Below are 111903 nucleotides of genomic sequence, written 5' to 3' on the forward strand. Positions count from 1 at the left end.
GGACTTCCCCTTCCTTCGGACCCTCAAGCTGTACCGTCGTCACTTCCAGCGGCTTGCCCGCCTCGAATGCCACCGCAGCGCGCACGTCCATACCCGCATCTCCTCACTCTTGCATCTTTCCGGGTCGGCCGTTGCCCGGCCGATCCCCTTGTTTTTACGAGAAATGCGGTGCCGCTCTCCATAGTCCTAAAGTACGCCATGCCCCCCCGAAAAACGCCTTGGCGGGCCTCCGCGCGGTTTTTCGCGGAGGCGGCGCGGACAGCTTTCCTTGCGGGACCCCGGCGGCCCAAATTTGACCTTCGCCGTCGCCGCGGGAGGCGCCGCGACCACGCGGCGGGCGACGGCAGGCCCCCCAGCGGGCCCGGTGGCGGCGGGGGGGCGGAATGCTTTGCCTATAGCACTTTAGGCCTATTTGGCGGCCCCGCGGCTTGGCTGATAATCGCTCTCAAACCCTCCCAGACAAAAAGCGGCGGCAGACCGCAGCGGGAGGACGGGAGGACACTTGTTCAGCAGATTTTTTGTCACCGCCGGTCTGATTCTGGCGACGCTCGCGGTGCCCCTTGGAACGGCTTCAGCCGCCGAGGGTTTCGATGTCCCCATCGTGTTCCTGTCGCGTGCGGAGGAGCCGCGGCTGCCGCTGTCCTTCATCGACCCGGTGGTCGAGGACCCCGGCGTCTGGGGCGCCCGCCTGGCGATCAAGGACAACCAGACCACCGGCAGCTTTCTCGGCCACCGCTACGAGCTGATCGAGGACGTCGTTTCCGCCGAGGCGGACATCGCGGCGGCTTTCGCCGAACACGCCGCCGCCGGGCGCCACATCTTCATCGCCGACCTGCGGCGCGACGACCTGCTGACCCTCGCGCGGCTGCCGGAAAGCGCCGGCTCCCTGATCTTCAACGGGCGCATCGGCGACGACGACCTGCGGGTCGAGACCTGTTTTCCCCAGGTCTTCCATACCGCGCTCAGCCGCGCCATGCGCGCCGACGCCCTGCTCCAGTTCCTGGTCTGGAAGAAATGGACCGACGTCTTCCTGCTCGCCGGCTCCACCGAAGAGGACAAGGCCTACGCCGCGGCCCTGCGGCGCTCCATCAAAAAATTCGGCGCTGACCTGGTGGCCGAGGAGAGCTACGCCTACGACCCCATCGCCCGGCGCACCGACAGCGGCCACATCCAGGTACAGCGTCAGATGCCGCTGGCCACCCAGGGGGCGGGCGACGACTACGACGTGCTGCTGGCCGTCGACGAGAACGAGATCTTCGGCGAATACCTGCCCTACAACACCTACGCACCGCGTCCGGTGGCCGGGACCCACGGCCTGGTGCCCACCTCCTGGCATCGGGTGCAGGAGCAGTGGGGCTCGACCCAGTTCCAACGGCGCTTCACCAAGATCGCCGGCCGCTGGATGGAGGAGCGCGACTACGGCGCCTGGCTGGCCATCCGTGCCGTCGGCGAGGCGGTGACCCGCACCGGCAGCCCGGACACCGGGGTTCTGCGCGATTACCTGCGCGGCCCCGACTTCGCCCTCAGCGGCTTCAAGGGGCTCGGGCTGTCCTTCCGCCCCTGGAACCAGCAGATGCGCCAGCCGGTCCTGCTGGTGAACAAGCGGGTGCTGGTCTCGGTGTCGCCGCAGCCGGGCTTCCTGCACCAGCGGACGACGCTCGACAGCCTGGGCTACGACCAGCCCGAAACCGACTGCGCCCTGGAATGACGACCCCGCAATGAAGAGAAACGGGAGACAGCAGACCATGCAATGCGGATTGAGGCGGACCCTGACGGCCTTGGGCCTGGCGGCCGTTCCCTTCGCCTTCCCGGTGGAGGCCATGACCATCTACGTCTCAAACGAGAAGGGTAATTCCATCACCGTCATCGACGGCGACAGCATGGAAGTCACCGCGACGATCGATGTCGGCAACCGGCCGCGCGGCATCGCCCTCTCCAAGGATCACCGCTTCCTCTACATCTGCGCCAGCGACGATGACCATATCGAGGTGCTGGATACCGAAAGCCTGGAACTGGTCGGCACCCTGCCTTCCGGCCCCGACCCGGAGCTGATGATCATCTCGCCAGACGGCAAGCGGCTTTACGTCGCCAACGAGGACGACAACCAGGTAACGGTGATCGACCTGGAGAGCGGCACCCAGCTGACCGAGATCCCGGTCGGCGTGGAGCCAGAAGGCATGGGCGTCAGCCCCGACGGCAAGACCATCGTCAATACTTCCGAGACCACCAACATGGCGCACTTCATCGACGCCGAGACCTTCCAGATTACCGGCAACGTGCTGGTCGACCAGCGCCCGCGCTTCGCCGAGTTCACGGCCGACGGCGAGGAGGTCTGGGTGAGCTCGGAGATCGGCGGCACGGTCAGCGTCATCGACGCCAAGACCTTGGAGATCAAGAAGAAAATCAGCTTCTCGGTGCCTGGCCTGCAGCCGGAAGCAATCCAGCCGGTGGGCGTGCGCATCCTGAAGGACCGCAGCAAGGCCTTCGTGGCCTTGGGCCCGGCCAACCGCGTCGCCATCATCGACGCCCAGAGCTACGAGGTGGAAGACTACGTCCTGGTCGGCCAGCGGGTCTGGCAGCTGGCGCTGAGCCCGGACGAAAAGCAGCTCTTCTCCTCCAACGGCGTCAGCAACGACATTTCCCTGATCGACGTGAAACGCGGCAAGGCGCGCAAGTCGATCCCGACCGGCAGCTACCCCTGGGGCATCGCCATCAAACCCTGAACCCGGACAGTCGAAGGAAGCGATCGGCAATGAACTTCAAGGTACCGGCGTTGTTCTGCCTGACCGTGCTGCTGCTCCCGGCCGCGGCGCGGGCGGCAGAGTCCGCAGATCCGGACTGGCCCTGCATCCAGCGCCTGGTGCCGCGCATCAGCGCCGCGCAGGTCTGGGCCGGGCCGCAGCCGGATCCGGAGCTGTGGCAGGGTGACCTGGAGGTCAGCCGCCTCGCTTCCAAGCTGGCGGCGCGGCGCACGCCGATAGCGGAGACCGAGAAGCTGGTGGAAGACTTCGCCGACGCGCAGCCGCCGCAGGCCCTGAACACCAAGCTGACCGCCCTTTTCGGCCGCAGCCTGCAGATCATCAACCAGGACCGCGCCTCGATCATCGCCGGCATCAAGCGCTTCGCCAAACGCCAGCGCGCTCTGGCCGAGCGCATCCGCGAGACCCGCGCCACCTTGAAGACCGCGGAGGGTGACGGCGGCAAGGCCGACGAGCTGCGCGAGACCCTGGCCTGGGACATCCGGATCTTCGACGAGCGCGAAAAATCCATGACCTATCTCTGCGAGCAGCCGGTGCTGCTGGAGCAGCGCGCCTTCGCCCTGGGGCGCACCATCTATTTCTTTGTGGAGGACTGACCATGAAACGAGCGACGCTGACGACTTGGCGACACCTCCTCTTGCCGCTGACGGCTCTCGTTGTCCTGGGAGCGGCCCTGCTGTCAGCCGCGGGCAACGCGGCCGGGGCCGCCACCGACGGGCTGGAAGGGCTGGTGCCCGGCTCGCCCGGCGAAGGGATCTACGGCTCCAACCACCTCGCCCAAATGCCGGACAAGGCCGAGCTGATCTTTGATTACCGCTTCGAGGGCACGGCGATGGAGAAGCCCTTCTCCGACGATGTGCTGCTGGACTTCACCCGCCACGCCGGGGAGGACCAGGGCTTCGATGTCGAGATGACGATCTTCCCGCAATCGCGCAAGCAGACGGTCGGGCCGGTCTCCGCAACCAACATCAATCCCATCCTGCTGGTCTTCTTCCAGCGTGACGTGTCCCATATGAGCAACGGCACCGGCGGCAGCCAGCATTATTTCCGCAACGTCATCCGCCGCGTCCTGCAGACCCCGGACGAGGCCAGCGTGAAGGCGGTCACCATCGACCTGGACGGCCATCAGGTGGCGGCCCGGGAGATCAGCTTCCGGCCCTTCGTGGGGGACAGCCACCGTGCGCAGCTGCGCGGCTTCGCCGACAAGACCTACCGCGTGATCGTCTCCGAGGCAGTACCGGGCGGCATCTACGAGGTGCAGTCGGAGACGCCGGACGAGAAGACCGGCGAGGTACGGCTGCGCGAGACCTACCGCTTCCGGGAAATCCGCCAATGAGACGCCGCGCAACCGCCCTGGCCTTCGCGGCGGCCTGCGTGATGACGCTGCTGCCCGCCGGCGCCGGCCGCGCCAACGACTACCCCACCGAAGTGGTGGCCGACTACGTGCTGGCCTGCATGGCGGCCAACAACAACACCGCCCAGGCGCTGCGCCAGTGCTCCTGTTCCATCGACGTGGTGGCCTCGCTGCTCAGCTACCAGGACTACTCCATGGCCGAGACCGTCCTGCGCATGCGCCAGGTGCGCGGCGGCGGCGAGAAGATGGCGCTGTTCCGCGAGACGCCTTTCGCCAAGACAACCGTCGACCGCCTGCGCCGGGCCCAGGTGGAAGCCGAGGTCCGTTGCTTCCTGTAGGGGCAGCGCAGGCGCGCCACGGCACGCCGTTGTTGCGGCGCAGCACGGCCCGGAGGAAAGCGGCTGCCCGCGGCCAGACTTGTGCTAGGGTTTCGACAGACAAGAAGGGCCGCGCAGGCGGCACCGAGAACAAGAAGTCACAGGGAAGAACCAGCCGAGGGACGGTCCCATGGCAACCATAACCACCGAGCCCGGCGCGGCCGAACGCCCCGCCGGCACCGCCCGCCCGGCGATCGCCCGGGCCTGGTCGGCGGCACGCAACCCCGCGCGCGTGATCGAAGAACTGAGCGCCGGCATCACCGACTGCGACCCGGCGCTGATCACCGTCTTCGTCTCCTCCAACCTGCCCTACGAGGACATCGTCGGCCCTCTCTCGCAGGCCTTTCCGGGGATCCCGCTGGTCGGCTGCACCACGGCCGGCAGCCTGACCTGTGAGAGCTATGAGCCCGACGGCTCCATCGCCATCGCCTTCGACCGCGCGGCCTTCAGTTTCGAGACCTGCCTGCTGACCAACCTGCGCAACTACTCCATGGCCCAGGGCGGCGAGGCCATCGAGTCCGCCTACTTCCGCCTCCTGCGCAAGCTGGAGCCGGAGCGTGAGAACTTCTTCGCCATGCTGCTGGTCGACGGCCTCTCGCGGCGCGAGGAAGAAATCGCCGCCAGTGCCTATGCGGCCCTCGACGAGGTGCCGATCTTCGGCGCCTCGGCCGGCGACAATCTCAACTTCGACACCACGCAGATCTTCTTCAACGGCGAGGTGCTGGAGGATTCCGCTCTGGTTGTGATCGGCGCCTCCAGCCGCCAGATGGAGGTCTTCAAGTTCGAGCATTTCCGCCCCACCGAGCAGAAGATCGTGGTGACCTCCGCCGACCCGGAGCGCCGCATCGTCTGGTCGCTCAACGCCGAGCCGGCGGCCGAGGAGTACGCCCGCCTGATCGGTGTCGCCCCCGACGCGCTGACGCCGGAGGTCTTCGCCGCCAACCCCATGCTGGTGCGTATCGGCGGCGAGTATCATGTGCGCGCCATCCAGCAGGTCGACAAGGAAGGCGCCCTGCACTTCTACTGCGCGATCGACGAGGGCATCGTCCTCACCCTCGCCCACCCCGAGGACATGCGCGACAACCTGGTGCAGAACATGGAGCGCATTACCGAGCGCATCGGCAGGCTGGACACGGTGCTCTGCTTCGACTGCATCCTGCGCCGCCTGGAGGCCGAACGCCTGGGCATCAAGAACGACCTGCTGCCGATCTTCAGACGCTACAACATGATCGGCTTCAACACCTATGGGGAGCAGTACCGCTTCCTGCACCTGAGCCAGACCCTCACCGGCCTGGCCATCGGGGCCGCGCCATGAGCTCCGCTCTGCCCGCCGCCGCGGCGACTGGGGCTGCGACGCCGCAGGAACTGGAAGCCCGCGTGGCGGCGCTGGAGCGCGAAAATGCCAAGCTGAAGACCGTGCGCGATGCCCTGATCCGGCAGGTCGACCGCAGCCACGACTTCACCGGTAACGCCTACAAGCTGTTCCAGTCGGTTGCCGAACTGGAGACCAGCGTCGAGAAGCGCATCCAGCGCCTGGCCCGCGCCATGAGCGAGGCCAAGATCGCCCGTCAGCAGTTGCAGCAGGCCATCGACGCCATCGGCGAAGGCTTCATCCTCTACGACAGCAACGACCGCATCGTGCTGTGCAACCGCAAGTACCGCGATTTCTTTCCGGTGCTGGAAGACCTGCTGAAGCCGGGCACGCACTTCAACGACATCATCCAGGCGGCGGCGGAGGCCGGCGTCATCGTCGAGGCGGTCACCGACCCCGACGCCTGGATCGCCTCGCGCATCGACTACCACCGCCGCAAGTCCTGCCAGTTCCAGCAGCTGCTGAGCGACGGCCGCTGGATCCAGATCAGCGAGCGCATGACCAACGACGGCGGCAAGGTGACCATCGTCACCGAGATCACCCACTTCCGCCGCCTGGAGGAAACCCGGCGCCTGACCAAGGTGGCCGGACAGTCGGGCCTCCTGGCCACGACCGTGGCCAACATCGCCCAGGGTGTCGTGGTCTTCGACGCCGATCTGAAGCTTGTCGCCTGGAACTCCCAGGCCGCCATGCTGCTGAACCTGCCCTATGCGGGCATGCACTCGGGCATGCGCCTCAGGGACCTGGCCCGCGAGGTGTCGCGCTACGGCGCCGAGGTGGCGAAAGAGCGCCGCCGCGAGGTCTACGAATGGGTCGGCAACGTGAAAAAGCGCCTGCCGCTGCGCATCGAGCTGTCCTATCGCGGCCGCCGCTTCGTCGCCGCCAATTTCCGCACCATGCCCGACGACAGCTTCGTCGTGACCATGACCGACATCACCGCGCAGATCAAAGCCGCCAAGCTGCTGGAGCAGAGCAAGGAGGAGCTGGAAAAGCGCGTCGACGAGCGCACCCTGGAACTGCGCCGCCTGAACGAGATCCTGCAGGACGAGGTGCATCGCCACGAGCAGACCGCCGCCGACCTGGAGCGCGCCCGCAAAGCGGCGGAGGCCGCCAACCTGGGCAAGACCCGCTTCCTGGCGGCCGCCAGCCACGACCTGCTGCAGCCGCTGAATGCCGCCCGCCTCTATCTCTCCGCGCTGGAGGCCTCGCCCCTGGTCGACCCGGGCGCGCGCGGCCTGATCGACAATATCGCCAAGGCCTTTCAGTCGACCGAGGCGCTGCTCAGCACCCTGCTCGACATCTCGAAGATGGACGCCGGGGGCTACCGCCCTCGCATGACCGCGGTCAAGGTCGGTGAGCTCTTCGAGACCCTGGACGCCGAATTCAGCGCCCTGGCCCGGCAAAGGGGACTGCGCCTGCGGCGGGTCGACTGCTCGGCCGTGGTGCGCTCAGACGCCCAGCTTCTGCGCCGCATCGTGCAGAACCTGCTGTCCAACGCGCTGAAATACACCGACGAGGGCGCCATCCTGCTGGGCGCCCGGCGGCGCGGCGACCTGCTGTCCATCGAGATTCACGACAGCGGTCCGGGAATCGCCGCCGAGAATCACCAGGCTATTTTCGAGGAGTTCAGGCGCGCGGTTCCGGCGGGGGTGCAGGCCAACGGCCTCGGGCTCGGGCTCGCTATCGTCAAGCGCGCCGCCGACCTGCTGGGCCACCAGGTGGGGCTGCACTCGCACATCGGTCGCGGCTCCTGCTTCTACCTGACGGTGCCGCTGCTGCCGGCCGACGGCAGCGAGGACGTCGAGGCGGCACTCTACGATCTGCCGCCCGCAGCGAGCCAGGGACCGCAGTTCAACGGTGTGGTGCCGGCCGAAGGCCCGCTCTTCGTACTGGAGAATGACGAGGGCGTGGCGGACGCCATAACGACACTGTTCGACTACTGGAATCTCCCCAGCATCAACGCGCCGTCCTACACCGCCCTGCTGGAAATGGCGCAGGTCGGCGCCATGACGCCGCGCGCGATCATCGCCGACCTGCACCTGGACGGCGGTATCGACGGGATCGATGCGATTATCCTGCTGCGCGAGCGCCTGGGACGTGATGTGCCGGGCATCCTGGTGACGGCCGACCAGTCTCGCGAGGTGAAGGAGCGCGCCAAGGCCACGGGCATCGAGTACTTCTCGAAACCCATGAAGCCGGCCCAGCTACGCGCCTACCTCACTCACCTGTCCATGGTCGCCAGCACGGCCTCCGACCCCGCCATCGCCCCGGAAGACTGAGACAGGGCGCCGCGCTGGGCCAGCAGCACCGCCTGCATGCGCGAAGAAACCTCGAGCTTCTTCAGGATGGCCGAGACGTGGGCCTTGACGGTGGACTCGCTGATGGAGAGCTCATAGGCGATCTGCTTGTTCAGCAGACCTTCCCCGAGCAGCCGCAGGACCGTGGTCTGCTGCGGCGTAAGGGTCCCTATAACCCGGGAGACCTCGTCGATCTCCGCCAGTTCCTCCGGCTCGCAGGCCGATCCCTGACCGCCGAACACGGTGTTGCCGGCGAGCACCTCGCGCACCGCCGACACGATCTCCGCCGAACTGGCCTTCTTGTTGACGAAGCCAAGCGCTCCGTAGCTGCGCGCCATCTGCACCAGACGGGCGTCGTCCAGCCCTGACAGGACCAATATGGGGAGCTTGGGCGCCTCCTTGCGCAGCTGCAGAAGGCCCTGAAATCCCTCCACATCCGGCAACTTCAGGTCTAGAAGCACCAAATCGATGTCTTCCAGCCGGCGCACGGTCTCCAGGGCTTCCGAGCCCGAATGCGCCTGCATCATTTCGCAGGGCTCGAACGCCGTCGCCAGCATGCCCTCAAGCGCCGAACACACCAAGGGGTGGTCGTCGACAATCAAGATGCGCATTGCGTCACCTTCCTCCCTAGTGCGGCCTCGTTCATTTCGTGCCGCCTTTTTACTTATCCACAGAATAGGGGGCGGGGTGGGCTATGTGCAATTCACAATTGCAGAAAATCCTATTTCACCGGCCTCACGGCACCCCGCCGCCTGCCTTGCTGGCAACAGCCTGACGACTGCGCAGCTGGAGGGCGAGTGCCAAAAACCGGACATGGCGGCAGGAAGTAGCGACGAAATGTTTATTTTCTACAGCCGGCATGCGTAAAGGTCTCGGCTCTTACACGTCGTTCCCCTGTACGAGGCGCCCTGCCCGCACCAGATCCTCGCCGTTGGGCCCCCGACGTGGCGGGCCCTGCTTGGAGGCAAGCTGCCCATGTACACCTCTTTTCGTGCCGCCGAGGTGGCGGCCCTTTTCTGGCTTGGCGCCGCCGCGACGGCGACAGCCGCCGATGCGACGATTCAGATGCAGGCGGTCCGCGACAAGGGCCCCGGCCCGGTCATCGGCACGGTGCACGCCGTGGAGACCGCCGAGGGGCTCGTCCTGGAACTGGATCTCGCCGACCTGCCGCCGGGCCCCAACCGTCTGTTCCTGCACGACGCCGGTGACTGCTCGGCGCCCCGGGGCGAGCTGCTGTCCAGCGCGCCTCTGGCGGTGGTGAACGTGGACATCACTGAAGACGGTGCCGAGCCCCTGAAGCAGATGCTCGTGCTCCCCGGCACGAGCCTGGGCGAGATATCGCTCAAGGCCCTGGTGATCTATCGCGGCGGCCAGACTGCGGACCTGGGGCCCGAGCAGACCGGCCTGCGTCGCCTGGTTGCTTGCGGCGTCGTCCGATAGACCTTATCGCGAAGGAGGCGACTCTGGCCCCCCCAAAGGGCCGGTGTCGCCTCCAAGGCGCCGCCAGTCTCCCCAGCGGTCACAATTTGTTACGCAATATTTCATCGCCGCGCCGCCCGCTGCGCCGCCGCGATCGCGCTTCCAATGGCCAGATCTGACCGTCAGGGCCCGCAGGCGGCGGGCGAAACGGCCATTCGCCTGTGAAAAGGCACCGGCCCGCAGCAACGCGCAGCGGGGCCGGGCGACTGCCCCACCCTCTCCAAAAGCCCTGTTTTCGGGCGATTCCGTCAGGTTCCGGTCAGATGACACTGCTACCTGTTTGATTGATTACCTGGAGCATCTGTCGTAAATCACAGCACTGAAGTGAGCAAAGCGAGTCGCTTGGACTGCGTCGGCTTGTGGGCTACGCAAGGTGATTAAGAGGGGGAAGGGGGCCGCCGAGCATCGGAGCCGTTATGTCCTTTGACGTCTTCAAGGATTGACGGGGCCGTAATAAAACGGCAAAGGATGCAGGTCTGCGGTGGATTTTACGATCCCTAAATGTGTTTCTCGCCTATGTCGCGGAAACGAGCAGTATGGTCGGCAAGGCTGCTCCAGCGACACTGGAAACCGGCGATCCGGGGGATAGCCAGATACTCAGGAGTCTCAACTCTTGGAAGATCTTGTCCGGCAGCAAAGATAGAGAGATCAAAAAAGGAAGCTAGGGATCAATTAATGCCAAGTGCTACGGCATCAACAAACAGCAACCTGTCGTTCCGCATCGCAGAATTTGAAACACTAGTCGACGGATTGGACTACGCCGCAAAAGGCGAGACCGGGTGCAATTTCTTTTCCCCGCGCGGTGAACTGCAGCAAGCGCTTACCTACCGAGAGATTCGCGAGCGCGCTGTCGCCCTGGCGCAGCGCTTCGATCGCCTGGGGCTCGAGCGCGGCGCCCGCGTCGCCCTGGTTGCCGAGACTTCCCCGGATTTCCTGACGTTCTTCTACGCCTGCCAGTACGCGGGCCTGATCCCGGTACCCCTGCCCCTGGCCATCAACCTCGGCGGCCACGACGCTTACGTCGAGCGCCTGCGCAACATGATCGGCCGGGCCGGTGCCGAAATCGCCGTCGGCCCAGCGGAGTTGCTGCACTACCTCCGGGAAGCGGCCAGCAACCTCAAGATGGTCGGCACGCCGGAAGATTTCTACGCCTTGCCGGCCAGCGGCGGCGACCTGCGTCCCTTCACCAAGGACGAAGCCTGCTACATCCAATACTCCTCCGGCAGCACCAGCCTGCCGCGCGGCGTCTTCGTCTCCCAGCGCGCCATTACCAGCAACGCCCGCGGCATCGGCCAGCACGGCCTGGAGCTGCGCCCCGGCGACCGCGCAACGTCCTGGCTGCCGCTCTATCACGATATGGGCCTGGTCGGCTTCTGCCTGACCCCCATGCTGAGCCAGATCACCCTCGACTACCTGGCGACCAAAAGCTTCGCCCTGCGCCCGCTGACCTGGCTGAAGCTGCTGTCGCAGTACGGCGGCACCATCTCCTTCAGCCCGACTTTCGGCTACGACCTCTGCGCGACCCGCGGCCTCAACGGCTCCGCCAAAACCATCGACCTGTCGCATTGGCGCGTCGCCGGCATCGGCGGCGAGATGGTGCGCGCCGAGATCCTGTCGCGCTTCGCCGAGACCTTCGGAGTGACCGGTTTCTCGCCCAAGGCCTTCCTGCCCAGCTACGGCCTGGCGGAATCCACCCTGGCCGTCACCTTCGCCTCGCTGGACAAGGGCGTCGAGGTCGATCGCATCGACCAGGAACACTACACCCACACCGGCAATGTCTCGCCGGTCAACGGCAGGGCCAACGGCAAGGCAAATGGCCATGTCAACGGCCATATCAACGGCAGCGCCGCGCGTTCCTTCGTGATTTGCGGCGCGCCGATGCCCGGCCACGAGGTCGAGGTGCGCAGCGAGACCAACGCGCCCCTGGCCGACCACAACGTCGGGCGCGTCGTCGTGCGCGGCCCCAGCGTCATGGACGGCTACTTCAACGATCCGGCAGCCACCGCCGCGGTGACCACCGAGGACGGCTGGCTCGACACCGGCGACCTCGGCTACATGATCGACGGCAAGCTGGTGGTGACCGGCCGCCGCAAGGACCTGGTGATTCTCAACGGCCTGAACATCTGGCCGCAGGACGTAGAGTGGGCCGTGGAAGCCCTTGAAGAGGTGCGCGGCAGCGACGTCGCCTGCTTCTCCGTCATCGAGACCGACGGCAACGAGCGGATGATCGTGGTCTTGCAGTGCCGCATGCACGACACGGCCGCGCGCGAAAGCCTGCGCAAGAAGGTGGTGGCCACGGTGCGCAAGACCTGCGGCGCCGACTGCCGCGTGGTCCTGGTGCCGCCGAAGACCCTGAAGTTCACCTCCTCCGGCAAGCTGAGCCGTTCGGCGGTGAAGGCCGACTACATCTCCGGAGAGATCAGCGATCTCAATCTCGCCTCCAGCCGGCAGGCCGCGCCGACCCCGGCCTATTCCGAGCAGCGCCGCTAGCTTGGCCGCGCCGTCCGGCGCCGGGCGCAACCCGCCCCGCCCGCGCGGAGCCGACGAACAGCCATGAATGACGCAATCACGCCCCGCGGCAGCGTCGCCCTGACCGGCGGCTCCGGCTTCGTGGGCGGCCACATTCTGCGCCGCCTGGTCGCCGAAGGCTGGCAGGTGCGCGCCCTCACGCGCCGCCCCGACGGCCTGCCGCCGGTCGAGGGTGCCCCACCGGGCAGCGTAACGGCGATCCCGGGCGATCTAGAGTCCAGCGAAGCCCTGGCCGAGCTGGTCGCCGGCGCGGACGCGGTGATCCACTGCGCCGGGCTGGTCGCCGCGCGGCGCAGGGCGGACTTCCTGCGGGTCAATGCGGAGGGCACGGCGGCCCTGCTGCGCGCGCTGGAAGCCGGGAGGCAGGCCGGCGGGCCCGCCCCGCGCTTCGTGCTCATCTCCTCACTGGCGGCGCGCGAGCCGCAGCTCTCGCCCTACGCCGACAGCAAGCGCCAGGCCGAGGAGGCGCTGCGCCGCCTCGGCGCAGGGCTGGACTGGCGGGTGCTGCGCCCCGCCGTGGTCTACGGGCCGGGCGACCGGGCCACCCTGCCGCTGTTCCGCCAGTTCCTGCGCGGCCTTGCCCTGGTGCCCGGCGGCAGCGGGCGGTTCTCCATGATCTACGTCGAGGACTTGGCCGCCGCCGCGGTCGCCGCCCTGGCCCCGGAGCTGCCGGCCGGCGGCTTCCTGGGGCCCGACGACGGCACCGCCGGCGGGTATGGCTGGGCGGAGGTGCTGGCTGCCGCCGGACGCCTGGCCGGACGGCCGGTGCGTGCCGTGACCGTCCCGCGCGTCCTCCAGCGCCTGGCCGCGGCCCTCAGCACCGCCGGCGCCCTGGTGAGCGGCCGTCCGGCCGTGCTGTCCCAGGGCAAGGTCAACGAATTCGGGCACCCGGACTGGGTCTGCCGCCCGCAGCCGCCCGGGGCCCCGTCGCTGAGCGATTGCATTTCCTGGCGTCCGGCGGTAGGCCTGGACGAGGGTTTCTCCAAGACCGTCGCGTGGTATAAGGCTGCTGGCTGGCTTTGACGCGCGCGTCCCGGACATCGTGGACAGCGCAGGCGCTGTAACGTCGCTTTGGGGGAACCAGGTAGGAAACGGGATCCCTCCCCACTTCAGAGGGTCCCGATCATGAGGGAAAGATATGCAGTGGACTGCCGATAAGGTCCAGGAGGAGATAGTCACGCTCCTCCAACCCTTTAATCCCAAGGGCATCGAGATAACGCCGGAAACCGACCTTTCGGCCGACCTCTACATGGATTCCGTCGCCGCCATGAACCTGGTCATGGAAATCGAAGACCGCTTCGAGATCGACATCCCAATCAGCCTGCTCCCGGACGTGAACAACCTCCAGGATCTGGTCGAAGCGGTGCTTGCACAATTGAGCAAGGGCTAACCATATGAGTCTGTTCGATAAATATGATCAGGTAGCCGCCCGCCACGACCGCCTTCTGGCGGCCGGCAGAGATCCCTTCAACATGTGCATGGACCGCATCGTCTCGGCTACCGAGGCGATCGTCGACGGTCGCGAGACAATCCTGGTCGGCACCAACAACTATCTGGGCCTGACCTTCGATCCCGACTGCGTCGAGGCCACGGTGGAGGCGGTGCGCGAGCAGGGCACCGGCACCACGGGCTCGCGCATCGCCAACGGCACCTACGCGAGCCACCGGGCGCTGGAGCAGGCGATCGCGGCCTTCCTGGGCCGCAGCGCCGCCATGGTCTTCCCGACCGGCTACCAGGCCAACCTGGGCGTTATCGCCGGCCTCGCCGGCCCCAAGGACACCATCCTGCTGGACTCCGACTCCCACGCCAGCATTTACGACGGCTGCCGTCTCAGCGGGGCGACGCTGATCCGCTTCCGCCACAACTCGCCCGCCGACCTCGACAAGCGCCTGGAGCGCCTCAAGGACGACAAGGCGAGCAAGCTGATCATCGTCGAGGGCATCTATTCCATGCTGGGCGACCAGGCGCCGCTGGACGAGTTCGTCGACGTAAAGCGCCGCCACGGGGTCGAGCTGCTGGTCGACGAGGCCCACTCCCTGGGCGTCTTCGGCGACAACGGCCGCGGCATCGCCGAGGCTTACGACGTCGAGGACGACGTCGACTACGTTGTCGGCACCTTCTCCAAGAGCCTGGGCGCGGTCGGCGGTTTCGGCGCCTCGAGCAACCCGGAGTTCGAGCAGCTGCGCTTCACCAGCCGGCCCTATATGTTCACGGCCTCCTCCTCGCCGTCCAGCATCGCCACGGCCATGGCGACGCTGAAGAAAATCCAGTCCGAGCCGCAGCTGCGCCGGCAGCTCTGGGACAATGCCGAGGCGCTCTACAACGGCCTGAAAGACCTGGGCTTCGCGATCTGCGCCGAGACCAGTCCGATCATCGCCGTGAAGCTGCCCAGCGAGGAAGCGGCGGTCTTCATGTGGAATGCGCTGATCGAGGCCGGCGTCTACGTGAACCTGGCGCTGCCGCCGGGCACGCCGGACGGCTCCTGCCTGCTGCGCTGCAGCCTCTCGGCGGCCCACACGCCGGCCCAGGTGCAGAAGGTCTGCGAGGTCTTCGACGCGGCCCGCCGCGCCCTCAAGGAATGGGAAGCCGCCCAGTCTGCGGCCGAATAGGCGCCGCGGCTATCTGAAGGCGCCCCTGCGGTAGAGCTTCCAGAACAGTACCGTCGAAGCCAGCACCGGGTGGCGGCGCTGCCAGGGCGTCAGGGTGATGGTGACGCCGGAGTGCCGCTCGATCTTCCACAACAGGTACTGCGCGCCGTCCTGGAAGGTAAAGGCCGCCTTCACCAGGCGCGCCACCGACAGCAGCTTTCCCTGCCAGCGGCGCAGCAGCCACTTGAACTCCGCCCGCCGTCGCGGCGGCGCCTCCCAGCTGTCGCCCACCGCCTGGGCGCCCAGCAGCGGCAGGACCGTCGCCGCGACCCGGGCGTAGTGCGCTGCATTGGCCTGGTAGATCTCCTCTGCCCGCTCCGGCGGTTCGGCGCGCAGCTCGCTACGGTAGGTCTGGCGGAACACCGAGACCCAGAGGTCGCGGCTGGTGAAGGTCCCCTCGACCAGGGCCAGCCCCTCGCCCGCCACCTTGCGCGCCGAAGCGGCCAGCGCCGCTACTGCGCGCGCGCGGACCGCGGCGTCACGGCAGTACGGGAGGCGGCAAGGCTGCGCGAAGCGGGCCCAGAGGTAGGGGTGGAACCATCTGCCGGAAGCGCCCTTCTCGAAATCGGCAAGCGAGATCAGCGCGTACTTGGCGCGCACCCGGCGCCCCTCGAACGGCGCTTCCAGATAGAAAACGTTCGGCGGCAGGGCCCAGTTCAGGAAGGCGCGCAGGCCCTTGCCGTAGATCGCGCCATAGCTGTCCACCAGGACGTAGAGATCGACGATCTTGCCGTCGTCGTCGCCCAGACGCAGGCAGGACCCGTAGAAGATCACCGCCGAGACAGCCGCGCCATGGCGGGCGCGCGCGGCCTCGACGATGGCGGTGATGGGCGCGGCGACGGCCTGCGCCGTCTCCGCTTCCCGCAGGCTCACAAGCGCGTCGCCGTTCATCTGCTAAAGCCTCACGAAGCGGGCTTCGTCGGCGGCGGTCAGGACAATCTCCTTGCCCGGCGTCGGCTCGAAGATCTCGCCGTCCAGGGTGAAGGGACAGTCCATGGCCAGCGCCACGCGGCGCACGCTGCGGCTGAGGTAGGTCTCCGGCGCCAGCTTGCGCTCCGGCCCGCCGTAGAGAATGCGTAGGGCATAGCGCAGTATCCCCTTGGGGGGATAGGCGATGGCGGTGAAGCGCAGGTGCCCCGCATCGCCGCCCCAGAAGGGCCGGCTGCCGAGGATCAGCTTGTCCAGCGTGGTCGCCAGCACCAGCAGGCTCTCCAGTGTCTCCCTCGGGGCTTCGTCGAAGGTCATCGCGATCCTGTCGCCGTAGAAGATGCTGCCTTCCTTGCGGCCGCCCTTGCCGCCGCGCAGCAGCCAACCGCCCAGCAGACCTGCCAGGGTCACCGCCGCCGCCGAGTCCGACTTGATGTTGTAGGGATGGACCTTGCTGCGGCAGGCCTCGATGGCTCGGGTGATCCCGGCGCCGCCGAAAAACATACCGTATTGCGGCTGATGGTTCAGGGCGTTCTCCAGCCGCAGGATGCGCCGGGTAAGGCAGGCCCGGGCCAGCGTTTCCGCGTCAGCGGCCAGGAGGCGCTGCAGCCCCTTGAGGCCGCGCCGTTTCAGGCCGACGTCGGCGGCGATCATGTTGGTCATGCCGCGCGGCACCACGACCAGCAGCGGGTCGCTTTCGAAGGGGCGCTGGCCGTAGAGCTCGGTCAGTGCCGCCTGCACCGTGCCGTCGCCGCCGGCCACGGCCACCACGCCGACTTCCCGTCGGGCGAAGCCGCGCAGGATCTCCGGGATGTCGGTGATCTTGTCGAGGATGGCGTGCTCGACGTTGGACGCGCCGTCGAGCAATTCCCGCAGTTCGCCCAGGCCCGCCTTGTTGCGCTGGCTGCCGGGGTTGGTGATGACGCCGATCCTGGGCATCTCGCCGCCGGCGCTCACGCCGGCCCCGCCATCCAGGAGCGCAGCTTGCCGCGCCGCGCCGCGAAGAGCGCCTGCGCGATCTGCAGCAGGTGCAGCAAGAGGCAGAGCGCGGTCCAGACCGCCACCGCCGCGAGGCCAAGGTCCGGGCGGCCAAGGAGCGCGAAGAGCGTCAGCAGCACCAGATTGGGATTGCGCCGCGCGGTGAAGAGGCGGAACCAGGTATCGACCTTGCGCCAGACGTGGATCTCCAGGCCCAGACGCCAGATGGCGAGCCCTTCGACGACCCGCTGCAGCACGTAACCGGCGATGATCACCACGAGCAGCAGTGCGAGGCTGTCGGGACTGACGGCCTGCTGCAACCCGACGCCCCAGGCCCAGTACCAGAAGGGCGGATGGACCAGGTCGATGCCGTGGTCGAAGACATTGCCCCACTTGCTCGACTGGAGGGTGATGCGCGCCAGCTTGCCGTCGACGGTGTCAAGGAAGGTCATACCCCAAGCGGCCAGCAGACCGGGCAGCCAGTTGCCTTCCCAGAACCAGTAGAAGGCGGCGACGACCAGGACCGCGCTCAGCGCCGTCACCTGGTTCGGCGTGATGCCGAGGCGCGCGCAGAGCTTGGTCACATGAAAGGCCGGACGTGGCCAGAACCACTTGGTGACGAAGTCGGTGGCGCCCTTGTAGGTCCCCATGAACATGCGCCACTCGATGGGCTTCAGGCGCTCCTGCTGCAGCAGCAGCGCGTAGGGTTCCTCGCGCTTGCGCAGCGCCTGCCAGTAGGAGGCGCCGAGATCACCGCTGCTCACGGCCTTCAGGCCTTCGGGCAGCTCCCCGGCGCTGTCACGGCGCAGGACCCCAGCCGCCGCGCCCGCCAGTCCGGCCGGCGCATGAATCGCCAGGGGCACGCCTGCCGGCGTTCCGTTGGAGAGCAGCACGGCGCCCGGCGCCGCGAGCAGGGCCTGGAGCAGCGGCGTGTCGATGACGGCGTCGGAGCGCAGCAGCAAGACGGAACCTTCCTGCCCGGCCAACGCGCCTTCATCGACGAGCTGCGTGACACCGGCCCTGGCGAGCTGGCGGCGCAGGCGGTCGGACGCGGCGGCGCACCACACCTGGGGGTCGGTGGCCCCGGCGATGGCGGCAGCTGCGGGCCGTGACTCCTTCTCAGCGCGCAAGTGAACTCTCTTTGCAGAACATTGTTATGGAAATCAGAGGTTTGGCGAGTACCCTCCGGACGGCGACGAGGCGCCGGGAAGGGCGGTTCCGCTCCATTAATCGGACCCGGCGGCGCTTGTCAAGGAAGCCACCTAGGCCGGCCGGTTCTTCAATTCGTGCCAGTAGATGATGCTCATGGCGACGGCGGTAAAGGCGACCAGCGGCACGGCACTGGCGATCAGCGGCGGCAGCAGTCCGACCTCCCCCATCGCCAGGGTGATGCCGTTAAAGATGAAGAAGGCGAAGCCGACGGCGACCCCGCCCAGGAACAGCAGCTCGACCCGGCCGCCGCGCTGCGACTGCTGGCCCAGGGCGGCACAGAGCAGCAGCATCAGCAGCGGCACCAGGCAGGTGCTGATCTTCTCATAGAGCCAGGTGCGGTAGAGGTAGGGCGCCCAGGTGCCCTGGCCGTCGCCGCCGGCAAAGCGGCTGATCTGGTCGAAGGAGAGGTTGCGCGGATGGGCGCTGAGGTTACGCAGGCTTTCCGGATCCAGGGAGATTCGCCATTCGCGCGTGTCGCTGTGACGCGGCAGACCGCGGCCCACCGCACGCTCGGTGATGTCGCTCAGCACCCAGACGCCGCCGTCATAGTGCGCGCCGACCACGTCCAGGCGACCCAGCAATGTGCCGTTGCCGTCACGCTCAAAGATGGTGAAGTTGCTGAGGCGTCCCTCGCCGATATTCTCCGTCGGCACCCTTACGATGTCGCTGCCGATATGGATCCAGGTCACGCCCTCGGTCAGGCTGGCCTCATCAGGGTCGTTGTCACGGACGATGCCCCAGCTGCGCAGCTCCTCGAAGCCTACCGGCACGGCGAAGTCGTCGACGGCGAACTGCAGCAGGCCCAGCAGGGCGGCCATCGGCAGCAAGCGCAGGAAAAGCCCGAACTGCGAGACGCCCGCGTTCCACATCGCCGTCAGTTCGCCGTGGCGGATCAGCGTGGCGAAGGTCAAGAGCCCCGCCAGCAACGTCGCGATCTTGATGACGTCGGAGATGATGATCGGGCTGCGCAGCAGCATGTAGCGGCCCAGGTCCGACAGATCGGCGCCGCGCCCAAGCAGGCGGTTGGAATTGACCATGACGTCGAGCGCGAGCAGCAGTGCGAGCAGGCAGACCAGCATCAGCAGGAAGCGGCCCAGCAGCAAGCGTGTCAGATAAGCGGCAAAGGTGTTCATGGACCGCTCACTCCGACGCGCGGCGCTTGGCAAAACCGCCGCGCAGCATCTGCGCCAGCCCTTCCAGCGCGGCGATCGGCGACCAGCGCTGGCGGCGGCCGCGCGGCACCAAGAAGGCGCTGCGGTAAAACAGCACGCCGCTGAGCAGCGTCAATACGACAAAAGGCAGCCACAGGCCGACCAGCGGCGACACCAGACCTACCGCTGCCCAGCCCTTGCCGACGTTGAGCACCTGGTTGTAGAGGACAAGGACCAGCAGCCCGACGGCAATGCCGTAGCTCTGCCGCCCGCGCCGCGGCCCCAGTGCGAAAGGCACCGCCAGAAAGGGCAGCAGCAGCACCGACAGGCTGCGCACGATGCGGTCGTGGAAGTCGGCCAGCATCTCCAGCGTCGTGGTGTCCGGCGGCGGCGCGTGCCGATAACGCCACAGCTCGAAGAGCGTCAGCTCGCGCTCGTCCTCACCGCGCGGCCGAAAGGCGTCCTGCCCAACCAGGTCGATGGGCACCTGCAGTTGGTCGAACTGCAGGGCGCCGGATTGTCCGCTTGAGAACTCGTCACTTCCGGCCAGCCCGCTCCCCACCTGTGTCGGGCCCGGCAGCGGGGTTTCGAGTCGCACGCCATCGCGCAGCAGCAGCGTCGATTTCTCGCCCGCCGGCGCGACATAGAGGCTGCCGCGCTCCGCCGTGGTGGCCACGCCCCGATCGCTGCCGCCGTCGGGGTCCGCTTCGGTCTCCTGATAGATGAAGACGCGCGCGAACTCGCGGCTGTTGCGCCAGATTCGCTCGGCCATGAAGGTCACGCCCTCGACCTCCATGAAGGTGCGCTCCTTCAGGTAGACGTTGGCCGCGGCCTTCTCCACGTTATGCACCAGGGCGCGGTAGACGTAGCGGGTGTAGGGCTGGCCGACCGCAAAGTTCGCCGCCGAGAGAACGGTGAGCCCGAGGCCAAGCAGGATCACCGGTGTCATGAGCCGCGACAGGCCAATGCCGGCGGCGCCCAGGGCATCCAGCTCGTTCGCCTGGTACAGCCGGGTGAAGGCCAGCAGCACCCCCAGGAAGAACGCCACCGGCAAGGCCAGGGCCATATAGTGGGGCACCAGGAAGGCCAGCATCTGCAGCAGCACGGTCAGGCCGCCGCCCGTGTCGAGCACCAGGTCGAGCAGACGCAGCATGCGCTCCGTGAGCAGTACCAGCAACGCGATGCCGATGGCTGCGAAGAGTGGGCCCAGCGTCTGCCGCAGAATATAGCTGTTGATCGTCGACATGGACCGGGCGCCGGCGCTCTCTCTCGCTACTCGCCTGTCGTGCCGGGCCAGGCGGCCTTCAGCGCCGCAACCAGGGCGGCCTGCGTCTCGGCATCCGGCTGCACGCCGCCGGTGAGATCCGGAACCGCCGGCCAGCCGGCGTCCGCGTAGACCGTGCCGTCGAAGATCTGATCGGCTTCGTAGCGCGGCAGGACGTGGAAGTGCACGTCCTTGTCCACCATCATCAGCATCAGGTAGTTGATCTTCTGATAGGGGCGGAAGGCGCTGAGGCCTGCCTCGATATCGCTGATAACCTGCTGCAGCTGGGCGAAGGCTTCGCCCGAGATGTCGCTGAAAGCCTCCGCCTCGTCCCTGCAGATCAGCACCAGCGCGCCCAGCGTCGCCTGGTGCGGACGCAGCAGAACCACCCAGCGGCCGTAGTCGTGGATCAGGCTGCCGGGGTAGCCGAACTTGGCCATGGTGCCGTTGGGCTTACTTGACAAAATCACGCCGCGGTCCTACCTCGCTTGCATTGACGCCGGTCGCGCGCCCCATTGGGTTTTGGGGACAGCGGGGGGATGGCAGCCACCCCTGCTCCGTAATACCAGATGGTGCCGCCCCAGGCACCCTTCCGGCCCGCAATGAATGGGAATGCGAACATGGGTCCCAGTTCCCGTACGGTCCAGTCAAAAGATGCGATCCCGCCGCTGCTGACGGCGTTCTTCGTGGCGGCCGCCCTGGCCTTGGCCACCCTGTCCCCGGCGCGGGGCGAAGAGCCCGTGGTGGCCAAATGCGCCGCCGGGGCGGCGGGCGACCCCAATGCCCCCACCCCGGGCACGGTCCAGGTGGCGGGGGATAAAGTCCGCAATTCCAAGGGCCTAATCACCGCTGTTCTCTATTCGGACGACCCCAAGACCTTCCTGAAGAGCGGCAAGAAGCTCGACCGGATCCGGGTCGAGGCCCATGAGGGCGAAACCGTGCTCTGTCTGAAAGCCCCCGCCAACGGCCGCTATTCGGTGGCACTGTATCACGACGAGAACGGGAACAAGAAATTCGACCGGGACTTTCTGGGCATTCCCGTCGAGGGTTACGGCTTCTCCCAGAACCCGGGCTTCCGCTTCGGCAAGCCGGAATTGGAGGAGACGCTCTTCACCATCAACAGCGCCCTCACAAGTCTGCGGATCTCAATCCTCTACCTCTAGGGCCGTCGCGGCTTACAGGTCATAGCTGCGGGCTTCGCGGAAGCTGCCGCTGGCCGGATCGAAGCCGCGCGACCTGACCCCGATGCGCCAGCCGTTGCCCGCCTGCTCGATGTCGTAGAGCTGGTAGTGGGCGATCGGATGCTTGCTTTCGCGCCCGGCCGAGGCCGAGGGCACGCCGATCACCGGCACGCCGGCATCGGGTCCGGCGATCTGCTCGGCGCCGAAGCTGTGGTCGTGCCCGTGGAGAATCAACTCGGCCCCCGCCTCGGCGATGACCTCGCGGAAAGGCACGGCGTCCACCAGGCGCTTGCGCCAGGCGATCCTGTCCAGACTGGGCGGATGGTGCAGCAGCACCACGCGGAACCAGCCCTGCTCACCCAGGCGCTGCAGCAAACTCCGCAGACGCTCCAACTGGGCCGTGCCCAGAGTGCCGTGGGCGCAGAACAGCGGTGTCGCTTGGGCCGAAGAGAGACCGATGATGGCCGCCGGACCACGATAGCGCACGAAGGGGAAGGCCTCCGGCCCGCTTTGGGCCTCGGCATCAGCGCCGGCGTTCTCCCCTGCCCCCGCCTCGCAGGTCATGAAGGGCTGCCACTTGGCCAGCGAAGCCTCCCAGGGCAGCGTCACATAAGCATCATGATTACCGGGGATCACGGTGACGGCCTCCGGCGTGCCGAGGCCATGCAACCACTCGGCGACGCGGGAGAATTCCTCCAGCAGCGCGATGTTGGTCAGATCGCCGGTCACAACCAGATGGTCGGGCGCGCGGGCGCCCAGATCCTCGGCCAGGGCCGTCAGCACCTCCGGGCGGTGGATGCCCTGGCGCCGGCGCATCCACGACAGCCAGCCGAAAAAACGCTTGTTCATCAAATCCCTGGCCCGGACCGGTGGCAGCGGGCCGAGGTGCGGGTCGGAAATATGGGCCAGGGTGAACATCAGGCAGAATCCGCCGCCCCAAGGCAGCTCAAAGGTTGACGTAACACAAGGAACATGTGATCAAAACCGCCTGCGTGAAAGCCAAAAATCGCCACCTGGGATCCATATCCGCGTTGAAAGCCCTGATTATCGGCGCCGGCCAAGGCAAGCGCCTGCTCCCTCTCACGGAAGTGGAGCCCAAAGCCCTCCTCGAAGTCGGCGGCAAGTCGCTGCTGGAATGGCAGATCGAATCGCTGATCGCCTGCGGTGTCGAAGACATCGTGGTGCTGGCCGGCTTCAATCTGGCCGCCGTCGAAGAGCGCCTGGAGAGCTTCGCCCGTCGCTGGCCCTCGGCGAGCTTCCGCTGCGTCTACAATCCCTTCTACGGCGTCGCTGATAACCTGGCGACCTGCTGGATGGCCCGCCACGAGATGGTCGGGGACTTCCTGCTGCTGAACAGCGACACCCTGTTCAGCCTGCCGGTGCTGGAGACCCTGCTGGCCAGCGCGCCGGCCCCGATCAGCCTGGCGGTGGACCACAAGGAAAAGTACGACGACGACGACATGAAGGTGCAGCTGCAGGACGGCCGCCTGCTCGACATCGGCAAGAAGTTGCCGGCCGAGCGGGTGCAGGGCGAGTCCATCGGCATGCTGTACTTCCGGGGCGAAGGCCCGCGGCATTTCGCCGCAGCCCTGGAGGCCGCCATGCGCGACCCCGCGGCCATCCGCCAGTGGTACCTCTCCGTCATCGCGGCCCTGGCCCCCAAGGTCGAGATCCAGGCCGTCACCATCAGCGGGCGCGACTGGTGCGAGATCGACTATCCGGTGGACGTGCAGACGGCCAAGCGCATGGTTGCCTCCTGGCGCCCCAAGCCGGACGACAACCTGGCCGCCGCCGAGTCCTCCTGAGTCCCCTCAAGCCTTCGCCAGAATCTCTTCGACCAGCGCCAGGTCCTCCGGTTTGTCGACGTCGATGGCCGCCTCGGCGAAAGGCATCTTTACCGCCGCCACGCTGACGCCCAGGCGCGCCGAGACGCGCCCCATGGCCTGGTCCAGGGTGAAGCGGCGCAGCAGATAACCGAGCAGCAGCCTCGGGCCGAAGACGGCGGCGATGCGCCAGGGCCGCTTGCGCTGCTGCTCGACCCGCAGCCACAGTTCAGGCAGCGCCCTGGCCGCCGGGCTCATCAGCGCAAAGAGATTGCTGCCCGAATAGCGCTCGTCGCGGAACGTCAGGTAGGTGCGCCTGGTCTGCGGATAGCGCGCCAGCAACACCCCCGCGGCAGTGAGGCCAGCGGTCACTTCAGCCCCTGACGCCCGGCTGGCGGCGCAGAAGTGATCCACCATCTCGGTTGTCAGCAAGGCATGGTCGGCGGTGGTGACCAGCAGTGGAAAGGGCCGGTCCAAGCCGGTCGCGGCCTGCAGCACGCTGCGGCTGGGCGAGCCCGCCGCCTGCAAGGCGGTGAGCCGTCCCCCCGCCACCAGCGGCGCCAGGGCCGGCAATTGCGCCAGCAGCGCCGTATCGCGCAGGGAGACGGCAATGCGACCCACCTGGGCGCTGGCCGCCAGGGCGGTAACCACCCGTTCCAGCATGGCGGTGCCGGCGACCGGCGCCAGGCACTTGTGCGCCACCCCCGCGGCTTGCGAAACCGGATCGTCGGGCCCACGGTCCGCCGCCAGCACCAGGGCGGTGAAGGACGCCGCCGGGGCGTGGGTCATGACCCGAGCTCGCGGGCGTAGACACGGTAGGTCTTGTAAGCTTCGCCGCCGAATTCCTCGATCATCCGCCGCATGGGCAGGTTGTCTTCCAGGATCCACGACAGCTCGCCGCCTATCACCCCCAGCGCCGTCTGTTCGCGGCGGATGGCGTCGATCACCGAGAGCGCCAGCGTGGCGCCCATCAAGGAGTTCTGATAGGCCTTGCGCACGCCCATCAACGGCACGCGCCCTGTCTTGGTCGTCTTCACCTTGAGTCGCCACAGCAGCTTTGCCCAGCCGAAGGGCAGCAGGCGCCCGTTCAGATCGCTGATGGCCTCGTTCACGTTGGGCAGGCTGATGGCCATGGCGGCCGGCTCGCCCTTCAGCTCGGCGATGGCGATCGACTGCGGCCGAACGATGGGCTTCAGCTCCTTGGCCAGGTGGCGCAGGTCCGCCTCCGACATGGGGATAAAGCCCCAGTTCTCCGACCAGGCGTCATTGAAGACGTCGACGATGATGCGCAGATCGCGCTCGTAGTTGCGCATATCCAGGGGACGGATGGTCAACTGCTCCGCCGCCGCGGTCTTGCGCAGCACATAGGCGGCGGCGGGCGGCAGTTCATGCGCCGCCTCGTAGTAGTAGCAGATGAGGTCCTTGATCTTGTGATAGCCCAAGGCCTCCAGCCGCGTGGCGTAATAGGGCAGCGCGTGGCCCATCATCAGCGAGGGCGGATACTGGAAGCCTTCCACCAGCAGGCCGGATTCCTCGTTGATGGAAAGGCTGAAAGGGCCGGCAATGCGTTTCAGGCCCTTTTCGCGCAGCCAATCCTCCGCCGTCTGCAGCAAGGCAGCGAAGGTCTCCGCGTCGTCCTCGGCTTCCAACATACCGAAATGGCCCGTGGCGTCGTGGTGCCGGCCCAGGTGCGCCCGGTTCACCTGGGCGGAGATGCGGCCGACCGGGCGACCGTCGCGCAGCGCCAGCCAGAACCGCGCCTCGGCGTTCTGGAAGAAGGGGTTCTTCTTCGGGTTCAGGTGGTCGCGCCGCTCCATCAGCAGCGGCGGAACCCAGGCCGGGTCGTCGCGGTACAGCGCCCAGGGTAACCGGATGAAAGCCTCGCGGTCAGCGGAGCTCTCGACGGGCTTTATCGTGAGAGATTCCCCGGTCTGCGAAACCCCGGTCTGCAATGCCCCGGTCTGCGAAAGCCGCGGCGCGCTCATTCCTGGCGGCCGCGCCGCAGCACCGCGCTGCCGGGCGTGATGCCCGAGAGCGAGGCGACCCACGGGAAGCGCGCGGTCTCCGGCCCCGTGTAGCCCAGATTGAACACCGTCTCGCTGCGCGGGAAAGACTTGGGCTCGGCGTAGAAGGTCCCGAAGAGCCGGTCCCAGAAATAGTTGGTGATGCCGTAGTTGCCGTGCTCACTGTGGAAGTGGTGCGCCAGGTGATAGCGCTTGATGCGGCGCAGCCATTCCTGCTTCGGCGTGAAGGGCAGGTGCTGGATGCAGTGGCAGAACTCGTAGAAGCAGGTGGTCAGCATCCCTGTCGCCGCCGCCAGGGCCGCCGCGCCCGGCCCACCGATCAGCCAGCCGATGGGGATGGTCACCATCAGGATCGTGGGCAGCGTGGTGTAGAGGGCGCCGAACAGCACGCCCAGGTCGTTGGGGTCCTGGTGGTGGTCGAAATGGATGCGCTTCCACAGCGCCGCGGTCTGCGGGAACCTGTAGAGCGTGCGCCCGTGCAGCACGAAGCGGTGAAGCAGGTACCAGACCAGGGGATAGACCAGGATCGTCGCCACCACCGCCGCGGCCAGGGCCAGCGGCTCGCCGCCCCAATAGGCCGCCAGGGCGACACCGACAACGCTGAGCAGCGCATAGGCCTGAATTGCCGGATAGGTCACATAGGCCCAGACCAGCTCTCGCAGGTTCATCTTGTCCAGAAAGTACTTGCGGCCGGACCAGGATGTTCTGGCAAACAACACGTGAGGGACTGCCTTTCATTCAGGAGCGCGATTCGCGCACAAAACTAAGAGTTGGAGGGTGAACAATCAACGCCCTGTCCGAACCCGGCGGAGCACTGCTAAATCCAGGAAATCCGCGTGCCCGGCTTGTGCCTGTTGATGAACTTGCGCAGCCGGCTGCTCCAGCCGGCGATCAACTCCTGCTTGTCAGTCACCTTCAATTCCGTGTCCAGCGTGTAGATCACGGGCAGCGCAGTGGCGATGCGGAACTCGGCGGCCTCCTCGCCGCTCAGACCCTCGATCTCGCGCACCAGGCCGCGGATGCTGCTGGTGTGGGCGACCACCAGCGCGTTCCGGCCCTGGCTGAGGCGCGGCGCCAGGAAGTCCCGCCACCAGGGCGCGACGCGCGCCGCCGCCTGCTCCAGGCTCTCGCTGCGCGGCAGCAAAGCAGGATCAATCCCGGCATAGAGGGGGTCGAGGGCCGGCAGGCGCGGATCGCCGTCCGGCAAGGGCGGCGGTTCGGCGGTGAAGCTGCGCCGCCAGGCCGCCACCTGGTCGTTGCCGTGTTGCAGCGCCATCTTCGCCCGGTTAAAGCCTTGCAAAGCCCCGTAGTGGCGCTCGTTCAGTCGCCAGCTGCGCTCAATCTGCGCTTCTGGTTGGTCCAGTTCTTCTAGAATGATTTCAAGGGTTTTAACGGCGCGACTGAGATAAGAGGTGCAATACAGATCGAATTCAAGACCTGTCGCGGCGAGGCTCCGGCCGGCGCCGTGCGCCTCCTGCACGCCGGCGGCGCTGAGCGGCGCGTCGGCCCAGCCGGCGAAGCGATTCTGGCTGGACCACTCCGTCTTGCCGTGGCGCACCAAAACTAGTGTCGACATAATTTCCCGTATCTCTCGGCGGCGGCGCGCGATGATCAGCGCGCTTTACCCCACTGGCCGCTGGATATAAACCCTATGTCCGGGCGTCGGCAATCACCCTCTGGCGGGAGCCGGTGGGGGCTGCGCCCCAGCGGTACCCGAAGCCAACGGTTTTCGTCCCTCGTATGTCAGCTCTGGAGTCGCGCTCAGCCGAGATGGTGTCCCATCCGGACCAAGACAGTCCCCCCGTGGTGACGCCGCGCCTGTGGCTGCTGCTCGACGACCGTCCCGGCCACACCACGCAGGCCGTGGGCCTGGCCGAGGCGCTGGGTTGGCCCTACGAGACCCGCGAACTTCGCTTCACCTTGCTCAACCGGCTCAGCAACCGCCTGCTGGGGGCCAGCCGCCTCTCCCTCGACGCCGGGCGCTCCGACGCCCTGACACCGCCCTGGCCGGACCTGGTGATCGCCATGGGCCGGCGCACGGCCCCCATCGCGCGCTGGATCAAGCGCCAGAGCGGCGGCCACAGCAAACTGGTGCAACTGGGCCGCAAAGCCGCCAACGTGGCCGCGGACTTCGATCTGTCGGTGACCTGCGCCCACTTCCAGCAACCCGCCCACCCCAAGCGGGTGGAACTGCTGCTGCCGCCGACCCAGGTGACGCCCGCGCGCCTGCAGGCCGCCGCGGCACGCTGGCCCGACCTCTTCGACGGCGCAGCCCGCCCGCGCGTCGCGCTGCTGGTGGGCGGCACCACCGCGCATCACCGCCTCACGGCCGAGACGGCGGCGCGCATGGCCGGCGAGGTGCAGGCCTTCGCCGCCGCCCTCGGCGGCTCCCTCACCTGCGTCACCAGCCGGCGCAGCGGCGCGGCGGTGGAGCAGGCGCTGAAGGAGGGCGCGCCGGCGGCCACGATGCATTTCTGGCGTCGCGACCAGCAGGAGAACCCCTACCTGGGCTACCTGGCCCAAGCCGACATCCTGGTGGTGACCGGTGAGAGCGAGTCGATGCTGGCCGAGGCCGCCGGCGCCGCCAAGCCGCTCTATATCTACCCCATTCCGGCCAAGCCCGAATCCCTGCGCGCCCGCCTGGCCGCCGGGGTGCTGAGGGCGTCGCAGGACCACGGCCCGCTGGCGCGTCTCTGCGAGGGCCTGATCCAGCGCGGCCTGGTGGTGCCGCCGCGCGACCTGGAGCTCATGCATCGGGGCATGATCGCCGCGGGCATCGCCCGTCCCTTCGGCGACGGCCGCCCGCCGGCCGGCGGGCTGCCGCCGCTGCGCCAAGACGCGCTCACCGAACGTGTCCGTCTGCTCTTGGAGGGGCGCTAGTCTTGCCTGGCAGGCCAGCCACCCGAGTTCCGAAGGGCGGCCTGCTCACCCGCGCGGGCCGGGCAACCTGGCCGGGGGAGCGCACCTTCTGGATCCTGGGCCACAGCCAGGCGGAGTTCGAAGGGGTCACCGACCTGGTCGAGGCCCTCATGGAGCGCTATCCGCGGGTCGACATGCTGTTCACGGCGCCGGAGCCGGCGACGCGAGACTGGCTCCAGCGGCGCTTTCCGGCAGCGATGATCCTGCCGCCCCCCCTGCCCTTCACCCTGGCGGGCGGGCGCTACCTGCTGAACCTGAACGTTCGCGGCCTGATGATCCTCGGCGCGCCGACCCGCGGCGACCGCGCCGTGCTGCGCGCCGCCGGCAAGCGGGCGCTGCCCTGCGTCGGCGTCGAGGTGCCCGATCCCGCAGGGGTCGCCGGAGCCATCGCCACGGCAGAGGCCTGGGGCAAACTGCCTGAACGCATCGACCATTTCTTTGCCGCCGCTCCAGCCACGACGTCGCGGCTCGAGGCGCTGGGCATCGACGTACAGCGGATCACCCTGCTGCCGGCCGAGGGAACGGCGCGCGACAGCAGCTTCATCCCCGTCCTCGCGCACCTGCTGATGCAGGACCTGAAGCTGATCCGCAGCAAGCAGCGGCCCTTCCGCCGCGCGATGGAACGGCTTTGCCTCCGGGCAATAGGGCACCCGCGGCTGCGCCGCCTGCTGGCGGACAAGGCCCGGCGCTTTGACGACATCGAGGCACTGCGCGAGGCACTGGGCAATCCCGGGACCATCCTCTGCCTCGGCAACGGCCCCACCTCCGAGGATCCGGCCGTGGCCGAAGTGCGCCACGACTGCCTGTTCCGGGTCAACGACCTGTGGCTGACGCGCGGGTTCCTGACCGAGCCGGACATGGTCTTCACCGGCTCCAAGGGCACCCTGGCGCTGGTGAAGGGGGCGATTTTCGGCCTCTACAGCATCAAGTCGGAGGCCCGCCTGGTGGTCGCCCCCCTGCTGCGGCCCTGGATCTGGGGGTTCCGCTACGCCACGATCGAGCGCTTCAGGCTGTTTCTCTCGGAACCGCGCTGGCAGGACGTGCGGCCGACCAACGGCGCGGTCATGCTGGTCACCGCGGCAGCGCTGCAGCCGGCGCGGCTGGTGGTCTCCGGCATCGACCTCTTCAGCCATCCCGCAGGCAGCTATCCTGGGGACACCACCACCCCCAATGCCTACACCCCGGGGCACAACCCCGAATCGGAGCTGGAAATCCTGCTGGAGGCACTCAGCCGCTACCGAGGCGAACTCACGATCCTCAGCCCGGCCCTGCGCGAACAGTGGGAAGCCTTCAAGAGCGGCGCCCCCCGGGGGGACGGCCAGCCCCCGCAACAGAGCCAGGATGCTCGCTGAAAGCCGCCCCAATCCGGCTCGGACCGTCTCGGGACTGCGACGATCTGCATCTTGCCTAGAGGGCTTGGCTGTTCTAAACGTGGCCTATCGCCGACCGACTTGAGGCCGGCCCCCGACCGCTGGTGAGGCCTGGAAACGGGCGCGGCCGCTGGGGCCTGGGATGAGGCTGAAGAAGTGGTCTTTGGCGGGTTGTGGCCGCTGGGGTATCCTGGCGGCCGGTAATCCGCCTTCTGCTGTGCCCATCATCTGCTGAAGAGAGCGTAGATCCGTGACCCTCGCCGAGCCGAGTTTCAAGACCAAGTACTATCACAAGCGTATCGGACACCTGCTGCGCGTCGAGCGTGGCCGCGCCCCCGGATTTCGCGACGAGCCGGAAGTGCTCGTGATCGATCCGGTGCCGGGGGTGACCCCCAGCGAGAAGCCGGCGGTGCGCATCTTCCTCGGCACCGAGCCCATGCAGCACCGCGCCGAGCGGGTTTTCGTCTGGTCGATCCTGCAGCACCGCGATCCCGCGCGCCGCTACGAGATCCACTTCATGAAGGACCTCAAGGGCTACGACCGCGACCGCTGGAAGACCGGCTTCACCAACTACCGCTATGCCATTCCCTTCATGGCGGGCATGCAGGGCCGCGCGATCTACAATGACGTCGACCAGATCTATCTGACCGATCCGGCCGAACTGTTCGACAGAGACATGAACGGCGCCGGCCAGATGTGCATCGCCCCCCGCGAAACCGCCGTCATGCTGCTCGACTGCGAGAAGATGGCCAAGGTCTGGAGCCTGGACGACGCCCAACACGGCGCCAAGCACCGCACCTTCCGCGACAAGGTGGCGGCCATTCCGGGCCTGTTCCAGCCGTTTGAAGGCGGCTGGAACGCGCGCGACCACGAATACAACAAAGGCGACGCCAAGGTGCTGCATTACACGACGCTGCAGACCCAGCCCTGGCGGCCCTTCCCGAAGGTCCTGAAGTACAAGGACAACCCCATCGGCTATGTCTGGTTCGACATGGAAAAGGCGGCCGACAAGGCGGGCTTCACCATCTTCACCGAGGAACACCCCAGCACGCGCTACAAGAAGCTGGTCGAGATGTACCAGTCGATGCACGAGCAGGGCTGGACCCAGGCCAATTGGTCGGCGGAAGAAACCTTCGACGGCAAGTCGCTGGGCCACCATATCCAGCCAATCGCCTCCCTGATCAAGGAGACCGGCGCCAAGACCCTGCTGGACTACGGCTCGGGCAAGGCGAAGTTCTACCAGCCCTATCCGGGCGACGTGCCGGAATCGCGCTTCAAGTCGCTGAAGGAATGGGGCGACACCAGGATCACCTGCTACGACCCGGGCTACCAGCCCTATGCCGGCCCGATCGAGCCGTCCTACGACGGCGTGATCTGCACCGACGTGCTGGAGCACATCCCGGAGGAAGATATCCCCTGGGTGCTGGACAAGCTGTTCCACCACGCAAACAAGTTCGTCTACGCGGTGGCGGCCTGCTATCCGGCGCGCAAGCAGCTTCCCGACGGCCAGAACGCCCACTGCACGGTGCTTGAGCCGCGCTGGTGGCGGGAGCAGATGGAGGCCGCAGCCCGCCGCACGCCCGGCGTGCAGTGGCAACTCTGTGCCCGGGTGAAGGGACCGCTGGGCAAGAGCGACAGGGTGTTCCGCGGCTGAACCACGGCGGGTATTGACGTCATCCACATTTGTGAGCTGATTCGCGCCCACAGAGAGCCCCCGGGCGCAGAAGGTCAATCATGAGTCTATTGAATTTCGAGAATTTCAAATTCGACTACGAGCCCTACCCCGTCGGCATCGCGCGCAATGTCTTCGACCCCGCCGATTATCAGGAACTGATCGACAGCTATCCCGACGAGAAACTCTTCGTCTCCAAGGACTACCACGGTGTGAAGCTGGCGCTGTCGCAGCTCAACAACGGCCGCGGCTACCGGGCGCACCTGCGCCAAAGCCCGGCCTGGCAACGCTTCTACGACTACGTCAGAAGCGACGCCTTCATCGAAGACACCTTCGAGATGCTGAAAGCCCACAACGTCGACCTCGGCCTCGACAAGGTCCCCTTCAAGGCGCGCATCGCAAGACGCATCAAGTCCTGGCGCCGGGGCAGCCCGCAGCCGCACTATCCGACCCAGAAGTCGCGCTTCGAGTTCTCCTCCATGCCCATCACCGGCGGCAGCATCCGCCCCCACACGGATGCCCTGGCCAAGGTCGTGACCATGGTGATTCCGATCCTGCGCGAAGGCGAGTGGAAGGAGGAATACGGCGGCGGCACCAGCGTGGTCTGGCCGAAGGACCGTACCCGCAGCTTCAACCTCACCAACGGCTACATGGATTTCGACGAGGTCGACTGCGTCCGGACCTATCCCTTCGAGCCGAACCAGTGCCTGGTCTTCGTGAAGACCTACAACTCCTGGCACGCGGTCTGGCCGATGACCGGCAACGACCCGTCGGTCCTGCGCCGCACCCTGACCATCAACATCGAAAGCAGCTGAAGCAGCCTGGCGCGGAGGCTCAGGCCGGGCGCTTCAGGTCGCGGCCTTCCTTCGCCAGCTCGGCCCTGCCGCGGTCGATGCGGTAGGTGCGATCGGCGATCTCGGTCCAGGCCTCGCGGTGGGTGATCGCCAGGATCGTAATCCCGCCGCCCAGTTCATCGATGTTGCGGCAGATGTCGCGCTCCGTGCGCGGGTCGAGGGCCGAGGTCACCTCGTCGAGGATCAGCAGCCTGGGCCGCCCCACCAGGGCGCGGGCCAGGGCGATGCGCTGGCGCTGCCCGCCGGACAGCTTGGCCCCCTTCTCGCCGACAATGGTCTCCAGGCCTTCGGGCAGGGCCGCCACGAAGTCCCAGGCGCCGGCCGCCTCGAGGGCGCGCCGGGCGTCCTCCGCCCCAAGGCGCGGGTCGCCCAGGGTGACGTTGGCCAGCACCGTGTCGTGGAACAGGATGAGTTCCTGGGGCACATAGCCGACCATGCCGCGCCAGGCCTGCAGGTCGATCTCGGCCAGCGGCGTGCCGTCGATAAGGACGCGGCCGCTCTGCGGGTGATAGAAGCCGAGCAGCAGGTCGGTCAGCGTCGTCTTGCCCGACCCGGAGGCGCCGGTGATGACGGTCAGGCCGCCGGCGGGAAGCTCCATGTTCACCTCGCTCAGCACGTTCTCCGTGCCGTAGGCGAAGGACACGTTGTCGAAGCGGCAACCCTGTTCCAGGCTCGGCGCGCTGCGGCCGGACTCCGGCTCGCGGGCCGCCTCGGTCTCCGCGATCAGGTCGCGCACCGCCCAGTACCCGCTCTCCACGAAGTAGGCCTTCTGCAGCTGGCGCTGCATGACGCCGATGCTGGAGACGGTCTGGAACAGCAGCAGGCCCATGACCAGCAGCTGCTTCACCGGCACGTCCCAGTAAGTGGTGGCGAAGTAGAAGCCGATGCCGACCGAGGCGGCGACCAGGATCTCTTCCAGGTTTTTCAGCGCGTACTCGCTGACCACCTGGCTGCGCAGGGCCTGCTTGAGCTGTTCGATTTTGCGGTCGAACAGGTTGGCGAAGGGCCCCGACTTGGCCATGGCCTTCAGCGGCTTGATGTTGCTGAGCGCGTCGCTCAGGTAGACCACCAGCTCGGTCGTGCGCTTGGTCTGGCGCCGTCCGGCCTTCTTGCTGGTCCGGATGAGAAAGCTCAGCGTCAGCGCGATGACGCCGCCCAGCGCAAGGGCAGCCAGGGCGAGGCGCCAGGAGATCAGCGCCGCCACGGCGCAGTAGATCGCGGTGCGGATCATGTTGACCTGGAAGATCGCCGCCATCAGGTAGGCCCGCCCGGCGCGCGTCGCATCGACACTCACGGCGTTGGCAATGCGCCCCAGCGGCTGGTGCGTGAAATAGGCCCAGCGCACGTTGAGGAGACTCTTGATCAGCTCCGCGCGTAAGCCGGTGGCCACGTCAGCCACCGCATTGCCCACGTACCTCATGGCCGCCATGGTCAGCAGGCACTTCACGGTGATGCCACCGACCACCAGGGTCAGCAGCACGTCGAGCCTCGGCTGCAGGCCGACCCAGCCCAGGATCTCGGTGACGTAGCGGGCGACCGGCGAGGTCTCGCCGCCGCCGTCCTCCATGGTCACGGAGAGCGCGGGCAGCAGGGCCGCCATGCCCACCCCCTCGGCGAGGCCCGCCAGCAGCAGGCAGCCGAGAACGAGCCAGGGCGTGGTGCCCTTGGCCCCATAGAAGATGCGAAGAATGCCGATCATGGCCCATCTATTTGCAGGAATCGCCGGGGGGTCAAGGCGAAAAGACACTCGCGAGCCCGACGGTCGCTGCCTTCACAGGCAGGGCCGTCATCATCCCGCCCAGAATGCGCCCTTTGTGGTCAAAAGGGCATCGTCCGGATCGGCGGACGGCCTTGTCATCGTCTACCCCTTGGCTTCGCTGGGCGGCGACTGAGTCTGCCAGCAATCAGGCGCATATCCGAAGAGCTCGAAATCTCGTCTGTAGCGCCGGAAAACGGTGTCCGCGAGCTCCGCATCAAAGCTCGGGGCAAAGCGCTCCTCCAAGGATGCCTTCCGAGTCGGATTGATAGGCTCTCTGCCAAGCTGTTCGACGAGCTCCGCAGGCAACGCCAAGCGACGAACCACCGGCTCCATATCTCTCGCAAAGTTCTCGACATGCCCGATATGGCTATAGCTAATGGCTTCGCTCATGATCAAGGACGCTTGGGGACGCCAATGCGCATCCATGTCCTCGTCCTTTTGATCGCACACTGCCTGCACGAAGTCCCTGAAAGGTATCGCACCGCTGGCTTCAGGATCCAGGCGCTTCACGTATTGAAGCCCTGTATCTACCGTGCCGAGCCCGATAACCTTATCCTTATACACAGACACAAGCCGGTCATAGGGGTTGCGCACAAAGGTAAACCGGAACCAGCCGCTGTCGTTTATGGCCGTATGCAACTCTCTGGAACTGAATTTGCGTGTGTCGGGCAGCAGGGAGCCGCGCTGAACCGACACCATCGCGTCGGCGGCTGGCAACACTTCACCGCATGCCGCAACCAGGAAACGTTTGATCGTGCTGTTTGCCGCTTTTGGAACCACCGTGTAGACGACACGGTGTTCAGGGAGCACCACCAGCATCCGGTCCAGTCCGCCGCTACGCAGCAAAGAAAGGTGCATCCGGGTCGGGAGATATCGCCACAATGGGCGCGGGAGGCTGTGCCGCAGGATTCTACGAAGAGATATACTCAAGGCCTTCCCCACCCGCGACGCGTTTTCGCCACCATCATCAGCTTCTGCAACCTCTTCCATTCCACAGGATGCCGGGCTCGGCCCAATCCTGCCAGCCATGCACCATTTTGGTGCAAGCTCCTCTAATCCTGCAGCGCGGCATCAAAGAGTGCCTTCCACTGCTCTGCAATACGTTCAATCTTCCAGTCCCGCTCGATGATCGCGCGGCCTTCGGCAACGTGGCGCTGCCTCAGGCTGCTGTCCGCCAGGTATCGTCGCAGACCTGCCTCCCAATCGCCGAGAATGCAGGCGCCGGAGAAGGCCTCGTAACTCGGGATCGGGTCGGCCACCACCGCCACTCCGAGATGCAGCGCAGCGGCAAGGCGGTTGTTGGTCTTGCAGACGGTGATCGGGTTCGCGACGATGGGAATTACCGCCACATCGTGTGCGGCGATGATGCCCGGCGCGCTCACCAGGTCCCAGGCGATGTAGCGCGTCGGCACAGACCACCCTTCTACCGTTTCCTTGTAGCCGCGCCTGCTGTTGCTGATGACGGTCAGTGTAAGCGGATAGTCCCGGTTGACGGCTTCCAAAGCGTCTCGGATCGTCGCGAGGTCGCGAATGCCGCCGGCGAAGCTGCTGCCGCGGTTGCCGAACCACACCAACGCATGCCGCCCTTGGCGCCGTTGACTGCGCAACCGCTGCGCCCAATACCAAACCTTGGCCGCACCAAACCATGATCGCCACAAAGAGAGGCGCACCACATTCGCCCTCGGCTCCACCGCATCGCCGACCACTGTCACCGGCTGCGTCAACTTCATCTGGGCCGCCACCACTTCAGCCAGCGCGTCAGTGGAAACTACTACCCTGTCGGCAAGGTCGAGAAACTGGCTCAGCCGACCCATCTTCTCCTGCCGTTTTTCCTGTTCCTCCGGATTGCTGAAATAGTTGTCGCAGAGGTCGTAGATAATGCGCGTGCCGTTGCGCTTGAGTGCCTGCGCCGCCTCAAGCGACTGCTGGCTGAAATGCTTGGAGAACAGCACGACCCTATAACGGCCCGCGTTCCTGGGATCATAGAGTTCGATGGGATAGCCGGCCCGTTGCAACGCCGCCAGTGGATGCAGGCAGCGAATACGGACACTGGCTACTGAGGGGTCGTAGCTGTACGGCCACCAGCCGATCACGGGACCGGTCGAGGTTGAAACGCGAGTCGCCCCTTGAGCTCCCCGATCGTCGCCGTGCTCCTCATGCCGAGCTGCTGTGGCCGCTGGCGTAGTCTGCACCACGCTAGCCGGGCCTTGCCCAAACGGTCATGCGCCCACTCTGGTGAAACAGTCCCATCAGGATACCGACCGTCTTGCCCACAGCCTTAAACCTGCGCCGCTCACCGGCATCTCGGAAGAAGGCCGCCGCGCGCGGGCAGCCGAGATCGGAGGCGAGATAGGAGAGGCTCATCAGCGTGTTCTTGGCGCTTCTGTGCCACACGATACGCTCGACTTTCCAGCCTCCCGCGGCCAACAGGCTGGTCAGCGTCGCCCGCGAAAAGTGATGCAGGTGGGCCGGCAGATGCAGAGCGTACCATCGGTCATTAAACAGCTTGAACTCCAGCCCACCGGCGTCCGGCACCGACAAAACCAACCAGCCGTCTTCAGGGACCCAGCGCCTGAGCTTCTGCAGCGCCGCCAAAGGCTCGTGCAGGTGTTCCAGGACCATCCAGCCCACAATGATGTCGAAGGGAGCCTCGGGATCGCTCGCAGCCTCCAGCGAAACATTGCGGACCTTGTAGCCGGCTGCGCAGGCTTGCCTTGCTGCATGGGCCGACGGCTCGATGCCCTCGACCTCCCAGCCTGCCTGAGCCATCTTGTGCAGGAAGCTGCCGGAGGCGCAGCCCAGTTCCAGCAATCGCCCCGGCGCGACCGGCGGCAGTCCTCGCGGATCGGGCCTCAGCAAGCGGCGGAAAAGGCCCTGCCGCTTGGCCGGGCGAGTCTTGCCTTTTCGAGGCCCAGCCTTGGAGACGCTCGTGTCCGCGTAAGGCTGGTAGTCGTCCGGATAGTAAAACGACATAGACCGCTCATCAGGCCGCGGGTTGGTGCGCATCAGCCCACAGGTTTTGCACCTGACGATCGAAAAGGTGCCCGGCAGGGCGTGCAGGCGGTCATGGCCGGTCAGCACCGGCTCCTCGCCCCGCGGACAGCCCATCGGGCAGCCGACGTCCTCGAGGACGACGGCATCCGGAAGATCGGTGAGCAGAGCGTTGGTGGCCATGTTGTGTCCGAAGGGAATCTACCGACGGCCGATGCCGCATCCTGCCCGGCCTTGGCAGCGAACCTAAGGCACGGGAGCCATACTGACAAGGCGCTTTCCCTGGCTTTCCGCCCGGGCCAGGGCCGCCCGACAGCGGCGGCCGGGCGGGCGTCAGGTCCTCTGCCGGGGGCCTCAGCTTCGCCGTGAATCTCGACCTCCCCGGCCAGGTCGCCAGTCCCGGTCCTTGTTCCGCCATCCGCCGTCTTCGTGCCGTCGTCACCTGGCATGCCCGCCGAACGCCGCGGTTGAGGCCCCGCAAAGCAGCTCTGCCCTGGGCTGAGACCACGCGGCGCGCTACCCTGCCGCCATGGCGAAGCGCGGCGCCCTGCACATCGGCACCTGCGGGTGGCACTACCGGCACTGGATCGGGCCCTTCTACCCGGTGGGGACGCGCCCGGCAGCCTTCCTGGCCTACTACACCACGCGGTTTTCCGCCGTCGAGGCCGACAACAGCTTCTACCGCCTGCCTTCGCCCGAGACCCTCAGCCACTGGCGCGCCGCGACACCGAAGGATTTCGCCTTCACCTGCAAGGCCAGCCGCTTCATCACCCACATGAAGAAGCTGAAGGAACCGCAGAAAACCCTGCCGCCCTTCTTCGACGGTATGGGCCAGCTGGGCGACAAGCTGAAGGTGGTGGTCTTCCAGCTGCCGCCGCGCTGGCGCTGCAACCTGGAACGCCTGCAAAGCTTCCTCGCCGCCCTGCCGAAAGGCCGGCGCTACGCCTTCGAGTTCCGCGACGAAAGCTGGTTCGACCCCGCCGTCTACGCCGCCCTGGAAAACCGGGGCGCCGCCTTCTGCATCTACGACCTGGCGGGGCGGCAGTCGCCCCATGAGGTCACCGCCGACTTCGTCTACCTGCGCCTGCACGGCCCCGGCGCCGCCTACGAAGGAAGCTACAGCGCTGAGCGCCTGGCCACGATCGCCCAGCGGCTGCAGGCCTGGCGCCGGGAGGGCCGAGACTGCTTCGTCTTCTTCGACAACGACGCCGAGGGTCAGGCCCCCAGGGACGCCCTGCGGCTGATCAAGCAGATCGAGAAGCACTGAGGGGCCGATTGCGGCAAATCAACTCCGCGGCCGCCGCGCCGGTGCTACTCTTCATGGCGAACTCACAAGGGGCCCTTGCCGAAATATGACTGACGCGCGCGCCTGGCTCGCCGAGAACGTCGCCGGCATCACCGTCTCCGCGATCAAGGAGATGGCCATGCGGGCGGCGCCCTTGGACGACGTCGCCTCGCTGACCTGGGGTCTGCCCTCCTTCCAGACGCCCGCCTACATCCGCGCGGCGGTGAAGAACCTGCTGGACAGCGACCCGGAACTGGGCATGTACAGCCTGCCCGACGGCTTGCCATCGCTGCGCCGGGCCGCCGCGGCGGCGCACGAAGCGGCGACGGGAATCGCGGTCGACCCGGACCGCAACGTCACCATCACCGCCGGCAACATGCAGGGCCTGAACGCCCTGTTCCATACGCTGCTGAACCCCGGCGACGAGATCATCGTCACCGACCCCGGCTTCGCCTCCCACTTCCAGCAGATCCGCCTGTGTCGCGGCGTGCCGGTGTTCTGGCCCCTGGACGCGGCCCAGGGCTGGCAGCTCGACCCGGAGGCCCTGCCCGGGCTCATCACGCCGCGCACCAAGGCCATCGTCCTGGTCTCGCCCTCCAACCCCACCGGCAAGATCTTCTCCGAAGCCAAGCTGCGCCGCGTCGGCGAGATCGCGCGGCAGCACGACGTGAAGATCCTGCTCGACGATCCCTACTCGCACTTCTGCTACGAGAACCGGGACAGCTATTTCAATCTTTCCTCGGTGCCGGAGCTGGCCGACAGCCTCATCTACCTCTTCACCTTCTCCAAGGCCTACGCCATGACCGGCTGGCGCATCGGCTACATGATCCTGCCCGAGGCCGTGAAGAAGGAAGTGCTGAAGGTGCATGACGCGACGCTGATCTGCGCACCGCGCGTCTCCCAACTCGCCGCTCTCACGGCGCTGACCGAAGAGCCGGTGCATCTGAAGGAGTTCGAAGGCGTCCTCGCCCGGCGGCGCGCGCTCATCTGCGAACGCCTCGATCGCCTGCCCCACGTCTTCGACTATCACAAGCCGGAGGGCGCCTACTACGTCTTCCCGCGCATTGTCGCGCAGCACGGCAACGCCCACGACTTCTGCATCGATGTCCTGGAAAAGACCCACGTCACGCTGACGCCGGGCGCCGCCTTCGGCCCCAGCGGCGAGCACCACCTGCGCATGGCCTACTGCGTCGCCGACGAGGTCATCGACACCGCCTTCGACCGCCTGGAAAAGCTGTTCGGCGTCTAGGCCGGCGCCCTCAGGCGCCGAAGAGGTTGTTGCGCACCTGGGTCAGGTGGTGCTGCAGCTCGGCCTTGGCCTGCTCGGCATCGCGGTCCTTCAGGCACTGCACGATGCGGCGGTGCTGGTCGCGGTAGTTCCCGCGGCGTTCCGGCGTCACGCTGCGCTCCTTCAGGCGCTGCCACTCGGCCTGGCCGCGCAGGTTGTTGATGGCCTCGTAGAGCGCGCTCAGCATGCCGTTCTTGGCAGCCGAGACGATGGCCACATGCAGCATGCCGTCCCAGTATTCGAACTCCGGCACGTCTCCGGCGTGCTCGCAGTGCCAGAGGCAGTCGTCGAGGCGCTGCAGGTCCTCGGCGGTGGCGCGCACCGCGGCCAGCTCGGCCGCCAGCGGCTCGATCATCAGGCGCACCTCCATGACCTCGACCGGACTGGCGCCCTGAATGCGCCAGGCCAGCCCGGAAAGGTCGGCGGGCCGCACCGGCGCCTCGGCCGCGGCCTCCGCGACGAAGGAACCGCGCCCCACGTGGCGCGTGATCTTGCCCTGCTGTTCCAGGCGCTTCAGGCTCTTGCGCAGGGTGTTGCGCGAGACGCCGAACTGGCGCTCCAGCACCCGCTCGGTCGGCAGCTTGGTGCCGGCCTGCCAGATCCCCTCGGCGATGTTGCGCTCGATGAACTCGGTGAGCGCCGCGGTGCCGCTCGCCGCCTTCTCCCGCACGTTCAGACCATCCATCGGTAGTTTCTCATCTACTACTGAACCAATACTGCGCCGATTATAGATTGGCACAGGCCCAAATACAATAACGGCACCAAAGGGGTGAAATTGCGCAGAATTTCGCCAGGCGGTTCCTTGACCGCCTCCGGCAATGGTGCTTGTATTGGAGACAAATTGGCAGATATTGGTTGAGTTTTGGTGGAGTAGAGAGTGAAGATCGCGACTTTTCGGCACCAGGGACAACGGCGGGTCGGCGTGGTCGACCCGGAGAAGGGCACCATCGCCCCCTTCGACCTGCCGGCGGAGAAAACCGAGGACGGCATCGCCTGCCTGATCGGCATGAACCCGCTGCCGACCCTGCAGGCGGAACTGCCGCTTGCCGAGGTGACCCTGGAGGCGCCCCTGCCCCGCCCGCGGCGCAACGTCTTCTGTGTCGGCAAGAACTACTACGACCATGCCGAGGAGTTTTCGAAGAGCGGCTTCGATTCCAGCGCCGCCGCGGGCAACGTGCCGAAGGTACCCATCGTCTTCTCCAAGGTGCCCGAAAGCGTGGCCGGGCCCGGCGCGCCCATCCGCATCGACCCGAAGGTCTCCACCGCCGTCGACTACGAGGTCGAGCTGACGGTGATCATCGGGCGCGAGGGGCGCAACATCCCGAAGGAACAGGCGCTGGACCACGTCTGGGGCTACACCATCGTCAACGACGTGACGGCGCGCGACATCCAGGGGCGCCACAGCCAGTGGCTGCTCGGCAAGTCGCAGGACAGCTTCTGCCCCATGGGCCCCTGGGCGGTGACCAAGGACGAGATCGACCTGGCCGACACGGCGGTGCGCAGCTTCGTCAACGGCGAGAAGCGCCAGGACTCGAACACCGGGCTTCTGATCTTCGACGTGCCGACGATCATCGCCGCGATCTCCAACGGGATCACCCTGCTGCCGGGCGACGTCATCGCCACCGGCACGCCGGCCGGCGTCGGCATCGGCTTCGACCCGCCGAAGTATCTCAAAGCCGGCGACGTGGTGCGCCTGGAGATCGACGGCATCGGCACCCTGGAGAACACCTGTGAAGAGATGAAGGCCTGAAGAATGAAAGACCCCGAAAAAAACGGGGCACCGCAATAACAACGCGCGGCGGCACCGCCGCACCGCGCACAAGAGAGGGAGGAAAACGTGAAGAAGACAGCCCTAGCACTCACGGCTGCGCTGCTGACCGCCTCGACGGGCGGCGTGGCGCAGGCCCAGACCGACATCGCCTGGGGTGGTTCCAACCCCGGCGGCGTCATGTACTACATGGTCGGCGTGGCAGGCACCGAGATCGGCAACGAGCTGCCCGACGTCAACATCACCCAGGTGACCACCGGCGGCTCCACCGAGAACGCCAAGCGCCTGATCAAGGGCGAGCTCGACATGGGCATCGTCTACGGCTCCCACGTCTACATGTCGCAGGAGCCCACCGGCCCCTTCGAGGGCGGCGACAAGGGCACCATGCTGCGCGGCGTCGCCATGGCCTACCAGGGCCCGACCTACTTCGTGACCCTGTCCGGCAGTGGCATCGAGTCGCTGGAGGATCTGGACGGCAAGAAGGTGGCCCTCGGCCCGCCGGGATCGGGCACCGTCTTCAACTGCTCCAACATCCTGCGCGCCCTGGGCCTGCTGGACGCGGTGGAGCCCTCGATGATGACCTTCGCCGACGCCGGCCGCGCGCTGGGCAACGGCCAGATCGACGCCCTCTGCCAGTCCTCGGCGCCGGCCGCGGCGGTCACCGAGCTGGCCGAGACCCGCGACATCGTGGTGCTGCCCTACGGCGAGAACAAGCTGGGCAAGATCAGCGACACCTATCCCTTCTATGCCGCCGGCACCATGCCCTCGACCATGTACAAGGGCGTGCCCGACACCGACCTGCCCTACACCACCGTCTACTGGGTGGCGCATGAGCGCGTCCCGGCCGACATCGTCGAGAAGATGCTGGCCATCGCCTATGCCAAGCAGGACAAGCTGGCCGCCGGCCACAAGGCCTGGGGCCAGATGAAGCCCGACATCGTGAACTTCCAGGGCCTGGGCGCGCCGATGCACCCCGGCGCGGAGGCCTACTACAAGTCCAAGGGCCTCTGGCCGAACTGATCCCTGTGAACTCCCTGCCCCGTCCCGCTTCAGGCCGGACGGGGCAGAGTTTTTTTTGAGAAGAACCGACGGCATGTTCGATACCGCCTGGCTGTTCCGGGTCGAGGGTTCGCGCCGCACCCTGACGGGCCTCTACGCCCTGGCCTTCAATCTCGTCGCCGTCGGCTTTTCCGGCTTCTACCTCTACACCTCCGGCTTCGGCCTGGTCTCGACCCAGAGCAACCGCGGCATCTACCTGATGCTGACCTCGGTGCTGGTCTTCCTGCTCTATCCCGCGCGCAAGGGCGCGCCGAAGCATCGCCCCAGCATCGTCGACCTGGTGCTCATCGCGGCGACCGTGGTGACCATGTGGTACTGGATCGACCAGTACGTCAGCTACGCCATGTTCCGCGTCTCCTCGCCCAGCCAGAGCGACCTGGTCATGGGCGCCGTCGCCATCCTCCTCATGCTGGAGACAAGCCGGCGCACGCTGGGGCCGGTGATCTCCATCATCGCCCTCATCTTCCTGGCGCAGCTCTACTACGGCGCCTACCTGCCGGGGCGCCTCTCGCATCCCGGCATGTCGGTCGAGCGCATCCTGGAGTTCACCTATTCCACGCAGGAAGCGCTCTTCGGCGTGGTGACGGCGACCTTCGCCACCTTCGTCTTCCCCTTCATGATCTTCGGCGCCTTCCTGGAGCGCTCCGGCGCCGGAAACTTTTTCATGAACCTGGGCACGGCCATCGCCGGGCGCTGGCGCGGCGGCCCGGCCAAGGTGGCGGTGCTGACCTCGGCGCTCTTCGGCTCGATCTCCGGCTCCTCGGTGGCCAACGTGGTCACCACCGGCTCCTTCACCATCCCGCTGATGAAGCGCACCGGTTTCCGCCCCCACGACGCCGGCGCCATCGAGGCCATCTCCTCCACCGGCGGGCAGTTCATGCCGCCGGTCATGGGCGCGGGCGTCTTCATCCTGGCGACGCTGACCGAGAGCAGCTACCTGACCATCGCCCTGATGAACGTCATCCCGGCCTGCGTCTTCTTCCTCTTCCTGCTCTCCATGGTGGACCTGGAGGCCGTGCGCCTTGGCCTGAAAGGCCTGCCGGCGGAGGATATCCCCAGCGTGCGCAAGGTGCTGCTGGAAGGCGGCCATTTCATCCTGCCGCTGGTGGTCGTCATCGGTCTGCTGTTCAGCGGCTACTCGCCGGAGTTCTGCGCCTTCTGGGGCACCGTCTCCGCCGCCGTGCTGTCGTGGCGCCACAAGGAAACCCGCATGGGTTCCTCGGCGATCCTGCAGGGCCTGGTCGGCGGCGCCACCAGCAACACCTCGGCCGGCGCCGCCATCGGCACCCTGGGCGTCATCATCGGCGGCATCGTGCTGGCCGGTCTCGGCCTCAAGTTCTCGGCGGTGCTCATCGACTTCTCCCAGGGCCAGCTCTTCATCGCCCTCTGCCTGGTGACCCTGGTCTCCATCATCATCGGCATGGGCTCCTCGACCACCGGGTCCTACATCATCCTCTCGGTGGTCGCCGCCCCGGCGCTGATCCAGCTCGACGTGCCGGTCATCGCCGCGCACCTGGCGGTGTTCTATGCCGCCTGCCTGTCGAACATCACCCCGCCGGTCTGCGTCTCGGCCTTCGCCGGGGCCGCCATCGCCGGGGCGCCGCCGATGAAGACCGGCTTCTCCGCCCTGAAGTACGGCGCGACGCTGGTGCTCATGCCCTTCAGCTTCGCCTATGTGCCGGAGCTGCTGCTGGGCGGTACCTGGAGCGAGATCGTCTACGCGACCGGGCTCTACGCCCTCGGCTGCGTGCTGCTGGCTTTCGCCATCCAGGGCACGGTGACGACCGGCCAGCACGCCACGCCGCTGCAGCGCGGACTCTTCGCCCTCGGCGGAGCGGCCTTCATGTTCCCGGCCTCGGTCTGGGTCGACCTCGTGGGCCTGGCCCTGACCCTGGCCGCCGTCGCCCTGCTGTGGCGCGGACGCAACCGCGGGACCAGCCGGGACGCCGCCGCGCCGTGATCCGGGGTGTCTTGCAGCTTGTTGACCCCTACCGGGCGCGGGACTAGCTTCCAAGCCATGACGGCCCCCACCCCCGGTTCGAATCCGCAATCCGCCGGCGCCGGCCTGCCCGAGCACGTGAAGGCGGCGGCCCTGCTGCGCAACCGCGCCGTCGCGGCGCTGCAGGAGGGGCGCGGCGGGGAGGCCGAGGCGCTGCTGAAAGAGGCCGTCAGGATATTTCCGGGCTTCGCCGAGGCCGAGATCCGCATCGGCAACATCCGCCGCGCAGGCAGCGACCTGGAGGGCGCCGCCCTGGCCTATCGCCGGGCGCTGAAGATCAAGCCCGACTACGCCTGGGCGCACCTGGAACTGGCCATCTGCCTGCAGCGCGCCGGCGAGTCCGACGCCGCCATGGACCACTACCGCCGGGCCGTGCGCTACAATCCCAAGCTCTATAAGACCGTGCTCTTCGCCATGGTCGACCAGCCGCAAGGCAGCTTCTGGCTCGACATCGATGCCCTGAAGCGCGAACTGCGGATCGAGACGCCACCGCCCGGCCCGGAGAAGGACTCCGCATGAAGATCAAGTTCCGCTGCTATCCCGAGCTGGAGCCCTACCTGCCCAAGCCGACGCCGGCCAAGCGCGGCACCCCCGACTGGCTGAAGACCATGCCGCTGACCGCCTGGGCCACCGACTTCGAGGAAGAAGTGAAGACGGTGAAGGGCTGCCCGCCGGTGATCGACGCCATGACCCACGGCTTCATGCTGCCGCTGGCCTGCGACCTGCACGTCGACCGCGGCCGCTTCGAGTGGCACTGGGAGGGCCTGCCCGACGACATGCCGCCGCACGTGCCGCGCTCGCCGATCCACTTCCACGTGGCCGAGCAGGTCGAGGGCTCGCCGCTGTTCAAGCCCGGCTGGATCCCGGTGAAGTTCCGCAACCTCTGGGCCGCCGAGCCGGAGGACGGCTGGTCGATCCTCTACACCCATCCGCTGAACCGCCTGGACCTGCCCTACCGCACCATCACCGGCCTGGTCGACAACGACCGCTACCACGACGTCTTCACCCACATCCCGGCGGTCTGGACCGACCCGGATTTTATCGGCACCCTGCCGGCCGGGACGCCCATCGCCCAGGCCATCCCGGTGAAGCGCGAGACCCTGGAGATGGAGACGGCGTCCATGACCCCGGCCGAGCTCGACGTCTTCCTGGAGGCCACCCGCTCCATCAACGAGAACCCCGGCGAGTACAAGCGCCTCTACCGCGTGGCGCGGTAGGGGGCCTCATCTGCCCCCGACCGCCTCCGGCAGAACTACTGCGATGTTCGGATAATAGCCGGCAAGATTCTGCATCCTTTCGCACCTGGGTGCAAAGCCGGCCGCGGGGCGCGATTGAACCGCCACCAATGCGAGCTTCCCGTCCTTGTCCAGGGTGAAAAACGGACTGCCGCTGGTTGTGATTTCGGTCTGGCAGGCGTGGTACATGAGACGCCCGTCTATGATCGCTGCCCGGCACAAGGGAGAGACATCCAGGCTCGGTTCCCTGATTTGCTCCACAAGCCCCTCCGTCTTGTCTCCCAGCCGTCTGCGCAGTTCCAGAACTTCGGCGGCGTGCCGATTGTGGGAGATGAAGATCAAGTCGTCCCAAGGCTGGGCCTGTCGGACTGTGATTCTTTCGCCGGAAAACGGCAAGGCGCCCGCAGGCAAAATCAGCGACACCCAGTCGCTCTCAACCCCTGGGCCGAAGAAGCGCTGGTCCTGCGGAACCTCGGCCTGAGAGAGATCAATGGGCTGATCCGGTGCTGCGAAGACCACGAATTTCCAGCCGGTGCCAAGCTTGACGGCCAGGGAACCGCCGGTGAATTGCCGCTGGCCCAAGAGGCAGTGCCGTGCCGTAAACAACCGATTGCCGACAATGGCGCCGCCGCAGAACGGCTTGCCATCGCCGCCAATGATCGTTCCCGCACTCCGCAGGATCTGGTTGATCGATTCCTCTGAGAGAACGGAGCGCGCGATGTCCGACTGCGGCGCCGCAAAACAGGCCCTACGGTAGTCCATCAGCACATCGGCATAGCTGCGGCGTTGGCTGTCCGTCAGGGCGATATCACTCAGCTTCCAGGTATAGCTTCCACCCCGGCGGCGCATTTCCAGCAGTCGCGCGGCGGCTTCGTGACACCGCGCGAATTCGGTCGAATTTCCGTAGAAGACGAGCCCGCGGCGCAGTTCAGCCGGCGCGACCCCGCTGGCCGTTCGGCAGATTTCGGGTTCAACCTGCGAGCCATCAACAGCGAGTCCGGCGGCCGCTTTGTTGAAGGCCAGCGATTCCTCGCGCGGCGCAACTGACATTGCCTCGATTTCTAGCCAAGCCTTCTCCGCTGCGAAGTGCTCCTCGCCGCTACCTGCGGCGTTGGCCGAGCAGCACTTACCCGTGGCGCAGCATTGCGGCTCTCCCGGATCGACCGGGACCATAGGCCAGTTGTCACCAAACTTCGTGCTCTGGCCTTGCGCCGCCCCACCCGCGAGAACTGCGCATAGCAGGACGAGCCTGGCAGAAGGAATTCGGCAGCGCGGCCTTCGACTCTTTCGCCCGCGGCTCACTAATTCCGTCGGCCTCATTTGATGATCTCCGACACTGTGCTGACGGCATGGAGGCTGACGCCGAAGTTGTACCCGCCGGTGAACTGGCGGCACCCGCCGTTGGTATGCACGCCGATCACAGCGCCGCTGTCGGCGATAATGCCGGAGCCCGAGGCCCCGCCGAAGGTATCCAGGTCATCGTACTGGATCTGCCAGTCATCGACACCGTGAAGCAGCCCGGCTTCCAGTTTCTTCGGATCGCCTTTTGGATGCTGAACAATCGTAAGTTCGCGCACCTTGCGGAGGGCCCCCTCGGAGGCATCGAAATCGGCGACCCGATAGCGCGCGCCCGGCAATTGCCCTGCCGCCCCCTTGCCTAGACGCAGGATGGCATAGTCATAGTGGCCGCCACCCGGCGCGGGGCGGTCGTCTCCCGACTCCACCAGTTCCAAGATGGGGTACTCGTCGGCGACACGCGGGCGCTCGGTCTCCCGAGCCAGCTGGTAGTTGAAATTGACGTGCATCAGCTTGGCCAGCTCCGCCGGCTTGACATAGTCCCTGCCGGTGATACCGGAACGGCTGGGCGTCCGCGGGTAGGTCGGCCAAGACGGCATCCCCTCCGAAACCCGGATGCAGTGCGCCGCAGTCAGGAATAGGTCTTCGGCGATCAGAGTGCCGCTGCACCACCGCTTCCCGGCCACGTTGCCGGGGTCGTCGCCCGGCCCGTTGAACAGGTCCGCGAAATTGGCATTCCACTGGATCTGGCCCGTTGAACTCTCTTCATGGTCGACGAATGCTTCGCTCGGGCCGAGAGCCCCGTCGTAGAACTCGACGTGCTGCGAATCGTCGACGGGGCCGCATTGCGACTCAACCTCCGCGAAGAGATCGAATTCGCCAGGCACTGCTTCCAAGCTATTCGACATCTCCTTGAAGTCGCGGTTTGCGATGCCGCCAGGCGGGTGCATGAAGGCGTCCTTCGGCTCCTGTGCGGACGCCGAGACAGAGGTCGTCAAGACTGCTCCAAGAACGAGAGAAATGTTTTTCCAACTCATCGCTCGTCTCCAGTTTCCTTGGCTGGTATTGCGGATGCGGAGACGGCCGACAGCAAGGCTGCCAGCCGTTTCCAATTCATGATCCCGACGGGCTTCCACCTGCCGTCGCCAGTCGCTCTCTACGAACCAAGTGCTCCTCGGCATTGCATGCCGGCGGCGATTTCTCCAGCTCTTCCCCCAGCGATTCCGGAGCCGGAGCCAAGCCGGGAACGAGCTGTGCCAGAGACGTCACCACGCCAGCGAGCTTTGACAGCGTCTCGCCTCGATCAGGTGTCGATTCTGTGTTCACTGACTTCAGCCCCCCCCGGTCGTTGAGCTCCAACCCGAACTTGTTCGTCTCCAACAAGCCCGGCCGGTAGAACAGTTGATATGGCCGATCCAGATCTGCCGCCACGACGATTTTCTCTTGCTCCAGGGGTATGCACTTCATCCCGATAGTCCCGTCGGAACTACCGACGACCTTGCCGTCGACGACAAGCTTTCTGGTTTCGGACACCTCCCTGAAATTTGCCAGGTGGTAAACCGGCGCACCCGGCTTGCGTACTTCTTTACCGTCTTCGGCCGTCTCCATGGTGTAGAGCATGCCGTTGCAGCCAGCAGCCAGGCTTGCTACCGCCACCGCGGCGCCGACTCCCAGATATCGGATGTATCTACGGCCCCTGTACGTTTTCATTGATCTGCTCCTTTCGTTGATCTCCCGAGCGCATCGCGTCAGGAAAGTCCCGCACTCATTCGGCACGGCAATAGCCGTGAGCCCTACGAAAGAGTGCGGGGAGTAGGCCCAGCGGGCCTCAGGGAGGATCGCGGCCGAGCGCCGGGCGCCCGAAAGACTGAAGGACTCCTGGGCGAGGCCAGGTTTCCTGAAAACGCGATCCCGGGAAACACCATGCTCAGCCTCCTTCGTCGCGGTGCACCCGATCTGCAAGACGGACGAGCCATACCAGGATCTGGCGGACATCGTCTGGCACATCGAGCGACTGCAGACTTTCTTCAGAGACGGCGTCCCGCAGGCTTGGCCAGTGCTGACAGAAATCGCTCAAGTCGCGCAGCTGGCTGGGGTCGCCGGCGTAAGTTCCTTTATTGGAATGAAAATCTTTAATACTCATGATTTCCCAAGCGACTAGTGGGTATTGCCTGAGAAAAGAATACGTCCGGACTGCCGGTTTATTGGCGTCCAAAAGACGTGATTAAAGCGTGAATGGCCTTCCTTTCCGCAAGAGAATGGGAAATATTCATTTCGAAGGCCACTATGTTTGAACTCTATCGTATTCACTATGCCGCAACTTCGAACATTGAAACTTCGACTGCACGGACCTTTCTCCGCCGCTTGGCGGGACGGTTCGGAAATCGATCTGAGAAGCGTCAAGCTGCAAGCTCTCCTGGCGCTGCTGGCCCTCTCGCCCAATCAAAAACGAACGCGCGCCTGGCTGCGGGACAAGCTCTGGAGCCGCTCCGGCTCCGAACTCGGACGCGCAAGCCTGCGGCGCGGGCTGAGCGACCTGCGTCGCTGTTTCGGCGAAGACTTCGAGCAGGTATTCGAGGTCACCAACGACTGGCTGCGCCTGCGCCCGGGCATGGTGGAGATCGAGGGCCGGCCGTCCGACGGCGAGTTGCTGGAAGGCATCAAGGTGCAGGAAACGGCCTTCGAAATGTGGTTGGAGGCGCAGCGCCAGCGCGAACGCCAGACGTCTGTGACGGTGCTCAGCGACACGGGTCGCGACGGCCCAACGGAACGACCGGAGACCGGCGACCGAATCACGCCCTCCATTGCTGTTATCCCCTTTGTGGCCCTGCCAACCGAGGGCGCCGATGCGCTTCTGGGCGACGTGCTGGCGCAGGAGATCACGCGCGCGTTGTCACGCTCACACCTGCTGACCGTGATTTCTCACCTCTCCAGCCGCAGCTTGGCCAGTCGCTCGGTAGGACTTGAGGAACTGCGCGAGAAGCTGGATGTCGACTACGCGGTCAGCGGCTGTGTGCGACTGCAGGGAGAGAGGATACGGATCGATGCCGATTTCATCGACGCGCGCAGCGGACGAATCTGCTGGACCCGTGAGTTTTTCGCGCAACTGCCGGACTTCTTTGCAGGCACAGACGAGGTGGTGGCGGCCCTGTCGCTGGAAGTTGGCAGAGCCATTCTCGCGTCCGAAGTCGAGCTTGCGACCTCGAAGCCGCTGCCGGATGTCCCCAGCCACACACTGCTGATGTCCGGCATCGCCCTGATGCACCGGCAAACGCTGGCCAGCTTCTCCAAGGCGCGCACGCACGTCGAGGAGGTTATCCGGCGCGCCCCGAAGCACTCCATGGTCCACGCCTGGCTTGGTAAGTGGTACATCCTGAGCGTCCAGCAAGGGTGGAGCACCGATCTCCGCAAGGACGCCCGCATCGCCAGTGAATGCACCCAGCGCGCGCTGGATCTCGACCCGGACTGCGCTTTCTCTCTGGCGATCGACGGCTTCGTGCAGAACAACCTCATGAAGCGCTTCGACACTGCCCTGGCACGTTTCGACGATGCCCTGGAGCGGGATCCCAACAACGCCCTGGCCTGGCTGCTCAAAGGCACTCTGCATGCCTTCGTCGATGACGGGCCGAACGCCGTCGCCTTCACCGACCGCGCGCGAACCTTGTCGCCGCTCGACCCGCACCGCTATTTCTTCGATTCGCTCTCCGCCACCGCGCGCCTCGCCAACGCCGACTACGCTACGGCGCTGGAGCTTGCCGAGCGCTCGCTGCGCGCCAATCGGCGGCACACCTCGACGCTTCGCGTAAGGACCATTGCGCTGCAGCGGCTGGGTCGGGCGGAAGAAGCCCGGACCTCGGTTCGGGAACTGCTGAAGCTCGAGCCGACACTGACGATTCAACACTACCTTCACAAGCACCCGGCCGCGGAGTTCCGGACCGGACGGGAATGGGCCGACGCCTTGCGCGCGGCGGGAGTACCGGACAGCTGAGCGGACCCGACGGTAGCCGGGTCCAACAACTCATTGGGAGGGGGAAAAGATGACCATTTCAGCAGTTGCAGGCGGCGCCGGGGGCGCCGGAGGTGCAGGCGGCGCCAGTCTGGCCGGCGGGGCCGGAGGCGCTGGCGGTGCGGGTGGTGCCGGCGGAGCCGGAGGCGCGGGCGGGGCCGGGATCGTCGGCGGCGCGGCGGCCGGAAGCGCAGGAAGCTACGGCCCCCTGCTCGCCGCAGCGATGATCATCTCGCGCGACGGGATCGTCGGAAAATGGAATCACGCCACGCTCGACCCCGGCGAGCTGACCGGAGGCGACCCGGACAACATGGCGCTCTGGGCCCCCTGGGTCCGCGCCTTCGTCGTCGAGCACGAACTGCTCTCGCGGCTGGAGTTTTTCGGCTTCGAGGCGAGCGCCTCGAAGGGGCAGGAGCGCGAACCCGGGGTGCATGTCGCTCACCTGAATATCAGGGACCACCGAAAGGGTGGCGAGGACGAGAAGAGCGATTTTCCTAAGGTGTCCTATGTCAAGCTGATGAGCCTGACCCGCCCTTCCTGGTCGGATTTCCGCAATCAACTCGACCTGGTCAACACCTATGCCGATCTGCGCGTCGACCGCAGTCCGGAAATCCTCAACCAGGTGGGCTTCCCGACGCCGTTCTTCGGCACCGTCGTGTCGCTGCATCCGGAGCGCACGCGCTATACCCTGGAAGTTGTCGCTGCGGCTCAGTTGCTGGCGGCCAAAGTCGCCATGCAGGTCAAGCACGCCCTCGCTTGCCGGCGGCCCGACGCCTTGTCGCCGCAGGTGCAGCCCATGATCCCGACCCCTGGGCACGGCACGCTGCCCAGCGCCCACGCGGTGGAAGCCTTCATTGTCGCGACGGTGCTTTGGAAAATAATCGACCCGCAGGCGGCCGCGCCGAAGCTGCGTGACATGCTCATGGCACAGGCAGAGCGCATCGCCGTGAACCGCACGGTCGCCGGCGTCCACTTCCCCGTGGACTCGATTGCCGGCGCGGTGCTGGGAATCACCCTGGGCGAGTACATGCATGCCAGGGCGACGCGCGCGGATATCGAACCTGCGATCTTCGACGGCCGGGGTATCGGGCATCACGATTTCCACGCCGGCGAGATTTTCCACGACGGACAGCGGCGCTCCCTCAAGGTGCGCAACGCGAAAATTGTCAAGATCGGCGGTAGAGACGTGAAGATTCGAAAGGAAGACACCTCAAAGCCGCTGAGCTGGCTCTGGCAGCAAGCGCTCAAAGAATGGCCCGATCTGCGGTCCGGTGACGGGGGACAATGACCATGCGCGGCGACTACAATTGGGCCCCGGAGCCGCCTGATAGACGGCCGATGTCACTCGATCCCTACAGCCGGTGGTTCCTGACTCACGGCACAGAGTTTGAGTTCTCCGCCGGCGAAGCAAGCCAGGCGGACACCGACTTCAACTACAGGGTCGTCGTCGTCAGCTATACGAGAACCGTCGAGCCTGGAGAAAATCCGACGCCGCTCTTCTCCTTCGACGGCCTCGAGACAGCGAGCTACAGGCCGAATGAGACGACCGAAACAGCGCTGGTCTATGGCTTGGTCCCGAATGCGGAGAGCATCTCTGGCAGCCTGGAAGAGGCAATCATTGACCTTGAGAAGAAAGTCGGCGTCGCCGAAATCAGCTTGGAATCAATGATCCTGAGAGCGCCGCTGCGCCAGCGCAGTGTGCCTTCGAACCCCGACCTTGATACCGAACCTTGCTGGGAACCACCGATAGGTCTGGATCCGGAAAAGGCGGTGATCGTCGCGGCAATCGATGACGGTATCAACTTCGCCCATGAGCGGTTCCGCCTGAGTGACGGCACCACCCGGGTCGACTTCGCCTGGCACCAGGACGGCACCACCCAGGAGGGAACGCGCGTGGTGTTTGGGCGCGAGTGGGAGCGTCACGAAATCGACGCGGCGGCCGGTGACACCGCCGGCGACGAAGGCGCCCTGCTACACCGCCTTGGGCTCGTCGACTTCAGCCTGCCCGGCACCCATCCCGTGGCGCGTCGCACGACTCACGGCACGCACGTTCTCGACCTTGCGGCCGGCAGCAGTCCCGAAACCTCCAGCGACGACCCCGTCAACCAGCGCATCATCTCCGTCCAGATCCCCTGTCTCGTGACCGAGGAAACCTCCGGCGCTCTGCTCGGGCTCTTCCACATGTTGTCGGTCCAGTACATTCTCCAACGCGCCCGTAGGATCTCCAAGAAGCTGAAGCTGGCGGTACCGGTCGTCATCAACTTCAGCTACGCCGTCGCCGGCGGACCGCACAACGGCAGGCACTTTATCGAGCGCGCCTTCGAGGCCCTGATCGGCCATCATCGCGAGGAGCTTGAGCGTTGCCATGTACCCTACGCGCAAAGCGCGGTTGTGGAAATCGTCATGCCCACCGGGAACCGGCACCTCGCGCGCTGCCATGCTTCGGCGACAAGCGTCAATGACGCCTGTGGAGAGGACCCGGCGAAACCGACCGAGATCTCACTCAGCTGGCGGATCCCCGGGCGCGACAGGAGCCCCAACTACCTCGAACTCTGGCTGCCGATGGAGGCCACCGACCTGTCTTTGGAAGTCAGCGACCCAGAAAGCCAGGCCCCGGCCTCCGTCACCCTCGACGCGACAGCGCCGCAGGTCTTCTGGGACCACAGTATAGCGCAGGAGGATGACCGGCGTTGTTCGATCATCGCCTGGGTCCACTACACAACAGATCTGCCTGAACTCTTCAGTCATCAAAGGCAGCGCGTTTTTCTCGCGATCGCGCCTACGGATGTTCTGCACATCAACAGGCGCCCGGCACTGCCGGGCGACTGGAAGATAAAGCTGAAAGCCAAAATCGCGCCCGGTGAAAGCATCGACGCCTGGATTCAACGGGACGCGCCGCCGCTCGGCTATCGCTCGCGCGGCGTACAGTCCTATTTCGAAGACCCGGCCTATGAACGCTTCGACAGCCTTGGCGACCTGCAGGACGAGGACAATGCCCGCAGCACCGTCCGGCGGCTCGGTTCCCTGAGCGGGATCGCCACGCACAACAAGGCCGTTGTCGTGGGTGCCTATCGCTATCGTGACGGAGTCCCGGGCCTTTATTCGGCCGGCGCCTCGGAGCACATGCGCGCGCCCAATGCGATGGCGCCTGCTGATACCTCGCGACATCTGGAAGGAGTGCTCGCGGCAGGAAGCCGCAGCGGCACGCAGGTCACCATCAGCGGCACCAGCGTCGCAGCGCCACAGGTGACCCGGTATCTCGCGCAAATTCTCTCGGGCCTGCCGCCGGACCAGCGCGTCAACCTCGACTGCCGGGCCAAGGTCGAGGAAACCGCCACGTCCTTTGAAGATCGAAATCCATATGGCGGCGAAAAACCCGATAGCCGCCGTGGCGGTGCGGGCCGCCTGCCAATCCTTGAGGAGCAGCGCTTTCAGGTCGAGCGGCGGTAAATGGCTGCATCCAACTCTCTGTGGAAGAAGAGCACCACGCGTAGATCTACCCCAAATACCCCGCCGCTTCTTCCAGGTCTTCGGGGCGGTTGGTGTTGAAGAAGGGGTCGAGGGGGCCGACGGTCGTCTGAACGTCGGGGAAGTCCACCTCCACCAGCTTGTAGCGCGCAGTCCAGAGGTCGACCTTGCGGATCTCCTCCTCGACCATCGCTTTGCGCAGCTCCTCGCGCAGCTTGAGCGGCCAGACGCCGAAGACCGGGTGGCTGCGGCCGTGTGTGACGGCGCAGGCCATGTCAGCGTTCCCAGCTTCGATGGCCGCCAGCATCTTTTCCACCATGTCGGCCGGGAAGAAGGGCGCGTCGCAGGCGAAGCTGGCGAGCCACTCGGCCTCCGGCGCATTCGCCGCCGCCCAGTCGAGGCCGGTGAGCACCCCGGCCAGCGGCCCGGCGTAGCCCTCCACCACGTCGGCGGCAACCGGCAGGCCGAAGTCCGCGAAGCGCGCCGGATCGCCGTTGGCGTTCAGCACCAATTCGCCCACCTGCGGGGCCGCGCGTTCGATGATGTGCGTTAGGATCGGCCTGCCGCCCAGGTCGCGCAGGCACTTGTCGCCGCCGCCCATGCGCCGCGAGAGGCCGCCGGCCAGCAGCACGCCGGCTACTTTGCTTTTATCGATCACGGATTAATCCAGCTCACGCCGCGTCATCGGCGCGGCCGGACTTGCGCTGGTGGCGCGGGTCTTCCTCATCCAGGGCGTCCGGGTCATGGTCGAAGACCAGGCGCTCGGCGCCGGCGAGCGCGATGAAGCGCTTGCCCTTGGCGCGGCCCACCAGGGTGAGGCCCGCCTGCTTCGCCAGGTCGACGCCCCAGGCGGTGAAGCCGGAGCGCGACACCAGGATGGGGATGCCCATCTGCACGGTCTTGATCACCATCTCCGAGGTGAGCCGCCCGGTGGTGTAGAAGATCTTGTCCTCGGGCGTCACCTTGTGCAGCAGCATGTAGCCGGCGATCTTGTCGACGGCGTTGTGGCGGCCGACGTCTTCCATGTAGAGCAGCGGGCGGTCGCCCTGGCACAGCACGCAGCCGTGGATCGCTCCGGCTTCCAGGTAGAGGCTGGGCGCGGCGTTGATCTTCTTCGAGAGGCTGACCAGCCAGGAGGTCTTCAGCACCGCGTCCTGCGGCAGCATCACCGTCTCGAACTTCTCCATGAGGTCGCCGAAGACCGTCCCCTGCGCGCAGCCGGAGGTGCGCACCTTCTTCTTCAGCTTTTCCTCATAGTCGGTCTCGCGCTCGGTGCGCACGACCACGACCTCCAGTTCCTCGTCGTAGTCAATACCTTCGATGACGTCGTCGGGGCGCAGCATGTTCTGATTGAGCAGGTAGCCGACGGCCAGATAGTCGGGATAGTCACCGATGGTCATCATGGTGACGATTTCCTGCCCGTTGAGGAACAGGGTGAGCGGCCGCTCCACCACCACGGCGGTCTCCACCGCCTTGCCGTCCTGGTCGACGCCCTCGACGCGCTCGGTGAGGCGCGGATCGTCCGGGTCGGGGCGCAGTTCGAACTCCGCCAGGGCCGCCTCGTCGGCCCTGGCCTGGCCCTTGCGGACCCGGCGTGGGGCCTGCTCTTCGTCGTCTTGCTTTCTCATGGGAGAAATATGAAGCCCGGGACCGGCGCCCGCAAGTAGGGCCGAAAATGTGCCCTGCTCCTGAAATGCTGCCCTCCACAGCCCAAATTCTCACCCCCCGGCCATAAATATCCGAATCTATCATTCTGCTGCAGGTTGTGCTTTCGCAAACTATATTGGGTACCTAGCCAAGCTGATCGAGGGGGGAAGATCATCTCATGATTCCAGCACTCCTTCACGGAAAGCTGTCGCGAGAACAGGAAAACATGGAGGATATTCTGACCTCTAATGTATTCGGCGTACTGCGATATATCAGGCCCGAAGATGGCCTATTGCCGTTTTTGCGCGAAAGCGAAGCGATCTACGGCGATATCGCGCCCCTTCTTGAACTGAAGTCACCTTGCCAAGCGGACTATGAATTTTGGCCGCAACTAAAAGAGAGTTCCGCCGTTGGTGGGCAAATCTACGAGTGCCCGTCTTGTGAACCTGACGTTCTCATCAGGATCACCGACTCAACAGGCACCAAGGTAAATGTCCTGGTGGAGGCAAAGCTCTCATCCGGGAAATCGTCCCGCCCCAGTGACGACCCTGACAGACTACACGACCAGCTAGCAAGAGAGTGGGACAACCTCCTTTGCCAAAGCGAGAAACTCGGCGCCGAACCAGTTCTAATATACCTAACTGCAGATTTTAGTGCGCCGATTGAACAAGTCGATGAGTCCGGCAAAGAATATCTGAGAAAGCGGCATCAGCATCGTTTCGCCTGCGCGTGGCTAAGTTGGAGAAAGATCCCAGTCGCATTTCAAGAAAATTCAGAGAACGCTCTGATCCAAGATCTCATCCAGCTCTGCAACCGCATGAACCTAAGGTATTTCTACCGCACCACGCATTTCGAGCGCTCAGCACAAATCCAATGGCAGTTCACCATGGATGAGATCGAGTTTAACTGGCTGTCTGAGCAGCCTCTGAGACTTACGTGGAGATATGAAAAATGATCGAGAATGAGGGCCAATTCATTCTAGAGGCCCTAAGACAAATTCGGACGTTGCACCAGAACATTTCCCTTCTCCTCAAGACTGCCGATGCGGCTATGGCAGAGTTGAAATGGGTCAATGCCAAGACAGACGCGACGGCTCTTCACGAGATGTCATATTCTATCAACTCGCCGGATCAATGGATGCCATGGGAGGTCTACAGGTACTACAAGAACGACGCATACCCCTCACTCCTGGCGTCAACCGCAGTGCTGTTGGACGATGCTGAAGAGCGAGTGACCGAGCCCTTGGTAACGGGAGCGCTGTTCGAGTTTGACCCTAGCAGCACCTCGCCTAGTTTCCTCAACTGGTACGCAACGATTTTTAAGGCAGCCCCCGACAGGACTGCCGATGGCCAACTTCTGGAAGTCTCCCGGGACCAGCTTCCAACATCTTGGCAGAACAATTTCATCAAGGTTTGGTGCTTTGCCTACCCTCTTGTTGACTTCAACAATGAAGGAGACGTCCGCAGTAAGCTTATTGGACGGCTTCAATCGAAAATCGAGGATTTTTGAGATCAGCGGACGCTCTGGGCTAGCACGCCACATGGCTAGAGTTGAACTTCGAGTCTCCATTTGGTCCCGGCGCGGCGAAAAGCTATAAGAAGGCCATGCGATTCCAGACCCTTGCCCTTCTTCTCGGCCTCTACGGCGCGCTCGCGGTGGCCGCCGGCGCCCAGGACACCCCGGCGCCCAAGCCGGTGCCCGAACCGCCGGGCCTGCGCTACGACCTGGCCACCGGCGAGCTGCCGCCCCTGGCCGAGCGCCTGCCCGCCGAGCCGCGCCGCGACCTGCCCGGGCGTGAGGGCTGGCAGAGCGGGCGCTACGGCGGCAGCCTCGTCATGCTGGCGCGCGGCGGGCGCGACGCCCGCGACCTGGCGCTCTTCGGCTACGCGCGCCTGGTGGCGTGGGACGAGAAGCTGGAGCTGGTCCCCGATATCCTGAAGGACGTCCAGGTGCAGGACGAGCGGGTCTTCACCCTCACCCTGCGCGCAGGCCACCGCTGGTCCGACGGCACGCCCTTCACCACCGAGGACGTCCGCTTCTGGTGGGAGGACGTGGCCAACAACGCCGGGCTCTCCCCGCGCGGCCTGCCGCCGGAGCTGCTGGCCAAGGGCCAGCCGCCCAAAGTGGAATTCGTCGACGCGACCCAGGTGCGCTTTTCCTGGCCGGCACCCAACCCGCGATTCCTGCCGGCCCTGGCCGCCGCCTCGCCGCTCTTCATCTACCGCCCGGCCCACTACCTGAAACAGTTCCACGCCAACTATGCCGCCCCGGAAGAACTGAACCGCCAGGCCCAGGCCATCGGCCTTGCCGGCTGGGCCGAGCTGTTCCACCGCAAAGACCGGATGTTCTTTTTCGACAATCCGGAGCTTCCTACGCTGCAGCCCTGGGTCAACACCTCGGCGCCGCCGGCCGAGCGCTTCGTCGCCAGGCGCAATCCCTACTTCCACCGGGTCGACGGCGCGGGCCGGCAGCTGCCCTACATCGACGAGGTGATCCTGGACCGCACGGAGCCGCGCCTCATCGCCGCCAAGACCGCCGCCGGCGAGATCGGCCTGCAGGCCCGCGGCCTGACCTTCCGGGACGGCGCGGTGCTGAAGCAGGCGGAGAAGGAAGGCCGCATCAAACTGCGGCTCTGGCCCATCGGCCGCGGGTCGCAGCTGGCGCTCTATCCCAATCTGAACGCCGCGGCGCCGGGCTGGCGCGACGTGCTGCGCGAGGCCCGCTTCCGCCGGGCGCTGTCGCTCGCCACCGACCGCGACGAGTTGAACCAGGTGCTCTACCAGGGCACCGCCCTGCCCGGCGCCAACACCCTGCTGCCCGGCTCGCCGCTCTATAAGGAGGACTACCGCAGCGCCTGGGCGAGCTACGACCCGGAGCAGGCCAACCAGTTGCTCGACGGCCTGGGCATGACCTGGAAAGACCCGGACGGCATCCGCCACCTGCCCGACGGGCGGCGCGCCGACATGGTGATCGAAACCGCCGAGGCCGACCCGGCGGAAGCCGACGCCCTGGAGATCATCAAGTCGCAGTGGGCGAAGATCGGCATCGCCGTGCTGGTGCGCAGCCAGCCGCGCCAGGCCGCACGCCAGCGCATCGGCAGCGGCGCCACGGTGATGAGCGTCTTCTACGGCCTCGCCAACGGCCTGGCGACACCCGCCATGTCGCCGGCGGAGCTGGCCCCCACCAGCGAGAAGCAGAACAACTGGCCGCTCTGGGGCCTGCACTACGAAAGCGGCGGCGATGCCGGAGAGGCCCCGGCTCTGCCGGCCGCGCGCCGGCTGCTGGCGCTCTACGAGGACTGGCGTCTCGCCACCGACGAGGCGACGCGCAGCAACATCTGGCAGCAGATGCTGAAGCTCCACGCCGAGCAGGTCTTCACCATCGGCCTGCTGGGCGCCGTGCAGCAACCGGTCGCCGCAGACCCGCGCCTGCGCAACCTGCCGGACAAGGCCGACTACATCTACGAGCCCGGCGCCTATTTCGGGCGCTACCGCATGGACACGCTGTGGTTCGCGGGGAAGTAGCGGGAAAGGCAGGCACAAGCAGCAACACCTTCGACGGCCAGACTCCGACCGTCAGAGGCCGCTAGCCTCTATGGTTCCCCAGATTGCGGCGCCAGTAATCGCAAACGAGACCGCCGCGGCAGCCAGGGCGATGCACAGCAGGAGGCCGTCTTCCTCCAGAAACGCAAAAGCGAGCAGCATGATTGCGAGGGCAGGAATGATGTTGCTCAGGGGAACCGGAACAAGAAGAGTCGCGCCCAGCAGAAGGATGACGAAGCCGACGGCCCGCTTTGTCATCTCGAACGGCGTGGTCCATCGCGGTCGAATGAAGCGTTCCAAGCGCTTTACCACAGGGATCAGGCGCTTGAGGATCCGCCTGAGCCGGGCCCGTGAGATGCGTCGCGCTGCAAGCCGACGGGGAACCAGGGGTTCGCTGCGTCCCAGGATCATCTGGATGGCCGGAATCGCAAGCAGGATGCCGACGACGGGCGAGAGTCCCGGCACCAGGCCCGCGAGAGCGATCAGCAGCATCACGATGCCAAAGGAACGCTCCCTCAGGTTCGCGACGATCCACTCCAGGGTCACGTCGCTCGGGGCATCACGCAACAGGCCTTCCAGAATATTCGACGTCGCAACGCGCATCGTTACCTCAACGAACTGGCCGCCTTTCTTCGACACTTCGACTTGAGCGCAGACCCTGGCGCACCTATGGCCGGCAGACTTGGAGGTGAAAGCCGCCTTGGGCCCGCCGGCGCACGGGTCGGAGAGCTGCCTTAACTCTATAGCAGCTGCATCGTTCCCGTCCCGGGCGCAGTCAAGGGCTCTCGACCGTTCCTCCGGCTCGATGCCTCCCTACAGTTACAAGGGCCCGCCATCAAGCAGCGCTCAGAAGAGATTCGCTTCGCAGACTTCCGGATCGGGCGAACGAGAGATCAGCACAGGTTAGTCTGCCAGGGCCAGAGCATAGGCCGCCCCCCGCCACGCAATAATACTAAAAATAAATATTTCGATATATGAGAAAAACCAAATAAAATATCCCATACTGAGTTTATTGAAAATCAAATACTGCAATACTTCATAATATATTATTTATCATGCACATTGTAATTACATTGCGCGATGTCCATATAATACCCAACGGCAAATCACTGCCGGTATCACGAAAGGCACTTCACATGTCGTTTAAGAAATTCTCCTCCGATCAGGACGCAGCGGACAAAACCGGCAGTGCCGACAAGTCCAAGGAAGCCGCGCCCGCCGAAAACCCGGCGGCCCAGCCCAGCCAGAAGCCCGCGGAAGCCGCGCCGACGCCCAAGTCCTAGGCAGCGGACCGGAGGGGGACTGCCCCCTCCGCCACTCTTGCCGGCTCAAGTGAAGGACAATCGATGACGACCCGCATCAGCGAAAAGACGGTGACCTTCAGACGGCCCTTCGTTCTTGCAGAGCTTGATGAGGTGCTCCCCGCCGGTGACTACCGCGTGGAAACGGAAGAGGAACTCATCGGAGGCCTGTCCTATGCCGCCTACCGGCGCATCGCGACGGTGCTCCGCCTGCAGGCGAAATCCGGGATTCCTCACCTGACGCGGGCGATGACCGTCGATCCGGAAGAGCTGGACCAGGCATTGCAGCGCGACTGGGCTGGAGTCCAAGATTGACTGGAGAAAATTCACGAATGCGATTGTCACGCCCCCTGTCGGTAATGATCCTCATGGCGGCCATGGTCGCGGGAGCCGCATGGTACGCGCCGCCTCAGAACCAGACGGCGCAGATAGCTGTGATGCTGCCGATCGCCACCTATCACACGCTCGCCCAGAAGGGAGAAGCGGAGGTCGATTCGACGGGACGTCCGCGCTCCGTCGTAAGGGTCATAGAAGATTTCGCGGCGCAGTGAAGCGTTCCTGGAGCTGCCTCTCGCGAAGCCTCACGGCCATTTGAGGAACCGAAGACATGATCACTTCACGCCACGATGCGAAGCAGACCTGTCCGGAGTGTGCAGCTGAGTACTCCAAGCCGACAGGGCAGGTCACCGACTGCCCGAAGTGCGGCGCCAAGCTGTCGACCGGACCCGGCGCAGCTGCGCCGCAGCCGGCCCAGAGCGTGTGGGGCGCCCCCTTCCCGAAGTAAAAATCACGGCAAAAACCGGAAAGCGCGGCTTCCGCTGCGCGGAGGAACTGCAAGACCGGCGTGAAACCCCCGGGCTTTGCGCCTGCGCGCCGGCCGCTGGCGTTCCATAAGGACTGGCGCCTCGCCGCCGAGGCGGTCTACACCATTTACCCTGCGGAGCGCCGTGCAGCAGCCTGTCGCCGTCGAAGCGCACTTGCGCAAGCGGCGGGTCAAGGCCGATTATCTGTACGAGCCCGGCGCCTATCGCGGCCGCTACCGCGTGGACAGGCTGTGGTTCGGGGACAAAGACGAACGATAGCCGTTCCTCCATGACGGACTAGCTTCGAGAAGTTACCTCCAAAACTCTGCCTTCTGCCAAATCAAACCGAACCGCAAGACTGAGGGTTAGCTGATCAATAAAGCAGGTTTCATGTAGGGGGCAGAGCCACAGCCATCAAATAGGGACGTCTCAAATTCGTATCTGTGGCATCTCGGGTAAATGCCTGCAAGAAGCCAATCTTCGCACCATCGGGAGATCCGACAGCGGAATCGAGGTTATCGTTATGACAGGCTTCGCCACCTCAACCTCAATTTTCAGAGACTGCGGCAACGGGTCACTTTGATTGGGCATTTAGGAAACAATCTACCGGCTGCGATCTTCCTCATCCGCATTGGGAAAATCCACATGGTAGAACTCATGCTGCTTGGACCATCGACAGAATGCGTCGAGTCCGATGCTGAAGATTATGAATACAAAACCTGCAATAACGGGCGCCCCCATTATTCCAAGAATAGGGATGTTGTCGACCAGTATCGCGCCCATAGTCAGGCCGCCGGAAGCGACAATCGTTTCTGGAGTAATGTTTCTGAGGTCAAGTCCTGCGCGCCTCGTCTGTTCGATTTGCTCCTTAATTTCAGCACGAAGTTTGGGATTTCGACAAATGTATCCCCGACATGATGTGGCCAGGAACCACCACAAACCGCGCTCGCTTTGCGCGGTTGCGACCAACATATAGACGCTATTAATCTCCCCTCCCAGATTCTTGACCACATTGGGATCTACGCGGAGGTGCTCCAATGCCTTGTACTGCCAAGTATTTCTAGCCTTCGCATTCTCAAATTCTGATTCAGGCTTCAGTTTCCATTCCCGATATGCACGGGTTGCCAGGGATTGTTTATCGACAAATTTCCCTCTGGCAAAAGGTTCCTTTAGAGAAACGCCCAGTAAACGCCCGATGCGAAGCAGACGGACATCTTCATCATCGTCTGTCTGGCTGACAATATCTGCGAGAGAAGCGCGATACTCTTCTTGTGCAAGATTGTTTAATTCGTAAAGAGATCGCTCGAGCTCTTCGACATCCATAGCGACCTCTCAGGTAGTTCGACACCTAAACGCCGCAGAGAATATCTAACTTGCTCGTGATTCGTTAATCCAGTGCAATTAAGTCTCATCCATCTAGGCTTAACTTCCGATCAGCGCCGTATCTACTGGATTCTCACAGGCAACTTAGTATGACGCTGACGCGATAAGGAAATTATGTGACGCACGTTATGTAAAGAGTGGCCATAGTTAGTCAGGACTTACTCTCGCGAGCTATGGCGCTTCTAGTTCGCGCTGCGCAAATATAAAACCACTGCCTCCTTTTAAATCGATCTTGGCGCTTGGCGGCACTATGAGCAGCTGAGATGGTTGTAGCGCTATTGTGCGCGGCCTTTGCCGCCTCAGATGTCGCAGTTCATACCTCTACAACGCCGCCTGAACCCACCTATCTGAGTTGTTAGTTCATTGAGCGGATCGCCTTCGCCACCGCCTTTTGTTTGTCGAATTCGGCGCGGCGGCGGGCGATCTCCTCGGGGCCCAGCTTCTCGAGGTTCATGTAGTCCTGCTTCCAGGCGGCGCTCTCGCTCCAGCGCAGCGGTGACTGGACGGTGGTACGCTCGGCCGGCGCGCCTTCCAGCAGCTTCAAGGCCAGCTCCAGCGTGATGTCCTGGGACGCCGGGTCGTGCGGCCGACCGGCGGCGTTACCGAGGGGAAAGTCGGAGAAGAGGAAGCGCGGCACGCCGACGTACTCGACGATGTCCTTGGCGCAGCCGAGCACCACCGTGGCGATGCCCGCCGCCTCCAGCTGATTGGCCGCGAGGCTGACGCTCTGGTGGCAGACCGGGCAGTTGGGCACGAGGATCGCGGCATCGACGCCGTCGCCCTGACAGCGCGCCACGATCTCCGGGCAGTCGGTGCCGAGGGTCACGCGGTGGCTACGGTTCGTCGGCAGGCCGTGGAAGCGCGGCGCCAGTTCTCCGATACGCCCCTTGGCCGCCGCCCGGCGCAGCGCCGCCAGAGGGAAGTAGCAGCCCTGGTCGCCCTGGGCGTGGTGGTCGCGGTCGACGGCGACGTGGACGTTGCGCAGGTCGTGGTCCCGGCCCGTGTCGCCGGAATAGACCTCATAGAACTTGGCCGCCGCGTTGTAGGGCGCCCCCGGACCCTGATCGCCCTTGTCCGGCTGGTAGGGCGCCGCCGTCACGATGAGCCCGACGCGGCATTGGCTGAGCGGCTTGGCAAGCGGCCGGAAGGCCACCTCGGCCAGGTGCGCCCACTCATAAGGCGCGCCGTAACCCAGCGCCACGTAGTAGTCGCGGATGCGCCGGCGGTAGGGGATCGGCACGTCCCCGGGCGGCGCGAAGCCGAAGCCCTCTCCGCGCCCGCCCTTTTCGGCGTCTTTGGCTTTGGCATTTTCTCCCATGCCCCATGGTAATCCGAGGTTTCCGTAGAGGTCCACGGCGGCGCACCCCAGGCGCAATCCCCGCAGGAAAAATAAGGTCGTCTTGACCGGCCCCGGCCCGCTAGTATGCGGGCGAATGGTCATACCAATTGGTGCGGAAATCAGGCCAAAAGGCCGCGCCGCCCCTGGTCGGGCCGCTGAAAGATAATAAATGTGCAGGGAGCGGGCGGGTCCATCGGGCCGGGCTTTCCCGAAAGAACCCTGCACCTGAGGCAACGGAGAGCAATCCATGGAGATGCGCGGCAAGCGCGTCCTCGTCTGCAACTGCGATTCCACCATGCCGCTGGAAGACGCAAGCCTGACCCGCGCCTGCCAGGCTGTCGGCGCGGCAGGCAAAGCCGAGATCAACACGCAACTCTGCCGGGCCCAGCTCGGCAATTTTCAGCGCGCCATCCTGGGCCAGCAACCTGTCGTGGTCGCCTGCACCCAGGAAGCGCCGCTGTTCAGCGAGATCGCCGCGGAAGACAACCCCGAGGCGGAGGTCGACTTCGTCAATATCCGCGAGACCGCCGGCTGGTCGGCCGAGTCCAAAGCGGCGACGCCGAAGATCGCAGCCCTGCTGGCCGCGGCCATGATCGAGGCCGAGCCGACCCCCATGGTGTCGCTGGCCTCCCAGGGTGTCTGCCTGGTCTACGGCCGCGATGAGCAGGCCCTCGAGGCGGCCAGGCAACTGGCCGGGCGCCTGGACGTGACGCTGCTGCTCAGCGAGCCCGGCGAGATCATTCCACCGCGGGTCATGGACGTGCCGATCTTCAAGGGCTCCATCGTGCAGGCCAAGGGGCACCTCGGCGGCTTCGGCATCACCGTGAACGGCTACGCCCCGGCAATCCCCTCGGGTCGCGAGAAGCTCGACTTCGACGCGCCGAAGAACAACGCCTTTTCCGAGTGCGACCTGATCCTCGACCTGAGCGGCGGGACGCCGCTGTTTCCGGCTGCGGAGAAGCGCGACGGCTACCTGCGCCCCGACCCCGGCGACCCGGCGGCGGTGCAGCGCGCGCTCTTCGACATCGCCGACATGGTCGGCGAATACGACAAGCCGCGCTACGTGAAGTACCGGCCGGAGATCTGCGCCCACTCACGCAGCCGCAAGACCGGCTGCACCCGCTGCCTCGACGTCTGCCCGACCGGCGCCATCACTTCGGCCGGCGACACCGTCGACATCGACCCGCTGGTCTGCGCCGGCTGCGGTTCCTGCTCTTCCGTCTGCCCGACCGGCGCAGCAACCTACCAGCTGCCGGCCGGCGACAGCCTTTTCGAGCGGCTGCGCGGCCTTTTGAACGCCTATCGCGCCGCCGGCGGCAAGCGCGCGACGCTGCTGCTGCACGACGACGGCTACGGCAGCGAGATGATCGGCCTCATGGCGCGCCTTGGCCGCGGCCTGCCGGCCCACGTCATTCCCTTCCCGCTCAACGAGGTGACCCAGGTCGGCATCGACTTCCTGGCGGCAACCTTCGCCTATGGCGCCGACCAGGTGGTGATCCTCGCCGACCCGAAGAAGCGCGACGAGCGCGCCGGCCTCGCCGGGCAGATCGGCCTGACCGAGAGCGTGCTCGGCGGCCTCGGCTACGGCGGCGGGCGCCTCCACCTCATCGACGAGATGGATCCCGACGCGGTGGAGGTTGCGCTCTACGGCCTCGCCGCGCCGAAGACGGCCATCGAGGCCGGCAACTTCCTGCCGGTGGGCGGCAAGCGCAGCCGCGTCTTCCTGGCCCTGCACCACCTGCACGAGAAGGCGCCGGCGCCGGTCGACACCCTGCCGCTGGCGCCGGGCGCGCCCTTCGGCCGGGTGAAGGTCGACACCGAGGGCTGCACCCTCTGCCTGGCCTGCGTCTCCGCCTGCCCCGCCTCGGCGCTGCTCGACGACGAGAACCGGCCCTGGCTGGGCTTCCAGGAGGACGCCTGCGTGCAGTGCGGCCTCTGCAAGGTGACCTGCCCGGAGCAGGTCATCACCTTGGAGCCGCGCCTCAACTTCACCGGCGAGGCCATGAGCGCGGTCACCTTGAACGAGGAAGAACCCTTCGAGTGCATCCGCTGCGGTAAGCCCTTCGGCGTGCGCAAGTCCATCGAGCGCATCGCCGATCAGCTGGCCGGCAAGCATTCGATGTTCCAGGAGTCCGGACAGATCGAGCGTATCAAGATGTGCGAGGACTGCCGCATCAACGCGCAGTTCGAAAGCGCCGACAATCCGTTCCAGGCGGGCGATCGCCCGAAGATCCGCACCACCGAGGACTACATCCGCGAACGCGAAGCCGAAGAAGCCGCTGTGAAGGTGAACGGCAAGCCCGGCAACGGGTCGGATGCCTGACACCACGTCCTGTCGCAGCGCCGCGGGTGGCTGAGCTCGAGGCCGCCTTCAACGGCCTGCACAGCGTGCAGCTCCTGGCGGCCAATCTCATCGTGCTGGGCGCGACGGCGGTGCAGACCGCCACCGGCATCGGCTTCGCCCTCATCGCCATTCCGCTGCTGGCCCTGGTTGACCTCGCCTTCGTGCCGGGGCCCAGCGTCTTCGTCGCGCTCTTCCTGTCGCTCTTCATGACCTCGGCGGGGCGCAGCGTGATCGAGAGGCCGGAACTCACCCGTATCGGCGGCGGCGTGGTGGCCGGCGCGGCGGTCGGTGCGCTGCTGCTGATCTTCCTCGACCTGGAAAACATGGCGCCGGTCTTCGGCGCCGTCATCCTGGCCGCGGTCGCCATCAGCCTCACCGGCCTGCACCTGCCCTTCACCACGCGGAACCTGGTGGGCGTCGGCGCCATCGCCGGGGTCATGGGCGTGCTCTCGGGCATCCACGGCCCGCCGCTGGCCCTGCTCTACCAGCGCAGCGAGCCGGACAAGGCGCGCGCCATGATCGCCTCGGTCTTCTTCGTCGCCTACATCGCCACCATCGCCGCCCTGGCCAGCGCCGGGCATTTTGGATTGCGGGAGGTGATCCTCGGGGTGGCGCTGCTGCCGGGCTTCTTCCTCGGCTACCTTCTCGCCATCCGCTTCTTCCGGATCAGCAATCCCGCCGCTTTCCGCAGCGGCGTCCTCGTCATCGCCGCAGCCAGCGCGGTCGCGTTGATCTTCAAAGGCTAGCGCACCGGCTGTCTTCAGCAGGGCTTAACTTCCCCTCGCCTAGACTCGGCCGGCTGAACTAAGCTGCGGCAACCATGAGCGATCTCGACCCCCGCCTGAACGCCTTTCGCGAAGGCCTGGCCGACGCCCGCCTGAAGGACCAGGTGGCGGCGCCGCGCTACGTCGAGGGCCGCCCGGCCGGCGTCGCCCGCGGCGTGGTCGATCTGCGCCGCGCCCCCGACGCCGCTTCCGGCCTCGACACCCAGCTTCTCTTCGGCGAGAGCGTGCGGGTTTTCGACGAGGCCGGCGGCTGGGCCTGGGTGCAGAGCGAGACCGACGGCTACGTCGGCTACCTGGAGAGCGCGGCCCTGGGCCCGGCGGTCGGAGCGCCGACCCACCGCCTGCGCGCCCTGCGCAGCTTCCTCTATCCCGAGCCGAACCTGAAGGCGCCGGCACTGGACTGCCTTTCCATCGCCAGCCCGGTGCAGGTCATCGGCGAGCAGGACAGCTACAGCCAGATCGCCGGCGGCGGCTGGCTCTACAGCAAACACCTGCAGCCGCTCACCGAGACCAGCCCCGACTTCGTCGCCACGGCGCTTGAGTTTCTCGGCACGCCCTACTTCTGGGGCGGGCGCAGTTCCATCGGCCTCGACTGCTCGACCCTGGTGCAGCTCTCGCTGGCCTGCGCCGGCATGAACGTGCGCCGCGATTCCTACCAGCAGGCCGGCACGCTGGGCGAGGCCCTCAACGGTCTGCCCGGCGAGGTCACGCTGGAACGCGGCGACCTCGTCTACTCGCCGGGCCACGTCGCCATCATGCTGGACGCCGGGCACATCGTGCACGCCAACGGCTTCACCATGACGGTGGCCGTCGAGACGCTGGGCGCACTTGAAAAGCGTGTGCTGGATGAGACCAAGGGCACCGGCTTTACCACCGTGCGGCGGGTCAGCCTCTAAGAGAGCGCGCGGGCCACAGCAGAAACCCTCGAGAGAAGCTAGTGTTTCTTGCCGGCAAAACCGGTCGCCAGCGCTGCGCCCTATTACCTTGTATACGAGTTATTTGTATGCTAGTTACTTGTATATAAGGTACATGAAAGCCCCAAGATGGACCGCATCGAGAACTGCATCTCTTTCCAGATCGGCAAGGCGGCGCAGCAGATTTCGCGCCGCGCAAAGGAGTTGCTTGCTCCCTACGGCGTGACGCCGGTGCAGTACGCCATCCTGAAATGCCTCGACGAGTCGGCGGGGATGAGCGGAGCCGAGTTGGGCGCGCGTATCGTGCTGGACAGCGCCAGCATCACCGGCGTCATCGACCGGCTGGTCACTCTCGGCCTTGTGGAGCGGCGTCCTGACAGCAACGATCGGCGCGTGCAGCGGCTCTACCTCACCCCGAAAAGCAAAGCCCAGCAGCTCCGCTTGGACAAGACCATGGGTCAGCTGAACCGCGAGGCCGGGCGGCTCCTCGGCACCTCGGGCCCTCGCTTCACCCGGCTTCTTCAGAAGCTCGGCGAAAGAAAGAACTGGAGCGCCGATGTTTGACACGAAGATCGCGATTGTAGTGCGCGAGGACCTGGCGACGTGGCAGAAGCTGAACGTGACGGCATTTCTCACCAGCGGCGTCCTCGGGGGCGACGCGACGCTGCTGGGCGAAGCCTACGAGGACGCCGACGACAACCGCTACGCGCCGCTCATCATCCAGCCGATGATCATTCTGAGCGCCGATGCCGTCGGCCTGAAGAAGATCCACGATAGGGCCCTGGGGCGGAACGTGCGGCTGGCACTTTATATCGAGGATATGTTCTCCACAGGGCACGATGCCGCCAACCGAGAAGCGGTAAAACAGTATACCGCAGGCGATCTCAACATCGTCGGCCTGGCGCTGCGCGATGACAAGAAGACCGTCGACAAGATCACCAAGGGCGCAAAAATGCATGCCTAGGTCCGGGACCTGCGCCGGCCTCTATCCAATGCTCACCAACCAATGATCGTCGCTATCGAGACGCTGGGCGCACTTGAAAAGCGTGTGCTGGAAGAGACCGGCGGCACCGGCTTCACCGGCGTGCGGCGGGTAGAAGTCTAAGCAACCGCGCCTAGCCCACCTCCGGCGGCGGCGCCTTGTCCGCATCCCTGCCGTCGACCTTGCGGCGCAGGTAGTCGATATGGAGGCGCAGCGTATAGGCGCGGTCGGCAAAACCGGCCGGGACGTGCACCTTCTCGGCCGAACGTTCGATGTCATCGAGTTGCTCTGTCGCCTCGGCGCGGGTGATCGACCGGTCGTTCAGGCGGTCGTCCAGTGCCTCCAGTTCCTTGTACCAGCGGTTCACCCGCGCGCGCATGCGCCAGCTGTAAACCGGCGGCAGTATCTTGAACAGCGGGTAGAGCAACGTCAGCAGCGGCAGGATCATGACCCAGAGCCGGTCGATCAGGTTGGCCGCCGAGAAGGGCAGGTAGCGCTGCAGGAACGGCGGACCGCGCTCATAGAAGCGCCGGGCCGCGGGCGCCAGCGGATAGGTAACGTGGCTCCCCGTCGGGAAAGCGCCCGGCGATTCCAGATAGCCGCCTTGCCGATGCGTTTCCTGCATTGTCAGAAGCATCAGGTCGACGAGCGCCGGGTGCATCTCGGGCGTGACGACGATCGTCGCCGTCGGCGCGAGAAGAACGAGATCGCGCCCCGGCCGGTTCTTCGCCAAGTCCAGCGTTCCCATCGGCAGCACGACTTTGGAGAGGTAGGGGTGGCGCCGCACATAGGCATCGGCGCGCTCGAAGCTCATCGGCGTGACACCCGGCATGGAGAGCAGCGATCCGATCGTTTGCGAGGTCGCGCCGCCGACGAAGATGGCGGCGTCCACCGTACCGTCCTTGAGTGCGTCGATTGCCTGGCTGCCGTCGATCTCGACCAGTTCGGAGGTTTCGCCCGTGACCCCGTTGTCCATGAGCAGCGGCAGGGCCACCGCGCGGGTGCCGCTGCCCAGCGAACCGACCGCGATGCGTTTGCCCAGCAGCCCGGTCAGCCGGCCGGGTGCAGTGGCGCCGCGCACGAAGACCCAGATCGGCTCGAAATAGATGCTGCCGAGCGACTTCAGTGCCGGATAATCCGCGGGCGTCCCGATGCCGCCTTGCATGAAAGCAACCGGCACCTCGGCCGGCTCGTCGGTGAGCAGGCGCAGGTTGTCGACCGAACCGGCCGTCTGGCTCAGCTCGAGCTCGAAGCCCTCTTTGCTGAAACGCTCCGCATAGGCCTGGCCGTAGGCGAAATAGGCGCCGTCCTTGTGCCCGGTCGCCATGACGACCCGGTCCGGCGGCGCCGGGCGGACGAACTGATAGGCGAAGACGAACCCCGCAATGACAATCAGGATCGCCGGCGCCACATAGGCGATCTGGGTCCAGAGTGTTCGAAAAAATCGACGCATCTTGGCTTGCATCTGGCTGCTGGCAGCCATGCGCGGTGTACTCCTCGGCAGCCCGGCAAGAGTGGGATGAGACAGGATAGTCGATTTTTGTGAGGGCGGGGAAGCGCTAGTGGTCCGTTCACAGCCTCTCCGGCCGCGCGGTGACAGCCGCGGCAAGCGCCTTCGCGGCGGGCGGCCTCGGCGACCTGCGCCAAGCGCCGAAGCGGCTTATCCGGCCTCGACCCCAGGAACTTCCCTGAAGTAGCGGAGGGCGGTCTACTGCGGCGGCGACGGCGGGCCGCTGCCGCCGCCGAACTGGGCCTGGCACAGCGCCTCGGCGCGGCCTTTGAACAGCCCGGCCTGCTGGGCGTTAATGGTGCCCTCGGCCAGCAAGTTGTCGATGTCCTTGGCCCGCTCGGCAAAGCACAGCGCCACCGGGTCGTTGGGGTCGGCCGCCGCCTGCTCCGGCGGGAAGAGATCGTCCCGGTGCATGAAGGCCAGCGCCGCGGCCATCAGCAGCGCCACGCCCAAGGCACAGAGCCGGGCGGCCGGGCGGTCCAGAAATGAGACCTCTCGAGGCGAGTCCGTCATGAGGTGAAAGGCTAGTGCGCGCCCGGCCCGGCGGCAACAGGAGAAAACCGCGCCTTAGCGCCGCAAGACCCCGGAAACCCTGGGGTTTTTGACGTCATAGCCCCCAGAAAAGATGGGGGCGAAATGGGCCGGGGCTGTTTCTATACTGGCTGGGATCCTATATAGCTAGATGGCAAGAACGGACGGCCCGCAAAGTACCAAGGGGCCGAAGATGGGTTGGGAGACTCCTGATGGCCGAGATTGTCGATCCCTACGGCAGGGCGATCACCTACCTGCGCGTTTCGGTGACGGACCGCTGCGACTTCCGCTGCAACTACTGCATGGCGGAGGACATGACCTTTTTGCCGAAGGCGGAGATCCTTACCCTGGAAGAGCTGGACCGCGTCTGCAGCGCCTTCGTGCGCCAGGGCGTGAAGAAGCTGCGCATGACCGGCGGCGAGCCGCTGGTGCGTCGCGACATCATGAAGCTTTTCCACTCCCTCTCCCGCCACCTGGACAGCGGCGCCCTGGAAGAGCTGACGCTCACCACCAACGGCAGCCAGCTCGCCCGCTTCGCCCATGAACTGGCGGACTGCGGCGTCAGGCGCGTGAACGTCTCGCTCGACACCCTCGATCCAGACAAGTTCCACGCCATCACCCGCTGGGGCAAGCTGGACAAGGTCATGGCCGGCCTGGACGCCGCCAAGGCCGCGGGCCTGGCGATCAAGATCAACGCCGTGGCGCTGAAGGGCGTGAACGACGACGAGGTCGACCGCCTGGTTCAATGGTGCGGCGACGAAGGTTTCGACCTGACCTTCATCGAGGTCATGCCCATGGGCGACATCGGCGAGCAGCGCATCGATCAGTACTGGCCGCTTTCCATGCTGCGTGCACAGCTGGCCGAGAAGTGGACGCTGGACGAGATCGACTACCGCACCGGCGGTCCGGCGCGCTACCTGCGCGTGAAGGAGACCGGCGGGCGCCTGGGCTTCATCACGCCGATGACCCACAACTTCTGTGAAAGCTGCAACCGCGTGCGCCTCACCTGCACCGGCACCCTCTACATGTGCCTGGGCCAGGAGGATGCCGCCGACCTGCGCGAGCCCCTGCGCATGGCCGAGAACGATGCCCCGCTGGAGCAGGCGATCATGGAGGCCATCGGCCGCAAGCCCAAGGGCCACGATTTCATCATCGACCGCCGCCGCAAGCAGCCGGCCGTCTCGCGCCACATGAGCGTCACCGGCGGCTAAACGGTCTCTTTCCTAAAGAATTAGCTTGAAGCCCTCGTGGGTCGCCTCGAAGCCGAGGGACTCGTAGAAGCGGTGGCTGTCCTTGCGGGTCTTGTTCATGGTCAGCTGCACCAGCCCGCAGCCGCGCCGCCGGCATTCCGCGATCGCCCAATCGATCATGACATGGCCGAGGCCCTGCCCGCGGCGTGACGCGGCGATGCGCACACTTTCGATCTGGCCGCGCCACATACCCTTCAGCGACAGGCCGGGAATGAAGCTGAGCTGCAGGCAGCCGGCCACCTCGCCGCCGTCGTCGACCACCGCCAGGAACTGGTTGGGGTCGGCGTCGATGGCCGCGAAGGCCTCGGCATAGCAGGGGTCGCCGGGTGCCTCGCGGGCCTTGCCCAGCGCGTCGTCGGCCAAGAGCGCGGCGATCGCCGGAACATCCTCTGCAGTGGCGCGGCGAATCGTGGGCTTGGTCATGCAGGCTTCAATAGCCGAAGAAGCGGCGCAAGGCGATCCCCTATCCGGTCACGCGAGCCTTTCCCACAGCGGCAGGGCGCCCAGCGCCGCCAGGCCGCAGAGGCCGAGCGCGACCTTGCGGTAGAAGCCCTCGCTGGCATGGGGGAACAGTTTCGCCCCCACGGCGATGGCCAGCACGTAGACCGGCAGCAACACCAGCGCTTGCCGCAGCACCGCCAGGGTCAGCAGGCCGTTCAGCCACAGTGTGAGACCGGCCACCACGCCCAAGAGGCCGAAGATCGCGTAGATGTTGTCGCGCACCTGCGCCGCGCCGGCCTGGCCGCCCAGCCAGAACAACACCAGCGGCGGCCCCGAGAGGCTGGCGGCGCCGCCCGTCACCCCCGCGACCGCGCCCACCGCCGCCGTGCCGAGGAAAGGCAGCCGCCGTTGCAGCCGCCAGCCGGCGGCCAGCGCCAGAACGGCCGCCAGGATCGACAGGGAGATCACCCAGCGCATGACCAGCGGATCGGCGGCGACCAGCAGCGCCACCCCCAGGGGAATGGTCAGCGTGGCGCCCAGCATGAGCGGCAGGATCTCCGCCCAGGTACAGCGCCGGAAGGCGCGGAGCGTGATGGGCAGGGTGGCGAAGCTGTCGACCAGGAAGAGCAGCGGCACGGCGACCGTCGGGGCTTCCAGCATGCCGGCCAGGGGGACGAAGATCATCGCCGCGCCGAAGCCGGAGAAGCCGCGCACCAGACCCGCCAGGACCGCCGCCCCGGCCAGCCACAAGAAATGTCCCTCAAGCAGCCAGCTCCACAGCGCCTGTCCCATGCTTCTCCGCCTTTTTCCAAAGATCCGCCGCCGCACCGCCTTCTGGCGCGGGACGCCCGGCTGTGATACTCCTGCGGATATGCAGGAACAATCGAAACAACTGCAGTTTCTCGCTGCAATCTTGCAGCCATGAGCGCGGCGCTGAACTGGGCCGATCTGCGGGTGGTGCTGGCGCTGGCACGCGGCGGCAGCCTCTCGGCGGCGGCGCAGAACCTGGGCATCGACCAGACCACCGTCAGCCGCCGCCTGGGCGCCGTGGAAGCGGCCTTGCAGGGGCGCCTCTTCCTGCGCGAGCGGGGCCGCCTCACCCTCACCGCGCTCGGCGAGACGGCGCGCGGCGAGGCCGAGCGCATGGAGGCTTCGGCCCTGGCCCTGGAAGCCGCCGCCGGCGAAGCGGGCGAGGCGGTCGCCGGGCGCGTGCGTATCACCGCGGTGCCGATCCTGGTGAATCAGCTCATCGTGCCGCGCGTGCCGGCGCTGCTGCAGCGCCATCCGGCGCTGGCCATCGACGCCAATGCCGACTCGCGCAACCTCAGCCTCAGCCGGCGCGAGACCGACGTCGCCCTGCGCTTCGCCCGGCCGGAGAGCGGCAGCGGCCTGTGCCGCAAGATCGGCGCCCTCGCCTTTTCGATCTACGCCGCCCGGGGGACGGACGCGGCGGCGCAGCCCTGGGTCACCTACGAGGAGCGCTTCCTGCACTATCCGCAGGCACGCTGGGTAGCCGACCACGTCTCGCCGGAGGATCTATCGCGGCTGCGCATCAACGATGCCGAGGGGCTGGTGCAGGCGGTGCGCTCGGGCCTCGGCCGCGGCGTGCTGCCTGACTTCATGGCCGCCCGCGATCCGGCCCTGCAGCGGGTATCGGTAACCCCGGTGCTGCACCGCGACCTCTGGCTGCTGGTGCACCCGGACCTGCGCAAGCTGCCACGGGTGGCGGCGGTCCTAGAGTGGCTCGCCGCCTTGCCCGGCCAGCTGCGCGCGGAGGCGCAGCGCGCGTCCTGACGCCTGGGGCGCGACGGCTATTGGATTTCGATCTGGTGGGCGAACTCGCGCCCGTTGGAGATGGTGATCTGCGTGAAGCCCAGCATCTTTGCCAAGTCGAAGAAGGTGAAGTAGTCCTCCACACCCAGCTGCGCGAAGACCGGCAACAGGCGTGCCACCGCGGTCAGTTGCGCGAAGATCGCGCGGGCGCGGTAGATGGTGTCGATGCGTCCGTCCTCCAGCGCCACGATGATCAGCTTCTCGGCGTCAGAGCCCTTGGCGAAGATCGCCGCCTGCGGCGGATAGGGCGCCTTGTTCTGCTCATTGGTGATACCCGTGACGAAGGCGATGCGCGACTTGCGGGACGCCTCCGGGTTGGTGAGGGCGCGCGCCTTGTAGACCTCCGAAGAGGTCAGCTTCGGATAGTAGAAGCCTTCATGGCGGTCCTCCGCCAGAGCCGGAGCCGCCAGGCTCAGAACGACGGCCGCCGCCAGTGCCGGCAGTGCCCCGCGAAACCAATTTCCCATACCAACCTCCCCGTCACCCAATCACCAGGTCACCCTGTACGGGACCGGTCCCTGCCAGCCCGGACCGCAGCCTGCGGCAGGCCTCCGCATTTGGCAAGGCGCTTGGTCCCGCCCCGCCGGGCTTGGCCGCCTCTGGCGCCGGGCGGCGAGAACGCTATACTCGCCGCGCGGCCCGGGTACCCCGAGTCGCGCCGAGTTCCGTTGATTGGCCGTGGCCTGCAGGGCGGGCCGGGAAAGAACAGGACCAAGGGCCCGCAGCGCCATGAGCCGTCGAAGTTTCGCGCTGGTCGCCAGCGATACACCGGAAGCCGCCGAGGCCAAGGCGCGCCTGGAAGCGCGCTACGACACCGCCGACGTGGAGACGGCGGAGGTGATCGTCGCCCTGGGCGGCGACGGCTTCATGCTGGAGACCCTGCACCGCTTCATGGAGCGGGACGTGCCGATCTACGGCATGAACTGCGGGACCATCGGCTTCCTGATGAACAAGTTCGACGAGGCGAGACTGGCCGACCGCGTCGCCGCGGCCCAGCCGGCCACCCTGCATCCCTTGCGCATGCGCGCCGACACGGTGGACGGCAAGACCAGTGAAGCCCTGGCCATCAACGAGGTCTCGCTGCTGCGCGAAAGCCGCCAGGCCGCCAAGATCGGCATCTCCATCGACGGCGTGAAGCGCATGGAGGAGCTGGTCTGCGACGGCGTCCTGCTGGCGACACCAGCAGGCAGCACCGCCTACAACCTCTCCGCCCACGGCCCCATCGTGCCGATCGGCGCACAGCTGCTGGCGCTGACCCCGATCAGCGTGTTCCGGCCGCGCCGCTGGCGCGGCGCCCTGCTGCCGGCCCGCGCCGAGGTGATCTTCGAGGTCCACGAGGCCGCCAAGCGGCCGGTCAGCGCCACCGCCGACTTCACCGAGGTCCGCGACGTGGTGCGCGTCGCCGTGCGCGAGGACCAGAGCGTCGACCTCAACCTGCTGTTCGATCCCGAGCACAATCTCGAGGAACGGATCATCAAGGAACAGTTCCAGCCCTAGGCGTTGCCCACGACCCTCGTACTTACTCTCCTTACGCAGAAAGAAAAACTGAGCAGCAATTTTACCTTACACTGCAATGTTTGGTGGAGGCCAGGAGTGCAGTTTACGTGATTGCCTTGAACAGGAGGGAGGTATGCCTGAAACAAAATCTGAGAAACTCGAGCTCTTTCGCATTCATACTATGCTTCTTAATTCAGAACGGACGACAATCTGGCAAAGATTCAATGCGTTCCTTGTTGCGAATACTGTGGCCTTGGCATTTCTCGAGGGCCACCCTCTATTGTTGCCAATTGCCGGATTGGTTCTAAGCGGAGGCTGGCTTGTCATTCATCTCGCCGGCTACAAGCTTTTTCGAGATCAATTGAGCACTATGTCAACCAAGTTCCAGTTTGACCCCATGCCGGGGTCTCCTTGGTATGGGCAGTCAGATGTCCCAAAGCCGTTAATTGATTGGATACTTTGCGTTTCCACCGCCTTAATTTTGGGATTTATGGCCGCATATATCTATTTGCTGATCGGCGCTCTCTGCGTATCTCAACGAGTTTAATAATGGAAACGCCTGACTCTCCGACAACAAGGAACAGCTCCGGTCCTAGAGTCTTTCACGACAAGAAAATGGCGGCCCGACGCGCCCGGGAGCTTCGGGGGGCGAAGCTTCCGGGGCGGCGGCACCGCCGAGGGAAGGTTACTTCGGTGTGGAAGAGAGGCCCTGAGAGCGGCCTCAGATACGGCGCGACCACACGGCCTTGCTGGCCATGCCCTCGGCCTCGCCGCGGGTCAGGCCGATGTCGCGCAGCTGGTGGTCGCCCATCTTGCGCAGGCGGGCGCGCTCCTCGGCCTGATACTGCCAGGAAACCATGGCGTCGAAGAGGACCACCGGCGCCCGCAACAGGGCGCCGGCAAAGCCCCCGGTGAGCTCCGACGCGCCCGGCAGGGCCGGCTGCGTCTTGCGATAAGCTGTGCGTTGCATGTCAGTGTTCCTTATGTGACAGCACCGTGACGGGGTGCCGTGATCGCTGAGTATTTCCGGTTTCGAGCAATGTCTTACGCTGATAGATATTGCCAATTGCTGAATCGGACAAACGATGATATTTCATGTTTCGGATAAGATTTTCTAATTAGAGAAATGGCCCGGAAACTACCGCCTTTGAACGCCCTGCGCGCCTTTGAGGCCGCGGCGCGCCACCTCTCCTTCACCAAGGCCGCCGGTGAGCTGCACGTCACCCAGGCGGCCATCAGCCACCAGCTTAAGACCCTGGAGGAGCACCTCGGCCTGCCCCTCTTCCGCCGCCTCAACCGGCGCCTGGTGCTGACCGAGGCCGGGCAGCGTTACCTGCCGGTGCTGCGCGAGGCTTTCGACGCCATTGCCGAGGGCACCCGGCGCCTGCACCTGGACGAGGACAGCGGCCCCCTCCACATCAGCGTCGTGCCCTCCTTCGCCGCCAAGTGGCTGCTGCCGCGCATGTCGCGCTTCCGCGAGCGCCATCCCGACATCGACGTCATGGTCTCGGCGAACAGCAACCTGGTCGACTTCGCCGAAGGCACCTTCGAGATGGGAATCCGCTACGGCCCGGGGGACTATCCGGGCCTGCGCAGCGACCTGCTGCTCGGCGACGAGGTCTTCCCGGTCTGCAGCCCCAAGCTGCTCAACGGCCCGCACCCGCTGAAGTCGCCCAGCGACCTGCGCCACCACACGCTGCTGCACGACGAAGTCTCACGTCACGACGAGAGCCCGGACTGGCGCAGCTGGCTGCAGGCGGCGGGGATTGAAGGGATCGATTGGCGCCGCGGCCCCGGCTTCAGCGATTCCTCCATGGTGATCGAGGCCGCCGCCGCCGGCCAGGGCGTCGCCCTGGGGCACCGCTGGCTGGCCGCCGCGGACCTGGAGAGCGGGCGCATCGTCATGCCCTTCGGGCCGGTGATCCCCTCCAAGTTCGTCTACTACGTGGTCTCGCCGCCGGCGCTCGCCGAGCGGCGCCGGGTGCGCCTGTTCCGCGAGTGGCTGATGGAGGAAGCCGAGAGGACTGGCGCCGATCCGGTCCCTCTGTCATCATAGGATCAGCTCTGCGTTCACCAGAGTTCCTCCCGGGCCCGAGGGCCCAAAGCCTGGAGTTACCTTTAGCGTGTCTGATCCCCTGAAAGCCGATAGCCCGGCCATCAGGCCCGAAACCCGTGCCATGATCGACAGGCTCATCGCCTTCGATACCACGAGCCGCAACTCCAACCTGGAGCTGATCCACTACGTGCGCGACTATCTGGCGGACCTGGGGGTCACGGCCAACCTGGTGCACGACGCCGAAGGGGGGAAAGCCAACCTCTACGCCACCCTGGGGCCGACGGACCGGCCGGGCATCGCGCTCTCCGGCCACACCGACGTGGTGCCCATCGACAACCAGGACTGGACCCGCGACCCCTGGCAGGTCAGCGAGCACGACGGCCGCCTGTTCGGCCGCGGCACCTGCGACATGAAGTCCTTCATCGCCGTGGCGCTGGCCCATGCGCCGCGCTTCCTGGAGGCCGGTCTGCAGACGCCGGTCCATCTCTGTTTCTCCTACGACGAGGAGGTCGGCTGCAAGGGCGTGCCCAGCCTGCTGGACTTCCTGGCGGGCCAGCCGGTCAAGCCGGCCATGTGCGTGGTGGGCGAGCCGACGGACATGAAGGTCGTCACCGGCCACAAGGGCAAGCGCTCGGTCTGCTGCCACGTGCGCGGCAAGGAGGCCCACTCCTCCCTCGCCCCCTACGGCGTCAACGCGGTCAACGCCGCCGCCCGGGTCGTCGGCCATCTGGCCGACATGGCAGCGCGCAAGGCTGAGGAAGGTCCCTTCGACCCGGACTTTGACGTGCCCTACACCACCGTCCACACCGGCACCATCGAGGGCGGCACCCAGCTCAACATCGTGCCCGGTCATTGCCGCTTCGAGTTCGAGTTCCGCTACCTGCCGCAGGACGACCCCGACGCGCTGCTGGGCGAGGTGAAGCGCTTCGCCGAGGAATCCGTTGCCCCGGCGATGCGGGAAATCGACCCCGCCACGGGGTTTTCCTGGGAGGAACTCTCCAGCTTCCCGGGCCTCGACCTGGCGCCGGGCGCCGAAGTGGTCGAGCTGGCCAAGGCGCTCTCCGGCGGCAACGACACCGGCAAGGTCGCCTTCGGCACCGAGGCGGGGCTCTTCGACCAGCGCGGCATCCCGACGGTGGTCTGCGGCCCCGGGTCCATCGACCAGGCGCACAAGCCGGACGAGTTCGTCACCCTGGAGCAGGTGGCCCTCTGCGAGCGTTTCATGGACCGCCTGGAGGAACGCCTGCGTGGTTGAGCGCGCCGCCGGAGACAACGTCGCGCGTCAGCCCGTGGAGGCTGTCGTCTTCGATGTCGGCGGCGTGCTGATCGACTGGGACCCGAGACACCTCTACCGCAAGCTTTTCGACGACGCCGCGGCGATGGAGCACTTCCTGTCGGAGGTCTGCTCGCAGAGCTGGAACGAGCAGGCCGACGCGGGCCGCCCGACGGCGGAGATCACCGAAGAGCTGTGCCGCGATCATCCGGACAAGCGCCCGCTGATCGAGAGCTACTACGCGCGCTTCGACGAGATGATCGACGGCGCCTACGACGACAGCATCGCCATCGTCGAGCGTCTGCATCGCCAGGACGTGCCGCTGTTCGTGCTGTCCAACTTCTCGGCCGAGACCTTTCCCCTCGCCCGCCGCCGCTTCCCCGTCTTCGACCGCTTCTCCGGGCTCGTCATCTCCGGCGAGGAAGGCATGAAGAAGCCCGACCGCCGCATCTACGAGCTGCTGATCGAGCGCTTCGGGCTGGCACCGGCGCGCACCCTTTTCATCGACGATCGCGCCGACAACACCCAGGCGGCGCGCGCGGCCGGCTGGCAGGCGCTGCGTTTCACCTCCGCCGGGCAGCTGGCCCGCGACCTGGAGGCCGTCGGCCTGCTCGAACCCCGCCCCGTTCACTGACCCGAAGCGCCTCATGGATAACCTGCTGTCGCCCGCCCTCGAACTGACGCCACCGGACATCTCCGCCTGGCGCCGCGGCAACGGCAGCCCCACCCTCGATTATGTCCACAGTTTCGATTCCGGCGTCGCCGGCCCCCACGTGGTGGTGAGCGCTCTGGTGCACGGCAACGAGCTCTGCGGCGCCATCGCCCTCGACCGCCTGCTCAGCGCCGGGCTGCGGCCGGAAGCCGGTCGTCTTTCCTACGTCTTCGTGAACGTCGCCGCCTACGAGCGCTTCACGGCGGCGGCGCCCCATGCCAGCCGCTTCCTGGACGAGGACTTCAACCGCCTCTGGGCGCCGGAGATCCTGAAAGGGAAACGCCGCTCCCGTGAGCTCGAGCGCGCCCGTGCCCTGCGCCCTCTCTTCGACTCCGCCGACTTCCTGCTCGACATCCATTCCATGAGCACCACGACCGAGCCGCTGATCATGGCCGGCCCCGCCGACAAGGGACTGGCGCTGGCGCGCCGACTAGGGCGCCCGGCCACCATCGTGCGCGACGGCGGACACGCCGCCGGGCCGCGGCTGCGCGACTACGCGGGCTTCATCGATCCGGCCTCGCCGCGCAACGCCCTGCTCATCGAATGCGGCCAGCACTTCGCCCTGGAAAGCGCAACCGTCGCTTTCGAGACCGCCCTGCGCTTCCTCGCCGCCGTCGGCAGCCTTTCGCCAGCCACGGTCGCCGGCTACGGCGTCGACTGCGCCCCAGCGCCCCAGCGAGTCATCGAAGTGACCGAGCGCATCACCGCGGCCGGCAACGACTTCGCCTTCGCGCGGCCCTTCCGCGGCATGGACGTGCTGGCCGAGGCCGGCACGGTAATCGCCCGCGATGGCGGCAAGCCGGTAGTCACGCCCTACGACGACTGTGTACTGATCATGCCGGTGGCCCATCCCCAGGCCGGCGCCACCGCGGTCCGCCTGGGCCGGGAGGTCGGCTGATGGCGGAACAGAGGCAACCACGCAAGTCGCCGGTGCGGAGCTGGCCGCCGCTGCACAAGATTCTGCTGGCCCTGGCCATCGGCGCCACCGGCGGCTGGCTGGCCAACCACTTCCAGGTGCCGCTGGCCTGGATGCTGGGCGCCATGCTCAGCACCACTGTCGCCGCCATGGTCGGCCTGCCGGTCGCGCTGCCCGTGGTCTTCCGCCTGGCCATGATGGCGGTCCTGGGGGTCATGCTGGGCAGCGGTTTCGCGCCGGAGATCCTGGACCGGCTGGGCGACTGGACCGTCTCCCTCATCGGCCTTGCCGTCTACACCCTGCTGGCCACCGGCGTGGTGGCGGTCTTCCTGCGCAAGGTCGCCGGCTACGACCCGATCACCGCCTATTTCTCGGCGGCGCCGGGCGGCCTCTCGGAGATGGTGCTGGTCGGCGCCGCGAACGGCGGCGACGAAAGGGTGATCTCCCTCACCCATACCTCGCGCATCCTGCTGGTGGTGCTGGCCCTGCCCTTCCTCATGCAGATCATCTTCGGCTACACCCCGGGCCCGCGGCCGAGCGGCGGCATCCCGCTGGTCGAGGCCCGTCTCTTCGACATGCTGGTGCTGACCTTCTGCGGCATCGCCGGCTTCGTCCTGGCCCGGCTGGCGCGCCTGCCGGCCGCCGCCATCCTCGGCCCCATGCTGCTCTCCGCCGTCTTTCACATGAGCGGCCTGACCGAGGCCAAGCCGCCGACCGAGTTGGTCGCCGCCGCCCAGGTGGTGGTCGGCACCACCATCGGCTGCCGCTTCGCCGGCGTCAGCATGAAGCTGGTCAGCCGCACCATCCTTGCCTCCATCGGCAGTACGGTCATCCTGGTCGCCGGCGGCCTGCTCTTCGCCGTGCTGCTGCACCCCCTGACTGGTCTGCCGACCATCGGCATCTTCCTGGCCTATGCCCCGGGCGGCGTCGCGGAAATGAGCCTCATCGCCCTGGCCCTGTCGATCGACGCGGCGCTGGTGGCAACCCACCACATCGTGCGGATTTTCTTCATCGTGGTCTGCACGCCGCTGGTCTTCCGTCTTCTGCCGGCGCACCTGGTCGGCCGCCGCAGCGTGCCCGCCCCCGGCGAGGATTGAAGACGGCCTCTCCGACCGGCCCGATCATCGCCCGTTTCTTGACACACTGCTGTCACCCGCGACCCGGCAGGTTTACGTCGCAGCGCCGTAGACAGAGGGCGCTGGACAGTAGTAGGGGCCTGTCATGTCCGACCGCCTTGCGGCCATTCTCCTGGCGCTGCTTCTCGTGGCGCCGCTGTGCTTCTTCCTCGACCTCGAGATCTTCGATACGGCCGAAACGCAGGCACGCGACGCGCGCCTGCCGCGCCTTTCCATGGAAGAGATAAAGCGTCACGCGGAGGGTCTGCAAAGCGGGCTCGACCACGAGGCCGGGACCCTGGCCGCCAAATGAGCTAGAGCCACTTCAGCCGGCGTAGCAACCAGATCTCCAAGCCTGCCAGAACCGCCAGCAGCACACAGACCGCCACGAAGGCCCAGGACGAATCGACGCCCGGCATGCCGCCGACGTTGATGCCCAGCAGCCCGGTGACGAAGCCGAGCGGCAGGAAGACCGCGGCGATCACCGACAGGATGTACATACCGCGGTTCATCTCGTCGGAAATGTGGTTCGCCAGCTGGTCGTGGACAACGGAGGCGCGCTCGCGCCCGGCATCCAGGTCCTCGACATAGCGGGTGATGCGGTCGGCGCTCTCGCGCAGCAGGTGACGCTCGCGCTGGTCCAGCCAGGGCGCGGCCTCCTGTTCGCCCGCCAGGCGCTGCAGCGCCTCGCGCTGCGGGGCGAAGTAGCGGCGCAGCAGGATGGCCTGGCGGCGCACGGTCGCCAGGCGTTCGCGCATCTCCGGGCTGTAGCTCTCCAGCACCTCGTCCTCCAGCGCGTCGATGCGGTCGTCGATCTCGGCGATGACCGGCTCCATCCGCGCCGCCAGACGGTCTGCCAGGAGGGCCAGGAACTCGCCGACGTTCTTGGGGCCACGGCCATGGTCCAGCAGTTCGTCGATGTCGCTCACCGCCAGCAGGCGGCGCAGCCAGACGGTGAGAAGCTGGCGGCCGTCAGTCCAGATGCGGATCGATACCATGTCCTCCGGGTCGGAATCCGGGTTCAGGTTGACCCCGCGCAGGATGAGCAGCAGGCCGCCTTCCAGCGACGTGCAGCGCGGCCGCGTCTCCTCGGCGGTCAGCGCCTGGCGGACCAGCAGCGGTATGCCGCGCTCCTGGGCCAGCCAGCGCTCGGCCGAAGCGGAGGTGCGCTGCAGGTGTGCCCAGCAGACCTCGTCGGTGACGTGATCGTATTCGCTGGCCGATTCGCGCCGGGCGCCGCCCTGGCCGTCGAAGACACTGATGAAGCTCCAGTCTTCACTTGTGCGGTCGCTCATGCCGCCTCCCTTGCAGTTCCGCCCTCGGCGAACCACTTCTCGCCGAGAAAAACCTTCCTTCCACCCGGCCGGCTGCTACCATCCCCGCCGCTTCGAACGATGGAGCCCCTTGAATGCCCGAATGGCTTGCCGATCCCAATATCTGGGCCAGTCTGCTGACCCTGACCTTCCTGGAGATCGTCCTCGGCATCGACAACATCATCTTCCTGTCGATCATAACCGAAAGGGTGGCCGAGCACCGCCGCTTGTTGGCCCAGCGCCTGGGCCTCGCTCTGGCGCTCTTCGGACGCGTCGGCCTGCTGGCCGGGCTGGTCTGGCTGACCAAGCTGACCACGCCGATCTTCGAGGTCTTCGACCTGGTGGTCTCCTGGCGCGACATCATCCTCATGGGCGGCGGCCTCTTCCTCTTGGCCAAGGCGACCTCGGAGATCCACCACTCCGTCGAAGGCGGCGCCGGCGAAGCCGCCGGGGGCGGCAAGGCCACGTCTTTCGCCATGGCCATCGCCCAGATCCTCGCCATCGACCTGGTCTTTTCGCTCGATTCGGTGATCACCGCCGTCGGCATGACCGACCGCCTGCCGATCATGGTCGCCGCCGTGGTCACCGCCATCGCCGTCATGATGTTCGCCGCGACCCCCATCAGCGGCTTCATTCGCCGCCACCCCACCACCAAGATGCTGGCCCTGGCCTTCCTGCTGCTGATCGGCGTCGCCCTGGTGGCCGACGCCCTGCACTTCCACGTGCCGCGCGGCTACCTCTACTTCGCCATCGCCTTCTCGCTGATGGTCGAGCTGCTGAACCTCGCCGCCTCCAAGCGGCGCGGCAAGGCGGAGGAAGGCGCGGACTAGGGGAGCTTCAGCTATGAGAACTTCGCCGTGATGCCGCCGTCGACCAGCAGCCCGGTACCGGTGATGTACTTGGCCTCGTCGGAGGCGAGGAACAGCGCGGCATGGGCGACGTCCCAGGCGTCGCCCATCTTCCCGGTCGGGCACTGGGCGTCGCGCTTGCGGATCATCTCGTCGATGTCGCCCTGGGCGTAGGCCTCCTTCAAGGGCTCGACGATCATTGGCGTGTTCATGAGCCCCGGCAGGACGGCGTTGGCGCGGATGCCCTGCCTGGCGTACTGCAGCGCCACCGAGCGGGTGAAGGGCAGCACCGCGCCCTTGCTGGTCGAGTAGGAGATATAGGGCACGCCGGTGTCGCGGATGCCGGCGATGGAGGCGATGTTGACGATGGCGCCACCGCCCTGGCGCTGCATCACCGGCAGCACGTGCTTGCAGGTGAGGAACATGGACTTGAGGTTCACGTCGATGACCCGGTCCCAGCTTTCCTCGCTGGCCTCCACCGGGCCGCCGACTTCCAGGATGCCGACGTTGTTGTCCAGCACGTCGATGCGGCCGAAGACCTCCAGGCAGCGCGCCACCATGGCCTCGACATCGCCCGCCTCGGCAACGTCGGCGCGGCAGGCTTCCGCCGTTGCGCCCTCGCCGCGGATGATGCCGACGGTTTCCTCCGCCGCGGCCAGGTTGATGTCGACGCAGAAGACGTTGGCGCCTTCCCGCGCGAAGAGCACCGCCGTCGCCTTGCCGTTGCCCCAGCCCGGCCCGGAGGACCCCGCGCCCACCACCATCGCCACCTTGCCCTCGAGACGTCCCGCCATGACTTCCCATCTCCCTGCTTTGCCGCTTAGCCTTCTTCATAGAAGAAGACGGCGTCACTTAGAAGCCGGGATCGGGAAGGGCGATATCGTGGGAATCAGCCCGCGGGGCCGGAAAGCTGCCCCGCGGACCGCACCCAGGGGTGGAAAAGGCTGCGGTCCGCGGGACGAATGACGGACTGGGTGGAGGGGTGGGAGAGCCCTATCAGCCCGTCATCTTTGGATCACATCCAGGGGATCAGCCCTGAATGCGGTAGTAGGTGCAGCGGTCGCTGGCGACTACCAAGGCAAGGAACGCGTCCTTGCGATTCGTCGTTGCCTCCTGAAGACAGGATCGAAAACGGCAGATGCCGCCTGTACCCCTGTCTGTCGCGCCGGGCCCAGGATCGGTTCAAACAAACTTCGCCTCGCGGCGCGCCGGCCGGCCTGCCCCCGGCGGCTCCCCTCCAGGCTCCCGCTTCAGATTCTGCCCAAGTCATGGCAGCCTGACGGGAATGCTGTGGGTATAGGAACTCCGGATCATCACATCCGCGATGTCGTCGTAGGCCTTGCCCCAGGCCGCCCGGACCGCCGGCGTGTAGTCGTCTTCCAACACCTCCGCCAGCATCTGCTGCAGGGCCTCGCCCACCGGCGGGTAGTGTTCCGGGCGCACGCCGTAGGCCACGTGGCGCAGCGCCAGATCCTCCAGGACCGGCAACAGGCTCTCGAAATTTTGGAGTTCGGCGACGATGAGGCCCAGCTTGCTGATGAATTGGGCGCCCTGCAGTTCCATATCGTTGAGAAAGAGCTCGCGTGTCTGGGGAGCGATTTCGAAGAGATGCGCGTAGAAGCGGTCCGCCGCCTCCTGGCCGTTCTCGGTCACCTTCCGAAAACCCTGCTGAATCAGCTCCCTTTCCTCACTGCTCAAGGCCATTTGCGGCGTCTCTCCCGGGCTGCAATCACTGGGCCGCCATGGCAATTCATAGCTCGCCACAGCGTCATGAAAGAGATACAGAGACAACCTGCGGACTTGAACCCGCGAAACCGCACAAGGAAAATGCAACTGCGCATGTTCCTCGGAGGCCGCAGATGGACTGGGATAACCTGAAGGTGGCACTGGCCATCAGCCGCATGGGATCGCTGACCCAGGCGGCTCAGTCCTTGGGAATCGACCAGTCCACCGCCGGGCGGCGGCTTTCGGCGCTGGAGGCGGATCTGGGGGTCATCCTCTTCGTGCGCTCGAAGACCGGCTTCGCCCTGACCGACGCCGGCGAGGCGGCGATTGCGCGGGCCGTCGAGGTGGAGCGCAGCATCGACCGCCTGAAGGACGCGGTGACCCCGGACGAGGAAGGGCCGGTCGGCATCGTGCGCCTGCTGGGCAACGCCTGGACGCTGGACCGCCTGGCGAGCACCGTCATGGCACCCTTCCTGGCGGCCAACCCGCACCTCGATCTGCGCATCATGACCCTGACCCCGCGCACGCGTACCCGCGGCGAGGCCACCCTGTCGCTGTGGTTCGAGGTCGAGCCCAAGGAGAGCGAGTTCGCCATCAAGCTGGGCGAGGTGCCCTACGCGGTCTACTACGCGCGCGACAAGAACCCGGACGAACTGGGCTGGGTAGCCTTCCACGACGAGGACGCCATGCGGCCCTCCATCGCCCGCGCCCACAAGAAGCTGCGCAGCCGCGGCGAAAAGGTCCGCGTGACCTCCACCGACGCCGGCATCATGCTCTCCGCCGTGCGCGAAGGCGTCGGCAAGAGCCTGCTGCCCATGTGCCTGGCGGCCGACGACGAAAAGCTGGTGCGCGTCCAGGAGGGCGAGCCCGACTTCGTGCGCAGCCTGCACCTGCACGCCCACCCCGACACCGTGGAGCAGCAGCGCATCCAGGCCACCATCCGCTGGCTGCGCGAGAACTTCAAGGCCGCCTTCCAACCCCCCTTATGAGGGGCTCCCGCAGCGCCCCGTCCTCGCCTTGACCTAGCCCCGGCCTTGCTTCCCGGGGGCGGCTTGGGGCACAAGGAAGGCCTGCCTGTCCCCAGGTTCAAGCCCGCTTGATGGAATTGGTAGACATACGAGACTTAAAATCTCGGGGCCGCAAGGCCGTGCCGGTTCGAGTCCGGCAGCGGGCACCAATGATAGTCATAGCCCCCGCCGACACACGCGAAAGGCGCAATTTCGCGGCTTCGGGAATAAAACCGCAGGTTTCGTGTTATGCTGAAACGGGGTCTTGTCGCAAAGGAACAAAGATGAAGAAGATTACAACAGCTGGCCTTCTCCTGGGCTCCCTGCTCCTGCTGAGCGGCTGTGCCTACGCGGTCGGCGGCGCTCTGGGCGCCGGCGGCACGGCCACAGGCTACGAAGTTCACCTCGACAACGAGCGCGACCGGGTCGAGAAGCTGTACAAGGACGGCAAGATCGACAAGCGGGAGTACGACATCCGCGTCGACCAGATCAAGCGCGACTCCGCCATCCAGTAGACCGGTCTTCCCTCACGGGGAATGGCCCCGGCCCCGGCAGGGCTCCCCTGCCGGCCGGCGCGCTGCCTTCGCCTGCCCTACGGCTTGGGCCTGGCGGCGAAGAGGATCACGTGGGCGGTGACCAGGCAGGCTAGCAGGCTGCCGCCCATGATCGGCAGGTAGATGATGGCGTGCCAGAGGTCGTTGAAGTCGACGAGGAACAGCAGGGCGACGACCACGACGGCGGCCAGCAGGACCTGCAGCCAGACCGCCCCGTAGCTCGGCTTCAGGGCCGAGACCAGCCAGCCGTAGGTGGCCAGCGTCGTCACCAGCAACACGGCGATGGCGCCGAAAGTCGCGTAAAAGCCGGAGTGGTAGGGCGAGCCGGGGATCAGCCCGAACAGAGCACCGGCCAGCAGGTGCAGGGGCACGATCACGTAGCCGGCGTAGCTGGGCAGGGTCATCTCACCTTCTCCTTTCCACTGTCTCCTGGCGGCAACGCGGCGCCCGTCACTCGGGTGCGCGGGGCTGGAGACGCCGCGGTGCGGCCGGCTGCGGTTGCGGCGCCTGCGGCGGCAGCCCCCGGGTCCTGGGCGGGGTGGCCCCCGCCCCCGCCCGGCGCCGCTCGACGGTCAGGCCGCCCGGCGCCGGCTGCACAGAGGGGTTCACCGTCGGCGTGCTGCATCCGAGAACGAAGGGATGCTGCGGCACCGAGGCGATGATCCTGCCGTGCTGGTCGGTCACCTTCAGGCCAAACTGGCGCGACTGCGTCAAGGGCATGTTGGCCTGGGCCGGCGCGGGAACGGAGTTCCACCGCAACGGCGCATCCGCCCCCTGCAGCACCTTCTGGCCCGGCGTGATGCTGAAGTCGTACCGCTGCGAGAAGAAGGCGGTGCCGAAGAACATCATCTCGCCGCTGGCGTTGCCGAGCCCTTCCAGCACGGCGATCAGCTTCACCGTCTCGGGACAGATGCGGCCGTGCGCCATCACCTTGCCCTGCGGTACCGCCTTCAGCGTGACCTCGAGCGGCCGGTCCGTGGCCAGGCTCTGCGGGCCGCCTTCCGTGCACTCCATGGTGTATTCGGCCCACTCCGAGCGGAAGTTGTGGCTGACGCCGACCATGCGCACGAAACCGGTTTCGGCCCATTCGGTGTTGGCGATGTTGTACCAGTGGCTGAAGGTCGCGGTCTTCGACTCGCCGGTATTCACCGTCCACAGCTGGCTCTGCTTGCCCTGCTGGTTCTTGTAGCGGAACGAGACCTCCGCGTTCTTCTGATCGGTGGTGATCCAGCCGTCCAGGCGGATCTTGCAGACCCCGGTGATGCCGTACTGCTCGTAGATCGACAGCCCCTTGTTCACGACCTTCGACGGCGGCGCGGCCAGGGTGGTGCTGGCCTGCGGGATCGCCGCGCCGGGCCACTTCTTGCAGACCACTTCGATCTTCTTCACTTCGTCCCAGGGAGTGGCTCCGACAAAAATGCTGTTGCTGCCGGGACCGGTGTTGTTGACGTCGAGGTTGCTCACCACCCCCAGCTCGAGCTTCCGGTCCTGGCCAAAGATCGCGGTATCGGGGAGACCCTGGGCGCGCAAGTGGTCCGCCAGCGCGTTGCACTGCGTCCGCACGAAAGCCCCCCAGGCGTATTCCGGCAGCTCCAGCCGCTCGGTGCGGTTGACGCTGTTCGGCCGGTCGTACCAGGGATAGGACTTGGACTTGCCGAAGCTCTGGAACCACATCCGGCCGCCGTCCTCTCTGGCAAGGCCGAGAAAGGCATTCCAGGACTTCACCCCGCCGACGAGACCGGTATCGACTTCCACATGCACATCGGCCACCAGGTTGGCGAGTGGATTGGTGCGGTGATAACTGCTGCCGTTGCTCGCGACCTCGATGCGCGGCGGGCTCAGATAGGTCACCTCCGAGCCAAAGGAGTCGGCCCGCGCCGGGCCGGCCGGCAGCGCGCCGGACAGGCCGGCGACAAGCACGGCGGGGATAGGGGAAAGCAGGAAACGGGTCGTTTGCGGCATCGCTCTCATGGTCCCTGGTTCGGAGACGACGGGCATCCTAGGGGTATTCTATCCTATGGGTCGTGCCGCTGCCCCAAATGGTTCAACCGGGCCGACAGCGCCCTGGCCAAAAAAATGTGGGGGAGCGGCGCTGCCACTCCCCCACGATCGGCCGGGCGCGGCGTTGCCGCCCTCCCGCTTCCTATTTCAGCGCCCCCGGAATGATGATCATTTGGGTGCTCGGCGGCTGCTGCGGCTGCGCTTGCGGCTGCTGGCTGCCGGTCGTCTTCGCCCCTCCAACTTGGAATTTGAGTTTCGCGCAGAGGGGTTCCGGTTGTTCATATGTCTGCGGGCGGCAGACACAAAGGAGCCGGTAACGGCTGCCGGTGAGGGCTGCCAGCGGGTGCTTGGAAGCAGGCGGGCGGCCGCAATCACCGTCTGTGGCCGCCCGCCCCGATTCCGCTAGTTGCGCCGCAGCCGCCGCAGGCGCTGCGGCCTGGTCGATTCCGGGGCTTCAGGCGTCATCAGCTGCGGCAGCGCCCGCAGCCGCGGGACCGCCGTCGCGCCGGACTGCTGCGCATCACGGGTGCCGGTCGTCATCCCACCGGGGCGGGCCTGTACGGCCGGCAGCGTCGCGGCTCCCGAATGCTGCGGGCCCAGCGACTCCCCTTTCAGCCCGCCGATGCCCGACTGCATCCGCTGGTTCACCGCCGGCAGCTTGCATTGGATGAAATGCGGCTGCTTGGGCAGCATGGCGATAACAGCTCCGTCCTCATTCGTCGCGTTGAAGCCGAACTCGCGCACCTGGCCGAACAGCGCATTGGGAACCGGCGGCGCCGGAACATCGGACCAGTCCAGTTCGGCCTCGGCGCCGATCAAGGCCTTTTCACCATGGCCGACGCTGTAGTCGCGTAAGGGCGAGACGTAGCCCGGACCGAAGAACAGGGCCTGGCCCGTGGCATCGCCCTGCCCCCAGACCACGCCGACCAACTTCACCGTCTCGGGGCAGATGCGACCCTGCACCATGACCTCGCCGTGCGGTACAACGGACATGGTCAGCTTCGGCGGAAGGTTGGCGGCGATACCGCCGGGGCCGCCTTCTACGCAGTCCAGGTCGTAGTCGACCCAATCGCTCTGGAAGCCGTCTCCGACGATGCGCACCTGGCCCTGGGGATGGTTCGGCACGTCCTCCCAGCGACTGAAAGTCGCCGTCTTCGAGTCACCGGTGTTGACCGTCTTGACCGGGCTCTTCTTTCCTTCGTCGTTCTCAAACTGGATGTCGACATCCGCGTTCTTCAGGTCGGTCGTCACCCAGCCGTCGAGGCGGATCTTGCAGGCGCCGTTCACGGTCGCCTTCTCCACGATGGAGAGACCGAGATTGACCACCTCGGGCTGCTGTACCGTTAAGGCACCGGCCGTCTGGGGAACGGTGGGTGACCACTTCTGGCAGACCACCTCCACCTCTTCAAGAAATGGCGGCAGTAATTGCTGAAGCTCATGACCAAGCTGAAAAAGCCCTTCAGCTTCATTGGGGCCGGACGCCTCGACCTCCAGCCTTGCTTCGAGATCGTAGCTGATGGTTTGGTTCTGCCCGAAAATCTGTGCATCGGTCTGTCCATCGGCGCGGAATTCGTCCGCCAGCCGGTTGCAGCTGTCGATCACCGCAAGCTGCCAGGCGGACTGCGGCACAGCGAGCTGCACAGTACGGTCGACGGACTTAATGTGTTCGGACCAGGGATAGCTCTTGTGGTGCGCGAAGTTGGAAAATTCCAGGACGGCGCCGTTCTCGCGCCGCATGCTAAGCCAAGTCTTCCATTCCTTGATCTCGCCCGAAAGTTCGGCATCGGCCTCAACACGGACGTCGGCGATGAGACTGCTGGGTGCCGGCACCTGGGTGTATTCGGAGCCGTTGGAAAGCACGACGATCTGCTTGGTGACGAGGTTCGTGATCGTAGCTTTTTTCCAGTCAGCCTGGGCGGCGCCGGGCAGCAGCACTGCGGCGGCCAGCGCAGCGGTCGCCAGCGACGGGCGCAAAGACGGAAATCGACGGTTCTGTGGCAACATGGTGATTCTCCTGGTTCGATGTTTCAGGGGGGTCTCATCCACTCATGCTCCGTTTGTCGCCGGCTCCAAACCTGAGGTTCACTCCGGTGCCCCGGTTATCTCTACAAAAGTGTGGTGGCCGAGCGCGGCACTCCCCGATGTCCGCATACCGGTACCTCCTATACTGGTTCAATACTGGGCCCGTAACGTCGGCGGATACGCCGGCCAGCTGGAGCCGGCCGGCAACAGCGGCGCGCGGAAATCGGCACGCAAGGAAGGAAAAGCGGCTACGGGGACCTGCGCCGCACCACAAGGCTCGACAGTCCTCTCTCCGCTGCCGCAGAAAAAGTGGGAGGGGCGGCCGCCTGGCGACCACCCCCTTTTTGCAGTCTCGGCCTGCGGTCTCACCGCCCGCCGCCGCACCCCTAGTTCATCGCACCGGGCACGACGATCACCGCCGTCGCCGGCTTGGACGGAGCCTTCTCCTGCTGCCTGGCCGCGACCAGCGGAATGCGGAAGTCGGAGGTCTCGCAGGCCGCCGGCCCCTGCCCCAGCGGGCAGACCCGAAGCCGCCAAGCGCGGGCGCCGGTCAGGGCGGCCAGGGGGAAGCCGGCGTTCTTACCCTTCATCTGCTTGGGCAGCTGCGCCGAGTTGACCTGCGTGGCCTTGCCGCCGGCCTTGCGGAAGAAGGTCAGCTTGTAGGTCTGCATCGGCTTGCCGCCCGACAGGCGGATCTCGCCGTCGCGGATCCGGCCCTTGGGCGCCAGGATGGCCAGGTCCGGGCGGATGGCCAGCTGGCCCACAGCCGCCGGGGCATCCTGCTGCGCGGCCAGCGGGTCCTTCTGTTCGGGTGCGAGTTCACCCTGGCCGCCGGCAACGGCCCGGTTTACCACGATCTTCTGACAGACAAATTTCTCGGCCTGCTCGACCGTCTTCACCAAATGGCCGTGCTGATTAAAGAACTTCAGGGTGAAGAGCATCGTCTGCTTCTTCTGGCCCGCCGCATTCCAGACGAGGCTATGCTCGCCGTCGTAGTTGTGACCCCAGTTGGCCTCCAGCTCGACATCGTGCTCGGCCACCTGCGAGGCGCCGGCATAGAGGATGGCCTTGCCCGTCAGGGGCTGGTCGTCGCTCGTGACTTGGCCGTGCAGACGCGCCTTCTCCGGGCAGACCCAGCCGGGCAGCTTCTTCTGGCCTTGGGTCGTGATCGACAGGGCCACCGACTTGGGCAGGATGTCGTTGCTCGCCAGCTCGTTGATGGCGTTGCCGCCGGCGACCTGAGGCTTTCTGCACAGGAAGCTCGTGCGCTCCTCGATCTGGTCAACGGTATCGCCGGCGAGGTTGAGGACGACCATGCGGTAGAGAACGCTCTGCTTGACGGCATTGTTGCCTTCCCAGGACAGCGAGTGTTCACCTTGCACAACGATGTGGTTACCGTCCTCAGCCTGGAACTGCTCCAAGACCTTGGGCTTGCCGTCGACCGAAATCGCCACGACGCCCTTTACCTTGCCTCGCCCTTTCATCACACCCGCGAACTTCACCGTGGTGGGGCAAATGCGGTTGTTCTTCACAACGCCTCCGGGCATTGCGTAGGCTTCCAGGGCCACGGCCTTGGGCGGCAGCACCGTTGCTATATCCTGCAGCGGCTCACTGCAATCCGCCTGAAACTCGGCCCAGTTCGACATGAGGGCATGGCTTGTGCCGATCATCCGGACCTTGCCGGACTGCTGACTGCCCTTGGCCAAGGGAAACGCATGCAGGAAGTTCACAAAGCCGCTGCCGTCCGTTGTGACCGTCTTGATATCGCTCTGCTCACCCTTGAGGCTGTGATAACGGAACTTCACCTGGGTGTTGGGATTCTGCGTCACGATCGTACCCGAAAGCTGCAGCTCGCAGGCGCCGGTCAAGTTGTTGGTTTCTGCCGTGTGAGCAACGAGCACGGCATCCTTGATCGCAGTCGTCACAGGATCCAGGCTGGCGTCGCGCTTGCAGGTGATGCCGATTGTGTAGGGGGCGTTCACCAGCTGTGGCGACGGCTCTATGCTGCCGAGGCCTGAAAGATCGGCTTCGACCTGGCCCCCGAGCCCGATGGCAAGAGTGCGGTCCTTATCGAATATCTCGCTGTTCTTCTTACCCTCGCCGCGCAGCTTGTCGGCGTGATTGTTGCACGCCGCAACCATGAAGTCGGCATAGTGCTGGCGCGGAATCATGAAATCGAAGGTTTCAGTGACCGACTTCGGCCCTGGCGCCTCGTAGCTTCTTGATATTCCGCTATCCTTGAAATGGTCCCAAGACACTGACAGTGGACCGATGATGTATCCCAGCCTCGGGAAAGCCTCGAAGCTCTTGACCCTGCCGCTGATCCCGCCGTCGAGCTCGATCTTGATTGTACCGGTGATATGCTGGCTGGCATTGGTGACCTGGGTGTATTGGCTGCCGTTGCTCTCGACGGTAATCACCGGAGCATTGCTCGACAGGAGTTGGGCCCGGGCGATATCGGCGGAGGCGGGCCCCGACATCAGTGAGGCCGCCAAAACACCCGCAGCAAAAATGCCCCGTCTGACGGCGGCGCTGCTACAAGAACTGGCCATGGTTCGCTTCCTATTGATCAATCACTTGGGGGTGGATGGCGACTGCGGGAGGCATTCAACTGTTAGTCGTTCCGAGGGAAAAGCGGTTCAAAGGGGTATCTGGTTCTTCTGACTCTCGCCCGATATGAGGACCCGATCAGCTTCCTGGCGGACGAGAACCAAGCAAGGAAGAGCGGCGGGAAGAGCGGCCGCCTTCGCCGCCGGCTCTCCCCCGCTGAAGCGGGAGGCGCCGCCGCGGCTGGCCCCTTCGTGCCTGCTAACGACCAGGGGTTTCAGTTTGGGTTGTCCACACCCGGGATGATGAACACTTTGGTGCTCGGCGGCTGCTGCGGCTTCGTCTGCGGCTGCGGCTGCGGCTGCTGGGTGCCGGTCGTCTTCGCCCCTCCGATTTCAAACTTGGACTTCGCGCAGAAGCGGTTCGGTTGTCCGGCGGGCTCCTTGCGGCAGACGTAAAGGAGCCAGCGACGGCTGCCGGCGAGGGCCGCCAGCGGGAAGCTCGCCTGCGAGCCCGTCATCCGCCTGGGAAGCTGGGGCGACTTCTCTTCCTGGTATTGGTTCGGGGCCACGCCGCGCATGAACGTCAGCACGTAGGTATCCCCCGGCTTGGCGCCCGAGAGGCGGATCTGGCCTCGGCGGGTCCGGCCCTTGGGTGCCAGGATGGCCAGGTTCGGGTGGATCGCCAAGTCGCCCACAGCCACCTGGGCGTTCTGCTGCGCGGCCTGCGGGCTCTGGCCCCACTGCTGGTTGCCGGTCGTCAAACCGCCGGGACCACCCTGGACGGCGCCGGTGACTTGCGGCTTCCTGCACTCGAAGTTCACCGACTTCTCCATGGTCTCCAGGATCTTGGCGCCCCCGGCATCGACGATATCCATGCGGTAGTCGACGCTCTGTTTTCCGGTCTGGTTGCCCTCCCAGGACAGCGCGTGCTCGCCCTGGACGACGATGTCCTTGCCGTCTTTGGCCTGGAACTGCTCCTGCACCTTGAGCTTGCCGTCGGCGCGGATGATCACGAAGCCGGAGGCTTCGCCACGGCCCTTGAGCACACCCCAGACCTTCGCCTTGGCCGGGCAGTTGCGTCCGTCGTGCACGACGTTGTCGGCGGTGGCATAGGCCTCAACGGACACGGCCTTGGGCGGCAGAACCGTCTTGATGTCGTCGACCTGCTCGCTGCAGTCGGACTCGAAGGTCGCCCAGTTGGAAAAGAAGGGATGGCTTTGGCCGACCATGCGGATCTTGCCGCTCTTGTGCTTGGCGCTGATCGGGAACTTGTGCTTGAAGGTGGTGTTGGCTTCACCGGACGTGGTGACCGTCTTGAGGTCGCTGACGTTACCCTTGTCGTCGACATAGACGAACCTCACCTCGGTGTTCGGGTCCCTGGTGATGACCGAGCCGTTGAGCTCCAACTCGCAGGTGCCGCGGAGATCCTTCGGCCCCGCCTTGGCCTGCATGTAGGCCCCTTCGACCTGCGGCGCTGCGACCGGGTCGAGCGCGTCATCGCGCTTGCAGGTGACGCTGAGGGTGTAGAGCGGACCGATCGCGACCGGCGGCGGGTTGACCCGCTCCGGACCGGTCAACTCCGCATCGACGGTGCCCTCGACGGCAAAGGCGACGGTGCGGTTCTTGGAGAAGATCTCGCTGTTCTTCTTGCCCTGGCTGCGCAGCTTGTCGGCGTGGATGTTGCAGACCGCAACCACTAAGTCAGCGTATTCCTGACGCTTGATCTCGAAATTGAAGCTCTCGGTGACCGACTTCGGCCGCGGCACCGAGTAGCTCTTCGAGTAGCCGCTGTCCTTGAAGTGCTCCCAGGACTTGGCCAAGTTTGTACCCTTGAGCGGGCCGAGCATCGGCCAGGCCTCGAAGCTCTTGACCCGTCCCGTCACCTCAGCGTCGATCTTGACCTGGATCTCGCCGATGATGCTCTGGCTGGAATTGGTAACGTGGGTGTATTCGCTGCCGTTGTTCTCGACGATGATCGTCGGCACGTTGGTCGACACGACATCCGCCGACTCGGTATCGGCAAGCGCCGGCCAGGCCGTGCAAACCGCGCCCAGAGCGCCGGCGAAGACAGCAGCCTTAGCAAAATAAGAACGGTTTTGGCGGCAGCGCGCTGCGCTGAGAAGGTCACCAGACATGGCACGGTTCCTGTTCTTGCAGAATGAATGGACCCGGCCGCAAAGCCGGGGCGTCAGGCTTTAGTCGGGGAGCGCGCCACCGGGGTTCAAAACGACAGGGTGAATTCCGCAAGGGAACTACGCCCAATGGCTGCCAGAATGAAGCCGTGAAACCGCACAAGCACGATGCAGCTTTGCGGGGGAATAGGGGATCAGGAATTAACCAATTGATATATATGGGAGATGGGAGCGCGGCGGGCGGCCGCAGTTGCCGCCGCCCGCCGCGGTACCCCTAGTTTGCGATGCCGGGGATGACGACCACCGCGGCCGCCGGGTTGGAGGGCGCCTTGTCCTGCTTGGCGCCGGCCAGCGGGATGCGGAAGTCGGAGGTCTTGCAGGCCGCCGGCCCCTGCCCCAGCGGGCAGACCCGAAGCTGCCAGGCGCGCCCGCCGGTCAGGGCGGCCAGCGGGAAGCTGGCGTTCATGCCCTTCATCTGCTTGGGCAGCTGGGCGGCGCTGACCTGGGTGGTCTTGCCGCCGGACTTGCGGAAGAAGGTCAGCTTGTAGGTCTGCGTCGGCTTGCCGCCGGACAGGCGGATCTCGCCTTTGCGCACCCGGCCCTTCGGCGCCATGATCGACAGCGGCAGGGCCTGCGGCTGGACCAGCATGCCGGTCGCGGTCTGCTGCGAGGCCTGGCCCGGCTGCGTGGTGCCGATCTCGCCGCCGCCGGCAGCGAGACCCGACGTCGAGACCTTCTCGCAGGCGAAGTTCTCCGTCTTCTCCACGGTCTTCACCAGGTGGCCGTGCTGGTTGATGAACTTCAGGGTGAAGTTCATGGTCTGCTCGGTCTTCGCCGTGTTCCAGGAGAACTCGTGCTCGGCGTCGTAGTTGTGGCCCCAGTTGGCCTCCAGCTCGACGTCGTGCTCGGCGAGGAGGGAGCCGCTGGCGTAGAGCACGGCCGTGCCCGTCAAGGGCTGGTCGTCGCTCGTCACGTTGCCGTGCAGACGCACTCTCTCCGGGCAGATCCATCCGGGCAGCTTCTTCTGGCCCAGGGTGGACAGCGACAGGGTAACGGACTTCGGCAGGTTGTCGTTGCTGGCAATGCCGCCCGGCGCGTTGTCGAACTGGGCGTTTACCTCCGGCTCCTTGCACTCGAAGTTAGCCGCGGCCTCGATGTGATCGACCAGATCGCCGACCGCGTTGGTGACGTTCATGCGGTAGGGCACGTTCTGCTGGCCGGTCTGATTGCCCTCCCAGGACAGCGTGTGCTCGCCCTGGATGACGATCTGCTGGCCGTCTTCGGCCTCGTACTGCTTCAGCACCTTCAGCTTGTTGTCGGCAAAGATCGCGACGGCGCCGGAGGCGTCACCACGCCCCTGAAGGATACCCCAGATCTTCACCGTGGTCGGGCAGACGCGGCCGCGGTACAGGATCGTGTCGGCGGTGGCGATGCCTTCCAGGTGCGTCGCCTTGGGCGGCAGAACAGCCGCAAGGTCCTGTGCCGACGAGCCGCAATCAACCTCGTAGTCCCGCCAGGGGGAGCTGAAATTCTCTCCGACGCCGATGATGCGGACCTGCCCGCTCTTCGTGCCGCCGGCAGGCAGAGAATAGTCGAAGGCGTACTGCCCGAAACCATTGCTGTCGGTGATAACCGACTTCACGTCACTTTTCTGGCCGTCGTTGCTTTCGAAACGGAACTTGACGTGGTCTTCCGGCTCCACCGTTTCGAGGCCTACCTGCAGGTTCATCGAACAGGCACCACTCAGGCTGTCATGCCCCTTGACGATGAGATTGGCCGCCTTCACGTGCGGCACATTGCGCGTCGGCCCATTGTCGACGGTCGGCAGACGTGCCGGCCCGGGTTCGCGCTTACAGATCACCGTTACCTTGTGCATAAAACTCCAGCCCCCACCCCCAAGAGCTGCCGTACGATTCTGGCCGGGGCCGGTTATGTCGTACTCCAAGGCAGGAAAGAATCCGATCTCCAGCGGACGATCCTGAGAGAAGATCTCCTGATTTGACATGCCACCCTTGCGCAGGTCGGCGGCCTGGTTTTCGCAGTAAGTCACCAGATGGCTGCCATAGGCGGGAGCGGGAATGCCGAGGGCCACGACTTCTTCAATCGATTTCGGACGGTCCCCCAATGGGAAAGCTTTCGAGAAGCCAAACCCAGGAAACGCGACCCAGTCCGATCCTTCAGCGCGGAACTTCAGCCACACTTTGTAGCTCTTGACTCTGCCTAAGGTCTCAGCATCCAGGCTCACAGTCGCGTCGGCCCCAATGAACTGCGTATGGCTTGCCGGCTGCGTATAGTGCTCGCCGTCGCTCTGGATCTCGATGGTCTTCGGCAACAAGTTGCTCAGAGTAACGCCTGCTTGATCCGCCATGGCGGTTCCCGTAGCCAGACAGCCGGCAAGAGTCGTCGCGGCTGCGAAGCCGCGCCTGAAGGACCGGCGAGCGAAAAGCCGCTCAAAGCCATGGTTCTGGCAGCCCGCAGGGCCGCAGACTTCTAAGTAAGACATTTTCGGTTTCCTCAAATAAACAGGATGGGGCCCAGCCGCCCGGCCTCGCCCTTCCCCCTTGGGTCGCCAGCTTGCGGAATAAGGTTCAAAAAGGCGATGCGCCGATGCGAAACCAAATGCGGGTCAAGGCCCCTTCGTCTTCAACAAGCGCGGGAATACAGGCAAACCGCACCACACTGAACCCGAGAAACCGCACAAGGAAAATGCAGCATTGCGGGCTTTAGGGACCAATCGGCCAAAAACCAAAGAAACTCGAGTGAGACGGGCGGCCGTAGTCGCCGCCTCCGGCCGCCCGTCAGCGGAGCGGCACGGAGGAAACGCGCGCCGCTCCACAAGTGCCACCGGCGTCGCGTTGCGGGCCGATGACGTCTTTATGTCGCGGCGCCCCAACCCCGGGTTCAATACCCAAGTGATTTTTCTTGTCGCTGTCCGGCGCGGCGCGCCGAGGCCTTCTCAGTCTTCCGGCAGGGGCATGACGTCGTCGTCGCCGGGCACCGGCGCGAAGCGCCCTTCCCGCCAGTCCGCCTTGGCCTGCTCGATCAGCGCCGGATCGGAGGCGACGAAGTTCCACCAGATATGGCGCTTGCCCTCCAGCGGGGCGCCGCCCAGCAGCATGAGCCGGCTGGCCGGCCCGGCGGTGAGCGCTACCGCCGCCCCTTCCTTCAGGACCGCCATGGTGGCGGGGCCAAAGTCGGCGCCGCCCAGGGTGACGCCGCCGCTGACCACGTAGACCGCGCGCTCGGCATGGTCGTCCGGCAGTTCCAGCCGCGCCCCGGCGTCCAGCTCGGCGTGCAGATAGAAGAGGTCGGAGAAGGCCGGCACCGGCGAGACCTCGCCGTAGGCGCGCCCGGCCAGCAGGCGCAGCCGGCTGCCGGCCCCTTCGATGAGCGGCAGGTCCTCCAGCGGGTGGTGGGAAAAGTCCGGCGCTCCCTGTTCCTCGGCCAACGGCAGGGCGACCCAGGACTGCATGCCGTGCAGCCGCGTCTCCCGCTCCCGCTCGATCTCGCCGCTGCGCTCCGAATGGACGATGCCGCGCCCGGCGGTCATGAGGTTCACCGCGCCGGGGCGTATTTCCTGCATATTGCCCAGGCTGTCGCGATGCAGGATCTCGCCGTCGAAGAGGTAGGTGACGGTGGCCAGGCCGATGTGCGGATGGGGGCGCACGTCGATGCCCTCGCCCGGCGGCAATGCCGTGGGGCCGAACTCGTCGAGGAAGATGAAGGGCCCCACCATGCGGCGCTTGGCGAAGGGCAGGATGCGCTTCACGCCGAAGCCGCCGAGATCGCGCGCGCGCGGTTCGATCAGAAGTTCGACAGGACTATTCTCGCTCATGGTCGCCCTCCATGCTTTTCCGCGGCGGGCTCAACGCGTGGTCTTCAGTAGCCAGGCCTCCCGCAGGGCGAAGGCCGCCGGCACCACCGCCAGGGTCATCAGCAGCCAGCCGGACCGCAGCGCGCCCAGATGACGCTCGATGATCGAGGTGGCGTAGAACTCGTCGATCACCGGCCGGCCCCAGCTCTCGTAGGACAGGGCCGCCACGCCCCAGACGCCCAGGCAGGCGGCACTGGCGGCCAGCGCGGCCAGGCGGATGAGGGAGCGGGCCAAGTCGGCGCTGCCCATGGCCAAGACATAGACCGTCATCGCCGTAAAGAACAGAAGGGGCAGCAGCTCCAGGGGTCCGATGTCCGCGCTCACGGCCGCCGCTCCGGAACACGCGCCCGGCCCGGCACGCGCTCAGGCGCGCTGCTGGGACGCCGATGCATTTCCGGGGGCCTCCTCCCAAACTCCCTCGACGCCGAGGCTCAGGAGCATGGCGTCCAGCGCCGCGGCGGCCGCGGCAAGTTCGCTCTCCTCGGTCGAGCGCAGCACCAGGCGGGTCCCGAAGACGCCGTCACGGTTGAAGGGGTAGCTGCCGATCTCGACGTCGGGGTGGCTGTCCTGCACGGCGGCAAGGCCGTCGGAGACGAAGCTCTCGCCCAGTTCCACCTTCACCGTGCGCGAGCGCAGCGGCTTGCCGCCCACCAGGCTGTGTTTCAGGCTGTTGAACATGGCCTGCATCACGGCGGGGATGCCGGCCATGACAAAGACGTTCTCCACCCGAAAGCCGGGCGCCTTGCTCACCGGGTTCTCGATCAAGCTCGCGCCCTCGGGCGTGCGCGCCATGCGCAGCCGCGCCTCGGTCAGCTGCCCCGGCGGATAGTGCGCTTCCAGGATGGCGCGGGCCTCGGGATTGACGATGAGCGGCAGGCCGAAAGCCTTGGCCACGCAGTCGGCGGTGATGTCGTCGTGGGTCGGCCCGATGCCCCCGGTGGTGAAGACGTAGTCGAAACGCCCGCGCACCTGGTTCAGGGTGTCGATGATCACGGTCTCGACATCGGGGATGACCCGCACCTCCATCAGGCGGACGCCAAGCTCGTTCAACCCCTGGCCGATGTAGGCGAGGTTCTTGTCCTGGGTCCGCCCGGAGAGGATCTCGTTGCCGATGATGAGCAGGCAGGCCGTGACCGCCCTTCCCGCTTTGGGCTCCCCCGGCGCGGCCTTAGGGGACATGAGCGTCAGAATTCCAGGCGCGGCAGCACGGTGTCGGCCCGCGCGTAGCCCTTGGATTCCATGCAGGAGGACATCAGCGAGGCGCGCCGGTTGCGCAGGTCGAACTCGTCGACCCGCTGCTGCAGCGGCGCATAGCGCGAGTCGTTCGACAGCGTGCCGATGCCCGCGTTGCGGTCGTCGAGGTACTGCGCGTCACGGCGCGTCTGGCCCAGGGCGTAGCGGTAGCAATCCTCGACGTCGGCGCGGTAGGCCTCTTCGTCCTTAGGCGACTGCACGGCCCAGGTGGTCCCGTCCGGCCCTTCGATGACCACCGGCTCGCCCCCCGACGGGGTCTTGTTCGCGGTCTCCGGCAGCGGCTCGCCCGGCGCCGGCTGCACGCCGGGGCTCGAGGGCTGGTCCGGATCGGGCGGCGGCAAGGCCGTACCGCTCTGCGCCGCCGGGCTCGCGGACCCGCCGGAACCGCCGGTTTCCGCCGCGCAGGCCGCCAGCAGCAGGCCCGCCGCGGCAACGACGGAGATGGTCTTCAAACAGGGGTACACAAACATAGGGCAATTCCTTGGGAGAGCAGCCGTCGCAGAGCGCTGGAACAAGGTTAATGCATTGCAGACTGGCGTTCCCGACGTCAAGTTGCAAGCTTATGGCGACTCGGCCGGCCGGGCCGCCGCCCTTTCAAGACCCGGAAATAGCTTCCTTCCATGCAGTTTCCAGATCCCCTGATCCGCGGCCGCCTGCAGCGGCGCTACAAACGCTTTCTCTCCGACGTCACCCTCGACGACGGCAGCGAGGTGGTGGCCCACTGCGCCAACCCCGGCTCCATGCTGGGCCTGGCCGAGCCGGGCGCGCCGGTCTGGCTCTCGCCTTCGCGCAACCCGGCGCGCAAGCTGAAGTACTCCTGGGAGCTGGTAGAGGTACCAAGCGACGGCGGTTCGGCCTTGGTCGGCATCAACACCGGCCGCGCCAACGCCCTGGTCGCCGAGGGGCTGGAGGCCGGCAAGGTGCCGGAACTCGCCGGCTACGCCGAACGCCGCGCCGAGGTCCGCTACGGCGCCAACAGCCGCGTCGACTTCCTGCTGGAGGCCCCCGAGCGTCCCGCCTGCTATGTCGAGGTCAAGAGCGTGACCCTGAAGCGCCAGCCGGGCCTGGCCGAGTTCCCCGATGCGGTGACCGCCCGCGGCACCAAGCACCTGGGCGAATTGGCGGAGATGGTCCGCCAGGGCCAGCGGGCGGTACTGTTCTTCCTGGCCCAGCGCGGCGACTGCGACCGGGTGGCCCCGGCCGCGGATATCGACCCGGCCTACGCCGAGGCCCTGGACCGGGCCCTGGCCGCTGGGGTTGAAATCCTATGTTATCAATGCAACCTGTCTCCTGCGGGCATCACATTGGACGAACGCCTGCCGCTGGCGCTATAAGCAGGCAAGTTCACAACGCTTGCCGCAGCGATGTGGCGCGGTGCGCCGCCTGGAAATCCGGGCTAGAGTGCCTAAATAGTACGGCAGCGAAGGGCAGAGGGCCGAAGGTAATGAAGCAAGGTTACAGTGCAGAGCGCGTTAGCCCCTCCGAGGGCGGTTACGTCATCCACGACGAAGCCGGTTTCGAAGGTATGCGCCGCGCCGGGCGCCTGGCGGCCGAGACGCTGGATATGATCACCCCGGAAGTGAAGCCGGGCGTGACCACGGAATATCTGAACAAGCTGTGCCACGACTACATCGTGGCCGCCGAGGCCGTTCCCGCCCCGCTGAACTACCGCGGCTTCCCGAAGTCGGTCTGCACCTCGGTGAACCATGTCGTCTGCCACGGCATCCCCAGCGAGGACAAGCGCCTGGAGAACGGCGACATCATCAACATCGACGTCACCGTCATCGTCGACGGCTGGCACGGCGACACCAGTCGTATGTTCTTCGTCGGCGAGCCCAAGATCAAGGCGCGCCGCCTGGTCGAGGTGACCTACGAGTCCATGATGCGCGGCATCGAGGTGGTGAAGCCCGGCGCCACCCTGGGCGACATCGGCCACGCCATCCAGTCCTTCGCCGAGAAGCAGCGCTTCTCCGTGGTCACCGATTTCTGCGGCCACGGCCTGGGCCAGGTCTTCCACGACGCGCCCAGCGTGCTGCACTACGGACGCGCGGGCACCGGGGTGCCGCTGCGCGAGGGCATGTTCTTCACCATCGAGCCGATGATCAACGCCGGTCGCCCGGAAGTGAAGATCCTGCAGGACGGCTGGACCGCGGTGACCCGCGACATGAAGCTTTCGGCCCAGTTCGAGCACTCGATCGGCGTCACCGCCACGGGCTACGAGATCTTCACCCTCTCCCCCAAAGGCTGGCATCAGCCGCCCTATACCTGAGCGCAGGAGCCTGCAGTCGGGTGCAGCTGAAGGACGCTGGCCGGTCAGCCGGCCAGGAAGTCCGCCGCGATCCGCATGTCCCGCAGGGGGCGGACCACGTCGATGGATTTCTTGTAGAGGGGATGCGCCTTGTAGGCGGCTAGCTGGGCCTCGTCCTCGAACTCTCCGTAGACGATGAAGTCCGGCCCGCCCGGGCTGACGTGGTCACTGCCGAAGTTGCGGCCGATCTCAAGGTGGCGGCTGTCCGGGATCTCCAGCAGCAGCTTCAGCCCCTCGTAGATCGTTTCCCGGTCTTCGGGGTTCTTGGCGGTGAAGAAAACGATGTGACGGATCATCTGTGGGCGCCTGCCGGGACTCTGTTTGCAGCGGAATCGGCCGCCAGTCTGGCAAGCGCGCATCACCCGGTCAAACGGCTCCCCCGCCGGCCCTTTGTTTGCCCTCTCCCCTTGAGGGAGCGGGAGGGTGAGGGGGGCGGCGCAGCCGGCTGCGCGAAGCAGCCCGACAGCGGCACCACAGCCCCCTCACCCGGCTTTGTCTCAGGCGATCTCGACCCGCAGCAGCGAGCGCACGTGCTGGATCTGGTTGAGGATCGTCACCTGCGGCGAACCGGCGAACAGCAGCCCGACGGCGAAGTTGTCGCGGTCGGCCACCAGCGATCCGGAGTCACCGCCCGCCGACATCGGCGTGGTGAGGATCTGGTCGCGGAAGCGGGCCACCTTGCCGCCGCCGTAGTTCACGTCGACGGTGGTGTTCACCGCGGTGATGCGTCCCGTCGTGTAGTTGGTGGTGCGTCCGGTCTTTTGCAGCACCGTACCCACCTGCACCTGCGCGCGGGGGCGCCAGCCGCGCAGATGGCCAACCCAGTGAATCTCCCGCTTCAGGTCATGGAACTGGCCTTCGGCCACCGCCGCGTCGATCAGGTTGCGGTGCAGGGGCCGCGGTACCGGCGGATCGAAGGTGATGGGAATGAAGCGGCTGAGCGCCGCGATGCGGTCACTCGGGTCGACGCCGCCGTCGAAGGGGCCCGGCTGCAGGATGGCATCGCCCGGGGTGGCGTTGTTGGAGTTGGCCAGCACGTGGTTGTTGGACAGGATGTAGTAGTGCTGCGGCATGCCCACTGGATTGCCGGGCGTGCCCACCATGTCGTATACACAGGTGCCGATGGTCCCCGCCGTGATGTTGCGGTGGCCGACGCTGTAGCCGCCGGAGGCCGGGCGTGCGCGCCGGGCCAGCAGCTCGATGCTGACTTCGATGGGTTCCGCCTGGCCGGCGAAGGGTTCGCCGATGGCCAGCACGTCGGTCTGCATCTCGCCGATCTTCTTGGGGATCATGTCGTTGGGGCCGAGTTCCTCCTTGTCGACCTTCTGCGAGACCAGCGCCAGCAGGGCCGGCTTGCCGGTCGGCTCGCCGTTGCTCCACTTCACGCCGTAGCCCATGCCGACGACGTTAGCCGGCGTCTTCTCGGGCTTGAGGAACTCTTCGACCTTGGCAGCACTGGCTTTCTGGACCTTCTGAGCTTCCTCAGGGTCCAGCATCATCTTCTGTACTTCCATCATGATCATTTCTCCCGGATGGGCACGGCTCTGCCGTCCCGGCACTCGCACAGCCCCGCACGCGGCGGCGGTCGAGTGAGGCCGGGGCCTACTGCGCCGTGATTTCGCCGATTTCCTCGACGTCGAGCGGACAGCCCTCCAGCTCCCTCGGCAGGACCTGGTCTTGCTGCAACTCGGATTCCGGAACCTTCTTGGAGACCATGACCTTGATCACCGGCCGGCCCGCACGCTTGCCGATCGCAACGGCATTGACGTTGGGATAAGCGAGCAGGGCGTCTTCGTGTTTTCTCAGCACGGCTTCGATATCCACGCGCATCTCCTCCGCTGTCTTGGCCGGGCCCAACCCGTACCCGGTCGTCGTGGCAGGCTATCATGGCCGGTGATCGGCCGTCGTGAAGGTCCCGCCTCCGGCTCGACGCCAAAGGGGTGAGGCTGTTCATGGCCGCGCTACTGCGCGTCGCTTCATTGTCGTGGAAGGGGCCGCGGGGGGCGGCTCCCGCCTACCTGCTGCTCGCTACCTGCTGTTCCGTTACTCCTGCAAGATCGAAGGCGCCGCCAATTCGTGACGGTCTTCGATCAGGCATCGTCGTCCGGAGGTCCTTGCGCTCTGCGCGACGCCGCGCAAACCGGCGAGGTCAAGCTCATGCGTTTGTGGCGACCGTGGTGGACGACTGACAAAACGCTCTTTGCGGTCATAAGCAGTTGAGCCGACGCTACGCCCACGCCGAAAGCTTGTCCATCGGTCGCCAGTTGAAAAGCTGGGCTAAATCGGGGTGTGTGCCGGGCACAATGGGATAGTTGCGGCGGGAAGATCGCGGCACGGCAATTGGCCACTGCGCCACTCGCGCCAAAGGCCGGTCGCGGCGCCCGGGAGGCGCTTGCAATCGGGAGCGCCGTTCAGTGAAACGACGCCGCCGCAGTTCAGCCGACTTCGAGGCCCCGCACCGCGTGCTCGGCCGCGATCTCGGGCCGCAGGCCCTTCTCGTGCGCCGCACGCCAGTTGTAGTTGGTGGCCGTCAGCTCGTAGCCGAGGATCGCCAGTTCGCACTCCGCCCAACTCATCCAATCGTTAAAGGCATCGGTCGGCGTAGTGGGGGCGGCGCGTACCGGAAAGGCGATCACATTGGCATCGGACATGGCGAATCCCTTGATGGCGTAGACCTTGACGAAGTTACCAGGGCGACTCTCAACAGACCAATTATAGCGGCCGAGATGGTTAACAAATTACTATCCCTGGGACCTCCTGATCCTCCGGTTGAAGGACTCGGCGTCCTGATCTCTAATTACGACGCAGAGGATTCCGGCGGCGGCGAGAGGCGGCAGGCGACAGGTGAGCGAGCAAGGCAGCGGCAAGCCCCACTATCACGGCCATCGCGAGCGCCTGCGTGAGCGCCTGCTGACGCGCGGCGGCGACAGCCTCTCCGACTACGAGATCCTGGAGTTCCTGCTGTTCAGCGCCAAGCCGCGCGGCGACACCAAGCCGCTGGCCAAGGCCCTGCTGGCGCAGTTCGGCACCTTGTCGCGGGTACTGACGGCGGAGGCCGAGGCGCTGGCGCGGGTGCCGGGCATGGGCCGCGCCTCGATCGCCGCCCTGAAGATCGTGCCCCAAGCCGCCGAGCGCCTGGCCCGCGAGGAGGCCATGAGCGGCGACGTCATCTCCTCCTGGGACAAGCTGCTGGCCTACTGCCGCCTGACCATGGCCCACCAGCCGGTCGAGCAGTTCCGCCTGCTGTTCCTCGACAAGCGCAACCGCCTCATCGCCGACGAGGTGCAGCAGCAGGGCACCATCGACCACACGCCGGTCTACACCCGCGAGGTGGTGAAGCGGGCCCTGGAGCTGGGCGCGGCCGCCCTCATCCTGGTGCACAACCACCCCTCGGGCGAGGCCGAGCCCTCGGCCGCCGACATCGCCATGACCGAGCAGCTGGTCAGCGCCTCGGAGAAGCTGGGCATCGTCATCCACGACCACCTGGTCATCGGCCGCGCCGGCCACGCCAGCTTCCGGGCGCTGGGGCTGCTGTAGGAGCACCTGAAAGGCCCGATTTCCGGGCCAATTCCGTGGGGTTTTGAGGGTGCCGGCGGCGTTGCCGCCACGGCCCTCCGCCGCTATAACAGGGCCTTTCCCGGCCCCACCTCACTTCAGGAAGTTTTTCGCATGATCCCGCGCTACAGCCGCCCCGAAATGACCGCCATCTGGGAGCCGGAGAACAAGTTCCGCATCTGGTTCGAGATCGAGGCCCATGCCTGCGACGCCCAGGCCGAGCTGGGGGTCATCCCCAAGGAGGCCGCCAAGGCGGTGTGGGAGCGCGGCGCCTTCGAGGTGGCGCGCATCGACGAGATCGAGCGCGAGACCAAGCACGACGTCATCGCCTTCCTGACCAACCTAGCCGAGCACGTCGGCGAGGAAGCCCGCTTCGTGCACCAGGGCATGACCTCCTCCGACGTGCTGGACACCTGCCTGGCCGTGCAACTCACCCAGGCCAGCGACCTCCTGCTGGCCGACATCGACCGGGTGCTGGCGGCGCTGAAGACCCGCGCCTTCGAATTCAAGGACGCGGTCTGCCTGGGGCGCAGCCACGGCATCCATGCCGAGCCCACCACCTTCGGCGTGAAGCTGGCCGGCCACTACGCTGCCTTCTCGCGCTGCCGGTCGCGGCTGGAGGCGGCGCGCGCGGAGATCGCCACCTGCGCCATCTCCGGCGCCGTCGGCACCTTCGCCAACATCGATCCCTTCGTGGAGGAATACGTCGCCAAGAAGCTGGGCCTGACGCCGGAGCCGGTCTCGACCCAGGTCATCCCGCGCGACCGCCACGCCGCCTTCTTCGCGGCGCTGGGCATTGTCGCCTCCTCCATCGAGAACCTGGCCACCGAGATCCGCCACCTGCAGCGCACCGAGGTGCGCGAGGCCGAGGAATACTTCGCACCCGGCCAGAAGGGCTCCTCGGCCATGCCGCACAAGCGCAACCCTGTCCTGACCGAGAACCTGACGGGCCTGGCCCGCGTGGTGCGCGCCGCCGTGGTGCCGGCCCTGGAGAACGTGACCCTGTGGCACGAGCGCGACATCTCCCACTCCTCGGTGGAGCGCATGTTCGGCCCCGACGCCACGGTGACCCTGGACTTCGCCCTCAACCGCCTGGCCGGCGTCATCGAGAAGCTGCTGGTCTACCCGGAGACCATGCAGAAGAACCTCGACCAGCTGGGCGGCCTGGTGCATTCCCAGCGCGTGCTGCTGGCGCTGACCCAGGCCGGCATCAGCCGCGAGGACGCCTACCGCCTGGTCCAGCGCAACGCCATGAAGGTCTGGGGCGGCGAAGGCGACTTCCTGGAGCTCCTGAAGGCCGATCCGGAGATCGCCGGCAAGATCGCCGAGGACAAGCTCGCCGCCTGCTTCGACCCGAGCTACCACACCAAGCACGTGGACACGATCTTCGCCCGCGTCTTCGGCAAGGACGCAGCGGCCAAGGCGGTGGCTTGATCTGGGAAGCGGCCCGGGCCTCGCCCTTCGAGACGGCGGCCTAGAAACACCAAAAAGGGGCCGCCTCCTCAGGATGAGGCCCTCTTCCCTATCCTCATCCTGAGGAGCGCGCGATGCGCGCGTCTCGAAGGATGAATGGAACCGGTTGGGCCCAGGCAAAGCAAAACGGGCCGCCCCCAAGGGGCGGCCCGCTGCTTTTAATCCGGCGTGCCGGAGACGCTTATTCTGTCATGATCTGCTGCTTGGCCTCGGTCAGCAGCTCGTCCATGCGGTGGCGCAGGCGGTGCTCGCTGAAGTCGACGCCCTTGGCCTCGATGTCGGCCATGACCTTGCGCACCACGTCGTCAATGCCCGGCTCGTCAAGGTCGGAGGCGACGACATCCTTGGCGTAGCTCTCCACCGCTTCGCCTTCCAGGCCGAAGAGCTCCCGCGCAACCCACTGGCCCAGCAGCTTGTTGCGCCGGACCTCGGTGCGGAACTGCAGGTCCTGGTCGTGCTTGTACTTGTCCTCGAAAGCCTTTTCGCGTTCGTTGAATGTCGACATCGGTCGATAGGTCTCCTGAGGTGGCCCCCTTTGTAGCCCCGGGAACGCCTCCCGGGGAACGGCGTAGCCGACCCTTCACATAGCGGTTATGCTCGGCTGCCTGCGGCAGTAGCGGTTCAACAAGGGGGTTATAGCGTCCTTCGCGGCTGCGATAAACCTCTGCCTTGGGGGTTTCTGTGGGTTTCCCTGCCCCGAGCGTCCATCAACCGTCCCTCTGAGCGATCCCCCCCCCGAGATATGTGCACCCTCGTCATCCTGCGCCGCCCCTGGCATCCCTGGCCCCTGCTGTTGGCGGCCAACCGCGACGAAATGGTCGACCGGCCCTGGGCGGCCCCCGGCCGGCACTGGCCGGACCGCCCGGAGGTGGTCGCCGGGCTGGACCGCACCGCCGGCGGCTCCTGGCTGGGCCTCAACGATCACGGCGTGGTGGCCGCCATCCTCAACCGGCGCTCCTCCCTCGGCCCCGCCCCGGGCAAGCGCAGCCGCGGCGAGCTGGTGCTGGAGGCCCTGGACCACGCCGACGCCGTCCAGGCCGCCGAGGCCCTGGCCGAGCTGAACCCCGCCGCCTACCGCAGCTTCAACATGGTGGTCGCCGACAACCGCGACGCCTACTGGCTGCGCAACCTGGGCACGCCGGAGGCCAGGGTCATCGAGCTGCGCCCCCTGCCCGAGGGCCTGTCCATGCTTACCGCCTACGACCTCAACGACCGCGCGAGCCCGCGCATCGCCCGTCATCTGCCGGCCTTTGAGGCGGCCGCCGCGCCCGACCCGGAGGCGGTGGGCTCCCCGGGCGGCGACTGGACCGCCTGGCAGGAAATCCTGGCCCGCGGCGAGGCCGGCTCCGAGGCCGCCATGACGGTCGAGCGGGGCGGATTCCAGACCGTCTCCTCCTCGCTGCTCGCCCTCCCGGCGGCCGCGCCGGCGCCCGGCAAGCTCCCCGTCCGGCCGGTCTGGCTCTTCGCGCCCGGGCGCCCCGACCGCCACGGCTACGCCCCCCTGGACGGCCTGGCGGCGCCTGCCGGGGACTCTTGAAATTTCATATATTACAGTATGTTATGACAATTCTTGAGGGGACGGCGGGCGTCATTGTTTTGCCCCCCTTCTCCTGCTATATGACGTAGACCCAAAGCCTTCGGGGGCCGCAATCCGCCCAGAGCTGCAGGGAAAAGAACGCGCAGGCGATCGACCGAAAACTGCGTGATGGGAAATAAATCCCACCCCAGATGCACGCCGCCCCACCCGGGCGGCCTCACTTTCAGGTGCAAGAGATGCGACGCAGACAGATCTACGAAGGAAAGGCCAAGGTCCTCTTCGAAGGGCCGGAGCCGGGCACGCTCGTCCAGTACTTCAAGGACGACGCCACCGCCTTCAACAACCAGAAGAAGGGTGTGATCACCGGCAAGGGCGTGCTCAACAACCGCATCTCGGAATACCTGATGACGCGGCTGGAGAGCATCGGCGTGCCGACCCACTTCGTGCGCCGGCTCAACATGCGCGAGCAGTTGGTGCGTGAGGTCGAGATCATTCCCCTCGAGATCGTGGTGCGCAACGTCGCCGCCGGCTCCATGGTCAAGCGCCTGGGACTGGAGGAAGGCGCGCCGCTGCCGCGCTCCATCGTCGAGTACTACTACAAGAACGACGAGCTGGGCGATCCCATGGTCTCCGAAGAGCACGTGACCGCCTTCGGCTGGGCCAACACCCAGGACCTCGACGAGATGCTGCAGTACGCCCTGCGCATCAACGACTTCCTCTGCGGCCTTTTCCTCGGTGTGGGCCTGCGCCTGGTCGACTTCAAGCTGGAGTTCGGCCGCCTGTGGGAAGACGAGGAAATGCGCATCGTCCTGGCCGACGAGATCAGCCCGGACTCCTGCCGCCTGTGGGACGTCGCCACCAATGAGAAGCTGGACAAGGACCGCTTCCGCCGCGACATGGGCGGTGTCGAGGAGGCCTACCAGGAGGTCGCCCGCCGTCTCGGCGTGCTGCCGGAGGCCGGCCCCGTCGACATGAAGGGCCCCCGCCTCCTTCAGTAGGGTCATTTGCCAAATGGCTGTGCTGCGGTAAGCAGGCAGGGCGGCGGCCGAAATGGCGGCCTTCTTCTTCGCACTACGCGTGACTGCTGGAACTGCGGTAGAATAGCCGGCGTTGAGGTTGCCAATCTGACCAGGAGAATTCGATGCCCTTCCGCTTTCCGGTGATTCGCGTTTCGGCGTTTCTGGCCGTCCTGGCGGTCATCGCCACCGCCGCCTTCACGACCACACCTGCAGG

111 protein-coding genes and 1 tRNA gene (1 of these 112 only partly in view) are annotated in these 111903 nt (G+C 66.0%); 62 read left to right on the forward strand and 50 right to left on the reverse strand.

Annotated elements, in window-relative coordinates; all coding sequences use genetic code 11:
* Positions 1-502: 502 nt before the first annotated feature.
* From H7X47_RS23980 to H7X47_RS24010, 7 genes are all read left to right on the forward strand, one after another.
* The gene (locus tag H7X47_RS23980) at positions 503-1708 is read left to right on the forward strand and encodes an ABC transporter substrate-binding protein (RefSeq protein ID WP_227010771.1); all 1206 of its coding nucleotides are present in this window, start codon (positions 503-505) and stop codon (positions 1706-1708) included.
* A 37-nt stretch (positions 1709-1745) separates the two neighbouring features.
* The gene (locus H7X47_RS23985) at positions 1746-2723 is read left to right on the forward strand and encodes a YVTN family beta-propeller repeat protein (RefSeq protein WP_193371313.1); all 978 of its coding nucleotides are present in this window, start codon (positions 1746-1748) and stop codon (positions 2721-2723) included.
* Positions 2724-2752: 29 nt separating this feature from the next.
* Positions 2753-3355: a hypothetical protein gene (locus tag H7X47_RS23990; RefSeq protein WP_193371314.1), complete on the forward strand. Its 603-nt coding sequence runs from the start codon at positions 2753-2755 to the stop codon at positions 3353-3355.
* Between the two features lie 2 nt (positions 3356-3357).
* Positions 3358-4095 (forward strand): hypothetical protein, encoded by a 738-nt coding sequence (locus H7X47_RS23995; RefSeq protein ID WP_193371315.1) that lies wholly within the window; start codon positions 3358-3360, stop codon positions 4093-4095.
* Complete coding sequence (locus tag H7X47_RS24000; RefSeq protein WP_193371316.1) at positions 4092-4451, forward strand: hypothetical protein; 360 nt, start codon at positions 4092-4094, stop codon at positions 4449-4451. Before H7X47_RS23995 ends, H7X47_RS24000 begins: the two co-directional genes overlap by 4 nt.
* Positions 4452-4620: 169 nt before the next feature.
* On the forward strand, positions 4621-5805 hold the full coding sequence (locus H7X47_RS24005; RefSeq protein ID WP_193371317.1) for an FIST N-terminal domain-containing protein: 1185 nt from the start codon (positions 4621-4623) through the stop codon (positions 5803-5805).
* Entirely contained in the window at positions 5802-8141 is a 2340-nt protein-coding gene (locus H7X47_RS24010) for a hybrid sensor histidine kinase/response regulator (RefSeq protein WP_193371318.1), read from the forward strand. The genes H7X47_RS24005 and H7X47_RS24010 overlap by 4 nt, the downstream gene beginning before the upstream one ends.
* Here the strand turns inward: H7X47_RS24010 and H7X47_RS24015 are convergent.
* Positions 8084-8770, reverse strand: a complete 687-nt coding sequence (locus H7X47_RS24015) for a response regulator (protein WP_193371319.1) — start codon at positions 8768-8770, stop codon at positions 8084-8086. The genes H7X47_RS24010 and H7X47_RS24015 overlap by 58 nt on opposite strands.
* Before the next feature lie 364 nt (positions 8771-9134).
* Between H7X47_RS24015 and H7X47_RS24020 the strand changes: the two genes are divergently transcribed.
* The 5 genes from H7X47_RS24020 to spt all read left to right on the forward strand — a co-directional run bounded on the left by H7X47_RS24020 (position 9135) and on the right by spt (position 14776).
* On the forward strand, positions 9135-9599 hold the full coding sequence (locus tag H7X47_RS24020) for a hypothetical protein (RefSeq protein ID WP_193371320.1): 465 nt from the start codon (positions 9135-9137) through the stop codon (positions 9597-9599).
* 714 nt (positions 9600-10313) lie between these two features.
* Complete coding sequence (locus H7X47_RS24025) at positions 10314-12128, forward strand: fatty acyl-AMP ligase (RefSeq protein ID WP_193371321.1); 1815 nt, start codon at positions 10314-10316, stop codon at positions 12126-12128.
* Positions 12129-12191: 63 nt separating this feature from the next.
* Positions 12192-13190: an NAD-dependent epimerase/dehydratase family protein gene (locus H7X47_RS24030; RefSeq protein ID WP_193371322.1), complete on the forward strand. Its 999-nt coding sequence runs from the start codon at positions 12192-12194 to the stop codon at positions 13188-13190.
* A gap of 115 nt (positions 13191-13305) precedes the next feature.
* Positions 13306-13557 carry an acyl carrier protein gene (locus H7X47_RS24035; protein WP_193371323.1) on the forward strand — a complete coding sequence of 84 codons (252 nt, stop codon included), beginning with the start codon at positions 13306-13308 and terminating at the stop codon, positions 13555-13557.
* Between the two features lie 4 nt (positions 13558-13561).
* Positions 13562-14776, forward strand: a complete 1215-nt coding sequence (spt, locus tag H7X47_RS24040) for a serine palmitoyltransferase (protein WP_193371324.1) — start codon at positions 13562-13564, stop codon at positions 14774-14776.
* 9 nt (positions 14777-14785) lie between these two features.
* Here the strand turns inward: spt and H7X47_RS24045 are convergent, their stop codons facing one another.
* The 6 genes from H7X47_RS24045 to H7X47_RS24070 all read right to left on the reverse strand — a co-directional run bounded on the left by H7X47_RS24045 (position 14786) and on the right by H7X47_RS24070 (position 20817).
* Positions 14786-15706, reverse strand: a complete 921-nt coding sequence (locus tag H7X47_RS24045) for a hypothetical protein (protein WP_193371325.1) — start codon at positions 15704-15706, stop codon at positions 14786-14788.
* A 3-nt stretch (positions 15707-15709) separates the two neighbouring features.
* A complete protein-coding gene (locus H7X47_RS24050) occupies positions 15710-16699 on the reverse strand; it encodes a diacylglycerol kinase family protein (protein WP_193371326.1) in 990 nt (329 codons plus the stop codon).
* Positions 16696-17850, reverse strand: a complete 1155-nt coding sequence (locus H7X47_RS24055) for a CDP-alcohol phosphatidyltransferase family protein (protein ID WP_193371327.1) — start codon at positions 17848-17850, stop codon at positions 16696-16698. The genes H7X47_RS24050 and H7X47_RS24055 overlap by 4 nt, the downstream gene beginning before the upstream one ends.
* 132 nt (positions 17851-17982) lie before the next feature.
* The gene (locus H7X47_RS24060) at positions 17983-19065 is read right to left on the reverse strand and encodes an LptF/LptG family permease (protein WP_193371328.1); all 1083 of its coding nucleotides are present in this window, start codon (positions 19063-19065) and stop codon (positions 17983-17985) included.
* A 7-nt stretch (positions 19066-19072) separates the two neighbouring features.
* Entirely contained in the window at positions 19073-20329 is a 1257-nt protein-coding gene (locus H7X47_RS24065; protein WP_193371329.1) for an LptF/LptG family permease, read from the reverse strand.
* A gap of 26 nt (positions 20330-20355) precedes the next feature.
* Positions 20356-20817: an HIT family protein gene (locus tag H7X47_RS24070; protein ID WP_319633676.1), complete on the reverse strand. Its 462-nt coding sequence runs from the start codon at positions 20815-20817 to the stop codon at positions 20356-20358.
* Positions 20818-20967: 150 nt separating this feature from the next.
* Between H7X47_RS24070 and H7X47_RS24075 the strand changes: the two genes are divergently transcribed.
* Positions 20968-21510, forward strand: coding sequence for a DUF2141 domain-containing protein (locus tag H7X47_RS24075; protein ID WP_193371330.1), 543 nt, complete (start codon positions 20968-20970; stop codon positions 21508-21510).
* A 12-nt stretch (positions 21511-21522) separates the two neighbouring features.
* Here H7X47_RS24075 and H7X47_RS24080 read toward each other — a convergent pair whose 3' ends face one another.
* A complete protein-coding gene (locus H7X47_RS24080) occupies positions 21523-22446 on the reverse strand; it encodes a metallophosphoesterase family protein (protein WP_193371331.1) in 924 nt (307 codons plus the stop codon).
* Between the two features lie 113 nt (positions 22447-22559).
* Here H7X47_RS24080 and H7X47_RS24085 point away from each other — a divergent pair, with 113 nt between their 5' ends.
* Positions 22560-23333: a phosphocholine cytidylyltransferase family protein gene (locus H7X47_RS24085; RefSeq protein WP_227010772.1), complete on the forward strand. Its 774-nt coding sequence runs from the start codon at positions 22560-22562 to the stop codon at positions 23331-23333.
* A 6-nt stretch (positions 23334-23339) separates the two neighbouring features.
* Here the strand turns inward: H7X47_RS24085 and H7X47_RS24090 are convergent, their stop codons facing one another.
* The 4 genes from H7X47_RS24090 to H7X47_RS24105 all read right to left on the reverse strand — a co-directional run bounded on the left by H7X47_RS24090 (position 23340) and on the right by H7X47_RS24105 (position 26933).
* A complete protein-coding gene (locus H7X47_RS24090; RefSeq protein WP_193371333.1) occupies positions 23340-24140 on the reverse strand; it encodes a nucleotidyltransferase family protein in 801 nt (266 codons plus the stop codon).
* On the reverse strand, positions 24137-25336 hold the full coding sequence (locus H7X47_RS24095; protein ID WP_227010773.1) for a GNAT family protein: 1200 nt from the start codon (positions 25334-25336) through the stop codon (positions 24137-24139). Before H7X47_RS24095 ends, H7X47_RS24090 begins: the two co-directional genes overlap by 4 nt.
* On the reverse strand, positions 25333-26091 hold the full coding sequence (locus H7X47_RS24100) for a sterol desaturase family protein (RefSeq protein WP_227010774.1): 759 nt from the start codon (positions 26089-26091) through the stop codon (positions 25333-25335). The genes H7X47_RS24095 and H7X47_RS24100 overlap by 4 nt, the downstream gene beginning before the upstream one ends.
* A 101-nt stretch (positions 26092-26192) precedes the next feature.
* Entirely contained in the window at positions 26193-26933 is a 741-nt protein-coding gene (locus tag H7X47_RS24105; RefSeq protein WP_319633682.1) for a 2,3-bisphosphoglycerate-dependent phosphoglycerate mutase, read from the reverse strand.
* A 212-nt stretch (positions 26934-27145) separates the two neighbouring features.
* On the opposite strand from H7X47_RS24105, the gene H7X47_RS24110 reads away from it, so the two are divergent.
* The 4 genes from H7X47_RS24110 to H7X47_RS24125 all read left to right on the forward strand — a co-directional run bounded on the left by H7X47_RS24110 (position 27146) and on the right by H7X47_RS24125 (position 32151).
* Positions 27146-28255, forward strand: coding sequence for a mitochondrial fission ELM1 family protein (locus H7X47_RS24110; RefSeq protein ID WP_193371334.1), 1110 nt, complete (start codon positions 27146-27148; stop codon positions 28253-28255).
* 2 nt (positions 28256-28257) lie between these two features.
* Positions 28258-29646, forward strand: coding sequence for a hypothetical protein (locus H7X47_RS24115; protein WP_193371335.1), 1389 nt, complete (start codon positions 28258-28260; stop codon positions 29644-29646).
* 268 nt (positions 29647-29914) lie between these two features.
* On the forward strand, positions 29915-31318 hold the full coding sequence (locus H7X47_RS24120) for a hypothetical protein (protein ID WP_193371336.1): 1404 nt from the start codon (positions 29915-29917) through the stop codon (positions 31316-31318).
* An 80-nt stretch (positions 31319-31398) separates the two neighbouring features.
* Positions 31399-32151 carry a hypothetical protein gene (locus tag H7X47_RS24125; protein ID WP_193371337.1) on the forward strand — a complete coding sequence of 251 codons (753 nt, stop codon included), beginning with the start codon at positions 31399-31401 and terminating at the stop codon, positions 32149-32151.
* Positions 32152-32170: 19 nt separating this feature from the next.
* Here the strand turns inward: H7X47_RS24125 and H7X47_RS24130 are convergent, their stop codons facing one another.
* From H7X47_RS24130 to H7X47_RS24145, 4 genes are all read right to left on the reverse strand, one after another.
* On the reverse strand, positions 32171-33889 hold the full coding sequence (locus H7X47_RS24130; RefSeq protein ID WP_193371338.1) for an ABC transporter ATP-binding protein: 1719 nt from the start codon (positions 33887-33889) through the stop codon (positions 32171-32173).
* A gap of 162 nt (positions 33890-34051) precedes the next feature.
* The gene (locus H7X47_RS24135) at positions 34052-34768 is read right to left on the reverse strand and encodes a sulfotransferase family protein (RefSeq protein ID WP_193371339.1); all 717 of its coding nucleotides are present in this window, start codon (positions 34766-34768) and stop codon (positions 34052-34054) included.
* A 233-nt stretch (positions 34769-35001) separates the two neighbouring features.
* Positions 35002-36042: a glycosyltransferase family protein gene (locus tag H7X47_RS24140; protein ID WP_193371340.1), complete on the reverse strand. Its 1041-nt coding sequence runs from the start codon at positions 36040-36042 to the stop codon at positions 35002-35004.
* A 103-nt stretch (positions 36043-36145) separates the two neighbouring features.
* Positions 36146-37123 (reverse strand): class I SAM-dependent methyltransferase, encoded by a 978-nt coding sequence (locus H7X47_RS24145; protein ID WP_193371341.1) that lies wholly within the window; start codon positions 37121-37123, stop codon positions 36146-36148.
* 346 nt (positions 37124-37469) lie between these two features.
* Here H7X47_RS24145 and H7X47_RS24150 point away from each other — a divergent pair, with 346 nt between their 5' ends.
* Positions 37470-38207 (forward strand): DUF72 domain-containing protein, encoded by a 738-nt coding sequence (locus H7X47_RS24150; RefSeq protein WP_193371342.1) that lies wholly within the window; start codon positions 37470-37472, stop codon positions 38205-38207.
* A gap of 85 nt (positions 38208-38292) precedes the next feature.
* Positions 38293-39474: a pyridoxal phosphate-dependent aminotransferase gene (locus H7X47_RS24155; RefSeq protein WP_193371343.1), complete on the forward strand. Its 1182-nt coding sequence runs from the start codon at positions 38293-38295 to the stop codon at positions 39472-39474.
* Between the two features lie 10 nt (positions 39475-39484).
* Here the strand turns inward: H7X47_RS24155 and H7X47_RS24160 are convergent, their stop codons facing one another.
* Positions 39485-40198 carry a FadR/GntR family transcriptional regulator gene (locus tag H7X47_RS24160; RefSeq protein WP_193371344.1) on the reverse strand — a complete coding sequence of 238 codons (714 nt, stop codon included), beginning with the start codon at positions 40196-40198 and terminating at the stop codon, positions 39485-39487.
* A 192-nt stretch (positions 40199-40390) separates the two neighbouring features.
* On the opposite strand from H7X47_RS24160, the gene H7X47_RS24165 reads away from it, so the two are divergent.
* The 5 genes from H7X47_RS24165 to H7X47_RS24185 all read left to right on the forward strand — a co-directional run bounded on the left by H7X47_RS24165 (position 40391) and on the right by H7X47_RS24185 (position 45556).
* Entirely contained in the window at positions 40391-41263 is an 873-nt protein-coding gene (locus tag H7X47_RS24165) for a fumarylacetoacetate hydrolase family protein (protein ID WP_193371345.1), read from the forward strand.
* An 87-nt stretch (positions 41264-41350) separates the two neighbouring features.
* On the forward strand, positions 41351-42301 hold the full coding sequence (locus H7X47_RS24170; RefSeq protein WP_193371346.1) for a TAXI family TRAP transporter solute-binding subunit: 951 nt from the start codon (positions 41351-41353) through the stop codon (positions 42299-42301).
* A gap of 73 nt (positions 42302-42374) precedes the next feature.
* Positions 42375-44300, forward strand: coding sequence for a TRAP transporter permease (locus H7X47_RS24175; RefSeq protein WP_193371347.1), 1926 nt, complete (start codon positions 42375-42377; stop codon positions 44298-44300).
* A gap of 57 nt (positions 44301-44357) precedes the next feature.
* Positions 44358-44858, forward strand: a complete 501-nt coding sequence (locus H7X47_RS24180; RefSeq protein ID WP_193371348.1) for a tetratricopeptide repeat protein — start codon at positions 44358-44360, stop codon at positions 44856-44858.
* Complete coding sequence (locus H7X47_RS24185) at positions 44855-45556, forward strand: hypothetical protein (RefSeq protein ID WP_193371349.1); 702 nt, start codon at positions 44855-44857, stop codon at positions 45554-45556. Before H7X47_RS24180 ends, H7X47_RS24185 begins: the two co-directional genes overlap by 4 nt.
* 6 nt (positions 45557-45562) lie before the next feature.
* Here the strand turns inward: H7X47_RS24185 and H7X47_RS24190 are convergent, their stop codons facing one another.
* The 4 genes from H7X47_RS24190 to H7X47_RS24205 all read right to left on the reverse strand — a co-directional run bounded on the left by H7X47_RS24190 (position 45563) and on the right by H7X47_RS24205 (position 49013).
* Positions 45563-46747 carry a hypothetical protein gene (locus tag H7X47_RS24190; RefSeq protein ID WP_193371350.1) on the reverse strand — a complete coding sequence of 395 codons (1185 nt, stop codon included), beginning with the start codon at positions 46745-46747 and terminating at the stop codon, positions 45563-45565.
* Positions 46748-46890: 143 nt separating this feature from the next.
* Entirely contained in the window at positions 46891-47907 is a 1017-nt protein-coding gene (locus H7X47_RS24195; protein WP_193371351.1) for a trypsin-like serine peptidase, read from the reverse strand.
* Positions 47908-47983: 76 nt separating this feature from the next.
* Entirely contained in the window at positions 47984-48580 is a 597-nt protein-coding gene (locus tag H7X47_RS24200) for a hypothetical protein (RefSeq protein WP_193371352.1), read from the reverse strand.
* Between the two features lie 217 nt (positions 48581-48797).
* A complete protein-coding gene (locus tag H7X47_RS24205) occupies positions 48798-49013 on the reverse strand; it encodes a hypothetical protein (RefSeq protein WP_193371353.1) in 216 nt (71 codons plus the stop codon).
* A 147-nt stretch (positions 49014-49160) separates the two neighbouring features.
* Between H7X47_RS24205 and H7X47_RS24210 the strand changes: the two genes are divergently transcribed.
* The 3 genes from H7X47_RS24210 to H7X47_RS24220 are packed head-to-tail and all read left to right on the forward strand — an operon-like array spanning position 49161 to position 54326.
* A complete protein-coding gene (locus H7X47_RS24210; protein ID WP_193371354.1) occupies positions 49161-50858 on the forward strand; it encodes a hypothetical protein in 1698 nt (565 codons plus the stop codon).
* 49 nt (positions 50859-50907) lie between these two features.
* A complete protein-coding gene (locus H7X47_RS24215) occupies positions 50908-52164 on the forward strand; it encodes a phosphatase PAP2 family protein (RefSeq protein WP_193371355.1) in 1257 nt (418 codons plus the stop codon).
* A gap of 50 nt (positions 52165-52214) precedes the next feature.
* A complete protein-coding gene (locus tag H7X47_RS24220) occupies positions 52215-54326 on the forward strand; it encodes a S8 family serine peptidase (RefSeq protein WP_193371356.1) in 2112 nt (703 codons plus the stop codon).
* Positions 54327-54372: 46 nt separating this feature from the next.
* Here the strand turns inward: H7X47_RS24220 and mobA are convergent, their stop codons facing one another.
* Positions 54373-55002 (reverse strand): molybdenum cofactor guanylyltransferase MobA, encoded by a 630-nt coding sequence (mobA, locus tag H7X47_RS24225; RefSeq protein WP_319633677.1) that lies wholly within the window; start codon positions 55000-55002, stop codon positions 54373-54375.
* 13 nt (positions 55003-55015) lie between these two features.
* Positions 55016-55972, reverse strand: coding sequence for a formate dehydrogenase accessory sulfurtransferase FdhD (gene fdhD / locus H7X47_RS24230; protein WP_193371357.1), 957 nt, complete (start codon positions 55970-55972; stop codon positions 55016-55018).
* A gap of 197 nt (positions 55973-56169) precedes the next feature.
* On the opposite strand from fdhD, the gene H7X47_RS24235 reads away from it, so the two are divergent.
* From H7X47_RS24235 to H7X47_RS24245, 3 genes are all read left to right on the forward strand, one after another.
* Entirely contained in the window at positions 56170-56946 is a 777-nt protein-coding gene (locus H7X47_RS24235) for a hypothetical protein (protein WP_193371358.1), read from the forward strand.
* Positions 56943-57500 carry a hypothetical protein gene (locus H7X47_RS24240; RefSeq protein ID WP_193371359.1) on the forward strand — a complete coding sequence of 186 codons (558 nt, stop codon included), beginning with the start codon at positions 56943-56945 and terminating at the stop codon, positions 57498-57500. The genes H7X47_RS24235 and H7X47_RS24240 overlap by 4 nt, the downstream gene beginning before the upstream one ends.
* A 95-nt stretch (positions 57501-57595) precedes the next feature.
* Positions 57596-59515: an ABC transporter substrate-binding protein gene (locus H7X47_RS24245; RefSeq protein ID WP_193371360.1), complete on the forward strand. Its 1920-nt coding sequence runs from the start codon at positions 57596-57598 to the stop codon at positions 59513-59515.
* Positions 59516-59566: 51 nt separating this feature from the next.
* Here H7X47_RS24245 and H7X47_RS24250 read toward each other — a convergent pair whose 3' ends face one another.
* Positions 59567-60172 (reverse strand): exopolysaccharide biosynthesis protein, encoded by a 606-nt coding sequence (locus H7X47_RS24250; protein ID WP_319633678.1) that lies wholly within the window; start codon positions 60170-60172, stop codon positions 59567-59569.
* Positions 60173-60669: 497 nt separating this feature from the next.
* Between H7X47_RS24250 and H7X47_RS24255 the strand changes: the two genes are divergently transcribed.
* The 5 genes from H7X47_RS24255 to H7X47_RS26240 all read left to right on the forward strand — a co-directional run bounded on the left by H7X47_RS24255 (position 60670) and on the right by H7X47_RS26240 (position 61916).
* Positions 60670-60816 (forward strand): hypothetical protein, encoded by a 147-nt coding sequence (locus H7X47_RS24255; protein WP_193371361.1) that lies wholly within the window; start codon positions 60670-60672, stop codon positions 60814-60816.
* Positions 60817-60879: 63 nt separating this feature from the next.
* On the forward strand, positions 60880-61149 hold the full coding sequence (locus tag H7X47_RS24260) for a hypothetical protein (protein ID WP_193371362.1): 270 nt from the start codon (positions 60880-60882) through the stop codon (positions 61147-61149).
* Between the two features lie 17 nt (positions 61150-61166).
* The gene (locus H7X47_RS24265) at positions 61167-61385 is read left to right on the forward strand and encodes a hypothetical protein (RefSeq protein ID WP_193371363.1); all 219 of its coding nucleotides are present in this window, start codon (positions 61167-61169) and stop codon (positions 61383-61385) included.
* A gap of 56 nt (positions 61386-61441) precedes the next feature.
* Complete coding sequence (locus H7X47_RS24270) at positions 61442-61618, forward strand: hypothetical protein (RefSeq protein WP_193371364.1); 177 nt, start codon at positions 61442-61444, stop codon at positions 61616-61618.
* Positions 61619-61781: 163 nt separating this feature from the next.
* Positions 61782-61916, forward strand: coding sequence for a hypothetical protein (locus H7X47_RS26240; protein WP_264373121.1), 135 nt, complete (start codon positions 61782-61784; stop codon positions 61914-61916).
* A gap of 324 nt (positions 61917-62240) precedes the next feature.
* On the opposite strand, the gene H7X47_RS24275 is transcribed toward H7X47_RS26240, so the two are convergent.
* Both H7X47_RS24275 and H7X47_RS24280 read right to left on the reverse strand, forming a co-directional pair.
* Complete coding sequence (locus tag H7X47_RS24275) at positions 62241-62960, reverse strand: hypothetical protein (RefSeq protein WP_193371365.1); 720 nt, start codon at positions 62958-62960, stop codon at positions 62241-62243.
* Positions 62961-63375: 415 nt separating this feature from the next.
* A complete protein-coding gene (locus tag H7X47_RS24280) occupies positions 63376-64338 on the reverse strand; it encodes a glycine reductase (RefSeq protein ID WP_193371366.1) in 963 nt (320 codons plus the stop codon).
* A 268-nt stretch (positions 64339-64606) separates the two neighbouring features.
* On the opposite strand from H7X47_RS24280, the gene H7X47_RS24285 reads away from it, so the two are divergent.
* The 5 genes from H7X47_RS24285 to H7X47_RS24305 all read left to right on the forward strand — a co-directional run bounded on the left by H7X47_RS24285 (position 64607) and on the right by H7X47_RS24305 (position 69366).
* On the forward strand, positions 64607-66682 hold the full coding sequence (locus H7X47_RS24285; RefSeq protein WP_193371367.1) for a 4Fe-4S dicluster domain-containing protein: 2076 nt from the start codon (positions 64607-64609) through the stop codon (positions 66680-66682).
* A gap of 26 nt (positions 66683-66708) precedes the next feature.
* Positions 66709-67449 (forward strand): sulfite exporter TauE/SafE family protein, encoded by a 741-nt coding sequence (locus tag H7X47_RS24290; protein WP_193371368.1) that lies wholly within the window; start codon positions 66709-66711, stop codon positions 67447-67449.
* Between the two features lie 74 nt (positions 67450-67523).
* On the forward strand, positions 67524-68384 hold the full coding sequence (locus tag H7X47_RS24295) for a C40 family peptidase (protein ID WP_193371369.1): 861 nt from the start codon (positions 67524-67526) through the stop codon (positions 68382-68384).
* A gap of 147 nt (positions 68385-68531) precedes the next feature.
* A complete protein-coding gene (locus H7X47_RS24300; protein WP_193371370.1) occupies positions 68532-68966 on the forward strand; it encodes a MarR family winged helix-turn-helix transcriptional regulator in 435 nt (144 codons plus the stop codon).
* Positions 68959-69366, forward strand: a complete 408-nt coding sequence (locus tag H7X47_RS24305; protein WP_193371371.1) for a DUF2000 family protein — start codon at positions 68959-68961, stop codon at positions 69364-69366. The genes H7X47_RS24300 and H7X47_RS24305 overlap by 8 nt, the downstream gene beginning before the upstream one ends.
* Before the next feature lie 151 nt (positions 69367-69517).
* Here the strand turns inward: H7X47_RS24305 and H7X47_RS24310 are convergent, their stop codons facing one another.
* A complete protein-coding gene (locus H7X47_RS24310) occupies positions 69518-70867 on the reverse strand; it encodes a TAXI family TRAP transporter solute-binding subunit (protein WP_193371372.1) in 1350 nt (449 codons plus the stop codon).
* Positions 70868-71092: 225 nt separating this feature from the next.
* A complete protein-coding gene (locus tag H7X47_RS24315) occupies positions 71093-71407 on the reverse strand; it encodes a hypothetical protein (RefSeq protein ID WP_193371373.1) in 315 nt (104 codons plus the stop codon).
* Positions 71408-71637: 230 nt separating this feature from the next.
* On the opposite strand from H7X47_RS24315, the gene moaA reads away from it, so the two are divergent.
* Positions 71638-72636 (forward strand): GTP 3',8-cyclase MoaA, encoded by a 999-nt coding sequence (moaA, locus tag H7X47_RS24320; protein ID WP_193371374.1) that lies wholly within the window; start codon positions 71638-71640, stop codon positions 72634-72636.
* 12 nt (positions 72637-72648) lie between these two features.
* Here the strand turns inward: moaA and H7X47_RS24325 are convergent, their stop codons facing one another.
* Positions 72649-73098 carry a GNAT family N-acetyltransferase gene (locus H7X47_RS24325; RefSeq protein WP_193371375.1) on the reverse strand — a complete coding sequence of 150 codons (450 nt, stop codon included), beginning with the start codon at positions 73096-73098 and terminating at the stop codon, positions 72649-72651.
* Positions 73099-73146: 48 nt separating this feature from the next.
* A complete protein-coding gene (locus H7X47_RS24330; RefSeq protein ID WP_193371376.1) occupies positions 73147-73908 on the reverse strand; it encodes a sulfite exporter TauE/SafE family protein in 762 nt (253 codons plus the stop codon).
* Between the two features lie 129 nt (positions 73909-74037).
* Between H7X47_RS24330 and H7X47_RS24335 the strand changes: the two genes are divergently transcribed.
* Entirely contained in the window at positions 74038-74910 is an 873-nt protein-coding gene (locus H7X47_RS24335) for a LysR family transcriptional regulator (protein WP_193371377.1), read from the forward strand.
* A 17-nt stretch (positions 74911-74927) separates the two neighbouring features.
* On the opposite strand, the gene H7X47_RS24340 is transcribed toward H7X47_RS24335, so the two are convergent.
* A complete protein-coding gene (locus H7X47_RS24340; protein ID WP_227010776.1) occupies positions 74928-75416 on the reverse strand; it encodes a hypothetical protein in 489 nt (162 codons plus the stop codon).
* Between the two features lie 262 nt (positions 75417-75678).
* On the opposite strand from H7X47_RS24340, the gene H7X47_RS24345 reads away from it, so the two are divergent.
* Positions 75679-76446, forward strand: a complete 768-nt coding sequence (locus H7X47_RS24345) for an NAD kinase (RefSeq protein WP_193371378.1) — start codon at positions 75679-75681, stop codon at positions 76444-76446.
* Between the two features lie 133 nt (positions 76447-76579).
* Positions 76580-76993 (forward strand): hypothetical protein, encoded by a 414-nt coding sequence (locus H7X47_RS24350; protein ID WP_193371379.1) that lies wholly within the window; start codon positions 76580-76582, stop codon positions 76991-76993.
* Positions 76994-77167: 174 nt separating this feature from the next.
* On the opposite strand, the gene H7X47_RS24355 is transcribed toward H7X47_RS24350, so the two are convergent.
* Positions 77168-77416 carry a DUF1127 domain-containing protein gene (locus H7X47_RS24355; RefSeq protein ID WP_193371380.1) on the reverse strand — a complete coding sequence of 83 codons (249 nt, stop codon included), beginning with the start codon at positions 77414-77416 and terminating at the stop codon, positions 77168-77170.
* A gap of 156 nt (positions 77417-77572) precedes the next feature.
* On the opposite strand from H7X47_RS24355, the gene H7X47_RS24360 reads away from it, so the two are divergent.
* The 6 genes from H7X47_RS24360 to H7X47_RS24385 all read left to right on the forward strand — a co-directional run bounded on the left by H7X47_RS24360 (position 77573) and on the right by H7X47_RS24385 (position 82831).
* Positions 77573-78502, forward strand: a complete 930-nt coding sequence (locus tag H7X47_RS24360; RefSeq protein ID WP_193371381.1) for a transcriptional regulator GcvA — start codon at positions 77573-77575, stop codon at positions 78500-78502.
* A gap of 67 nt (positions 78503-78569) precedes the next feature.
* Positions 78570-79757 (forward strand): acetylornithine deacetylase, encoded by a 1188-nt coding sequence (gene argE, locus H7X47_RS24365; RefSeq protein ID WP_319633679.1) that lies wholly within the window; start codon positions 78570-78572, stop codon positions 79755-79757.
* Positions 79750-80409 (forward strand): HAD family hydrolase, encoded by a 660-nt coding sequence (locus H7X47_RS24370; protein WP_319633680.1) that lies wholly within the window; start codon positions 79750-79752, stop codon positions 80407-80409. Before argE ends, H7X47_RS24370 begins: the two co-directional genes overlap by 8 nt.
* Before the next feature lie 13 nt (positions 80410-80422).
* Positions 80423-81385 (forward strand): M14 family metallopeptidase, encoded by a 963-nt coding sequence (locus H7X47_RS24375; protein WP_193371382.1) that lies wholly within the window; start codon positions 80423-80425, stop codon positions 81383-81385.
* Positions 81385-82500, forward strand: a complete 1116-nt coding sequence (locus H7X47_RS24380) for an AbrB family transcriptional regulator (RefSeq protein WP_193371383.1) — start codon at positions 81385-81387, stop codon at positions 82498-82500. Before H7X47_RS24375 ends, H7X47_RS24380 begins: the two co-directional genes overlap by 1 nt.
* Before the next feature lie 124 nt (positions 82501-82624).
* The gene (locus H7X47_RS24385) at positions 82625-82831 is read left to right on the forward strand and encodes a hypothetical protein (protein ID WP_193371384.1); all 207 of its coding nucleotides are present in this window, start codon (positions 82625-82627) and stop codon (positions 82829-82831) included.
* 1 nt (position 82832) lies between these two features.
* Here H7X47_RS24385 and H7X47_RS24390 read toward each other — a convergent pair whose 3' ends face one another.
* On the reverse strand, positions 82833-83813 hold the full coding sequence (locus tag H7X47_RS24390; RefSeq protein ID WP_193371385.1) for a zinc transporter ZntB: 981 nt from the start codon (positions 83811-83813) through the stop codon (positions 82833-82835).
* A gap of 113 nt (positions 83814-83926) precedes the next feature.
* Between H7X47_RS24390 and H7X47_RS24395 the strand changes: the two genes are divergently transcribed.
* Positions 83927-84661, forward strand: a complete 735-nt coding sequence (locus H7X47_RS24395; RefSeq protein ID WP_193371386.1) for a TerC family protein — start codon at positions 83927-83929, stop codon at positions 84659-84661.
* 11 nt (positions 84662-84672) lie between these two features.
* On the opposite strand, the gene H7X47_RS24400 is transcribed toward H7X47_RS24395, so the two are convergent.
* Both H7X47_RS24400 and H7X47_RS24405 read right to left on the reverse strand, forming a co-directional pair.
* Positions 84673-85473, reverse strand: coding sequence for an SDR family NAD(P)-dependent oxidoreductase (locus tag H7X47_RS24400; protein WP_193371387.1), 801 nt, complete (start codon positions 85471-85473; stop codon positions 84673-84675).
* Positions 85474-85945: 472 nt separating this feature from the next.
* Positions 85946-86383 (reverse strand): globin domain-containing protein, encoded by a 438-nt coding sequence (locus tag H7X47_RS24405; protein WP_193371388.1) that lies wholly within the window; start codon positions 86381-86383, stop codon positions 85946-85948.
* A 155-nt stretch (positions 86384-86538) separates the two neighbouring features.
* Here H7X47_RS24405 and H7X47_RS24410 point away from each other — a divergent pair, with 155 nt between their 5' ends.
* The 3 genes from H7X47_RS24410 to H7X47_RS24420 all read left to right on the forward strand — a co-directional run bounded on the left by H7X47_RS24410 (position 86539) and on the right by H7X47_RS24420 (position 87926).
* Positions 86539-87393 carry a LysR family transcriptional regulator gene (locus H7X47_RS24410; RefSeq protein ID WP_193371389.1) on the forward strand — a complete coding sequence of 285 codons (855 nt, stop codon included), beginning with the start codon at positions 86539-86541 and terminating at the stop codon, positions 87391-87393.
* 101 nt (positions 87394-87494) lie between these two features.
* Positions 87495-87581, forward strand: a tRNA-Leu gene (locus H7X47_RS24415).
* A 114-nt stretch (positions 87582-87695) separates the two neighbouring features.
* Complete coding sequence (locus tag H7X47_RS24420; RefSeq protein ID WP_193371390.1) at positions 87696-87926, forward strand: hypothetical protein; 231 nt, start codon at positions 87696-87698, stop codon at positions 87924-87926.
* A gap of 77 nt (positions 87927-88003) precedes the next feature.
* Here H7X47_RS24420 and H7X47_RS24425 read toward each other — a convergent pair whose 3' ends face one another.
* The 10 genes from H7X47_RS24425 to H7X47_RS24470 form a co-directional block, all read right to left on the reverse strand.
* Complete coding sequence (locus tag H7X47_RS24425) at positions 88004-88369, reverse strand: hypothetical protein (protein ID WP_193371391.1); 366 nt, start codon at positions 88367-88369, stop codon at positions 88004-88006.
* 46 nt (positions 88370-88415) lie between these two features.
* The gene (locus tag H7X47_RS24430) at positions 88416-89927 is read right to left on the reverse strand and encodes a hypothetical protein (protein ID WP_193371392.1); all 1512 of its coding nucleotides are present in this window, start codon (positions 89925-89927) and stop codon (positions 88416-88418) included.
* A 441-nt stretch (positions 89928-90368) separates the two neighbouring features.
* Positions 90369-91970, reverse strand: coding sequence for a hypothetical protein (locus H7X47_RS24435; RefSeq protein WP_193371393.1), 1602 nt, complete (start codon positions 91968-91970; stop codon positions 90369-90371).
* A gap of 404 nt (positions 91971-92374) precedes the next feature.
* Positions 92375-94468 carry a hypothetical protein gene (locus H7X47_RS24440; protein ID WP_193371394.1) on the reverse strand — a complete coding sequence of 698 codons (2094 nt, stop codon included), beginning with the start codon at positions 94466-94468 and terminating at the stop codon, positions 92375-92377.
* A 344-nt stretch (positions 94469-94812) separates the two neighbouring features.
* A complete protein-coding gene (locus H7X47_RS24445; RefSeq protein ID WP_193371395.1) occupies positions 94813-96672 on the reverse strand; it encodes a hypothetical protein in 1860 nt (619 codons plus the stop codon).
* A 271-nt stretch (positions 96673-96943) separates the two neighbouring features.
* Complete coding sequence (locus tag H7X47_RS24450) at positions 96944-98545, reverse strand: hypothetical protein (RefSeq protein ID WP_193371396.1); 1602 nt, start codon at positions 98543-98545, stop codon at positions 96944-96946.
* 1080 nt (positions 98546-99625) lie between these two features.
* Positions 99626-100504 (reverse strand): pirin family protein, encoded by an 879-nt coding sequence (locus H7X47_RS24455; RefSeq protein WP_193371397.1) that lies wholly within the window; start codon positions 100502-100504, stop codon positions 99626-99628.
* A 30-nt stretch (positions 100505-100534) separates the two neighbouring features.
* Positions 100535-100867 carry a hypothetical protein gene (locus H7X47_RS24460; protein ID WP_193371398.1) on the reverse strand — a complete coding sequence of 111 codons (333 nt, stop codon included), beginning with the start codon at positions 100865-100867 and terminating at the stop codon, positions 100535-100537.
* Between the two features lie 39 nt (positions 100868-100906).
* Positions 100907-101722: a competence/damage-inducible protein A gene (locus H7X47_RS24465; protein ID WP_193371399.1), complete on the reverse strand. Its 816-nt coding sequence runs from the start codon at positions 101720-101722 to the stop codon at positions 100907-100909.
* A 5-nt stretch (positions 101723-101727) separates the two neighbouring features.
* Complete coding sequence (locus tag H7X47_RS24470) at positions 101728-102267, reverse strand: hypothetical protein (RefSeq protein WP_193371400.1); 540 nt, start codon at positions 102265-102267, stop codon at positions 101728-101730.
* A gap of 150 nt (positions 102268-102417) precedes the next feature.
* Here H7X47_RS24470 and sfsA point away from each other — a divergent pair, with 150 nt between their 5' ends.
* Positions 102418-103131, forward strand: coding sequence for a DNA/RNA nuclease SfsA (gene sfsA, locus H7X47_RS24475; RefSeq protein ID WP_193371401.1), 714 nt, complete (start codon positions 102418-102420; stop codon positions 103129-103131).
* A 110-nt stretch (positions 103132-103241) separates the two neighbouring features.
* Positions 103242-104066 (forward strand): type I methionyl aminopeptidase, encoded by an 825-nt coding sequence (gene map / locus H7X47_RS24480; RefSeq protein WP_193371402.1) that lies wholly within the window; start codon positions 103242-103244, stop codon positions 104064-104066.
* Between the two features lie 44 nt (positions 104067-104110).
* Here map and H7X47_RS24485 read toward each other — a convergent pair whose 3' ends face one another.
* The 4 genes from H7X47_RS24485 to H7X47_RS24500 form a co-directional block, all read right to left on the reverse strand.
* Complete coding sequence (locus H7X47_RS24485) at positions 104111-104401, reverse strand: Dabb family protein (protein ID WP_193371403.1); 291 nt, start codon at positions 104399-104401, stop codon at positions 104111-104113.
* Positions 104402-104602: 201 nt separating this feature from the next.
* On the reverse strand, positions 104603-105622 hold the full coding sequence (locus tag H7X47_RS24490) for a chymotrypsin family serine protease (protein ID WP_193371404.1): 1020 nt from the start codon (positions 105620-105622) through the stop codon (positions 104603-104605).
* An 85-nt stretch (positions 105623-105707) separates the two neighbouring features.
* Positions 105708-105929, reverse strand: a complete 222-nt coding sequence (locus H7X47_RS24495; protein WP_193371405.1) for a hypothetical protein — start codon at positions 105927-105929, stop codon at positions 105708-105710.
* A 611-nt stretch (positions 105930-106540) separates the two neighbouring features.
* Complete coding sequence (locus H7X47_RS24500) at positions 106541-106756, reverse strand: hypothetical protein (RefSeq protein WP_193371406.1); 216 nt, start codon at positions 106754-106756, stop codon at positions 106541-106543.
* Positions 106757-106949: 193 nt separating this feature from the next.
* Between H7X47_RS24500 and radC the strand changes: the two genes are divergently transcribed.
* Both radC and purB read left to right on the forward strand, forming a co-directional pair.
* Positions 106950-107642, forward strand: coding sequence for a RadC family protein (gene radC / locus H7X47_RS24505; protein WP_319633681.1), 693 nt, complete (start codon positions 106950-106952; stop codon positions 107640-107642).
* A 132-nt stretch (positions 107643-107774) separates the two neighbouring features.
* On the forward strand, positions 107775-109094 hold the full coding sequence (gene purB / locus H7X47_RS24510) for an adenylosuccinate lyase (protein ID WP_193371407.1): 1320 nt from the start codon (positions 107775-107777) through the stop codon (positions 109092-109094).
* Positions 109095-109314: 220 nt separating this feature from the next.
* Here purB and H7X47_RS24515 read toward each other — a convergent pair whose 3' ends face one another.
* A complete protein-coding gene (locus H7X47_RS24515) occupies positions 109315-109638 on the reverse strand; it encodes a DUF1476 domain-containing protein (RefSeq protein WP_193371408.1) in 324 nt (107 codons plus the stop codon).
* A gap of 237 nt (positions 109639-109875) precedes the next feature.
* Here H7X47_RS24515 and H7X47_RS24520 point away from each other — a divergent pair, with 237 nt between their 5' ends.
* From H7X47_RS24520 to H7X47_RS24530, 3 genes are all read left to right on the forward strand, one after another.
* Positions 109876-110670, forward strand: coding sequence for an NRDE family protein (locus H7X47_RS24520; protein WP_193371409.1), 795 nt, complete (start codon positions 109876-109878; stop codon positions 110668-110670).
* Between the two features lie 236 nt (positions 110671-110906).
* Positions 110907-111668 carry a phosphoribosylaminoimidazolesuccinocarboxamide synthase gene (purC, locus tag H7X47_RS24525; protein ID WP_193371410.1) on the forward strand — a complete coding sequence of 254 codons (762 nt, stop codon included), beginning with the start codon at positions 110907-110909 and terminating at the stop codon, positions 111666-111668.
* Between the two features lie 143 nt (positions 111669-111811).
* Positions 111812-111903, forward strand: partial view of a lipid-binding SYLF domain-containing protein gene (locus H7X47_RS24530; RefSeq protein WP_193371411.1) — the beginning only. 490 nt of this gene lie beyond the right edge of the window; only the first 92 of its 582 coding nucleotides appear in the window; it begins with the start codon at positions 111812-111814; the stop codon falls past the right edge of the window.

Origin of the sequence: Pelagibius marinus (genome assembly GCF_014925385.1) — a bacterium.
In the GTDB taxonomy this organism is placed as follows: domain Bacteria; phylum Pseudomonadota; class Alphaproteobacteria; order Kiloniellales; family Kiloniellaceae; genus Pelagibius; species Pelagibius marinus.

Bases quoted from the DNA above. Each gene is read 5' to 3' on its own strand.
- H7X47_RS23985 (WP_193371313.1), top strand. From the start codon at position 1,746: ATGCAATGCGGATTGAGGCGGACCCTGACGGCCTTGGGCCTGGCGGCC.
- H7X47_RS23990 (WP_193371314.1), top strand. From the start codon at position 2,753: ATGAACTTCAAGGTACCGGCGTTGTTCTGCCTGACCGTGCTGCTGCTC.
- H7X47_RS23995 (WP_193371315.1), top strand. From the start codon at position 3,358: ATGAAACGAGCGACGCTGACGACTTGGCGACACCTCCTCTTGCCGCTG.
- H7X47_RS24000 (WP_193371316.1), top strand. From the start codon at position 4,092: ATGAGACGCCGCGCAACCGCCCTGGCCTTCGCGGCGGCCTGCGTGATG.
- H7X47_RS24005 (WP_193371317.1), top strand. From the start codon at position 4,621: ATGGCAACCATAACCACCGAGCCCGGCGCGGCCGAACGCCCCGCCGGC.
- H7X47_RS24010 (WP_193371318.1), top strand. From the start codon at position 5,802: ATGAGCTCCGCTCTGCCCGCCGCCGCGGCGACTGGGGCTGCGACGCCG.
- H7X47_RS24015 (WP_193371319.1), bottom strand. From the start codon at position 8,770: ATGCGCATCTTGATTGTCGACGACCACCCCTTGGTGTGTTCGGCGCTT.
- H7X47_RS24020 (WP_193371320.1), top strand. From the start codon at position 9,135: ATGTACACCTCTTTTCGTGCCGCCGAGGTGGCGGCCCTTTTCTGGCTT.
- H7X47_RS24025 (WP_193371321.1), top strand. From the start codon at position 10,314: ATGCCAAGTGCTACGGCATCAACAAACAGCAACCTGTCGTTCCGCATC.
- H7X47_RS24030 (WP_193371322.1), top strand. From the start codon at position 12,192: ATGAATGACGCAATCACGCCCCGCGGCAGCGTCGCCCTGACCGGCGGC.
- H7X47_RS24035 (WP_193371323.1), top strand. From the start codon at position 13,306: ATGCAGTGGACTGCCGATAAGGTCCAGGAGGAGATAGTCACGCTCCTC.
- spt (WP_193371324.1), top strand. From the start codon at position 13,562: ATGAGTCTGTTCGATAAATATGATCAGGTAGCCGCCCGCCACGACCGC.
- H7X47_RS24045 (WP_193371325.1), bottom strand. From the start codon at position 15,706: ATGAACGGCGACGCGCTTGTGAGCCTGCGGGAAGCGGAGACGGCGCAG.
- H7X47_RS24060 (WP_193371328.1), bottom strand. From the start codon at position 19,065: ATGAACACCTTTGCCGCTTATCTGACACGCTTGCTGCTGGGCCGCTTC.
- H7X47_RS24065 (WP_193371329.1), bottom strand. From the start codon at position 20,329: ATGTCGACGATCAACAGCTATATTCTGCGGCAGACGCTGGGCCCACTC.
- H7X47_RS24075 (WP_193371330.1), top strand. From the start codon at position 20,968: ATGGGTCCCAGTTCCCGTACGGTCCAGTCAAAAGATGCGATCCCGCCG.
- H7X47_RS24080 (WP_193371331.1), bottom strand. From the start codon at position 22,446: ATGTTCACCCTGGCCCATATTTCCGACCCGCACCTCGGCCCGCTGCCA.
- H7X47_RS24090 (WP_193371333.1), bottom strand. From the start codon at position 24,140: ATGACCCACGCCCCGGCGGCGTCCTTCACCGCCCTGGTGCTGGCGGCG.
- H7X47_RS24095 (WP_227010773.1), bottom strand. From the start codon at position 25,336: ATGAGCGCGCCGCGGCTTTCGCAGACCGGGGCATTGCAGACCGGGGTT.
- H7X47_RS24110 (WP_193371334.1), top strand. From the start codon at position 27,146: ATGGTGTCCCATCCGGACCAAGACAGTCCCCCCGTGGTGACGCCGCGC.
- H7X47_RS24125 (WP_193371337.1), top strand. From the start codon at position 31,399: ATGAGTCTATTGAATTTCGAGAATTTCAAATTCGACTACGAGCCCTAC.
- H7X47_RS24130 (WP_193371338.1), bottom strand. From the start codon at position 33,889: ATGATCGGCATTCTTCGCATCTTCTATGGGGCCAAGGGCACCACGCCC.
- H7X47_RS24135 (WP_193371339.1), bottom strand. From the start codon at position 34,768: ATGCTGGTGGTGCTCCCTGAACACCGTGTCGTCTACACGGTGGTTCCA.
- H7X47_RS24145 (WP_193371341.1), bottom strand. From the start codon at position 37,123: ATGGCCACCAACGCTCTGCTCACCGATCTTCCGGATGCCGTCGTCCTC.
- H7X47_RS24150 (WP_193371342.1), top strand. From the start codon at position 37,470: ATGGCGAAGCGCGGCGCCCTGCACATCGGCACCTGCGGGTGGCACTAC.
- H7X47_RS24155 (WP_193371343.1), top strand. From the start codon at position 38,293: ATGACTGACGCGCGCGCCTGGCTCGCCGAGAACGTCGCCGGCATCACC.
- H7X47_RS24160 (WP_193371344.1), bottom strand. From the start codon at position 40,198: ATGGATGGTCTGAACGTGCGGGAGAAGGCGGCGAGCGGCACCGCGGCG.
- H7X47_RS24175 (WP_193371347.1), top strand. From the start codon at position 42,375: ATGTTCGATACCGCCTGGCTGTTCCGGGTCGAGGGTTCGCGCCGCACC.
- H7X47_RS24180 (WP_193371348.1), top strand. From the start codon at position 44,358: ATGACGGCCCCCACCCCCGGTTCGAATCCGCAATCCGCCGGCGCCGGC.
- H7X47_RS24185 (WP_193371349.1), top strand. From the start codon at position 44,855: ATGAAGATCAAGTTCCGCTGCTATCCCGAGCTGGAGCCCTACCTGCCC.
- H7X47_RS24190 (WP_193371350.1), bottom strand. From the start codon at position 46,747: ATGGTCCCGGTCGATCCGGGAGAGCCGCAATGCTGCGCCACGGGTAAG.
- H7X47_RS24195 (WP_193371351.1), bottom strand. From the start codon at position 47,907: ATGAGTTGGAAAAACATTTCTCTCGTTCTTGGAGCAGTCTTGACGACC.
- H7X47_RS24200 (WP_193371352.1), bottom strand. From the start codon at position 48,580: ATGAAAACGTACAGGGGCCGTAGATACATCCGATATCTGGGAGTCGGC.
- H7X47_RS24205 (WP_193371353.1), bottom strand. From the start codon at position 49,013: ATGAGTATTAAAGATTTTCATTCCAATAAAGGAACTTACGCCGGCGAC.
- H7X47_RS24215 (WP_193371355.1), top strand. From the start codon at position 50,908: ATGACCATTTCAGCAGTTGCAGGCGGCGCCGGGGGCGCCGGAGGTGCA.
- H7X47_RS24220 (WP_193371356.1), top strand. From the start codon at position 52,215: ATGTCACTCGATCCCTACAGCCGGTGGTTCCTGACTCACGGCACAGAG.
- fdhD (WP_193371357.1), bottom strand. From the start codon at position 55,972: ATGAGAAAGCAAGACGACGAAGAGCAGGCCCCACGCCGGGTCCGCAAG.
- H7X47_RS24235 (WP_193371358.1), top strand. From the start codon at position 56,170: ATGATTCCAGCACTCCTTCACGGAAAGCTGTCGCGAGAACAGGAAAAC.
- H7X47_RS24240 (WP_193371359.1), top strand. From the start codon at position 56,943: ATGATCGAGAATGAGGGCCAATTCATTCTAGAGGCCCTAAGACAAATT.
- H7X47_RS24245 (WP_193371360.1), top strand. From the start codon at position 57,596: ATGCGATTCCAGACCCTTGCCCTTCTTCTCGGCCTCTACGGCGCGCTC.
- H7X47_RS24255 (WP_193371361.1), top strand. From the start codon at position 60,670: ATGTCGTTTAAGAAATTCTCCTCCGATCAGGACGCAGCGGACAAAACC.
- H7X47_RS24260 (WP_193371362.1), top strand. From the start codon at position 60,880: ATGACGACCCGCATCAGCGAAAAGACGGTGACCTTCAGACGGCCCTTC.
- H7X47_RS24265 (WP_193371363.1), top strand. From the start codon at position 61,167: ATGCGATTGTCACGCCCCCTGTCGGTAATGATCCTCATGGCGGCCATG.
- H7X47_RS24270 (WP_193371364.1), top strand. From the start codon at position 61,442: ATGATCACTTCACGCCACGATGCGAAGCAGACCTGTCCGGAGTGTGCA.
- H7X47_RS24275 (WP_193371365.1), bottom strand. From the start codon at position 62,960: ATGGATGTCGAAGAGCTCGAGCGATCTCTTTACGAATTAAACAATCTT.
- H7X47_RS24280 (WP_193371366.1), bottom strand. From the start codon at position 64,338: ATGGGAGAAAATGCCAAAGCCAAAGACGCCGAAAAGGGCGGGCGCGGA.
- H7X47_RS24285 (WP_193371367.1), top strand. From the start codon at position 64,607: ATGGAGATGCGCGGCAAGCGCGTCCTCGTCTGCAACTGCGATTCCACC.
- H7X47_RS24295 (WP_193371369.1), top strand. From the start codon at position 67,524: ATGAGCGATCTCGACCCCCGCCTGAACGCCTTTCGCGAAGGCCTGGCC.
- H7X47_RS24300 (WP_193371370.1), top strand. From the start codon at position 68,532: ATGGACCGCATCGAGAACTGCATCTCTTTCCAGATCGGCAAGGCGGCG.
- H7X47_RS24305 (WP_193371371.1), top strand. From the start codon at position 68,959: ATGTTTGACACGAAGATCGCGATTGTAGTGCGCGAGGACCTGGCGACG.
- H7X47_RS24310 (WP_193371372.1), bottom strand. From the start codon at position 70,867: ATGGCTGCCAGCAGCCAGATGCAAGCCAAGATGCGTCGATTTTTTCGA.
- H7X47_RS24315 (WP_193371373.1), bottom strand. From the start codon at position 71,407: ATGACGGACTCGCCTCGAGAGGTCTCATTTCTGGACCGCCCGGCCGCC.
- moaA (WP_193371374.1), top strand. From the start codon at position 71,638: ATGGCCGAGATTGTCGATCCCTACGGCAGGGCGATCACCTACCTGCGC.
- H7X47_RS24325 (WP_193371375.1), bottom strand. From the start codon at position 73,098: ATGACCAAGCCCACGATTCGCCGCGCCACTGCAGAGGATGTTCCGGCG.
- H7X47_RS24330 (WP_193371376.1), bottom strand. From the start codon at position 73,908: ATGGGACAGGCGCTGTGGAGCTGGCTGCTTGAGGGACATTTCTTGTGG.
- H7X47_RS24335 (WP_193371377.1), top strand. From the start codon at position 74,038: ATGAGCGCGGCGCTGAACTGGGCCGATCTGCGGGTGGTGCTGGCGCTG.
- H7X47_RS24340 (WP_227010776.1), bottom strand. From the start codon at position 75,416: ATGGGAAATTGGTTTCGCGGGGCACTGCCGGCACTGGCGGCGGCCGTC.
- H7X47_RS24345 (WP_193371378.1), top strand. From the start codon at position 75,679: ATGAGCCGTCGAAGTTTCGCGCTGGTCGCCAGCGATACACCGGAAGCC.
- H7X47_RS24350 (WP_193371379.1), top strand. From the start codon at position 76,580: ATGCCTGAAACAAAATCTGAGAAACTCGAGCTCTTTCGCATTCATACT.
- H7X47_RS24355 (WP_193371380.1), bottom strand. From the start codon at position 77,416: ATGCAACGCACAGCTTATCGCAAGACGCAGCCGGCCCTGCCGGGCGCG.
- H7X47_RS24360 (WP_193371381.1), top strand. From the start codon at position 77,573: ATGGCCCGGAAACTACCGCCTTTGAACGCCCTGCGCGCCTTTGAGGCC.
- H7X47_RS24375 (WP_193371382.1), top strand. From the start codon at position 80,423: ATGGATAACCTGCTGTCGCCCGCCCTCGAACTGACGCCACCGGACATC.
- H7X47_RS24380 (WP_193371383.1), top strand. From the start codon at position 81,385: ATGGCGGAACAGAGGCAACCACGCAAGTCGCCGGTGCGGAGCTGGCCG.
- H7X47_RS24385 (WP_193371384.1), top strand. From the start codon at position 82,625: ATGTCCGACCGCCTTGCGGCCATTCTCCTGGCGCTGCTTCTCGTGGCG.
- H7X47_RS24390 (WP_193371385.1), bottom strand. From the start codon at position 83,813: ATGAGCGACCGCACAAGTGAAGACTGGAGCTTCATCAGTGTCTTCGAC.
- H7X47_RS24395 (WP_193371386.1), top strand. From the start codon at position 83,927: ATGCCCGAATGGCTTGCCGATCCCAATATCTGGGCCAGTCTGCTGACC.
- H7X47_RS24400 (WP_193371387.1), bottom strand. From the start codon at position 85,473: ATGGCGGGACGTCTCGAGGGCAAGGTGGCGATGGTGGTGGGCGCGGGG.
- H7X47_RS24405 (WP_193371388.1), bottom strand. From the start codon at position 86,383: ATGGCCTTGAGCAGTGAGGAAAGGGAGCTGATTCAGCAGGGTTTTCGG.
- H7X47_RS24410 (WP_193371389.1), top strand. From the start codon at position 86,539: ATGGACTGGGATAACCTGAAGGTGGCACTGGCCATCAGCCGCATGGGA.
- H7X47_RS24420 (WP_193371390.1), top strand. From the start codon at position 87,696: ATGAAGAAGATTACAACAGCTGGCCTTCTCCTGGGCTCCCTGCTCCTG.
- H7X47_RS24425 (WP_193371391.1), bottom strand. From the start codon at position 88,369: ATGACCCTGCCCAGCTACGCCGGCTACGTGATCGTGCCCCTGCACCTG.
- H7X47_RS24430 (WP_193371392.1), bottom strand. From the start codon at position 89,927: ATGCCGCAAACGACCCGTTTCCTGCTTTCCCCTATCCCCGCCGTGCTT.
- H7X47_RS24435 (WP_193371393.1), bottom strand. From the start codon at position 91,970: ATGTTGCCACAGAACCGTCGATTTCCGTCTTTGCGCCCGTCGCTGGCG.
- H7X47_RS24440 (WP_193371394.1), bottom strand. From the start codon at position 94,468: ATGTCGGGGCCCGCCTCCGCCGATATCGCCCGGGCCCAACTCCTGTCG.
- H7X47_RS24445 (WP_193371395.1), bottom strand. From the start codon at position 96,672: ATGTCTGGTGACCTTCTCAGCGCAGCGCGCTGCCGCCAAAACCGTTCT.
- H7X47_RS24450 (WP_193371396.1), bottom strand. From the start codon at position 98,545: ATGCACAAGGTAACGGTGATCTGTAAGCGCGAACCCGGGCCGGCACGT.
- H7X47_RS24455 (WP_193371397.1), bottom strand. From the start codon at position 100,504: ATGAGCGAGAATAGTCCTGTCGAACTTCTGATCGAACCGCGCGCGCGC.
- H7X47_RS24465 (WP_193371399.1), bottom strand. From the start codon at position 101,722: ATGTCCCCTAAGGCCGCGCCGGGGGAGCCCAAAGCGGGAAGGGCGGTC.
- H7X47_RS24470 (WP_193371400.1), bottom strand. From the start codon at position 102,267: ATGTTTGTGTACCCCTGTTTGAAGACCATCTCCGTCGTTGCCGCGGCG.
- sfsA (WP_193371401.1), top strand. From the start codon at position 102,418: ATGCAGTTTCCAGATCCCCTGATCCGCGGCCGCCTGCAGCGGCGCTAC.
- map (WP_193371402.1), top strand. From the start codon at position 103,242: ATGAAGCAAGGTTACAGTGCAGAGCGCGTTAGCCCCTCCGAGGGCGGT.
- H7X47_RS24485 (WP_193371403.1), bottom strand. From the start codon at position 104,401: ATGATCCGTCACATCGTTTTCTTCACCGCCAAGAACCCCGAAGACCGG.
- H7X47_RS24490 (WP_193371404.1), bottom strand. From the start codon at position 105,622: ATGATGGAAGTACAGAAGATGATGCTGGACCCTGAGGAAGCTCAGAAG.
- H7X47_RS24500 (WP_193371406.1), bottom strand. From the start codon at position 106,756: ATGTCCGATGCCAATGTGATCGCCTTTCCGGTACGCGCCGCCCCCACT.
- purB (WP_193371407.1), top strand. From the start codon at position 107,775: ATGATCCCGCGCTACAGCCGCCCCGAAATGACCGCCATCTGGGAGCCG.
- H7X47_RS24515 (WP_193371408.1), bottom strand. From the start codon at position 109,638: ATGTCGACATTCAACGAACGCGAAAAGGCTTTCGAGGACAAGTACAAG.
- H7X47_RS24520 (WP_193371409.1), top strand. From the start codon at position 109,876: ATGTGCACCCTCGTCATCCTGCGCCGCCCCTGGCATCCCTGGCCCCTG.
- purC (WP_193371410.1), top strand. From the start codon at position 110,907: ATGCGACGCAGACAGATCTACGAAGGAAAGGCCAAGGTCCTCTTCGAA.